Source organism: Pseudomonas sp. MYb13, from assembly GCF_002980075.1.
Taxonomy (GTDB): domain Bacteria; phylum Pseudomonadota; class Gammaproteobacteria; order Pseudomonadales; family Pseudomonadaceae; genus Aquipseudomonas; species Aquipseudomonas lurida.
The window spans coordinates 1-108456 of record NZ_PCQI01000018.1 but is presented as its reverse complement, the minus strand read 5'-3'; the positions used below and the strand labels follow the sequence as shown (position 1 = coordinate 108456).

The window sequence follows — 108456 nt, the reverse complement described above, 5'->3', positions numbered from 1 at the left end:
ACAGCCGACCGCAATCTACCGGTAAGGCCACGATCCAACTGTGGGAGCGGGCTTGCCCGCGAAGGCGGCCTGACAGCGGGCCGCAATCTACCGGTAAGGCCACGATCCAACTGTGGGAGCGGGCTTGCCCGCGAAGGCGACCTGACAGCGGGCCGCAATCTACCGGTAAGGCCACGATCCAAATGCGGGAGCGGGCTTGCCTGCGAAGGCGGCCTGACAGCCGACCGCAATCTACCGGTAAGGCCACGATCCAACTGTGGGAGCGGGCTTGCCCGCGAAGGCGGCCTGACAGCGGGCCGCAATCTACCGGTAAGGCCACGATCCAACTGTGGGAGCGGGCTTGCCCGCGAAGGCGACCTGACAGCGGGCCGCAATCTACCGTTAAGGCCACGATCCAAATGCGGGAGCGGGCTTGCCTGCGAAGGCGGCTTGACAGCCGACCGCAATCTACCGGTAAGGCCACGATCCAACTGTGGGAGCGGGCTTGCCCGCGAAGGCGGCCTGACAGCCGACCTGAATGTTGGATCAGGCCGGGTACATATCCGTTATTTAGGTAACGGCTACGAAGGGTTCCGCTCTTACAGCGGGTCACTTTGGAAAAGAGCCCCAAAGTAACCAAAGGGCTCTTGCCCCAACACTCGGCACCTCGCTCACGCTCGGTGTGCCCGTAATCCGACAGTGATTTGGGGGGCCGCCGCCACGCGCCCTCCATGGCGCGGGGCGGCTAAACCGGCATCCCTGCCGGTTTACCCCCCAAATCCCTGTCGAATTCCGGCCAGCGTGTTTGATGGGGCGCCTCAGATCAAAGGCAAGATCAAAAGCCAGATCAACGGCGGCTCGCTTCGCATCGTGGTTACGTTGGATGCTACGAAGTTGTGCAGATACCTATGTTCATCGGAGCCGGCTTGCCCGGGGGGAGCGGATTTCAGGTCACCACTGTGGCCGGTGTGAACCCAATTCCCCAGCCGCTAGATCCCACTGCAACGGCGTGCCGCTGATCGTCAGCGGGGCCAGCAACCGATGGGCTTGGCCCCAGGCTGTTTGCTCTACTACCAAACCTTGGTCCCCCGGCTCTTCAGCGCGCAACGCCGGCTGCTCCGGCACCTGTCCCGCCTCCACCAGCAACTTCGCCGTGCGCGCCAGTGACAACCGAGCCGAACCACCGCGTCCGGATTTCAAGCGTTCGCTCAAGGCTTGAATCGCACTGGCGGCCATCAAGTACCCGGTCGCGTGATCCAATGCCTGCAACGGCAGCGGCACGGGTTTGTCAGCTTGTTTCCAGGCCATGCCCGCGTCGGCAATCCCGCTGCTCATCTGCACCAGGCTGTCGAAACCTCGCCGATTACGCCACGGGCCGCTCCAGCCGTAAGCGTTGAGGCTCACGTCGATCAGTCCGGGGGCCAGGGTTTGCAGGGCGCTGGTGGTGTAGCCCAGCTGTTCCAGGGCGTCGGCGCGGTAGCCGTGGAACAGGATGTCGGCGTCCTTGAGCAGGCTTTCGAATAGCTGCCGGCCTTCGGGGCTCTTCAGGTCCAGGCGGGCGCAGCGTTTGCCCAGGGTCATTTCCGGCACTACGCCGGGTTCGTTCCAGGTCGGGGAGTCGATGCGCAGCACATCGGCGCCGAGGCCCGCGAGAAAGCGACTGGCCACGGGACCAGCCAGTACGCGGGTCAGGTCCAGCACTTTGAGGCCCGCCAGCGGCCGCGCGGCCGAGCCAAGCCAGGGGGTGTCGAGGGTGTTTTCATAGGTCTGGCGCTGCACCAAGGCCTCGGCGTTCACCGCCAAGCCTTGCGGATGCGATTGCCAAGCCTGCCAGGAGCGCATCTGCGCTGCACAGCCACCTTCGTCGACAATGGCCTGCTCCAGCTCAGCGGCCTTCCATTTAGCTACGTTGACTGCCATTTCGCTGCGGTCGACTACTGTGCCCAGCACCCGTTCGGCGGCGGCACGGTGGTGAGGCGCGTTGGTGTGCAGGCGAATCCAGCCATCGGCGCTGGCGTAGTCGCCGGCCACCGGGTCCCACAACGGTGGGACGTCCCAACCGATCGGGCGAATCGAGGAGGAGAACCAGAAAGACGCCAGACGCCGGTCCACACTGATGCTGGGCAGGCGCCCGGTCTGCTGCTGGATAAGCTGAGCCACGGCCTGGCCGGCGGCGCCGATACTGGCGCTGGCCAGGTCGGTGACAGCGAAGGTCGAGGGCAGGGCGCCGGCTTCGGTAAAGGTCAGTGGCGTGTGCGGTAGATCGAGTGCGGCTTGGATGGGGGTCAGCAGGTCAGTCATCAAAGGCCCTCCGTAAGAGAAGGGCCACTATAGAAGATCATCAGGCCGCTGTGGCAACCCCCGGCTCCAACGGTAACTCGATGCTGGCAACGAAACCGCCGTCAGGATGGTTGGCCAGGATCAGGCTGCCGCCATGGCGTTCGGCCGCGCGTCGGGCAATCGCCAGGCCCAGGCCGTGGCCTTGTGCTGTCTGTCCGGGGGCGCGGTAGAACGGTTCGCCCAATTGGCTCAAGTGTTCGGCGTCAACGCCTGGGCCGTGGTCGCGCACGCTGATCAGGATGCGCTCGCCCTGGCGCTGGGCGTGCAGCTCAATCGCCTGGCCTTGTGGATTGAAGCGCTGGGCATTGCGTAGCAGGTTGTCCACGGCGCGTTCGATCATGGTTGGCCAGCCTTTGAGGTGCAGGTCGGTGTCGGCGTTCAGTTGCACCACCTGGTCCGGCGCGCCCAATTGAGCGTCCTTTTGCAACGTCTTGAGCAGTGGGATGAGGTCGACATCTTCGGCGCTGGCGTTATCGGCATCCACGCGCGCCAATACCAGGATTTCGCTGATCAACGCTTCCAGGCGATCACATTCGCGGGTCAGGCGTGGCCAGAGTTTTTCCCGCTCTTCGGGGCTGGCGCGTTCGGCCAGGGCCAGGGCAATGCGCAGGCGGGCCAGGGGTGAGCGCAGTTCGTGGGAAACGTCGCGCAGCAATTGGCGCTGGCTGCCGATCAGGCTTTGCAGGCGGGCGCCCATGCGGTTGAAGTCGTTGGCGAGCACGCCGAATTCATCGCGACGGTTGGCCAGTTGCGCCAGGCTGTTCTGTTGGTAGGTGGTCTGGCCGAGGTCATGCACCGCACCGCGCAGTCGGCTGAGCGGGCGGGTGATGGAAAGGGTGACCAACAGGCTGAACAGGGTCAGCACCACCAGCGCAATCGCCAGTGCACTCAGCGGCCATAGCAAACTGTTGCGGTGCCAGGCGTCGAGTTCCGGGTGGGGAATGCGGTAGATCAGCAGGTAAGTGTCGCCGGTCTTCTCGCTGGTGTATTCGGCGGTCAGGCGACGCCAGGGCAGGTGGCTGTCCTGGCTGTCGCTCTGCCGGGCCTCCAAGGCGGCGGCCCGGCGTGGGAAGGTACCACGCACCACGGGCTCGCCGCTTTCATTAAGTACTTGCACGTCGATGTGATACTGGCGCTTGCGCTGTTGCAGCAATTCCTGGGCGGCGTCCTCGCCCTGTGCTTCGTAGAGTTGGGTCCACTCTTCGGGCAAGTTGCTGAGACCGGGATGGCGGCTGAGAATCCAGGCATCCTGGTTAAGCATGTGCCCAAGCAGGATCGACAACCCGGCAACCAAGGCGATGGCCAGCCAGAAACTGGCCAGGATGCGCCAGAACAATGAACGCACAGGAAACCCTCAAACAGGAAAAGCCCAGCGGCGCGAGCCACTGGGCTGTGGGAGTGACGCTAACGCATTATTGCGCTTTTTGCGGCTGTTGCGCTTTCCAGGCCTGGAATTCCTTCCACTCGGCGCGGCGTTGTTCCTGCTTCTTGACGATCTCGTCGAATTTCTTCTGCTGATCGGGTTTCAACACGGCACGGATGTCAGCCTGGGTTTTCTGCTTGCCGGCGGCGATTTCGTCTTGCATGGCTTTCTGGTCAGCGGCCGGGAGTTTGTCCAGGTACTTTTTGACCAGGTCTTTGCGAGCGTGCCATTGGTCGCCCATCAGTTTGCCGATCTGCTCGCGCTGTTCTTTGCTCAGGTCCAACTGGCTGAAGGGGCCGCCTTTGCCACGCGGACCGTGTTCACCGCCGTGGCCCGGGCCGCCCATCATGTGGCCTTCAGGGCCGCCCATCGGGCCTGGGCCTTCGGGCATTGCAGCCATGGCAACGGTTGGCAGGGCAGCGGCGAACATCAAAGCGATAAGGGTCTTGCGCATGGTGATTCTCCTGTCTCTATTCCGGTGAGTCCGGATGTGAGTAGATTACGGAGATCAAGGTCAGCCGCCGTCAGGGGAGGGTAAAGGTTTGGTAAGGGCGGCAGTTGCACGTTTCCAACGGCAAGCGGCAAGTCAGCGCGTTTCACTTGCCGCGTGTAGCTTGCAACTTGAAGCCTCCTCAGAGGCTGTAGTAGTAACCACGGCTACGCAACGCCACGATCCGTGGCCGGCCATCCGGGTGTGGGCCGATCTTTTTGCGCAGGTTGCTCACGTGCATGTCCAGGCTGCGGTCGTACAGGGTCAGCTTGCGGCCCAGGGCGATCTGCGCCAGCTCCTGTTTGTCCAATGGCTCGCCGGGCTGGCGCAGCAGGGCTTCCAGCAGGCGGCTCTCGGAGACGGTGAGGGCGAACTCCTGTTCATCGATGCTGACCACGCCGCGCACCGGGCTGAAGCACAGGTCGCCCAGCTCAAGCTGGGTGGACACGGCGGCAGGGTGGCTGCGGCGTAGCACGGCACGCAGGCGGGCAGTCAGCTCGCGTGGGTCGCAGGGCTTGGCCAGGTAATCATCGGCGCCCAATTCCAGGCCGAGGATGCGGTCCAGCGGTTCGCCGCGGGCCGATAGCATCAGCACCGGCAGCTCCGGGTGATCGTTGCGCAATTGCTTGAGCAGCTCAAGCCCGCTACCGTCAGGCAACATCACGTCGAGCACCACGGCGGCCGGGGCACTGTCGGCCAAGGCTTTGCGGGCGCTCAAGCCATCATGGCAGGCGCGCACCTGGAAGCCTTCCTGGCTCAACCAACTGGTCAGCAGCTCGCAGAGCTCCTGGTCATCATCTATCAGTAACAGCTCGCTCATGACTCACTCAATTTAGCCATTGTCGACGGCGACGGTGCCCACCGCTGGCGAAGATCCCGCACAGCAGGGCGATCAGTGCGACGGCCCCGCCGGTGACGAACCACTGTTGTTGTTCGGTCAGCCATCGGGTCAAGGCGCCGCCCTGTGTCTCTTTGAGTTGCTGGGCCAAGCGTTGGTTCTCTTGGCGAAGGCGACTCAATTGGGCGCTTTCGCGGGCAGCGTCGGCACTTTGCAGTTGCTTGCCCAGTTCTTCACGCTGGCGCTCGCTTTCCTTCAAACGTTGCTGCAACTCGGTGATCTGGGCGCCGGCACTCAAGGACAGGGGCGTGGAACTGCCGGTGCTCGAGGTTTCTTCGGCGTGGGCCGTAGCCCCGATCATTACCACTGCCAACAGACACAACTGACGTAAGCGCATCGGAACTCCTGATTCCACACGAATATTCAGAACGTTGTCGGCAGGTTACCCAGAATAATGAGCAATTAGGAGTACGCCGAACCGATTAGGTTCGGCGCGGCCGGAATCAAGGCAGGACTTGCTTGAACGGCTTGATCACGACGTCGGCGTAAACGCCGGCAGCAACATAAGGATCCGCCTTGGCCCAGGCCTGGGCATCGGCCAGCGAGGCAAACTCGGCGACGATGAGGCTACCGGTGAAACCGGCATCGCCCGGGTCATTGCTGTCCACCGCAGGATGCGGGCCGGCCAGTACGATACGACCTTCGGCCTGCAGCTGTTTGAGGCGTTCGACATGGGCCGGGCGCACGCTCAGGCGTTTTTCCAGCGAGTTCGCAACGTCGGTGGCAATGATGGCGTAGAGCATGTCAGTCCTCGGTTTTTGGCGTGGTAGGGGCGGCGTCATGCAGGTGGCGCGACAGGTAGATACCCTGGCCGACCAGGAACAACACGGTCATGCCCAGGCTGCCGAATACTTTGAAGTCGACCCAGTAGTCCTGGAAGGTAAAGGCCACGAACAGGTTGGCGGCGCCGCAGAACAGGAAGAACACGATCCAGGCCACGTTCAAGCGTGTCCACACGGGCTCCGGCAGGGTCAGCGCATGGCCCATGATCCGCTTGATGAGCAGGCGGTCACCGATGAAGTGGCTGCCGATAAAGACCAGGGCGAACAGCCAGTTGACCACCGGCGCTTTCCATTTGAGGAACGTTTCGCTGTGGAAGGCCAGGGTAAGGCCGCCGAATACCAGGCACGCGACCAGGGTGAGCCATTGGCTTTTTTCCAGCTTGCGCTGGGAGATGAAGATGGCGCCGTAGACGACGATAGAGCTGATGATCAGCACGGCGGTGGCGCTGTAGATGCCTCCGAACGACAGCTCGTGGCCGGCGATTTCGATGACCCTGGGGTCGAGTTTGGTAACGATGAAAAACAGCAACAGCGGGATGAAGTCGATGAATTGTTTCACAGTAAGAGCCAGAAGCTGGATGTGGCGGCATAATAACAAACATCCTAGGTAGCGAAAGCGCCAGCTGACTTGAGGTTACACATCCCCGTGAATGTTGATTTGCACTGCCATAGCACGGCCTCCGACGGCGCCCTGGCGCCTGCGGTGCTGGTTGCGCGTGCGTTTGAAAAAGGCGTGCGAGTCCTGGCGTTGACCGACCATGACACCCTCGAAGGCCTCGACGAGGCCCGCGAAGCTGCGCAGGCACTTGGCATGCAACTGGTCAATGGCGTGGAATTGTCCTGCACCTGGGGCGGCGCCACCATTCATGTGCTCGGCTATGGTTTCGACCAGCTAGCCCCGCCGTTGGTCGCGGCCATCGCCCAATTGCACGATGGCCGCTGGCTGCGGTCCGAAGAAATAAGCCGCAAGCTCAGCCTTAAAGGCATGCCCGGGGCGCTGGAAGGCGCCCGCGCCATCCAGCAGGAACTGGGCGACAGCGGCAATGCACCGGCCCGACCGCATTTTGCCGACTGGATGGTGCGTGAAGGTTTCGTCAAGGACCGCGCCGAAGCCTTTCGCAAATGGTTGGGCGCTGGCAAGTTGGGGGATGTGAAGCAACACTGGCCGACCCTGGAAGACACCGTCGAGACGTTGCGAGCCTCCGGTGCCTGGGTCAGCCTGGCCCACCCCTGGCATTACGATTTCACCCGCAGCAAGCGCCGCAAGCTGATTGCCGACTATATTGGAGCGGGCGGCCACGCAATTGAAGTGGTCAACGGGCATCAACCTGCCGAACAGGTGGGTAGCCTGGCGATACTTGCTCGCGAATTTGGTCTGCTGGTCAGTGCCGGCAGTGATTTTCATGGCCCAGGCGGCTGGTCCGAGATCGGCGAGTACCGCGCGGTCCCGGAAGATTTGCCGCTCTTGTGGGGGCGATTCAAGCATGACCCCATTATTGCCACCGTCTGAACAGGTAGAACACGTGAGTCAATTCTTCCAGATTCATCCGGAAAACCCCCAGGCGCGCCTGATCAAACAGGCCGTCGAGATTATTCGCGCCGGCGGCGTGGTGATCTACCCAACGGATTCGTCCTACGCCATTGGTTGCCAGATCGGCGACAAGGGCGCGGTCGAGCGCGTACGACGCTTGCGTCAGCTGGACGACAAGCACAACTTCGCGCTGATCTGCAGCGACCTGTCCCAGTTGGGGCTGTTCGCCAAGGTCGACACGGGGACCTTCCGCCTGCTCAAGGCCCATACGCCGGGGCCCTACACCTTTATTCTCAACGCCACCCGCGAGGTGCCGCGCCTGCTGCTGCACCCCAAGAAGCGCACCATCGGCCTGCGGGTGCCGGAACATCCCATCGCGTTGGCGTTGCTGGCCGAACTGGGTGAGCCACTGATGAGCGTGTCGCTGATCATGCCCGGCGACACCGAGCCGCTCGAAGACCCCTACGAAATGCGCCAACTGCTGGAGAAGCAGGTCGATCTCATCATCGACGGCGGTTTTGGTGGTGGCAAGGCCTCCACCGTGATCAACCTGGCGGACGGCGAACCCGAAGTGATCCGTGTGGGTTGCGGCGACCCGGCTCCGTTCATGGTCGAGGCCTGAATGTCGGCCGTGGAGACCGTCGACAGCCAGGCGGGCGCGCAGCAGGAACTGCCGTTTGCCATGGTGTATGGCCAGGCGGTCATGGAAATGCCCCTGGATTTGTACATCCCGCCGGACGCGCTGGAAGTCTTCCTTGAAGCCTTCGAAGGCCCGCTGGACCTGCTGCTGTACCTGATCCGCAAGCAGAACATCAACATCCTCGACATTCCGGTGGCGGAAATTACCCGTCAATACATGGGCTATGTCGAGCTGATGCAGTCGGTGCGCCTGGAGTTGGCCGCCGAGTACCTGGTGATGGCCGCCATGCTTGCCGAGATCAAGTCACGCATGCTGCTGCCGCGCTCGGAGACGGTAGAAGCCGAGGAAGACGACCCGCGCGCCGAACTGATCCGCCGCCTGCAAGAGTATGAACGCTTCAAGGCCGCCGCCGAGGGCATCGACGGCTTGAGTCGCGTGGGCCGCGACGTGGTGGTGCCCAAGCTCGACGCGCCGGAAGCCCGCGCGCGCAAGCTGCTGCCGGACGTGAGCCTGGAAGAGTTGCTGATGTCCATGGCCGAGGTGCTGCGCCGTGGCGACATGTTTGAAAGCCATCAGGTCAGCCGTGAGGCGCTGTCGACCCGCGAGCGCATGAGCGATGTGCTGGAGCGTCTCAAGGGCGGCGGCTTCGTGCCGTTTGTCGAGCTGTTCACCGCCGAAGAAGGGCGCCTGGGGGTGGTGGTGACCTTTATGGCGATCCTGGAGTTGGTGAAGGAGTCCTTGGTCGAGTTGGTCCAGAATGAGCCTTTTGCGGCTATCCACGTGCGGGCGCGAGCCGAATAAAGGGCTGAATCGATGAATCTGACTGAACCCCGCGAACTGGCGCCGCTGCTGGAGGCCTTCCTACTGGCCTCGGGTAAGCCGCAATCCTTGGAGCGCCTGTTCGAACTGTTTGAGGAAGCCGAGCGGCCGGAGCCGCCGGTGTTCAAGAAAGCGTTGGAAATCCTGCGCAAATCCTGCGAAGGCCGTGCCTTTGAACTGCGTGAAGTAGCGTCGGGTTATCGCCTGCAGATCCGTGAGAAGTTTTCCCCTTGGGTCGGCCGTTTGTGGGAAGAACGCCCGCAGCGTTATTCACGGGCGATGCTGGAAACCATGGCGCTCATTGCCTATCGCCAGCCGATCACCCGGGGCGAGATCGAAGACGTGCGTGGCGTGGCGGTCAACAGCCATATCGTCAAGACGCTGCTGGAGCGCGAGTGGATTCGTATCGTCGGCTACCGCGACGTGCCCGGCAAACCGGCGATGTTTGCGACCACGAAGGTGTTCCTCGACCACTTCAACCTGAAGAACCTCGACGACTTGCCGCCGCTGGCCGAACTGCGCGAAATGGAGGCCGAGCCGGTGCTCGACTTCGATGACGCCCCCGTCCCGGCCAGCCTGCAGGAACTGGCCGACGCCAGCGCCGAGCCGGAAGAACCGAAGGACGAGACCAGCTTCCATACGTTGTTGCTGGAACTGGACGACATGGAGCAGGGCATCAAGACTGACTTCGACGACTTGTTGCGTGATGGCGCGGCGGAGCCGCAAACCCAAGTGAACGTTGAGGTTGAGCCGCAAGTCGAAGCAGAACCAGAGCCCGAGGAGGACATTCTCGGCGTGGCCGAAGCCCGCGAAAAACTCCTGGCCGCCGTCGCCGCCCTCGACCAGCCACCGCTGAGCGATGAGGAAGACGAGGCCCGGGCGCTGGCCGAAGCGATCGAGGCCGAGCGGCGCCAGTTCGAGGACTGACCCGTTCGGGCAAACACCACCGAACTCTTGTGGGAGCGGGCTTGCCCGCGAATACGGTGTATCAGTGTGCACATGCATTGACTGTACCGGCGCATTCGCGAGCAAGCCCGCTCCCACATTTGAATCTCCAGTGTCAGGGACAAAACATGAGCTCCACCAAGGACCCCTGCATCAGCATCTGCAAATTCAGCGACGACATCTGCGTCGGCTGTGGCCGTAGCAAGCGTGAGATCCGCGCCTGGAAGAAGCTCGACAAAGCCGACAAGCGCACGGTTCTGGCCGAAGCCGAGCTGCGCCTGCTGGCCCTGGGGGCCACCGGTCGGCGGAAAAGCAAATGACTGGGTGCTTATCGACTAGTCTCTGATGCGCAATGCGCGCCATGCGCGTATGATTCGCGACCCTTTGCCGATCTATTCGGCCAAAGCCCCGCTTTCAATACTCTTCAGGCCACGCCTGAATCGACCCACCGGGAGGTGCTTACGATGAACGACAAAGACCAGAACGACAGCCAGGAAATCGGCCCAGCAGGCGAAAAACTGCAAAAGGTGCTGGCGCGTATCGGCGTGGGCTCGCGCCGCGACGTCGAAGCCTGGATCACCCAGAAGCGCATCAAGGTCAACGGCGTCGAGGCTACCCTCGGCCAGCGCGTCGACCTGCACGATGCAATCACCATTGATGGCAAGGTCATCAAGCGTGAAGAGGCCGCCGAATCGGTGCGCCGCGTGATCATGTACAACAAGCCCGACGGCGAGATCTGCACCCGTGACGACCCGGAAGGCCGTCCGACCGTGTTCGACAAGATGCCAAAGCCCAAAGAAGGCCGCTGGATCAACATCGGTCGTCTCGACATCAATACCACCGGCTTGCTGATGTTCACCACCGACGGTGAACTGGCCAACCGCCTGATGCACCCATCCTACGAGATGGACCGCGAATACGCGGTGCGTGTGCGTGGCGAAGTCGATGACGAGATGATCGAGCGCTTGAAAGCAGGCGTCGTCCTCGAAGACGGCCCGGCCAAGTTCACTGACATCAAGCAAGCGCCCGGTGGTGAAGGTTTCAACCACTGGTACCACTGCGTGGTGATGGAAGGCCGTAACCGTGAAGTACGTCGTTTGTGGGAATCCCAGGGCCTGGTGGTCAGCCGCCTGAAGCGCGTGCGTTTCGGCCCGGTGTTCCTCAACTCCGACCTGCCGATGGGCCGCTGGCGCGAGATGAGCCAGTACGAAGTCGACATCCTCAGCGCCGAAGTCGGCCTGACGCCGGTCGCGATGCCGCAGATGAATGCCAAGAGCAAAGACAAGCTTGAGCGTATGCAGCGTAAATCGTCGCGCCCTGTGGCCCGCACCGAACGTGTGGCCCGCACCCTGCGCCCAGCGTTGAATGCGCCCGCTACGGGCGGTCGTATCTCCCGTGAACCGCAGATCGAAGGTGAACGCCGCCCAACCGCACCGTCGCGTCAGGAAGGCGAGCGCGCTCCACGCACGCCGCGTCCTGCCCCTGCGGGTGGTCGCAGCAACCGTGGTGAAGCCGATCGCCCAGCCGACAACGCCAGCACCAAGCGTCCAGCCAAGCCGGCAGCGAACAAGCGCCCCGGCCCGAAACTGGTCGCGGACGAGCCGTCGGGCAAGCGCCGTGGTGCGCCGGCCGGTTCGGGTCAGCGTCCGGGTTTTGGTCGCAAGAAGCCGCAGTGATGCTTAAAAAGCCTTAAAGGTAGTGAGATACCGTTAAGGTTTCGTAAAGATGTGCCACTGATACAGAACCAACAACATCGTAATGACAGTGAGATGTTGTTGGTTCTTTTTAGGGGGCGGGACGCCACCGTTATCGGGCGTGTTCGACGCGAAAAGACGAGCGTGTTTGAGTTAGCACGAAGATGTCTTTAGCACACCATCACAGTTTTGAAGTCTCTGCACATTGCTGAGGGTGGTGGTTATTTCATTGATTTTAGAATGAGTTGACACTAAGTTGTTGTTGGCTTTGCCAGTGCTCCAAAGTGTCGATTGTGATGGATTTGCTTCAGGGCAGGAGACGGTGGACAGTGTGCATAAATTGTCGCCGGCACTTTTGATATCGATGGGGTTGACCTGGCAGCTGTGATAAGCCCCGCTTTCTTTCCAGGCCTTTACACAGGGCGTGTCTTCGACAACTTTTGGTTGAGTGTAAAAACTGTCGTTATATTCTTTTCGTGCTCTTTCCCTTTCAGCCTGCTCGGCTTTTAATCTTTCTATCAATGCGTCATTTTCTGCGTCGGCTACTACTATCTCTTTCTGATCTATCGCCTGTGCCATTACCGGGTGTGAAAGTAAGAGGGTGGACAGCAAAGTTGCAGATAACACACGGATAAATAGTCTCATTTTGCAGGCCTCTAGGGTAGGGGGAGCGTGCCGCTCGGGCCCCCCAGTCTGGAGGCCGATGCAGTACGACCGCTAATGAGAAAATAGAGTGGATGGTCATGTTTGGCATCTGTGAGAGTTGACAGGTAATAAGACTGATTTTGCATAAAAGGCTATGCTTTTTAAGGAAAGATGTCTCGTTCAGGTATCTATACTTGTTCGTCGAGCCAGCGATGCTGCGCGTCAAGTGCTGCATCGCTGAGCTAAGCGAATGGTTAGGCCGTTAAGGGTTTTATAAAGGCAATACAGGCTGCCATTTAATAAAGCTCGTTCAGCTTTGGCTGGGATATAGAGTGGGAACAGACCCTTAGAGTGTGCAGGCCCCATCAACCATTATTGGCTTGTCGTCCAGCGCCAACACCCCACTGGCAAAGATCAGATCCAGGTGATGGCTGCCTTTCTGCCCGCCACCCAGGCCCAGGTGCAACCCGCAATGGCGTTCTTCAAACCCGGCATTGCGCGCATACAGATCCTTCACGCCTTCGTTGGTCCCAATCCCCAACTCCTCGACGCGCCGATTCGACGGGTTGGCATTCAGGTACTTATTGAAATCATCCGCCAACCCCGGCACCTCGCTGGCCACGCTGCAGATCGTCGAGTTCTCGATCCACAGCTCCAGCGGTGACTCCAGCACGCCATATTTGCGCGCGAACGGGATGGTACTCAGAAAGGTGCCGACGAACCGCACCTGGCCGTTGATGGCCTCACTGTGGGTGGCGATCTCGCCAGGGGCGAGGTCGTGGTTACCGACGCCGTTGATATTGGTCCACTTCTTGATGCTGCTCATCGGCGCTTCCAGCCGCGAGCCGTGCTTGTCGGTGAAGCTCAGGACCGTGGCCTGGGACATGCGCCGGATCAGCGTGGCGTTGAGGTCGGCAATGCGCTGGGGCTCGACACTGAAGGTGTCGTAGAAATAGTCGCCATAGTCCTTGAACAGCAGGGATTTCTTCCAGTGTTCGGCCATCACGCCTTGCAGGGCACGGATAAAGTCCGGGCCTTCGGCGCGTGGGTTGGGCAAGGTCGAGGAATCGTAGAGGAACAGGTACAGGTCGCAGGCCTCAATGGCCTCGGCCAGGGTCTCGCTGACGGCCAGGTCCAGGCGCTGCAACTGAACATTGAAGCGGGCGGCGCTGCTGTGGGTGATCGCCTGGGCGATGGCGTCGTAGCGCTCGGTATGGCCGAGCAAAACGGTGGGGCAGCTCAAGCCGCTGAGCGCCGGGTGGTGCGCGAGGTAGTAGAGAAAGTGTTCGACGGCGCGGGCCTTGTCCATGACGTACTTCCTTCTGTGCCTTGGGTAAGGGGGCAGGTGCCGTGCACAGCACCTGCCGAATGCCTGCCGGTTTTTAGAATGGCCACATCGCGGTGCCAAATGGCACAACGGCATCGGCTTGCATCATTTCAACGGCGGCCTCATGGGTCGGCGCTTCAAACCAATCGTCGAGTTGCAGTTCGGTTTCCAGGTCGTTTTCCAGTGCTTGCATGGTGTATCTCCTAGAGGACGTTGTTTGAGAACGGCTTGCCAACGGGCTTCGCTGGCAAGTGGGAAGAACCTAGGAGAGAGTGTTTCAAAATGCAAAATTTTTATTGACACGGTCTCATTTGGATTTTTTCTTCTGTTTTTCGCCGCTGGATGTTTCTTGAATAAATACAGGCAACTGGCGCGACTAATCTTTCGGAAATTTCCTACCGCCAATTTTTATTCAGATTACAGCTGTAACGTTAATTTTCCGTGCTGTAACGATTAATTTACGCGTAGATGCCGACAATATTGGCTGATCCTGTCCTGTAAGGATTAGCTGACAGATCGTCGCACGCGCTTTTCGAAGGCGGCCCGAAGCTTGCGAGCGGTGTACAATGCGCCGCGTTTTACTGTGACCCCCTTGCGTAACCACGCAACAGGCCAAGACCTCAGGGTTTACCTACCCTGATCACTCCGCCTGGCCACGAGCCGGACGGGTTCGATTTCGTCACAGATAAAAACAAACAGGTGACGCATGACCGTTAGAAAGACGCTGTACTCCTGGTGCCTGCGCTGGGGTTTGAGCGGCGCTGCTTGAGTCGGTAATTCAAGGCAGCAACCTGCAGTCAACATCCTCAAACCTTGCGTGAGACCCTTTTCATGAGTGGACCCCATTCCTCTTCAGGCGAGCTGAAACGCGGCCTGAAAAACCGCCATATCCAGTTGATCGCCCTTGGTGGCGCCATTGGCACCGGCCTGTTCCTCGGTTCGGCCGGGGTGCTCAAGTCCGCCGGCCCGTCGATGATCCTGGGCTATGCCATCTGCGGCTTCATTGCCTTCATGATCATGCGCCAGCTCGGCGAAATGATCGTCGAAGAGCCCGTTGCCGGTTCCTTCAGCCATTTTGCCCACAAATACTGGGGCGGGTTCGCCGGCTTCCTGTCGGGCTGGAATTGCTGGATCCTGTACATCCTGGTGGGCATGTCGGAGCTGACGGCTGTCGGCAAGTACGTGCACTACTGGTGGCCGGAGATCCCGACCTGGGTCTCGGCGGCGGCGTTCTTCGTGCTGATCAACCTGATCAACCTGGCCAACGTCAAAGTCTTCGGTGAGGCCGAATTCTGGTTTGCGATCATCAAGGTAGTGGCCATTGTCGGCATGATCGCCCTGGGCAGCTACCTGCTGGTCAGCGGCAGCGGCGGGCCACAAGCCTCGGTGAGCAACCTGTGGGACCACGGTGGCTTCTTCCCCCACGGTGTCGGCGGATTGGTGATGGCCATGGCGATCATCATGTTCTCCTTCGGCGGCCTGGAAATGCTTGGTTTCACCGCAGCCGAAGCCGACCAGCCACGCACCGTGATCCCGAAAGCGATCAACCAGGTGATCTACCGCATCCTGATCTTCTACATCGGCGCCCTCGTGGTACTGCTGTCGCTGACACCCTGGGACAGCTTGCTGGCGACCCTCAACGCCTCCGGCGACGCCTACAGCGGCAGCCCGTTCGTGCAGGTGTTCTCGATGCTGGGCAGCAACACCGCCGCGCATATCCTCAACTTCGTGGTCCTGACCGCGGCGCTGTCGGTGTACAACAGCGGCACTTACTGCAACAGCCGCATGCTGCTGGGCATGGCCGAGCAGGGCGATGCGCCTAAAGCCCTGGCGAAGATCGACAAACGCGGCGTACCGGTGCGCTCCATCCTTGCCTCGGCGGCAATCACCCTGGTCGCGGTGCTGATGAACTACCTGATCCCGCAACACGCACTGGAACTGCTGATGTCACTGGTCGTGGCCACGCTGGTGATCAACTGGGCGATGATCAGCTTCTCCCACTTCAAGTTCCGCCAGCACATGAACCGCACCGGCCAGGTGCCGTTGTTCAAGGCCCTGTGGTACCCGTACGGCAACTATGTGTGCCTGGCGTTCGTGGTGTTCATCCTGGTGATCATGCTGATGATCCCGGGGATTCAAGTGTCGGTATACGCGATCCCGGTGTGGGTGGCGTTCATGTGGGTGTGTTACGGCATCAAGAACAAGCGCAGTGCGCAGCGAGCCTTGGAGGTGGCTGCTCCAGCCGTGAAGTGAGGCGTGCGTGAGGTAAACCAAACCCGGCCATGCGCCGGGTTTGTTGTTTCAGGAATAGGCGCGAGCGCATTCGCGTATCCTTGGCTACCCCCACAGAGGATCCCGCTGCCCATGCTGGTGATTTCCAACAACGTCCACCTGCCCGATGCCGAGATCGAGCTGACCGCCATTCGTGCCCAAGGCGCCGGTGGGCAGAACGTCAACAAGGTGTCGAGCGCGGTGCACCTGCGCTTTGATATCCCGGCGTCGTCGCTGCCCGACTTCTACAAGGAGCGGTTGCTGGCGTTGCGCGACAGCCGTATCACCAGCGAAGGCGTGCTGGTGCTCAAGGCCCAGCAGTACCGGACCCAGGAGCAAAACCGTGCGGATGCGCTGGAACGTCTGGTGGAGTTGATCCTCAGCGCCACCAAGGTGGAGAAGAAGCGCCGCCCGACCAAGCCGACCCTGGGCTCGAAAAAACGTCGCCTCGAATCCAAGACCAAGCGCGGCAGCATCAAGGCTGGGCGCGGCAAGGTCGACTTCTAGTCGCCGCGTGCTTCACGGGCCTTGGGTGCCTGGCGGTACAGGTACACGCTCAGCAGCAGGCCACCGAGGGCGGCGAGGGCGGCGAACAGGAAGATCGACGCAAAGCCGAAGCCTGCTGCCACAGCCCCGGCGAGGGGGCCGGTGATGCCCAGCGACAGGTCAATGAACAGCGAATAAGCCCCCACCGCCGAGCCACGGCTGGAGGCCGGCACCAGGTTGACGGCCTCCACGCCCAAGGCCGGAAACACCAGGGAAAAACCGAAGCCGCTCAATGCTGCGCCGGCCAGGGCCAGGTTCGCGTCCGGTGCCAGCCACAGCAATAGCAGGCCGAGAATCTCCACCGACAGGCAGGCAATCGCCACGCGAAACCCGCCGATGCGGTTGATCAAATTGCCAAACAGCAGGCGTGCCCCGATAAAACTGGCGCCGAACAGGCTCAGGGCCCACACCGCGTTGTCCCAATGCTGGGTGGTGTAATACAGGGTGATGAATGTCGCGATGGTGCCAAAGCCAATGGACCCCAGGGCCAGCGCGCACCCGTGGGGCAATACCCGGCCCAGTACATTCATGAAGGGTAGGCGCACGCCAGCGAGGATGGGGGCGGCGACTTTGTTCCAGGCCAGCAACACGCCGACGATCGCCAGCAAGATGATGCTGACGCCCATGCTCCACAGCCCGAAGTTTCTCACCAGCAACACGCCCAACGGTGCGCCGATGGCCAACGCGCCGTAGCTGGCGATGCCGTTCCAGGAGATGACTTTGGCGGTGTTCGCCGCACCGACCCGGCCGATGCCCCAGCCGATGGCGCCCGAGCCCACCAGGCTTTCAGCGCTGCCCAGCACCAGGCGGCCGATCAGCAGGCTGCCCAGGCTCAGCGCCGGCAGGCTCGAGAACCACGCCGCGAGCAGCATGAACACACCGCTCAGGCCACACCCGACCAAGCCAATGAGTACAGCGCGCTTGCTGCCCAGGTTATCGATGATTTTGCCCGCATAGGGGCGACTCAGCAGGGTGGCGAGGTATTGCACGCTGATCACCAGGCCGGCAATGACCGCGCCGTAGCCCAGTTCACTGTGGACATAGCCCGGCAACACGGCCAGGGGAATACCGATATTCAGGTAGCCAATGAAGGTGAACAAGACGATGGAAACAACTTGCAGCGTGACCGCCATGGGGCGCTGGGTATCGGGCATGGGAGAGGTCCACTGTCGCAGCAGGTAAAGATAGGCTGCTAATGATACCGGCGCTTTAGCCGGGCGTGCGGCTAAAACTAAAAAAACTGTCGATCAAGCACCCATCAGGGCTGTGACGGGGCCAGTAATCGCGTAGTGACCAGGGCGGCCAGGGCGTTTTCCTGAGTACCGAAGCGCTTGAGCAGTGCGGCTTGTTTGTCCGCGCTGAGGCGGTTCCAGATCTCGACCATTTGCAGGGCGGCGTCGAGTACGGCGGTATCCGGGTTGTCGGGAAGTGTATCGGTCATGGGGGCGTCTCGATTGATTCAGGCAGTGTGGAAAGCGCTCAATGTCGCGCTTTCCACACGGTCTGGTACGGCGTCAGTCCCGGCTTTCGCTGTCGACTGGTTTTGCTTCTTTGGCCTCAGGCTGTTTGTCGCTGGCCTGCTGCGGTGTTGGCTGCTCTGTAGGGTGCAGGCTTGGGAAGGGGAGATTAGGTATCTCGTGCATCGTCGTCGCTCCTCGCAAAGTCTGTTTTTTCAATCGCAGGTGATTCCGCGCTCTCAAAAAGCCTTGGCAGGATACAGCACTGCAAATGACAAAAAGATTTTTATGTCGACGGATGTATGAACTTTCATCGTTTAAACGGTCGTCGTCCTAAAAAGGCACCTTGCCCAGAATCATGTCGCGATACATCACAAAATCCCCCAGCAGGCTGTAGAGCGGGTGCTGAAAGGTGGCCGGGCGGTTCTTTTCGAAGAAGAAGTGGCCGATCCAGGCAAAGCTGTAGCCGGCAATCGGCAAGGCAATCAGCAAGCCCAGCGAACCTTTGCCGATGGCATAGGCCAGGATGCCGATGACCAGTGTGGTGCCGATAAAATGCAGGCGACGGCACGTGCTGTTGGCGTGCTCGGCCAGATAATAGGGGTAGAACTCAGCAAAGCTATTGAATCGCTTGACGTTTTCCACGGTGAACGGCCCTTTGATTGTTATGCCGCCTAACAGATGTTCGGCGGGGAGCTTATTTGAGTCTAGAGTGATCAGTGGTAACAGCCAGTGACAATAGATGCCACTTTAGTATCCTTGGCTTCCTGGCTGCCATTTGAGCCTGCTTTTATAAGAAGACGCCATGAGCGAACGAACAACTTCTGCAAGCTGGGCGATGGGGATAGTCAAGGCATTGGAAATGGACGGCCTGGATTGCCGCGCCTTGTTCAAGCAGCTCGGCCTGGACTATGCCGCCCTGGATGACCCCGATGCGCGTTTCCCGCAAGACGCCATGACGCGATTGTGGCAACGGGCGGTCGAGGTGTCCGGCAACCCGGCAATTGGCTTGAACATGGGCAAGGTGGTGCGCCCCGCGTCGTTTCATGTGGCCGGTTATGCGCTGATGTCCAGCAACACGCTGGCTGAAGGTTTCATGCGCCTGGTGCGCTACCAGCGGATCATTGCCGAAAGTGCCGACCTGAGTTTCCGACGGGTCCCCGAAGGTTACGCGCTGATTCTGACGGTGCACGGTGATCATCTACCCCCCACGCGGCAAAGTGCCGAAGCGTCGCTGGCCAGTGCCCTGGCCCTCTGCGGCTGGCTGACCGGTCGGACCCTGCAGCCGCGCAAGGTGGTGTTGCAAGGTGAGCAACCGGCAGACCTGGCCCCCTACAAACAAGCGTTCCATGCGCCGCTGGAATTCAACGCGCCCTATGACGCGCTGATTTTTGAACCGGCCGATATGGACGCGCCACTGCCCACGGCCAACGAGGCCATGGCACTGCTGCATGATCGATTTGCCGGCGAGTACCTGGCGCGTTTTTCGGAAAGCCGCGTGACCCACAAGGCACGGCAGGTGTTGTGCCGCCTATTGCCCCAGGGCGAGCCCAAGCGTGAAGTGGTGGCCCAGACGTTGCACCTGTCCCAGCGCACCTTGCAACGGCGTCTGCAGGAAGAGGGCACCAGCTTCCAGACCCTGCTCGATGATACCCGTCGTGAATTGGCCGAGCAGTACCTGGCGCAGCCAAGCATGACCCTGCTGGAAATTGCCTACCTGCTGGGCTTTGCCGACCCGAGCAACTTCTTCCGTGCGTTTCGTCGCTGGTTCGATGCCACGCCCGGCGAATATCGGGCGCGGTTGCAGGAAGCGTCGACGGTCAGTGGCGCCAAAATGCAGGGATGCACAGAACAAAGACTGTAATGATCTCCAGCCGGCCCAGCAGCATGCCGAGCGACAGAATCCATTTTGCCGCGTCCGGCAGGCTGGCGAAGTTGCCCGCCGGGCCAATGGTTTCCCCCAGCCCGGGACCTACGCCGGACACGGTACTCGCGGCGCCGGTCAGGGCGGTCATCCAGTCCAGGCCCAGCAGCGACAAGGCCAGGGCGATGGCGCAAATGGTGATGGCGAAGAAAAACGAAAAGGTCAGGATCGAACGCACGATCTCTTCGTCGAGACGGTGGCCGTTGTACTTCTGCTTGATCACCGCGCGTGGGTGAATCAGCTGGTTCAAGTTGGCCTTGAGCAGGATATAGGCGACCTGGAAGCGGAAGATCTTGATGCCGCCTGCCGTAGAACCCGAGCAGCCACCGATAAAGCCCAGGTAGAAGAACAGCATCAGTGAGAAGTTGCCCCACAGACTGTAGTCCCCCAGCGCGAAACCCGTGGTAGTGACCACCGACGTCACGTTCAGCGCCACATGCCGCAGGGCGTCCAGCCAATGCAGGTTGGTGGTCCACCAGTACCACGTGCCGAGTACCAGCCAAGTCACCAGCAGCAACCCGAGCAAACCCTGTACTTGCTGATCCTTGATCAGTGCCTTGCGGTTGCCGCGCAAAGTGGCCACATACAGGGTGAACGGCAAGCTGCCGAGGATCATCACCACCACGGCCACCCAGTGCACGGCGGGTTGTTTCCAGTGCGCCAGGGATTCATCGGAGGTGGAGAACCCACCCGTGGAAATCGCCGACATCGCATGGTTGATTGCATCGAACAGGCCCATGCCCGCCCACCAGAACGCCAGGCTGCCGATGATAGTGATGCCCACATACGCCGCCACGATCAGCCGCGCCACCATGTGTGAGCGGGGCATGACCTTTTCCGAGCGGTCCGAGGATTCCGTCTGGAACAGGCGCATGCCACCGATGCGCAGCAACGGCAGGATCGCCACGGCCATGCCGATAAAGCCGATGCCGCCGAGCCAGTGCAGCAGCGAGCGCCACATCAGGATGCCCGGCGACATGGTGTCCAGGCCGCTCAACACGGTGGAGCCGGTGGCGGTGATGCCCGACATGCTTTCGAAGAACGAGTCGGTGTAGCTGATGTGCTGGGTCAACAGGAACGGTAGCGCGGCGAAGATGCACACCACTACCCAGCTGCTGACGGTCAGCAGGTACATGTCCCGCGGGCGCAGGTGCACGTGCTCGGGGCGGCCAGGGATCACCAGGGCCAGGCCCGCGAGGAAGGTGATCATGCTGGCCCATAGGAAGGAGGGCAGGTCACTGGTGCGTTCGAAGATCACCAGGGTCGCCATGGGCACGACCATGGCGATTGCGAGGGTGATCAGGAAGATGCCGATGATGAAACCGATGATGCGTAGGGTCGGCAACGCCATGAAGTGAGCTCGGGTGTTGAGGGGTGGCGCCATTCTACCTGCGGTGCAGGTGTTGTAAACCGGGCCGTCCGAGGCGACAGGGTACAAAGGTGGAACTGGCTTGCCTGCGATAGCGGTGTATCCGTTGGAACCGGTATCACTGACCCTCCGCTATCGCAGGCAAACCAGCGCCCACAGGGGATAGAGATGGCCAGATAGGTGGCACAAAAAAGGCGACCCGAAGGTCGCCTTTTTCAACAGCGTACTGATCAGAATTCGTGCTCAGCGTTGTCCGGGTTCAGGTCGCTGATACCCAGCTTGCCCGCAGCCGCTTCGATCGAACCGGTCTGCTTGACCAGTGCAGCGATAGCATCGCGCACGATCTGGTTGCCTGCGTCGTTACCGGCGGCGATCAGTTGGTCGTAGTGCTCACCCTTGTTGGCGTGGTCAACCATGACCTGGATCTTCGCTTCGGTCGCTGCCAAGTCTGCCTTCAAGGCGCTGTCGGCAGCGGGGTCGGCCTTGGCCACCAGGGACGACAGGCTGGCGCCGGTCAGCTTGGTGCCATCAACGCGGGTGTACTCGCCCAAGTAGACGTTGCGGATGCCCTTGGCGTCGTAGAACTGCGAGTTGTGGGTGTTATCGCTGAAGCAATCGTGTTCGTCTTCCGGCGAGTTGGCTTCCAGGGAAACCTTCATACGCTCACCGGCCAGCTCGCCGAGGGACAGGCTGCCCATGCCGAACAACATTTTGCGCAGGCCGTCGGTGGCAGGCTCTGCCTCCAGGGTGGCGCGGTAGTTGTCTTCGACGTTGGGTTTCCAGTTGCCGACCATTTCTTCAAGGTCACTGACCAGCAGTTGGGTCACGGCGCTCAGGTAGGCACGACGACGCTCGTTGTGGCCGCCCGTGGCGCCGTCGCCGGTCAGGTAGTCTGACGCAGGACGGTTGCCGGCACCTGGGCCTGTGCCGTTGAGGTCTTGGCCCCACAGCAGGAATTCGATGGCGTGGTAGCCGGTGGCAACGTTGGCCTCGGAACCGCCCAGCTCATTGAGGCTGGCGAGTTTTTCCGGGGTGATGTCCTTCACGTCGATCTTGTCTTCGCCGACCTGGATCTCGGTGTTGGCGATGATGTTGGCAGTGGCGCCCGGGTTACCCAGGGCGTGTTCGTAGGACTTGTCGACATAGTCGATCAGGCCTTCGTCCAGCGGCCATGCGTTCACCTGGCCTTCCCAGTCGTCGATGATGGTGTTGCCGAAGCGGAACACTTCGCTCTGCAGGTACGGAACGCGCGAGGCGATCCAGGCATCACGCGCGGCTTTCAGGGTGTCGGCGTTCGGCTTGGCCAGGAACGCATCGACCGCGGTTTGCAGTTTTTTTGCAGTGGACTCGGCATCGCTGTACACCGCGAACACCATATCAGCGTAATGCGCGACCACGGCCTTGGCGGCCGCTTCGTCGACCTTGCCGGCAGGCGTGGCAGCCGCTGGAGCGGTAGTGCTGGCAGCCGGGGTCGGCGCCTGGGGCGCTGCGGCCTTGTCTTTACCTTCGCCGCAACCGGCGAGAGAAATGGCAATGGCCAGCAGACTGGCGGTGGCCAGGGGCATACGAATCATGGCGAACATCCTGCTTCGGTTGTTGATAGGGCGCGCGGGGGAGCGCAAAAACTGCGACATAATGCGAAAGATTTGCATTTTGTGTAAAGAGTTTAAAGCGGGAAATATTCAGTATCGTTTTGACGGGTCAGAGAATCGCCGCGTTATTGCGCTCCGCCTGCTTCAAGAAAGCCGCCAGCTCCCGCGCGGGCAAGGGTTTGCTGTAGTGGTAACCCTGACCTTCATGGCAGCCTTCGGAGATGATGTACGCCTCTTGCTCGGCGGTCTCCACGCCTTCGGCGATCACCTGCATGCCCAGGCTTTTGCCCAGTTGGATGATCGCTCGCACGATGGTGGCATCGTCATCATCATCCAACAGGTCCTGAACGAAGCTCTTGTCGATCTTGATCTTGTCCAGGGGCAGGCTTTTCAGGTAACTGAGGGATGAATAACCGGTGCCGAAGTCATCAATGGCAATCAACGCTCCGGAACGGCGCAGGCTCAACAGGTGCTGGGCAGCGGTGCTGATGTCTTCCATCAGGCCGGTTTCGGTGACTTCCAGTTCCAGGCTGCGCGGCGGCAGGCGGTAGATCTGCATCAGGTTGTTGACCACCCGCGGCAACTCGGTGTGGTGCAATTGCACGGTGGACAGGTTGACCGCCATGCGCAGGCTGGTGAAACCCAGGTCATGCCATTCGCGTAACTGCCTGCAAGCCTGGTCCAGTACCCATTCGCCAATCGAGATAATCGTCCCGTTCTGTTCCGCCAGGGGGATGAACAAGTCGGGTGGCACCAGGCCGTGTTCAGGATGCTGCCAGCGGATCAGGGCTTCCACGCCGACTACGCGATTGTCGCGGTAGCTGATCTGCGGCTGGTACACCAAGTGGAACTGGTCGCGGCTGAGGGCCTCGCGCAGGTCTTTTTCCAGTTCTCGGCGCCGGCGCATTTCGCTGTCGACGCTGGCGATATAGAACTGATAGCGGTTGCGCGAACGGGTCTTGGCCAGGGTCATGGTCTGTTCGGCTTTCTGCAGGAGCTTTTCGGTGCTGTCGCCGTCTTCCGGGAACAAGGTGATGCCGATGGTGGCGCGCAGGCGGATGCCTTCATGGTCGAGGGCAAACTCTGCTTCCAGGTCGTCAAGGATGCTTTGTGCCAGCTCGGCAGCCTCGTAGGGCTGGTCGATATCGGCTTGTACCAGGGCGAACTGGTCGCCACCCAATCGGGCCAGGGCGCCGAGGCGGCCACTATGGGCCCGCAGGCGATCAGCCAGGGCCAGCAGCAATTTGTCGCCGGCCTGGTAGGTGAACTGCTCGTTGACGCTCTTGAAGTCATCCAACCCCACGCACAACACCGCCACGCGCCGTTGCCGGCGACCTGCGTCGATGAGGATCTTGTCCAGTTGCTCCTGCAGTTTCTGGCGGTTCGGCAGGCCGGTCAGGAAGTCATACTGGGCCATGCGCAGCAGGCTGCTTTCGGCTTCATGGCGCAGGTGGGTATTACGCTCGATGGATTCGAGCAATTGGTTGGCGGTATTGATCCACAGCCCCAATTCATTGCGCTCGTGCCCCTTGAGCTGGGGGATCTTGTGTTCGCTGGGCCGGTCGGGGTTGATCGAGGTCAGGTGCTCGATAATCCGCGACAGCGGCTTGGTCAGCAGCCAGTGATAGACCAGGTACAGCACCAGGCCCATGGCCAAGGCCCGCAGCACCCCGGAAATAAAGATGATCACCGAATTGACGATAAAACCCTGGCCATACGTGGCGGTGTCGAGGGTGATACTCAGGTCACCGTAGTACTCGCTGTAGGGGCCTTTGCCGACCAGGGGCGTAGTGAAGGTACGTTCCTGGCCAAGAATCAGGTCGGTCAACCAGCGGCTGGGCGCCTGCTGCAAGGCGCGGCTCTTCTCGGCCAGCATGGTTTCATTGGGATGGCCGATGGACGCCATGCGTACGGCGTCATCCTGGAACAGACCCTCAATGACTTGCATGCCCATTTCGCGGTCCAGGCTGTAGACGGCCTGGGTCGAAGGGTCGCGAAACATGTCGAGGATGCGCTGGGCATCGCCGGCCACGGCCTGGCGCGTCTTGTAGGCATCGAAGACGATCTGCGCCACGCTCAGCGCCACGCCCACGATCAACGCCGACAGCAGCACAACCCGTAGCAACTTCACCGACAAGCTGTTCTTGAGTTCCAGCTTCAAAGGGGCATTCCTTGTCTCATGCGGGTGGCCTTCAATATGCCATGAGTATTGGCAATCTGGGCATGGCAGTCAAAGGAACATTGGGGCAACGGCGGGTTTGGCACGGACAGGGGCGGTTTGCGAGGGGCAGGGCGCGCGCGGCAAGGCGGATTTGTGTCCGCCTGCCTGATAAACGCAACAGGCCCTCAGGTTGCATCAGGGGCGGACGGTTACGCTGACTTGGAAAACGCGTAGGAAATCTTTGTATCGACGGTCTTGGCGAACTCTATTTTCTTCTGATCGTTCTGAGCGGTGGTGTCTGCGGCAAATAGCTTCTTCGCAGCGGCATCGGCGAAGGGCTGGATGAGCGGGGTGATCGCTTTGGTGATCTCTCCGGCGACTTTGGCGAGGTCGCCAATGATGGGCAGTGCTGCGAGTGCTCCAATAGACATGGTTATTTCTCCGACAGGGTGAGGGGCGAATTCCTCTCCTTATCTGGGTGGTAGCTTCACGCCGCTCGGTTCCACCACCGACAAAAAAGCCCGGCATTCGCCGGGCTCTTTTTTACTGCAAACCGTGCTTAGGCAGTGAAGGTCTTGCCTTCGAACTGCTCAGCCACGAACTTCCAGTTGACCAGGTTCCAGAACGCTTCCACATACTTTGGACGCACGTTGCGGTAGTCGATGTAGTAGGCGTGTTCCCATACGTCGCAGGTCAGCAGCGGAGTGTCGCCGCTGGTCAGCGGGTTGCCGGCGCCGATGGTGCTGGCCAGGGCCAGGGAACCGTCGGCTTTTTTCACCAGCCAGCCCCAACCGGAACCGAAGGTGCCGACGGACGTCTTGGTGAACTCTTCCTTGAACTTGTCGAACGAACCGAACGCAGCGTTGATGGCTTCAGCCAGCGCGCCGGTGGGTTGGCCGCCGGCGTTTGGCGCCAGGCAGTTCCAGTAGAAGGTGTGGTTCCAGACCTGAGCGGCGTTGTTGAAGATGCCGCCCGAAGAGGATTTGACGATCTCTTCCAGGGTCTTGCCTTCGAACTCGGTGCCTGGCACCAGGTTGTTCAGGTTCACGACATAGGTGTTGTGGTGCTTGTCGTGGTGATATTCCAAGGTTTCCTTGGAGATGTGCGGCTGCAGGGCATCGTGTGCGTAGGGCAGCGGCGGCAATTCGAAAGCCATGATGATTCTCCTAATCAGGTCAGTTGCGGTGAGCGCAAGGCCGATCACGGGCGGCCAAACAAGCGCCGGGGAGTTTGTACTCTTTGCGGCGCAGGGTCCGGATCATAGCACCGGGGTTGCGGCAAAACCACGCAACAACTGTGTGGGATAGAGGTTCCAGAGCGTTTTGGAATATTCGTCAGGCGCTGATCAATTGATAGGCCACGCTGAACATCATCACGGCCACCAACAGGTCCAGAAGGCGCCAGGTAGCCGGGCGCGCCAGCCAGGGTGCCAGCCACGCCGCGCCGAGCGCCAGGGTGGCGAACCACAGCAGCGATGCGCTGGCGGCACCGGCCACATAGGCGCCTGGCTCGGTTTGCTGGGCACCGAGTGAGCCAATCAGCAACACGGTGTCCAGGTAAACGTGAGGGTTGAGCAAGGTGACGGCCAAGGCACTCAACAGCACCGCGCGCAGTGAACGCACCTTGAGGTTGTCAGCCTGGTCCAGGCTCTGTTTCGAACAGGCCCGGCGTAGCGCACACGTCCCGTACCAGATCAGGAAAGCCGCCCCGCCCCAGCGTGCAACCGCCAGCAGCACCGGGCTTTGCGCGAGCACCGTCGCCAGGCCGAACACTCCCGCAGCCACCAACAGTGCATCGCACACCACGCACAGCGCCGCCACGGGCAGATGATGTTCACGGCGCAGGCTTTGCGCCAGTACAAAGGCATTCTGGCTCCCGATGGCCATGATCAGGCCGAGGGCTACCAACAGCCCGTTCACATAACTCTGCCACATAGGGTTACTCCGCGTTCGCCGCCAGTTGTTGCAACACCTGCATGGCGCGTCCGGCATCGGCACGGCCGACGAACAGGTGATCGTGGTAATAGCCGGCAATCACGTTGCAACTGATGCCGGCCTGGCCCAGCGCGCTGGCGAAGGCGGCGGTCAGGCCCACGGCTTCGAGCGCCGAGTGCACATTCAAGGTGATCCACGCGGCGACGTAGTCAAAGGCCAGCCCGGCCTGTTGCGCCTGCTGGCGTTCGAGAATCACGGTCAGGCCTTCCTGCTCGCGGAAGCTGCCGATCACTTCGCACCCGGCAGGGATACGATGATCGGGCAGGGTGCAGAACACGTAGTCACCCTCATTGAGGTGGGGGCTCATGCTGCGCAGCAGGGATGCCAGAGCGGTTTCGCCAGCCATGGGAAGTTCCTTATATAAAGAGACGCGATGCTGGCTATTCTCAGGGTGCAGGCTGTATAAGAAAAACCAATATTACTGATCGCTCATTAGAGAAACTGATGTTCGACTATAAATTGCTTTCTGCCCTGGCGGCGGTGGTGGAACAGGCGGGCTTCGAGCGCGCCGCCCAAGTGCTGGGGTTGTCGCAATCGGCGGTGTCCCAGCGCATCAAGCTGCTGGAGGCCCGCATCGGCCAGCCGGTGTTGGTGAGGGCCACGCCACCGCAGCCCACCGATATCGGTCGTCGTCTGCTCAACCATGTGCAACAGGTGCGACTGCTGGAGCGTGACCTGCAAAGCCAGGTGCCGGCGCTGGACGAGGAAGGCATGCCCGAGCGCTTGCGCATCGCGTTGAACGCCGACAGCCTCGCCACCTGGTGGGCCGAGGCCGTCAGCGGTTTTTGCGCCGAGCAGCATCTGCTGCTGGACCTGGTGGTGGAGGACCAGACCGTGGGCCTCAAACGCATGCGCGCCGGTGAGGTGGCGGCCTGTATCTGCGCCAGCGAGCGTCCGGTGGCGGGCGCGCGCAGCCTGTTGCTCGGCGCCATGCGCTATCGCGCACTGGCCAGCCCGGCCTTTATCGCCCGGCACTTTCCGGATGGCGTGCGCGCTGATCAACTGGCGCGCACCCCGGCCCTGGTATTTGGCCCGGATGATTTCCTGCAGCACCGCTACCTGGCATCCCTCGGTGTGGACGGCGGTTTCGAGCACCATTTATGCCCGTCGTCCGAAGGCTTCATCCGCCTGACGGAAGCCGGCCTGGGCTGGGGGCTGGTGCCGGAATTGCAGGTACGCGACCAGCTGGAAAAGGGCATATTGGTCGAATTATTGCCAGATAAGCCGATCGATGTGCCGTTGTACTGGCATCATTGGCGCAGTGGCGGACAACTGCTGGGCTTGTTGACCGATCACCTGGCCCAGGCATGTGGCCAATGGTTGGTGCCCTATCAGCAGTGACAAGCGTCAAGCTGCAAGCAGCAAGAGAAGCGCTTGCAGATCGTATTTTAACTTGCAGCTTATAGCTTGAGGCTTGCAGCTGCGTCCGTAGGAGGCTCCATGAAAGTTCTGGTCACCGGCGCAAGCGGCTTAATTGGCGGGCGCTTTGCGCGTTTCGCCTTGGAGCAGGGCTTGGACGTGCGGGTCAACGGGCGGCGTGCCGAAGGGGTGGAACACCTGGTGCGGCGCGGTGCCGAGTTTATCCAGGGTGATTTGAATGATGCAGACCTGGTGCGTGACCTGTGCCGCGACGTCGAAGCCGTGGTGCATTGCGCGGGCGCGGTCGGGCTGTGGGGCAAGTATCAGGACTTCCATCAAGGCAACGTGCTGGTGACCGAGAACGTCGTCGAAGCCTGCCTCAAGCAGCGTGTCGGCCGGCTGGTGCACCTGTCGTCGCCATCGATCTACTTTGACGGCCGCGATCACCTGGGGCTGACCGAAGAGCAAGTGCCCAAGCGCTTCAAGCACCCTTATGCCGCCACCAAGTACCTGGCCGAGCAGAAGGTGTTCGGCGCCCAGGAGTTCGGCCTCGAAGTGCTGGCCCTGCGCCCGCGCTTCGTGACCGGCGCCGGTGACATGAGCATCTTCCCGCGCCTGCTGAAAATGCAGCGCAAGAACCGACTGGCCATCGTTGGCGACGGCCTGAACAAGGTCGATTTCACCAGCGTGCACAACCTCAACGAAGCGCTGCTCAGCAGTCTGCTCGCCCCTGGTTCAGCGCTGGGCAAGGCCTACAACATCAGCAACGGTACACCGGTGCCGGTGTGGGACGTGGTGAACTACGTGATGCGCCAAATGGAGTTGCCGCAGGTGACGCGGTATCGGTCCTACGGGTTGTCCTACAGCGTGGCGGCGCTCAACGAGGCGTTCTGTGCAATGTGGCCGGGGCGCCCCGAGCCAGCATTGTCGCGCCTTGGCGTCCAAGTGATGAACAAAGATTTCACCCTCGACATCAGCCGCGCCAGGCATTATCTGGACTACGAGCCCAAGGTCAGCCTGTGGACCGCCCTCGACGAGTTCTGCAGTTGGTGGAAGGCCCAGGACCCGGGGTTGAAGTAAGGTCACAACAGGCAACACATCGGGAACCGAATTCGTGGTTCCGGGTCGATCAGTGCGGCGCGACGGCGGTTTATACTCCCGTCGCTCGGCCTTCCAGCTAGCCACTTCACCGATTCAGGGTTGATTCATGCGCAACGATGCCAAAGACGACTTCGACAACGTTCCCAGCCTGCGGGCCGATCTCGGGGATGACGATGATTTCGAACCTTCCCCCGCCACCTCGGTGCGTTCGCGCACGACCAAGGTGGTAAAGGTCAAGAGCGCCAGCACCGGCCCCTTGTGGGCCCTGATCGGCGCGCTGCTGATCGCCTTTGCGGGCCTGGCCTGGTGGAGCTTCCAGCAGATTTCCCTGATGGGCCAGCAGTTGGTTGCCACCCAGGAGAGCTTTGCGCGCATCAGCGAGGAAGCGGCGGGGCGCCTGCAGGATATTTCCGGCAAGGTGGTCGCCAGTGAAGCCAGCGTCAACAATGGCAGCGAAGCGCTGAAACTGCAGATCAAGCAACTCGAAAGCCAGTTGCTGGAGCAGGGCAAGCAGCAAGTCGGCGTGGCCGGCCAAGCCACCGAGCTGGATAAACGCCTGGCCCAGATGACCGCCAGCACCACTGACCTGTCCAACGCCAACAGCAAGCTGCAAGGCCAGGTCCAGGCCTTGACCGACGCTGTGGCGACCCTCAAGGCCGCGCAAGGTGATGCAGGCAAGCGCGATGCCGAGATCAAGGAGCTTTCCGCTGACGTGGCCGCGCTGAAGAAGCAAGGCAACCCGAGCGCTGCCATCGCACGTATCGAACAGGACCTCGTGGTGCTCAAGAGCGCCCAGGACAACCCGGCGACCAACAGTGACGCGCCCACCAACAAAGAGTTTGATGTGTTCCGCATCCAGACCACGCGCAACATCACCACATTGCAGAGCCAGGTGCAGAACCTGAACCAGCGCCTTAATGCGCCGGCGGCAGCGACGCCGCTCGGTCAGTGATCGGGATCGGTTCAAAAATGTGAGAGCGGGCTTGCTCGCCAATGCGGTGTATCGGTGGTGGGTTTACCGACTGATACGCAGTGTTCGCGATCAAGCCCGTTCCCGCCGTGGCATTGAGGTAAGGCGTTGAGTCGCGCTCGACTGTTTGCAATGTCACCACTCGGTGACATTTCCCATCCCCTTCGTTACTTGCCCCTACCTCGCCCTTGTTTAGACTCCGGTCATCCCACAAAAAATAATAAGGGCCACCCATGACCACGCAACCACTGCCTGCGAGCAGTTGGCTGAACGCGCCTGCCCATCACGCCTGGCTCGCCAGCGAAGGCCAGCGCCTGCTGGCATTCGCCAAGGCTTCTCGACTGCCAGAGGGCTTTGGCAACCTGGACGATAAGGGCCAGTTGCCGGCCGACGCCCACGCCGAAACCATGAACACCGCCCGCATGACCCACAGCTTCGCCATGGCCCACACCCTGGGCTTGCCGGGGTATGCCGAGCTGGTAGCGCACGGTGTTGCCGCACTCAGTGGCCCGCTGCGTGACAGTGAGCACGGTGGCTGGTTCGCTGCGCCCCACGCCCTCGACGGTAACCGTGGCAAGGCCGCCTACCTGCACGCGTTTGTCGCTTTGGCGGCCAGCTCTGCGGTCGTGGCCGGCGCTCCCGGTGCGCAAACCCTGCTGAACGACGCCATTCATATCATCGACCAGTTTTTCTGGAGTGAAGAGGAAGGCGTGATGCTTGAGTCCTTTGCCCAGGACTGGAGCGGCGTCGAGGCCTACCGCGGCGCCAACAGCAACATGCACGCCACCGAAGCCTTCCTCGCCCTGGCCGATGTGACCGGCGATACCCGCTGGCTGGACCGCGCGCTGCGGATCGTCGAACGTGTTATCCACACCCACGCCGCTGGCAATCAGTTCATGGTAATCGAGCATTTCGATGGGCATTGGCAGCCCTTGCTCGGCTACAACGAAGACAACCCCGCCGATGGTTTTCGCCCCTACGGCATCACGCCCGGCCACGGCTTTGAATGGGCGCGACTGGTGCTGCACCTGGAAGCCGCGCGCCTGCAAGCCGGTCTGGCCACACCCGAGTGGCTGGTGACTGACGCCAAGGGCTTGTTCGCCAGCGCCTGCGAGTATGCCTGGTCCGTGGACGGTGCCCCCGGCATCGTCTACACCCTGGACTGGCACCACCGCCCGGTAGTGCGCGAACGCCTGCACTGGACCCATGCCGAAGCCAGCGCCGCTGCCCAGGCCCTGCTCAAGCGCACGGGCGAATTGCATTACGAAACCTGGTACCGGCGGTTCTGGGCGTTTTGCGAAAGCCACTTTATCGACCGTATCCACGGCAGTTGGCACCACGAACTCAGCCCGCACAATCAACCGAGCAGCAAGATCTGGGGCGGCAAGCCGGACCTGTACCATGCCTGGCAAGCGGTCGTGCTGCCTGCACTGCCCTTGGCACCCAGCATGGCCAGTGCCATCGGGGCTGGGCGTTGTGTCACCAGATGGTGACATTTGTGCATCCCTTTGTTACCTGCGCCTGAAAAATCCATGTTTAAACTCCGTGCAGCGCAAGCCTAAGACTTGCATGCATAACAACAAGAAAAGGTACTCAGATGAACGCGATTAATCGCCTCGCCGTCGCTATTTCCATTGCCTCGTTGTTTCCCCTCAGTGCATTTGCCGCCGACTCGAAAGGGACGGTTGAAGTTGTGCATTGGTGGACCTCGGGTGGTGAGAAGGCGGCTGTAGATGTCCTGAAGGCCCAAGTTGAGAAAGACGGCTTCACCTGGAAAGACGGTGCCGTCGCTGGGGGTGGTGGCGCCACGGCCATGACCGTGCTGAAAAGCCGCGCCGTGGCTGGCAACCCGCCAGGCGTTGCCCAGATCAAAGGCCCCGACATCCAGGAATGGGCGTCCACTGGCCTGCTCGACACCGACGTGCTCAAAGACGTCGCCAAAGAAGAAAAGTGGGACTCCCTGCTCGACAAGAAAGTCTCCGATACCGTGAAGTACGACGGTGACTACGTCGCCGTACCGGTCAACATCCACCGCGTGAACTGGCTGTGGATCAACCCGCAAGTCTTCAAGAAAGCCGGTATCACCAAGAACCCGACCACCCTCGAAGAATTCTACGCAGCCGGTGACAAGCTCAAGGCCGCGGGCTTCATTCCGCTCGCCCATGGTGGCCAGCCTTGGCAGGACAGCACCGTGTTCGAAGCCGTTGTACTGTCGGTGATGGGTGCCGATGGCTACAAGAAAGCCCTGGTCGACCTGGACAACGGCGCACTGACCGGTCCGCAAATGGTCAAGGCGCTCACTGAGCTGAAGAAAGTCGCGACCTACATGGACGTCGACGGCAAAGGCCAGGACTGGAACCTCGAAGCGGGCAAGGTCATCAACGGCAAGGCCGGCATGCAGATCATGGGTGACTGGGCCAAGTCCGAATGGACTGCCGCCAAGAAAGTCGCCGGTAAAGACTACGAGTGCGTAGCCTTCCCGGGCACCGACAAAGCCTTCACCTACAACATCGACTCCCTGGCGGTGTTCAAGCAGAAAGACAAAGGCACCGCTGCGGGTCAGCAGGACATCGCCAAAGTTGTACTGGGTGAAAACTTCCAGAAAGTGTTCAGCATCAACAAGGGCTCGATCCCTGTGCGTAACGACATGCTGACCAAAATGGACACCTACGGCTTCGACTCCTGCGCCCAGACCGCTGCCAAGGACTTCCTGGCAGACGCCAAGACCGGCGGCCTGCAGCCAAGCATGGCGCACAACATGGCCACCACCCTGGCGGTGCAAGGTGCGTTCTTTGATGTCGTGACCAACTACATCAACGATCCGAAAGCCGACCCGGCCGACACCGCGAAGAAATTGGGCGCTGCGATCAAGTCTGCCAAGTAACCCCTGGTAGCGGCTTATTGTGGGAGACGGGCTTTGTGGCAGCGGGCTTGCTCGCGAAGGCATCACCGCGGTGTAACTGATGCACCGCGCAGCTCGCCTCGCGAGCAAGCCCGCTCCCACATCAGGCCTGCTTCACACCGTTTATTAATTGGTCCTTTTTCCCTGTATTGGATTTCCCCATGAGTTCTGTTGCTGTGTTCAGCAAAGCCTCGCCGTTCGATGCACTGCAGCGCTGGCTACCTAAACTGGTGCTGGCGCCCAGCATGTTCATCGTGTTGGTGGGCTTCTACGGCTACATCCTGTGGACGTTTGTACTCTCGTTCACCAATTCCACGTTCCTGCCAAGCTACAAATGGGCGGGCCTTGCGCAATACGCGCGGTTGTTCGATAACGACCGCTGGTGGGTAGCGAGCAAGAACCTGGCTGTTTTTGGCGGGATGTTCATCGGCATTACCCTGGTTATCGGCGTGACCCTGGCGATTTTCCTCGACCAGAAAATCCGCCGTGAAGGCTTTATCCGCACCATTTACCTGTACCCGATGGCGCTCTCGATGATCGTCACCGGTACCGCCTGGAAATGGCTGCTCAACCCGGGCATGGGCCTGGACAAACTCCTGCGTGACTGGGGCTGGGAAGGCTTCCGTCTCGACTGGCTGATCGACCCGGACCGCGTGGTCTACTGCCTGGTGATCGCTGCCGTCTGGCAAGCCTCGGGCTTCATCATGGCGATGTTCCTGGCGGGCCTGCGCGGTGTTGATCAATCGATCGTGCGCGCCGCGCAGATCGACGGCGCGAGCATGCCGCGCATCTACTGGAGCGTGGTGCTGCCAAGCCTGCGTCCGGTGTTCTTCAGTGCGGTGATGATCCTGGCGCATATTGCGATCAAGAGCTTCGACCTGGTGGCGGCGATGACCGCGGGCGGCCCGGGCTACTCGTCCGACCTGCCGGCGATGTTCATGTACTCGTTCACCTTCAGCCGTGGCCAGATGGGCATGGGCTCGGCCAGTGCAATCCTGATGCTCGGTGCGATCCTCGCGATCATCGTGCCTTACCTCTACTCCGAGCTGAGGACCAAACGTAATGACTAGTCTCGCCTCCAAACCTGTCATCAGCCTGAGTCGCATAGCGATCTATGCGGTGTTGATCCTTGCCGTGCTGCTGTACCTGGTACCGCTGGTGGTGATGCTGCTGACCAGCTTCAAGACCCCGGAAGATATCAGCACCGGCAACCTGCTGAGCTGGCCGACCGTGGTCTCCGGCATCGGCTGGGTCAAGGCCTGGGCCACCGTGGACGGCTATTTCTGGAACTCGATCAAGATCACGGTTCCCGCGGTACTGATCTCCACCGCCATCGGTGCGTTGAACGGCTACGTGCTGTCGTTCTGGCGCTTCCGCGGTTCGCAGCTGTTCTTCGGCCTGCTGCTGTTCGGCTGCTTCCTGCCGTTCCAGACCGTGCTGCTGCCAGCGTCGTTCACCCTGGGCAAGATGGGCCTGGCCAGCACGACCACCGGCCTGGTGTTTGTGCACGTGGTCTACGGCCTGGCGTTCACCACGCTGTTCTTCCGTAACTACTACGTGAGCATCCCGGATGCGCTGATCAAGGCGGCGCGCCTGGACGGTGCCGGTTTCTTCACGATCTTCCGTCAGATCATTCTGCCGATGTCGACGCCGATCATCATGGTCTGCCTGATTTGGCAGTTCACCCAGATCTGGAACGACTTCCTGTTCGGTGTGGTGTTCTCCAGCGGCGACTCCCAGCCCATCACGGTGGCGCTGAACAACCTGGTCAACACCAGCACCGGGGCCAAGGAATATAACGTGGATATGGCAGCGGCGATGATCGCCGGGCTGCCGACCCTGCTGGTCTATGTGATCGCAGGCAAGTATTTCGTGCGCGGCCTCACGGCCGGCGCGGTCAAGGGGTAATCATGGCTACGCTTGAACTTCGCAATGTAAACAAGACCTATGGCGCCGGCCTGCCCGACACCTTGAAGAACATCGAACTGTCGATCAAGGAAGGCGAATTCCTGATCCTGGTCGGCCCTTCGGGTTGCGGTAAATCCACGCTGATGAACTGCATCGCCGGCCTTGAGACCATCACCGGCGGCGCGATCATGATCGGTGACCAGGACGTGAGCGGCATGAGCCCCAAGGACCGCGACATCGCCATGGTGTTCCAGTCCTACGCGCTGTACCCGACCATGAGCGTGCGCGAGAACATCGAGTTCGGCCTCAAGATCCGCAAGATGCCCCAGGCTGATATCGACGCCGAAGTGGCGCGCGTGGCCAAGCTGCTGCAGATCGAACACCTGCTCAACCGCAAGCCGGGCCAGTTGTCCGGCGGCCAGCAACAGCGCGTGGCCATGGGCCGTGCCCTGGCGCGTCGGCCGAAGATCTACCTGTTCGACGAACCGCTGTCCAACCTCGACGCCAAGCTGCGCGTCGAGATGCGCACCGAAATGAAACTGATGCACCAGCGCCTCAAGACCACCACGGTCTACGTGACCCACGACCAGATCGAAGCGATGACCCTGGGCGACAAAGTGGCAGTCATGAAGGATGGCATCATCCAGCAGTTCGGCACGCCGAAAGAGATCTACAACAACCCGGCCAACCAGTTCGTGGCGAGCTTCATTGGTTCGCCGCCAATGAACTTCGTGCCCCTGCGCCTGCAACGCAAGGACGGTCGCCTGGTGGCTCTGCTCGACAGCGGCCAGGCCCGTTGCGAGCTGGCGCTGAACGTGACCGATGCCGGCCTTGAAGACCGTGACGTGATCCTGGGGTTGCGCCCGGAGCAGATCATGCTGGCGGCGGGCGAGGCCAACAGTGCCTCGAGCATTCGTGCCGAAGTCCAGGTAACCGAGCCGACCGGCCCGGACACCCTGGTGTTCGTGCAGCTCAATGACACCAAGGTCTGCTGCCGCCTGGCACCCGACGTGGCACCGCAGGTGGGCGAGACCCTGACCCTGCAATTCGATCCTTCCAAGGTACTGCTGTTCGACGCCAACACGGGCGAGCGACTGGGCACTGCTTCTTCATTGCCCGCACAGGGGCATGCCGACAATGTGGCCCAATTCAAAGGCCGTTGAAGCAGATAAGCTGTTGTTTTAGATAAAAAAAGTAAACCGCGTTAGATAAAAACAGTTTAATAACAATAAAGACGAGGATGTAGGGATGAAAAAGCAACACAACAACACTCGGCTGATCTGCCAAATGTCAGCTGCAGCAGCTCTGGTTTTGTCCGCCAATGCGATGGCGGCCGATGCATTCAGTGCTGATTCGAAGTGGATGACCGGCGACTGGGGTGGTGAGCGTACCAAGCTGATCGAGCAGGGTATCGACATCAAGGCGGATTACGTTGGGGAGATGGGCTACAACGCCAAAGGTGGTTACAACGACGACAAGACCGGTCGCTACTCTGACCAGTTCGGTCTCGGTGTGGCACTGGACCTGCAAAAGCTGTGGGGCTGGGATAACACCCAGGCCAAGATCCAGTTGACCAACCGTAATGGCCAGAACATCTCCAATGACCGCATCGGCGACCCGCGTGCCGGCACGCTGAGTTCGTCCATGGAAGTGTACGGCCGTGGCCACATGGTGCGTCTGACCCAGTTCTGGATCCAGCACCAGATGTTCGACAACAAGTTGGACGTGAAACTCGGTTACTTCGGTGAAGGCGAAGACTTCAACACCTTCCCGTGCGACTTCCAGAACCTGTCGTTCTGCGGCTCGCAAGTGGGTAACTACGTCAACACCTGGTACAACTGGCCAGTCAGCCAGGCGGCGATCCGCGTGAAGTACAACATCACGCCTGAGCTGTACGCGCAGATCGGTGCCTACAACCAGAACCCATCGCAGCTGGAGCACGGCAACGGCTTCAAACTCAGCGGCAGTGGTACCAAGGGCACCGTGATCCCGGTGGAATTGGTCTGGTCGCCTAAGGTCAACAACCTGCCGGGCGAATACCGTGTGGGTTACTACAAAAGTGCTGCCGATGCCTCTGACGTCCGTGAAGACATCAACGGCAACGATGCGGCTACCACGGGCGCTGGCTACCGTACCCGCAGCAGCAAGAAAGGCTACTGGTTCGTTGCCCAACAGCAGCTCACCACGCACAACGGCGACGCTTCGCGCGGCCTGAACATCGCAGCCAACGCCACCTTCCACGACAAGGAAACCAACCTGGTCGACAACTATCAGTCGATCATGCTGGTGTACAAGGGCCCATTCGACGCGCGTCCAAAAGATGACGTCGGCATTGGTGTCGCTCGCCTGCATGTCAACGATGACGTGAAGAAGAACTCTGAACTGCTCAACGTCGCCAATGGCGTCAACGACTACGACAATCCTCTGTACACGCCTATTCGTGAGACTGAGTACAACGTCGAACTCAACTACGGTTTCCACGTCACCAACTGGCTGACCGTGCGTCCCAACCTGCAATACGTCGTGCAGCCTGGCGGCGTGGATAAAGTCGACAACGCGTTGGTGGCGGGCCTGAAAATTCAGTCTACGTTCTAATGCTGTTGCGATAAGCTCCTTCTCTCTGTGCGCATTTTGCGGGTAGCCATGGCTATCCGCTTTTTTTTGGGAGATGGCCTTTATAGGGGCCGGCATGCCGGCCCCTATAAAGGCCAGCGACAATGATATTCAGGACCGTGGCACATGCATGAGCATCCGCTGCAACGCTTTTTCAAATCCCTGCGCGAGCGCCCGGTGTTCGCCTGGGAGCGCTTCCAGATGCGTGACGTTTTGGTGATCGACCATCCCCTGTGCCAGGCGGTGTTCAGTCGCCAGGGCGCGCAGCTGTTGCACTTCCAGCCCCGTGGCCAGAAACCCTGGCTGTGGTGTGCGGCGAAGTGGCCGCAAGTCGGCGCTATCCGTGGTGGCGTGCCGGTGTGCTGGCCGTGGTATGGCCGTCATCCGAGCGAAAATGCCTGGCCGTCCCATGGCTGGGCGCGGTTGATCGACTGGAAGCTGCTCGACAGCAGCACCGACGACGATGGCGTACGCCTGCATTGGCAATTGCAGTTGTGCGACTGGCAGGTCGACCTGCACGCGCACTTGGGTGAAACCCTTGAGCTGCGCCTGAGCACCGAGCATCAGGACGAGCTGCCGTGCCAATTGAGCCATGCTTTGCATGCTTACTGGCGTATTGGCCACGTTGATGAGATAGCGCTGTCTGGGCTCGATGGTGCACAAGGTTACGACCAGCTCAATCGCCAGGTTTGCCAGCAGGAAGGCGAGTTACGCGTGGAGGGCGGATGCCAGCGGGTGTTCCAGCACGAGGGCGAATTGCAGCTCAAGGACCACGCCTGGCAACGCGAACTGTGCATCGACACAGGCGACAGCGCCGACACGGTGGTGTGGCACCCGGGCAGCCGACCGCTGTTGGGCGTGAGCTTCAACGAGGCATCGGGGTTTGTGTGTGTGGAGTCGGCGATGGCCGGGGCCAGTTTGGCGCCGGGGGAGAGGGCGCATTTGAGTTTGCAGGCGCGGGCAGGGGTCTAGCGGTGTAGCTGATGAGGCTATCGCGGGCAATCCCGGCTCCCACACGGAAATGCATTCCAGTGTGGGAGCGGGCTTGCCGCGATTAGGTCGGTAGTGCTACCGCACATTTCTGTTTAGTTGAACTCATCACCCACCGGATACCGGCTGTCATTCAAGCTTTCCTTGATCTTGCGCAGGTGCGGCTGGAAATCCACGCCACGACGCAACGTCATGCCGGTGGCGAGCACATCCAGCACCGTCAGCTGGATAATGCGCGAGGTCATCGGCATGTAGATGTCGGTGTCTTCCGGCAGGGGGATGTTCAGGCTCACCGTACTGGCCTTCGCCAGTGGCGAGTTCTCGGCGGTCACGCCCAGCACTGAGGCGCCGTTTTCACGTGCGATACGCGCCACTTCCACCAGTTCACGAGTACGCCCGGTGTAGGAAATGATCACGAACAGCTCGCCGGTATGCGCCACCGAGGCGATCATGCGCTGCATCAGCACGTCCGCATGCGCGGTCACTGCGAGGTTGAAACGGAAGAACTTGTGCAGCGCGTCCATGGCCACCGGGGCCGAAGCGCCCAGGCCAAAGAAGTGGATCTGCCGCGCCTGGATCAACAGGTCCACGGCTTTGCTGATCAGGGCCGGGTCCAGGGCCTGGCAGGCACTGTCCAGAGAGGCGATGGCACTGCCAAAGATCTTCTGGGTGTAGGCCTCCGGGTTATCATCGGCCTCCACGGCGCGGCTGACATACGCCGCTCCACTGGCCAAACTTTGCGCCAGCTGCAATTTCAGTTCAGGGTAACCGCTGACGCCGAACGAACGGCAGAAACGGTTGACCGTCGGCTCACTGACCGAGGCCGCCTGGGCGAGGGCGGCGATCGAGAAGCGGGTCGCCTGCTGCGGGTTGAGCAGGATGACCTCGGCGACTTTTTTCTCGGCCTTGTTCAATTCTTCGAGGCGGTTCCGGATCTGTTCCAGAAGATTTCGCACGCGGTCCATTCAGTCTTTCCTTCGGGCGACGATGCAAATAAAAGGTGGCAACCAATCGATGAGTGGTCTTTTGCGGTGGCCTATCCTACTGAGGGTAGCTGAACACCACCACTCGGAATGCATATTTCGGGAAAATGTTGTGGTTATTACTACATTTTTCCTTGAGTGATGCCTTGAAAAAAGGTATTTGTAGCTTAACTTGATAAAAGAACAAACATCATGCCTTCGATAACCGTAGAACCCTGCACCTTTGCCCTGTTTGGCGCCTTGGGTGATCTGGCGCTGCGCAAGTTATTTCCTGCCCTCTATCAACTCGATGGCGCCGCGCTCCTGCACGACGATACGCGCATCCTGGCCCTGGCCCGTGAAGCCGGTTCCGAGCAACAGCACCTGGCGCACATCGAACAAGCATTGCGTCAATACGTCGGCAAGGAACTGGACGAAACCATCGCCCAGCGTTTCCTGGCACGCCTGACCTATGTTCACGTCGACTTCATGAAGGCCGATGACTACGTGGCCCTGGCTGAAATCGCCGGCACCGAGCAGCGTCTTATCGCCTACTTCGCCACCCCGGCGGCGGTGTACGGCGCGATCTGCGAGAACCTGTCCAAGGTCGGCCTGGCGGACAACACCCGCGTGGTGCTGGAAAAACCCATCGGTTCGGACCTGGAGTCCTCGCGCAAGGTCAACGACGCCGTGGCGCAGTTTTTCCCGGAAAACCGCACCTACCGTATCGACCACTACCTGGGCAAAGAGACCGTCCAGAACCTGATCGCCCTGCGTTTCGCCAACAGCCTGTTCGAAACCCAGTGGAACCAGAACTACATCTCCCACGTGGAAATCACCGTGGCCGAGCAGGTTGGCATCGAAGGCCGTTGGGGTTACTTCGACAAAGCCGGCCAGCTGCGGGACATGATCCAGAACCACCTGCTGCAACTGCTTTGCCTGATCGCCATGGACCCGCCGGCCGACCTGTCCGCCGACAGCATCCGCGACGAGAAGGTCAAGGTGCTCAAGGCCCTGGCGCCGATCAGCCCGGACGGCCTGACCACCCAAGTGGTGCGCGGCCAGTACATCGCGGGCTACAGCGCCGGCAAGCCAGTGCCGGGTTACCTGGAGGAAGAGAATTCCAACACCCAGAGCGACACCGAGACCTTCGTCGCCCTGCGTGCCGATATCCGCAACTGGCGTTGGGCCGGGGTGCCGTTCTACCTGCGCACCGGCAAGCGCATGCCGCAGAAACTGTCGCAGATCGTCATCCACTTCAAGGAGCCGTCCCACTACATCTTCGCCCCCGAGCAGCGCCTGCAGATCAGCAACAAGCTGATCATCCGCCTGCAGCCGGACGAAGGTATTTCCTTGCGCGTGATGACCAAGGAGCAAGGCTTGGACAAGGGCATGCAACTGCGCAGTGGCCCACTGCAACTGAATTTTTCCGACACCTATCGCAGTGCCCGTATTCCGGATGCCTACGAGCGGTTGTTGCTGGAAGTGATGCGCGGCAATCAGAACCTGTTTGTTCGCAAAGATGAAATCGAAGCCGCGTGGAAGTGGTGTGACCAGCTGATCGCCGGGTGGAAAAAATCCGGTGATGCGCCCAAGCCGTACGCGGCGGGTTCCTGGGGGCCGATGAGCTCGATTGCACTGATCACGCGGGATGGGAGGTCATGGTATGGCGATATCTGAATTGAAACTGCCCGAGGGCGTTACCCCGCACGAGTACCGCACCCCGGTGCTGTTGGCGGAAGGCCTGGCCAACGACGTGGCCGAGCAACTGCGCTCGGCCATCAGCGCCCGTGGCGAAGCGACCCTGGTGGTGTCCGGTGGTCGCAGCCCCGTGGCGTTTTTCCAGCACCTGGCCAAACAGGGGCTGGACTGGTCCAAGGTCACCATTACCCTGGCCGATGAACGCTGGGTGCCGGTGGAACACGCCGACAGCAATGCCGGCCTGTTGAAACAACACCTGCTGCAAGGCCCGGCGGCCAAGGCCAGGTTCCTCAGCCTCTACAGCGCTGCCGCCACGCTTGAAGACGCTGCCGAGCAAGCCGATCGCCTGCTGGCCGAACTGCCAGCCATTGATGTGCTGGTGCTGGGCATGGGCGATGACGGCCACACTGCATCGCTGTTTCCCAACAGCCCGAACCTCGCCGAAGCACTGCAGGTCGACGGTACCCGCCGTTGCTGGCCGATGCTGGCGCCTACCGTGCCACACCAGCGCCTGACCATGAGTCGCGCATTGCTGGCCACGGCCCACTACACCGTCCTGTCGATTTCCGGCAGTTCGAAATTGACCACCTTGAGCGCCGCGCTGGCCAGTGACGACGTTGCTGCCATGCCGATTCGCGCGTTTCTGCAACCTACATTAGAGATTTACTGGTGCCCATGAGCCAAGGATCAGCCGCTATGAATAGCCCCCAACCGACCGTGTCCATGGCGGATAAAGTTGCCCTGATCGACAGCCTCTGCGCCAAGGCGCGGATCCTGCCGGTGATCACCATCGCCCGCGAACAGGACATCCTGCCGCTGGCCGATGCCCTGGCAGCCGGTGGTTTGACCGCATTGGAAGTGACCCTGCGTTCCGAGTTCGGCCTCAAGGCCATCCAGGTATTGCGCGAGCAGCGCCCTGAGCTGTGCACCGGTGCTGGCACCGTGCTCGACCGCCACATGCTCGAAGCGGCCGAAGTGGCTGGCTCGCAATTCATCGTTACCCCGGGCATTACCCGCGATCTTCTGGAAGCCTCGGTGCACAGCCCGATCCCTCTGCTACCGGGCATCAGCAATGCCTCGGGCATCATGGAAGGTTATGGCTTGGGCTACCGTCGCTTCAAGCTGTTCCCGGCCGAAGTCAGCGGTGGCGTGGCTGCGATCAAGGCCCTCGGCGGCCCGTTCGGCGAAGTGAAATTCTGCCCGACTGGCGGCGTTGGCCCGGCCAACATCAAAAACTACATGGCGTTGAAAAACGTGATGTGCGTGGGCGGTAGCTGGATGCTGGACCCTGAGTGGGTCAAGAACGGCGACTGGGCTCGCATCCAGGAAGTCACCGCCGAGGCGCTGGCGCTGCTGGATTGATCTGCTTTTACTGAATCGTTGTTGCTGTGCTTAACGGCATTTTTGCGGTGCACTTGGTCGGTGTACCGCTTTTTTTTGCCTGTAGAAAACCTCGAGCCCACCAAGGAGCCAAATGTGGGAGGTTTAATCTGCGTTTAGTTTATCAATGGCGTTGACCAGCACGTTGATGTCCGCCGCCGACGTCAGTAACCCGGGCGTCACGCGGATACAGGTCCCAAACGCCGCGCCCGTGCGCGTGGTGGTGAACAGGTTGTAGTCCCGGAGCAGCCTGTCCACCATCGCCTGCTGGTCGCGCCCGGTGAACTTGAACGCCGTGATCCCGCAATACAGTCGCGGATCATCTGGCGTCAGCACCTCAACCCCCGCTAACGCCCGCACCTGGCTCACCCACAGGTCGCGTAGGTAGTTCACCCGTGCCCCTTTAGCTGCGGCGCCACCCAGTTGCCGATGTTCTTCAAACACCAACGGCAAGGTCATCAAGGCCGGAAAGTTTGGCGTGCTGTACGGCGTACGGGCACGCACATCGGTGGCGGGGTAATGGAACTCGCCCATGTCGGGGTCGATATCGGCCAGGCGTTCCGGCGCGATGTAAAGGAAGCCCAGGGTCAGCGGTGCGCCGATCCATTTGTGCAGGTTGAAACCGGCGAACTGGATGCCCAGCGCGGCCAGGTTGAATTCAATCTGGCCCAGGGCATGGGCACCATCGAGGATCACGTCCACACCGTGTTCACGCGCAACCTGGGCAATGGCTTCGACGGGCATCACCAGGCCGGTGCGGTGGGTGACATGGGTCAGCGCCATCAGCTTGAGGCGCGGGTACTGAGCGAATGCATCGCGATACGTCTGCACCAGGCTGTCGAAACTGGCCGGATGAGTGTGGGAAAGTTCGATCACCTCCACACCTCGGTAACCGGCCAGCCAACGCATGGCCCCTTTGACCGTGTCGTACTCCAGGTCACTGATCAGCACCTGGTCACCCGGTTGCAGGCGGTTGTAGTTGCGGATCAGTGATTGCAATGCTTCGGTCGCGTTACGGGTAAACGCCACGGACGCCGGGTCGACGTTGATCATCTCGGCCAGTTGCCGGCGAATCTCGACGTTCTCGCCTTGTTCAAATGCCTGACGCACATACAGCGAGTTACTCCGGTTGATAAACGCAACCTGCTCCAGGTAGTGCGCCTGCACCGCGCGGCTCATGCGGCCGAAGTAACCGTTCTCCAGGTTGATCGGGCCGGGCTCCAGGGCGTAGCGCTCGGCGATGGCCCGCCAGTGACCTTCGTTGTCTGCATTGCGTGGCATAGAGGGGCTCTTAATGGCGAGGGGCGGGTTTGCCGTGTTTCGCGCGCAGCGGTTCCAGCAATTCCGATAAACCGTTGTGGTCGATTTCCTGCATCAAGGCCAGCAAACCGCCCAGTTCGCCGTGAGGGAAACCTTCACGGGCGAACCAGTTCAGGTAGGGTCCGGGCAGGTCAGCAATAATTCGTCCCTTGTATTTGCCGAAAGGCATCTCGCGGGTGATCAGTAGTTCGAGTTTTTCCGGATTCATGAGCGTCGCGCGGTGGAGGGCGAAGTCTTGGAAAATACAGGCATTCTGCATGAAGGCCAAATGACAGATCATGCAAATAACGTAGATACAGATGGTTCAATAATTCGTAAGCTATTGAAAATTAATGGAAAGTTTATTTTTTAAAACCTGGCACGGGTGCTGCAATTACTAAGACACGTTTCTTAACCCGCACAAGGAATTGAAAAATGACTGACATCAACAAAGAATCGATCTCCGTACTCAACGACCTGATCGAGACCAGCAAAGACGGCCAGAAAGGCTTCGCGACTTGTGCTGAAGACATCAAGCATCCAGAGCTCAAGGCTCTGTTTGTGAAGCGCTCTGCTGATTGCGCAGCTGCAGCCGCCGAGCTGCAAACCGCTGTTCGTGCCTTGGGTGGCGATCCGGAAGAGTCCGGCAGTGTGGCCGGCGCTTTGCACCGTGGCTGGGTCGACGTGAAGTCGATGGTCACCGGTAAAGATGAAGAGGCTGTCCTGAACGAAGCCGAGCGCGGTGAAGACCACGCCCTCAAGGCTTACAAGGAAGCGATCGAGAAGATCAACAAGCACAACCTGCTGGGCATTCGTGACCTGGTTGAGCGTCAGTTCCACGGCGCACAACGCAACCACGACCAAGTGAAAGCCCTGCGCAACCAGGCTCGCGCCCAGTCGTAAGCTTCGCGCTGTAACTGCTGTAACTAATGTGGGAGCGGGCTTGCTCGCGAATGCGGTTTTTCAGTTTGATCTTTATTGACTGAACTATCGCTTTCGCGGGCAGGCCCGTTCCCACATTTGTATTGTGTAAATTTTTGAGATCGAAATCAGCCGATGGTGATTGCGGGCAGCTCGGTCAAAGTAACAACCTGCTGCTTACGCGGCGCCAAAATCTCCGCCTCGCCGTCCACCACCAACTCATCACGCTGGTTGAACACGCGGGTGGCGATGCGCACGCGAAATTTCGGCAGCTTCTCGAGGATTTCCAGGCGTACGGTCAGTGTGTCACCGATCTTTACCGGCTTCTGGAAGCTCATCTGCTGGCCGATGTAGATCGTGCCCGGCCCAGGCAGCTCGCAGGCCACTGCCGCGCTGATCAGGGCGCCGCTGAACATGCCATGGGCGATACGCTCCTTGAACATGGTCGCCTTGGCGTACTCGGCATCCAGGTGCACCGGGTTGTGGTCACCGGACATCGCGGCGAACAGCTGGATATCGCGCTCTTCCACCAATTTGCTGTAGCTGGCGGTCTGGCCGACTTCAAGGGCTTCGTACGGGGTGTTGGTTACCTGGGTCATCTAAAGGTGCATCCTGTGGCTAAACGGTCATTATCGACCGATTTTAAACGGCTGATTTTAAAAGAAAAGTTATTCGCAGCGGGCGGGCCTGCGCAAGGTCAGGGCCTGGTCGAGCCATGTCAGCACGTCCCCGGTGACCTGGTCACGGTTGGTTTCATTGAACACTTCGTGACGCGCCTGCGGGTAGATATTCAGTTGCAGGTGCTGGCAGCCGGCTTCACGCAGGGCGTCGGCCAGGCTTTTGAGACGCTTGCCTTCACTCACCGGATCACATTCGCCGCCCATTACCAGGACCGGCAGGCCTGGATCGATCTGCGCGAGATTGGACGCTTTACTGATTTGCTGCAAGCCGCCGAGCAGGTCGATCCACAGCTGGTTGGTGCAGCGGAACCCGCACAGTGGGTCGTTGATGTACTTGTCGACCTCGGCCGGGTCGCGGCTGAGCCAGTCGAAAGCGGTGCGATTGGGTGTGAAGGCCTTGTTGAATGATCCAAACGACAGGAATTCGATCAGCGCGCTACGCCCGCGCAAGCCCTGGCGTAGGCGTTCGATCCGGGCGATCACTCGTGCGGCGCGGTACAGCGCCACCGGCTGGAAATTCGAACCGCTGAGAATCGCGCCATTGAGGCTGGCGCTGTGATGCAGCAGGTAAGCCTGGGCGATGTAGCTGCCCATGCTGTGGCCCAGCAGCATGATCGGCAACCCCGGCTGCTGCTGGCCGATATGCTGGTTGAGGCTCGCCAGGTCGCCCACCACTTTGTTCCAGCCATCCTTTTCGGCGTACAGGCCCAGGGTGCCTTCGTCGGCGGTGCGGCCGTGGCCACGCTGGTCCAGCGCGTACAGGCCGTAACCGGCGGCGCACAAGGCCTCGGCCAGGCGCGCGTAGCGCCCGCTGTGCTCGGCCATGCCATGCGACAGCATCACCAGGGCTTTGGGCGTGCCGTCGGGCATCCATTGATTGACGTACAGGCGGCTGCGGTCATTCGCGGTCAGCCAGAAGGTACTGTGGTTCATGGCGCTTCCTTTGCTCGGGGTCGTTGCAGTGTATAGCTCATCCCACGGCAAGCGTCTGATCAGCGCAAGGCCTTGTAGGAAGATTCACGCAATTAATGACGCTGTTTCCTGTATTTGCCTGTTTGGCCATAGCTGCTAACGTCCCCTGAGCTCCGCTTTTTATAGATGTAGACTTTTTACAACTGCAGCGGCCGGACACACTCAGGTAAGAGGACAAGAATAATGCAACCTGATTTCTGGAATGACAAACGCGCGGCGGGCGTTCCCAATGACATCGACCTCTCTGCCTACAAGTCGGTGATCGAGGTGTTCGAGCGTTCCTGCAAGGCCTTTGCCGACCGTCCGGCATTCAGCAACATGGGCATCACCCTCACCTACGCCGAGCTTGAACGCCAGAGCGCGGCGTTCGCCGGTTACCTGCAACAGCATACCGACCTCAAGCCCGGCGACCGTATCGCGGTGCAGATGCCCAACGTGCTGCACTACCCGATTGCGGTGTTCGGCGCCTTGCGCGCCGGCCTGATCGTGGTCAATACCAACCCGCTGTACACCCCGCGCGAGATGCGCCACCAGTTCAAGGACGCCGGCGTGCGTGCGCTGGTGTACCTCAACCTGTTCGGCTCGCGGGTGCAGGAGGTGTGCAGCGACACCGAGATCGACTACCTGATCGAAGCCAAGATGGGCGACTTCATGCCCGCCGCCAAGGGCTGGCTGGTCAACACCCTGGTCGACAAGGTCAAGAAGATGGTCCCGGCCTACAGCCTGCCGCGTGCCGTGTCGTTCAAGCGTGCCTTGCGCATGGGCGCGGGCCTGGGGGTGACTCGCCACCCGGTAACCCTGGACGACATTGCCGTGCTGCAATACACCGGTGGCACCACCGGCCTGGCCAAGGGCGCGATGCTCACCCATGGCAACCTGGTGGCGAACATGCAACAGGTACGCGCCTGCATGTCCCAGACCGGTGATGACGGCCACCCGCTGATCAAGGAAGGGCAGGAGGTGATGATCGCGCCGCTGCCGCTGTACCACATCTATGCCTTCACCGCGAATTGCATGTGCATGATGGTGTCCGGCAACCACAACGTACTGATCACCAACCCGCGGGACATCGGTGGCTTTATCAAGGAGCTGAAAAAGTGGCGCTTTACCGGGCTGCTGGGGCTTAACACGCTGTTCGTGGCTTTAATGGACCATCCAGACTTCAAGAGCCTGGACTTCTCCCACCTCAAGCTCACCAACTCTGGCGGCACCGCGCTGATCAAGGCCACTGCCGAGCGCTGGGAGCAGATCACCGGCTGCGCGATTGGCGAGGGCTACGGCCTGACGGAAACCTCGCCGGTGGCCAGCACCAACCCCTACGGCAACAAATCTCGCCTGGGCACTGTGGGCATTCCCGTACCGGCCACGGCGATGAAGGTGATCGATGACCAGGGTGTCGAGCTGCCGTTGGGTGAGCGCGGCGAGTTGTGCATCAAGGGCCCGCAGGTGATGAAAGGCTACTGGCAGCAACCGGCCGCCACGGCCGAAGCGCTGGACGTCGAGGGCTGGCTGAAGACTGGTGACATCGCCGTGATCGACGACGATGGCTTCGTGCGCATCGTCGACCGCAAGAAAGACCTCATCATCGTCTCGGGCTTCAACGTCTACCCCAACGAGATCGAAGACGTGGTGATGGCCCACCCGGCCGTGGCCAGTTGTGCTGTGATCGGCGTGCCGGATGACCGCACGGGGGAGGCGGTGAAGCTGTTCGTGGTGGCGCGTGCGCAAGGCGTGAGCCTCGAGGAGTTGAAGGCGTACTGCAAGACCAACTTCACGGGGTACAAGGTGCCCAAGCATATTGTGTTGCGCGAGTCGTTGCCGATGACGCCAGTGGGCAAGATTCTGCGCAGGGAGCTGCGCGACATCGCCTGATGTGAAAGGCGGTAAACAATGTGGGAGCTGGCTTGCCTGCGATAACGGTGTTTCAGTCGCTAGATGTATCGGCTGACAGATCGCAATCGCAGGGAAGCCAGCTCCCACATTGTTTTTTATTGGTCTGTAAGGCCCATTCCAGAGCCTTTGGCGGGGGAATTTCAGCGACGTTTAAACCGTGACCAATTATTGTAGGACAGTCGTGATTATGACTGTAGGGCCCCCCTTTGGCTCTAGGCGGCCCTTGGCAAAGCTGCTACTCTCGGCGCGCTTTGTGACGTCTCGGCCTGCTTGAAAGCGCCAGATTCACCTAAAAAAACATACACCAATAATAATCGCATCAAATGCGATGATGAATTCGCGTCGCTGACGTCGCTGAGGAGTGGGCTTCCATGAACGAAGACTTTTGGAAGGATAAGTACCCCGCCGGGATTGCTGCAGAAATCAATCCAGACGAGTATCCGAATATTCAGGCGGTACTGAAGCAGTCCTGCCAGCGCTTCGCCAACAAACCGGCTTTCAGCAACCTGGGCAAGACGATCACCTACGGTGAATTGTACGAATTGTCCGGCGCCTTCGCCGCGTACCTGCAACAGCACACTGACTTGAAGCCCGGCGATCGAATCGCCGTGCAACTGCCCAATGTCCTCCAGTACCCGGTCGCTGTGTTCGGTGCCATCCGCGCCGGCCTGATCGTGGTCAACACCAACCCGCTGTACACCGCGCGGGAAATGGAACACCAATTCAACGACTCCGGCGCCAAGGCGCTGGTGTGCCTGGCCAACATGGCGCACCTGGCGGAAAAGGTCGTGCCCAAGACCGCCGTCAAGCACGTGATCGTCACTGAAGTCGCCGACCTGTTGCCGCCACTCAAGCGTCTGCTGATCAACAGCGTCATCAAGTACGTGAAGAAAATGGTCCCGGCTTACCACCTGCCCAAGGCGATCAAGTTCAACGACGTGCTGGCCAAGGGGCACGGTCAACCGGTCAGCGACGCCAGCCCGGCCAGCGGTGACGTGGCCGTGCTGCAATACACCGGCGGCACTACCGGCGTGGCCAAGGGCGCGATGCTCACCCACCGCAACCTGGTCGCCAACATGCTGCAATGCAAGGCGCTGATGGGTTCCAACCTCAACGAAGGTTGCGAGATCCTGATCACGCCGCTGCCGCTGTACCACATCTACGCGTTCACCTTTCATTGCATGGCGATGATGCTGATCGGCAACCACAACATCCTGATCAGTAACCCGCGCGACCTGCCGGCGATGGTCAAGGAACTGTCGAAGTGGAAGTTCAGCGGCTTTGTCGGCTTGAACACCCTGTTCGTGGCGCTGTGCAACAACGAGGCGTTCCGCAAGCTGGACTTCTCCGCGCTGAAAGTCACCCTGTCGGGCGGCATGGCCCTGCAGTTGGCGGCGGCCGAGCGTTGGAAGGCCGTGACCGGTTGTGGCATCTGCGAAGGCTACGGCATGACCGAAACCAGCCCGGTGGCCACCGTGAACCCGATCCAGCATATCCAGATCGGCACCATCGGCATCCCGGTGCCGTCGACCGTGTGCAAAGTTATCGCCGACGACGGTACCGAACTCGCATTGGGTGAGACCGGCGAGCTGTGCGTCAAGGGCCCCCAAGTGATGAAAGGCTACTGGCAGCGCCAGGACGCCACCGACGAAATGCTCGACAGCGAAGGCTGGCTCAAGACCGGTGACATCGCCATCATCCAGCCTGACGGCTACATGCGCATCGTCGACCGCAAGAAGGACATGATCCTGGTCTCGGGCTTCAACGTGTACCCGAACGAACTGGAGGACGTGCTGGCAGGCCTGCCGGGCGTGCTGCAGTGCGCGGCCATCGGTGTGCCGGACGAGAAGTCCGGGGAGCACATCAAGCTGTTTATCGTGGTCAAGCCGGGCGCGACCCTCACCAAGGACCAGGTGATGGAGCACATGCGCGCCAACGTCACCGCCTACAAGGTGCCCAAGGCCGTGGAATTCCGCGACGCATTGCCGACCACCAACGTGGGCAAGATCCTGCGGCGTGAGTTGCGTGATGAAGAGTTGAAGAAGTTGGGCCTGAAAAAGTAACCCGTCCCGAAACAAAAAGCCCCGCAGATGCGGGGCTTTTTATTGGGCGCTGGATTCGCACCTTGAAGTGCAACCCATTGTGGGAGCAGGCCAGCCAGCGCCCACAGTGCTCAACCGCGTTCCTACACGGCGAACTGCGCGAAGCTCACGCCAGCACCCGCCGGGCGTACATCCTTCAAGAACGAATCCTTGTCCGCGCTCAACTCCAGGGTGATCTCCGGCTTGCGCTTGCCCGCATTGCGCACCACCAGGCCTTCGAGCTTCTCACGCAGGTACGCGGTCGGCACCTTCAGGTGCAGCAACTGGTCGGTCTCGGCGTTGTGCATCAACAGGTGGATCCACTCGTACTGGCCCACGGCAATACGGCCCACCGGCAGGTCGAACCACCAGATGTTGCGTTTGCGGTCCAGGTCAGTGAAATGGCAGTTGTTGACGCCGAGTACGGCACCGCCCAGTTCGGTGTTTCTGCGGGCGATGGCCTGAGCTTTATTGAGTTTCATAACCTTCCTACGGGATCTGTTATTCAGCGTTATAGCCTGAATGTGCCGGGCATTCTCGTGGGTTGGCTGCAAAACATAAAGCCAAACCTGCGGCCTGCGATGAAATGCCTATCGAAAAATAATTGAAACTCTGCCGAACGGCCTCGGGTCAATCTTTACGTAATGACCAAAAACCCTTGATTGTTCTTAGGAGAAATACCATGGGCAGCACTGCGGATAAGGCAAAAGGTTTGGCGAACGAAGCCGTCGGCAACATCAAGCAAGGTGTGGGTAAAGCTACCGACAACACCAAGCTGCAGACCGAAGGCAAGGTTCAGGAAAAGAAAGGCGAAGCTCAGCAAGCCGTCGGCAAGGCTAAAGATGCTGTGAAGAAAACCATCGACAAAGCCTGACCCGGCTGACTGCGAATGCGCAGCCACGCGGCCATCCACGGATGGCCGTTTTTGTGTCAAACACAGTGAATAAAGTTTCGAAATTGTTTCGAGGTCGCCAAATAGGCTACCTTGATGTAGAAAACGGCCCCTGAGTCGCCCACGAACCCAACCTTTTTGCGGCGAAAGGAGACGCTATGATTTTCCCGGTTCTCGATGGTCTCAAGCTGCACAAAGTACTGGTGCGCACCGTCAAGGAATTCGTCGATGACGAAATGCCCACCTACGCCTCGGCACTGGCTTACCAGATGCTGTTCTCGCTGTTTCCCTTCCTGCTCTTCCTGATTGCCCTGATCGGTTTCCTGCACCTGCCCGACTTCTTCACCTGGTTGCGCATGCAGTCGGAACTGGTGTTGCCGCCCCAGGCCCTGGAGCAGGTCAACCCGGTGATCGACCAGTTGCAGCAGTCCAAGGGTGGCCTGCTCTCGGTGGGTATCGTGATTGCGCTGTGGACTGCTTCCGCTGGCGTGCGCCTGATGATGAGCGCGATGAACGCCGCCTACGACGTGGTCGAAGGCCGGCCGATCTGGAAGCGCTTTCCGCTGTCGATTTTCTACACCGTCGGCATCGCGGGCATGCTGCTGGCCGCTGCCGCGCTGATGGTGCTCGGCCCGCAAGTGATGGAATGGCTGGCCGGGCAGATCGGCATGCAGGAGTTCGTGGTGACCCTGTGGACCATCCTGCGCTGGCCGTTGATCGTGATCCTGCTGATGTTTGCCGTGGCTCTCATGTACTACGTGATGCCGGACGTCGAGCAGAAATTCCGCTTCATCACCCCAGGCTCGGTGCTGGCGGTGGTGGTGTGGATCGTCGCGTCCCTGGGCTTTGGCTACTACGTCAAAACCTTTGCCGACTACAACGCCATGTATGGCAGTATCGGCGCGATCATCGTGCTGCTGCTGTATTTCTACATTTCCGCCGCCGTGCTGTTGCTGGGCGCGGAAATGAACGCGGTGATCGAACACATGTCTGCCGAGGGCAAGGACCCGGGTGAGAAAGAGTTCGAAGAGCCTGGCCATACCGATGAGAAACAGCATGTCTCAGGCCTCGGCCGGGACCACTCCAAGCCCACTACCGACGAAGTCTGATCGATGATCCGTGAAATCCTGAAAATGGGCGACGAGCGCCTGCTGCGTATCGCGCCTCCGGTTCCGCCGGAAATGTTCGACAGCCCCGAGCTGTGGCAATTGATCGATGACATGTTCCAGACCATGGAGCACGTGGGCGGTGTCGGCCTGGCCGCACCGCAGATTGGTGTCGACCTGCAATTGGTGATCTTCGGTTTCGAGGCCAGCGAACGCTACCCGGACGCGCCGCCGGTGCCGCAGACGATTTTGATCAATCCGCTGATCACCCCACTCAGCCCGGTGCTCGAGGAGGGCTATGAAGGCTGCCTCTCGGTGCCCGGCCTGCGTGGCGCGGTGGACCGTTACCAGCAGATTCGCTATGAAGGCTTTGATCCGAAGGGTGAGCCTATCGTGCGGTTTGCCGATGGTTTCCATGCGCGGGTGGTGCAGCATGAATGCGATCACCTGATCGGTCGGCTCTACCCGTCGCGGATTACCGACTTCAGCAAATTCGGCTTTATCGAAGTGATGTTCCCGGACATGGACCCCAGCGCCGACGACTAGCGTCCAGGCCCCATGAGTGCGAATTGTGGGAGCGGGTTCGCTCCCACAATTGCAATGCGTTTCATGTCAGGTTATTTCGCCGGCTTCACGAACCTCAATGTCATCCGATCCGACTCGCCAATCGCCACATACTTCGCTTTATCCTGCTCTCCCAGTCTCAACGTCGGCGGCAACGTCCACACCCCAGCCGGATAGTCCTGGGTGTCCTTCGGGTTGGCATTCACTTCGCTTTGCCCCGCCAGCTTGAACCCGGCATCCGTTGCCAGCTTCACCACCTGCGCGGTGGTCAGGTAACCGCTGTCCTTGATCGCCTCCAGATCCGCGCCGTCCTTGGCCCGGTGGTCTTCCACGCCCAGCACGCCGCCGGGCTTGAGCACGCGGTAGAACGCGCTGAAGGTGGCCGGTGCGGTGCCAGCCTCTACCCAGTTATGCACATTGCGAAAGGTCAGTACGGCATCCGCCGATGCGGGTTTGCCGAACACCGGCGCCTTGGGGTCGAACTCGACCACCGAAGCCTTGCCGTAGCGCGTGGGGTCGGCGGCGAATTTCTTCTTCAGGTTCTCTTCGGACGTGCGCGCGTAGGCGCTGCTGCTCGCCGCCTGCACCGCTGCAATGTAATGCCCGTGATCCTTGAGCAGCGGCGCCAGCACTTCGCTGTACCAACCGCCACCAGGGGTGATCTCGATAACGGTCTGCGTGGCAGCCAAACCAAAGAATTCCAACGTCTGTTGCGGATGGCGGTAGCCATCGCGCGCGCTATTGGCCGGGTCGCGCCAGCTACCAGCGAGCACGCTCTGGTACTGCTGGGCGCTGATCGGTGCGTCGGCTGCCTGGCTCAAGACCGGGACGAGCAGGGCGGTGAGGGAGAGAACTGCAAGCGTCGTTTTCATGATCATCCTGTAGAGGGCCACTGTGCCGCCGAGGCTAGCATGGGCCCTGTACGCGCTGATCACACATTATTCGAGGTCGACCTCACCAAACGATCTAAGCCCATCGCAATCATCGGTTTGTTGCGCTTGTAGCGCACCAGCCGTTCGCTGAGGGACTGCGGCAGCCGCGTGTCCTGGGTGAAACCCATGGATTGATACAGTCGTTCCAGGTCCGGATGACACAGCAGCCACACCGTCCCCTCGACATTGGCCACCGCCGCCTCGATCACCCGCGCCGCCAGCCGCTGGCCACGATAGGCGGGGTCCACGAACACCCCGGTCAGCCACTGCCCGCCGACGACCGGTGTCAGGCACAGCCCGGCGACGATTTCGCCCTCCCGCGCCACCCATAGACGCCCGCCCTTGAGCGCCTTCATGGACGAATTGTGGCGGCGGTAAAACTTGTTCAGCAGCGGCCACAGCGGCTCTGCCAGGGGTTCGATGTGCAATGGGGGCATGGTGTTCAGGCAAGCCTTATCAAGGGCCGGGGATTATAAGCGCCTTCTGCCGGGCAATAGGTGGTATACCCAATGCTACATCCCCTGTAAGTGGAGCATGCGTCATGGCCAAAGGTATGGATTCAAAGAAAGCCGCGAAGAAAAAACCGGCGAAGACCGCGGATGAAAAACGCGCCGACAAGAAAGCCAAGAAATCCGAGACAGGCCTGTTCGGTCACTGAGTTACGAATAGCCACTGGCTGGGCCTGGGGTTGATCAGCCCATGTCGCCCCTTCGCCGTATAGCTAGCACGGTTACGCGGTCCATGTGGGAGCTGGCTTGCCTGCGTAACGGTCTACCTGTCAGTGACGCGTCTACGGACCCACCGCTACCGCAGGCACCCCAGCTCCCACAGGGTTGATTGCAATTCAGCTCATTGGCTTTCTGCTGCCAGGGCGGCAATCACCGCAGGCCGCTCACCCACTCGCAGTTGAAACGCTGCCAGCGCCGGCCACTCACCCAGGTCGATAGCGTGGAACGCCGCCCAGCGCAGCACCACGAACAGGTACGCATCCGCCACCGAGTACTGCGACCCCAACAGGTAGTCCTGGCGCGCGAGGGTTTGTACCAGCACCGCGAAACGTTTGAACAGCGTGGCCTGGAAGGAGGCTTTCACCTCGCCCTGGACGGCGCCGTTGAAGAACACCGCCAACCCGCCGTGAACTTCGGTGGCGATAAAGTTCAGCCATTCCTGCAAACGCACACGTTCCCAGCTGCCATTGGCCGGGGCGAGGCCCGCGGCGGGTTTCAGGTCGGCCAGGTATTGCAGGATCGCGCTGGCTTCGGTCAACACCTGGCCGTTGTCCAGCTTCAGCGCCGCGACGTAGCCCTTGGGGTTGATCTTCAGGAAGTCCTCGCCATCGGCGGTGGTCTTGGCCTGGTTATCGACCCGTACCAGATCGAACGGCATCGCCAATTCGCGCAGCACGATGTGAGGGGCGAGGGAACAGGCGTGGGGGGCGTAATAGAGTTTCATCTGGGGCAGCTCCGTTGAATTTGCGCCAGTCTCACGGGCATGGCACCTTGCGTAAAATTAAACGTTTAGACCCCTGCCATAAGGACAGCGACTGTCATGATGAACCTGATGCACTGGCGCCTGCTGGTCGCCGTGGCCGATCACGGCAGTATTACTGCCGCCGCCGAGCGCGTGGGCATGACCCAGTCTGCGGCCAGCCAGGCCATGGCTGGCATGGAGGCAACGCTGGGCGCGCAACTGTTTACCCGTGAGCCGCGCAGGACCTTGCCCACCGCGCTGGGCCTGAGTGTGATCGAGCAGGCGCGGGTGATGCTGAGGGCGTTGCAGGCGATCCGCAGTACCGTGGATGAGGCCCGGCCCATGTTGCGCGGGACGATTCGCATCGCGAGTTTCCCCAGGGTGCTGGCGACCTTTCTCACGCCGTTGTTGCAGCGTTTTGCTCAGTTGTATCCCGGTATCGAGGTCACCACCCTGGATGTCACCGACAACGAGGTGCTGACCCTGCTCGACGCCGACCTGATCGACCTGGGCGTGGTGCTCAACCCCAAGCCCGAGCGCAATGCCACCGTCTTGGGGCGTGATTTCTGGATGGCCGTGCTGCCGACGGATCATCCACTGGCGCAGCGCCCGGCCGAGGCCGGCGTGTCCCTTGAGGAACTGCTCGAACAACCCTTCGTGCTCGCCACGGGAGGGTGCACCGCCAATGCCCGCAGCCTGGGCGCTGCAGCGGGGCTTTCCCTGCGAGATATACGTGTGGAAGTGCGTGAATGGAACAGCGCCTTCAGCCTCGTGCGTGAAGGCGTCGGCGTCACGCTGGTGCCGGAGATGGCCCTGCCAGCCCAGCGCAAGGGACTGCGCGTGATGCCGTTGACGGTGCCACTGCACCGCGAATTTGCCTTGGTCGGTTCGCCATCCCGTGCGCCGTCAGCGGCCACCACGGCATTGTTAAAAATGCTGGCTGACTAGTGGCCTTGCATAGCGCCAAGCCCTGTCTATGCTCAGCCAGAACCGTTGATGACGCTTGGCATATAAAGCGATTCGGATGGTTATTTCCCCAAGAAGGTGTGCCAGCAATAGCCAACAAATGAATGGAATGCGCCTTCCGGGCGCCGGGAATCTAGGGTGATCTGACCATGTTCAACCGCCATCACAAATCCGACCTGCAACAAATCGAACGTTTCTCCTGCGCACTCACCGAATCCAACGCCAAGCTCGCCGCCATCAGCCGCTCCATGGCCATGATCGAGTTCGACCCCAGTGGCGTGATCCTCGATGCCAACGACAACTTCTGCAAAACCATGGGCTACAGCGCCGAGGAGATCCGTGGCAAGCACCACCGCCTGTTTTGCGACGAGGCCTACACCCATACCGACGCCTACGCCAAGCTGTGGCGCGACCTGGCGCGGGGCGAGGCCCTCAGTGACACGTTCATGCGCTTGAACAAGCATGGCCAGGAGGTCTGGCTCGAAGCCAGCTACATGCCGGTGCTGGACAAAGACAATCACGTCCAGAGCGTGATCAAAGTCGCGTCGGACATTACCGCACGGGTCCACCACGAACATGAAAACCAGAGCCTGATCGACGCCATTAGCCGCTCCATGGCGGTGATCGAGTTCACGCCCCAAGGCCAGATCCTGAAGGCCAACGACAACTTCCTGAAAACCGTGCAGTACTCCCTGGAAGAGATCGTCGGCCAGCACCACAGCCTGTTCTGCCACCGCAACGAGGTGGAGTCGCCGGCCTACAAGGCGTTCTGGGCGTCCCTCAACCGCGGCGAATACCACTCGCACCGCTTCGAGCGCAAAAACAAATACGGCAAGACCCTGTTCCTGGAAGCTTCCTACAACCCGATTTTCGACACCAATGGTCGCCTGTACAAAGTGGTGAAGTTCGCCAGCGACATCACCGAGCAGGTCTCCACCCTGCGCACCGCCGCCGACTCGGCCCACGCCACCTCGGTGCAAAACGATGCCTGCGCACGCAAGGGGTCGGAAGTGGTGCAGCAAACCGTGCAGATCATCGAAGCTATCTCCCACGACCTGAACCAGGCGGCCGAGAGTATCGACGCGGTCAGCAAACAGTCGGACATCATCGGCGCCATCGTGCAGACCATCCGCAGCATTGCCGAGCAGACCAACATGCTGGCGCTCAACGCTGCGATTGAAGCGGCGCGAGCTGGTGAGCACGGGCGTGGGTTTGCGGTGGTGGCCGACGAAGTGCGCAGCCTGGCGGCACGCACCAGCCAGGCGACCGTGGAGATCGTCGATGTAGTGCGCAAGAACCACGACCTGTCGTTGAGCGCGGTCTCGAGCATGCAGTCGAGCTTGAGCCGTACGGGGCTTGGGGTGGAGTTGGCGAATGAAGCAGGGCAGGTGATCCTGGAGATCCAGGAAGGGTCACGGCATGTGGTGGATGCGATTGGGCAGTTCAATTCGACGTTGCAGTTGCAATGAACACATTGTCAGTTTGATCACCACAATCGCTGTGGGCGTTGGCTTGCCTGCGATGCACACAGCCCTGTCTGCCTGATGGACCGAGGTGATGCTCTCGCAGGCAAGCCAGCTCCCACACGGGACGGCTTGCACATTTGATCTGCGGTGTGGCTTAGATCGCGGCCAGGGTTTCTTTTACCGTCCGCGCCTGCGGGTCAGCGGTTTTCGCCGCTACTTGCTGCTCTTGCTGCTGCTTCAAGCGCTCGGCCACTTGCTTGGAGATGGCATCCTGTTTTTCCTGGGACATGTTCTGCACGTCCGCTTCGGTCAAACCCTGCTCCTTGAGCAATTGCTCACGGATGCGCTCGGCCGGGGATTTGCTCATGTAGTCGGTAAACTCCGAGCGCGCGCTGGAGGTGGCGTTGGTCGCCGGCACATCGCTGGTCGACGCGGTGGTCTGCAACTGCACACGGGTCTTGGCGAAGGCTTCGTCGATACGGTCGGTGGCCTTGTCCAATTCCTTCTGCGCGGCCGGCACGGTCACGCTTTGCTGCGCGGCTTGCAGGGCGCCGCTGTACAGCGCGCTGGCGGCGGCGTTGGCGGGGTCCATGTCGGGCCGTTTGATCTGTTGAACGGTCGACACCGCTTGGGTGTTGTTATTAACCAGCATGATCGGTCACCTGGGGAAATGGTAGGTGCCTCAGGTTGAGCAAATTGCGTGCCGTAGAGCAAATGCCCGGTTTATCGGGTCAAGCGCGCGCCGCACCGGCAATAATTTTCCCGTGGGTGGACAATTATTGCCGGAGGCACAACGAAAAGGGGGGGCTGCGCCGGCGCTAGCGGGTCACACCTTCAATATCCTTCACATAAAAGTAGCCAGTAATGATGGCTTCGGGGCTGTCACTCTTGGCATCTGTTATGGATCGCAAGCGGCCTCTTAGCCACCCCGGGGAGCCCGCCTCAATGGTCAACGTCCCGCTGCTGGAGAGAAATTCATGTTCCTGCCCATGATCCAACTCCCTGTGAGGCGCGCTTGATGTGCAACCGTGACAGCCATTTAGCGAGCCCCGGCACAGAGCGCCTACTGTCAATGGTCACAGGTACAGACGTGTAGGTGATGCGCAGGGCGCCTTGTCAATGGGCGATATTCTCCAACGCCAGGTTACGTGTACGCGGGCCGAACCAACCGATGGTGATCATCACGATCAGCATGCTGCTGGCAATGAAGGCCAGCACGCCCGGCGTGCCCAGGTGTTCGAGGATAAAGCCGATCAACAGGCTGCTGAACACCGTGGACAAGCGGCTGAACGAGTAGCAGAAGCCCACCGCGCGTGCGCGGATGTTGGTGGGGAACAACTCGCTCTGGTACGAGTGATAACTGAAGCTCAGCCAGGCGTTGCAGAAAGTGATCATCACGCCGCAAATCACCAGGCCCACGGCGGTAGTCTGCAGGGCAAACAGGCTGCCAAAGATCATCGCGCCCAGGGCCGAGCCGACGATCTGCCATTTGTTTTCAAAGCGATTGGCCACCTTCACGAACAGCAGTGGCCCCAGCGGGTAGGCGAGGGTGATGATGAAGGCGTAGAGCAAGCTGTGGGTCACGCTGACGCCCTGGCCCGAGAGCAACGCCGGCAACCAATTGCCGAAGCCAAAGAAGCCAATGGCCTGGAACACATGGAACACGATCAGCATCAATGCGCGTCGGCGGTACGGTGGTTGCCAGATATCGGCAAAGCGACCGCTGCCCTGAATGCCGACGGCTTCTGGTTCGGGTTCATCCAGCGGTTTGCCGTGATCCTTCTGACAGCGCGCTTCCAGGCTGTCCATGATGTTGCCGGCTTCAGCAAAGCGGCCTTTCTGCGCCAGCCAGCGCGGTGATTCCGGCAGGCGCTTGCGCAGTTGCCAGATAAACAGCGCAAACACCGCACTGCTTAGCACCACCCAGCGCCAGCCCGCTACGCCGAACGGTGCCTGGGGCACCAGCCACCACGACATCAATGCCACTGCCGGCACCGACAGGAACTGGATAAAAAACGCAAAGGCAAACGCCGAACTGCGCATGCGCTTTGGCACCAGTTCCGAGAGGTAGGCGTCGATGGTCACCAACTCGATGCCCAGGCCGATGCCCACCAGGAAACGCATGCAGATGATGCCCAACGCTGATGTCTGGATACCCATCAACACGGTGGCGACGGTGTACCAGATCAACGCGAAAGTGAAGATCGCCCGCCGACCGAAACGGTCGGCGATGGGGCTGAGCAGGCTGGCACCCAGGAACAGTCCCAGGAAGGTCGCGGCAGCAAAGGCGGCTTGGTCCGAGAAACCGAATACGCCCTCGCTGCCGGTGTGGAAAATGCCGTCGCTGATCAGGCCGGGGCTGATGTAGGCGGTCTGGAACAGGTCGTACAGCTCGAAAAAACCACCGATGGACAGCAACGCCACCAGGCGCCAGATGGTGGCGACGGCAGGCAGGCGGTCGATGCGCGCGCTGATCTGGGCGGCGCGGATGGGGTCGATGCCGTCGGTGGCGGAGGCGGTGAGTGTCGACATGGGCGTATTCCAGGGGCAGTGACCTGGAATCTTAGCGTGCTAACGGAAATAGGCGCGTGTGAAGTTGCGCCCGTTGGTACGCCGATTCGCTGATTTATTGCGCGCCGGCGTTATGTTTCAGGGTTTTATGGCGTGTGTTCAGAAGGCGATGGGAATCTCGAAGGTCTGGAAAGCGTCGTCCACCGGTTGGTAGCCCAGCACCCGGGTGGTTTCACTCAGGTCCAGGCGCTTGAAGCGGTTGTTGGAAATGCCATGGGCGATCAGGTGCTTCACCCCTTCGGCCTCCACCGAGCGCTGCAGCAGCTGCACCGCATCCCGCGGGCTGAGCCAGGCGCTGAGGTCACGGGCGTTGTTGAGGTCGTGGGTCTCCGGGACTTCGAAGGCGCCGATGCGCAGGGCAATCGTCGACAGCGGCGTTTTCGCGGCGTAGTAGCCACACAGCGCTTCGCCGTAGCATTTGCTCACGCCATACAGGTTAGCGGGCATCACCTGCATGCCAGGTGTGATCTGGCGGTCCACCGGGTAGCCCTCGATGGTTTGCGCGCTGCTGGCGAACACTACGCGCTGCACCCCGGCGGCCACGGCGGCCTCGAACAGGTAAGTGGTGGCGAGGATGTTGTTGGGCAGCAGGTCATCGAACGCGGCGCTGGCATGGGGAATACCCGAGAGGTGCACGATGACGTCGATGCCTTCGAGCAGCGTGGCGAGGCTGGATTTATCGCTGAGGTCGGCGTGCACGAAACGGTGCTCGCCCAGGTTGAAGTCCGGCGCGATGCGATCAGTAAGGGTGAAGCGGTAGCGGTCCTTCGAGGCTTCGAAAAACGTCTTGCCGATTCTGCCGCAGGCGCCGGTGAGCAGTACGTTGAGTCCTTTCACGTTGGGGTCCTTGGGGTTAGTTGTGGCCGTCGAGGGCGAACGTCTTGAAGCCAGCGTGCTGACCGAGGCGTTGATAGTACGCCGCAATGGCGGGGTAGGGCGGCCGCTCCATGGGCGTCATCTGCCAGCGGTGCACCGACAGACCGATCAGGATATCGGCGAGGGTGAATTCATCGCCGGCCACGTAGGCGCCGGTCTTCGTCAGTTGCTGCTCGAGGATGCCCATCTTGTCGTTCCACCGCTCTACGGCGGCGTTTATCTGCGACGCGTCCAGGCCATCCGGGTTGTTGCGCACCAAGGCCGTGAAGGCGTCACCCCAGGCACGGTTGAGTTCGACGGCTTGCCAGTCGATCCACTGCTCGACCCGGGCGCGCGGTGCTGGCTCGGCGGGCAGCAGGTCATGGCGCTGGTAGAGGTTCACCAAGTAGCGGCAGATGGTGTTGGATTCCCACAGCACGCCATGGTCGTCGATCAGCACCGGCACTTGGGCGTTGGGGTTGAGGGCGAGGAATTCGGCGGACTGGGTGGGCTTGAAGCCGATGCCCCAGTCTTCGCGCTGGCAGTCGATGCCCAGTTCCTGGCAGGTCCAGAGCACTTTGCGCACGTTGATGGAGGACGTGCGGCCCAAGATTTTCAGTGAGTGTCCCATGGTGCTTCCCTGGCATGTGGAGAAAGACCAATCTAGCAGGGGCAGGAGGCGTGGGCACAGTAAAAACTGTGGGAGCAGGGCTTAACAGCGCGGGGCGTGTTGGTCCATCGCTTTATGTCAGCTGCGCCCTACGTACTCTCCCGAACCTGCAACTCAAAGCCCATATCCACCACCGGCTTGGCGACCTTGTTGCCGGCCATGATCGTCAACAAATGCTCCGCGGCACGCCGGCCGATCGCCTCACGCGGGGTGCTGATGCTGCTCAAGCGCGGCACCATGAACGATGACGCCGGCAAGTCGTTGAAGCCCAGCACCGCCACGCGCTCCGGCACTTTGATGTCATGGCGCATGGCTTCCAGCAGGGCGCCTTGGGCCAAGTCGTCGTTGCCAAAGAAGATCGCATCCACATCCGGATGAGCGGCCAGCAGTTGCAGGAACAATTCGCCACCGAGCCCCACGGAGGAAGGGCGCGGCGTCAGCAATTCCAGCGCCGGGTCGTACATGCCCGCCTGTTGCAGCGCCCGGCGGAACCCTTCGCCGCGCAGCAACGTGCGCTGGTCCAACTGCGCGCCGATGTACGCCAGGCGCTTGCGCCCTCGGGACAGCAGATGCGCCGCCGCCGTCTCACCCGCCGCCAATTGCGAAAACCCCACGCAGTTCACGCCGGCGTTGGGGTCCAGGTCCATCATATAGACGCAGGGCACATTGCTGGCCTCGACCATCCGTCGGGCGCTTTCGGTGCGATCAAACCCGGTCAGCAACAAACCCCGTGGCTGGTAGGCCATGTAGTTGCGCAGCAGGTTTTCTTCTTCGTCGCGCGAGTAGTGGGAATTGCCGATCAGCACTTCAAAGCCCTTGGGCCGTAGCACTTGATGGATGGCTTCGAGGGTTTCGATAAACAGCAGGTTGGACAGCGAAGGCACCAACACCACCACCGAATGGCTCTGGGCCGAGGCCAGGGCGCGGGCGGCGGGGTTGACCACGTAGTTCAGTTCAGCGGCGGCGTGCTGCACCTTTTCCACCAGCTCGGTGGCAACGGTACTGATGCCACGCAGCGCTCGGGAGGCGGTAATCGGGCTGACACCGGCCAAGCGGGCGACTTCGTTAAGGGTCGGGCGACCGGTGGTGCGCAATTTTTTATCGTTCTTGGAGGTCATCAGGCGGCTTGCCAAACAAAAATCGAGGCACTAAGGTAGCGCTGTCTCCAAATGGCTGCAAATTCTTGAACGCTGGGTTGCCTGATCCGGTTCAAACGATTGGAGAGGATGCACGCGTCACTCCATAAAAAAAGACAAGACGGCGCGGGAAAAGCCTGTTTTTGCACTAGCCTTACAGCGTGCAAAGGTAGCGCTATCTGCGTCCTGAGGTGTTTCATGAGTCAACCTGTTACTGCCCTGGTCATCATGGGTGTTTCCGGCTGTGGCAAGTCCAGCGTCAGCGAGGCCCTGTGCCGCCTGAACGGCGCCACCGCGATTGAAGGCGACAGCTTTCACCCCGCAGCCAACATTGAAAAGATGAGCGCTGGTCACCCCCTCAACGACGACGACCGCGCCGGCTGGCTCGACATCCTTTGCGATGAACTGCGCCGTTCGCTCAAAGCGGGCGAGCATCCCGTGCTCACCTGTTCCGCCCTTAAAAAGAAATACCGTGACCATTTGCGCGAAGCTGCGCCGGGCCTGGGTTTCGTCTTCCTGGAGCTGACCCGTGCCGTGGCCGCCGACCGCGTGTCCCATCGCCCCGGCCATTTCATGCCGGCGAGCCTGATCGACAGCCAGTTCGCCACCCTGGAATCGCCCAAGGGCGAGCCGCTGACCCTGGCCCTCAACGCCAGTGAAGACAGTGTCGAGGAACTGGCCGAGCAGACCAACGCCTGGTGGCTGCAACACGGTTTTGAACCATCCAAATAATTTTTTGCCGGAAAAGATAGCGCTATCCCCGGCAGGAAATTCAACACCCGCTTTAATAACAACAACAAACAGGAGAGACCCCCCATGTTTGGCATGTCCCACGAGTCTTACCTGCTGCTAGACGCAGTAGTTACTATCATCGGGTTGATCGTTCTGATCACCAAGTTCAAGGTGCACCCGTTCATTGCACTGATCATCGCGGCCGGTTTCCTCGGCCTGACCTCGGGCATGCCCGTGGACAAGATCATCAAGGCGTTCCAGGACGGCTTCGGCGGGGTGCTCGGTTTTGTCGGCATCATCCTTGCGCTGGGCACGATGCTCGGCAAGATGATGGCCGAATCCGGCGGCGCCGATCAGATCGCCCAGACCCTGATCCGCGCCTTCGGCAAAGAGAAAGTCCAGTGGGCCATGATGTTTGCCGCGTTCCTGGTGGGCATCCCGCTGTTCTTCGAGATCGGCTTTGTGCTGCTGATCCCGCTGGTGTTTATCGTCGCACGCCGCACCGGTGTGTCGCTGATCAAGATCGGTATCCCGCTGCTGGCCGGCCTGTCGGCGGTACACGGCCTGGTGCCACCGCACCCGGGCCCGCTGCTGGCCATCGGCGTATTTGGCGCGGACATCGGCAAGACCATCCTGTACGGCCTGATCGTCGCACTGCCGACTGCCATCATTGCCGGTCCGATCTTCGGTACGTTTATCGCCAAGTACATTCCGGGCAACCCGTCCCAGGAACTGGTCGATCAACTGGCCCGCGAGCCCGAGAACAAAGACCTGCCGAGCTTCGGCATCACCCTGCTCACTGTGCTGCTGCCGGTGTTCCTGATGCTGCTGAAAACCTTCGCCGACATCGCGTTCGCCGAAGGCAACGTGGTGCGCAACTGGATGGACATGATCGGTCACCCGATCACCGCATTGTTGCTGGCATTGCTGCTGTCGCTGTACACCTTCGGCCATCGCCAGGGCATCCATTCCAAGCAGATCCTCAAGCTGCTCGACGCCAGCCTTGCGCCGACCGCCGCGATCATCCTGATCATTGGCGCCGGTGGCGGGTTCAAGCAGATGCTGGTGACCAGCGGCGTGGGTGATGTGATCGGCCATATGGCAGTGAACGCACAGATCAACCCGATCCTGCTGGCGTGGCTGGTGGCGGCAGTGATTCGCGTGGCAACCGGTTCTGCAACGGTGGCGACCATTACGGGCGCGGGCATCGTGGTGCCGGTGGTGGGGATGATTCCGGGGGTTAACCGCGAGTTGCTGGTGTTGGCGACGGGGGCAGGCTCGTTGATCCTGTCTCACGTCAACGATGCGGGGTTCTGGCTGGTGAAGCAGTACTTCAACATGACCGTGGCCGAGACGTTCAAGACGTGGACGGCGATGGAGACGATTCTGTCGATCGTGGCGTTGATTTTCATCATGCTGCTGTCGTTGGTGGTCTAACCGTCACACCATCAAGCTGGGGGTGAAAACCCAGTCCAACTGTGGGAGCGAGCAAGCCCGCTCCCACAGTTTCAACCACATTCCAGCAGGTGGTTGGGGTCAGGCTTTGGTGACCAGCCCATCTGCCCGGAACATCCCGCGAATACCCCGCACCGCCTGGCGAATGCGGTCCTGGTTCTCGATCAGCGCAAAGCGCACGTGATCATCGCCATACTCGCCAAAGCCGATGCCCGGCGACACACACACCTTGGCCTCCAGCAGCAACTTCTTGGCGAACTCCAGCGAACCCATGGCGGCATACTGCTCGGGGATTTTCGCCCAGACGTACATCGACGCCTTCGGATTCTCGACCATCCAGCCCAGTTCATGCAGGCCCTTGACCAGCACGTTGCGACGCTGGCGGTACTGCTCGGCGATGTCTTTCACGCACTGCTGGTCGCCTTCCAGCGCCGCAATCGCCGCCACCTGCAGCGGGGTGAAGGTGCCGTAGTCGTGGTAGCTCTTGATCCGCGCGAGGGCGTTGACCAGTTCCGGGTTACCGACCATGAAACCGATGCGCCAGCCGGCCATGTTGTAGCTCTTGGACAGGGTGAAAAATTCCACCGCAATGTCCTTGGCGCCAGGCACCTGCATGATCGACGGGGCTTTCCAGCCGTCGTAGACGATGTCGGCATAGGCCAGGTCATGCACCACCAGCACGTCGTACTGCTTGGCCAGCGCGATCACGCGTTCGAAGAAGTCCAGCTCCACGCACTGCGCGGTGGGGTTGGACGGAAAGCCCAGGATCATCATCTTGGGCTTGGGGATCGAACCGCGAATCGCCCGTTCCAGCTCAGCGAAGAAATCCACGCCCGGAATCAGTGGCACCGACCGCACCTGGGCGCCGGCAATCACCGCGCCGTAGATGTGGATCGGGTAGCTCGGGTTGGGCACCAGTACCGTGTCGCCCTGGTCCAGGGTGGCCAGCATCAAGTGGGCCAGGCCTTCCTTGGAACCGATGGTGACGATGGCTTCCGACTCGGGGTCGATGTCCACTTCATAGCGGTCCTTGTACCAGCGCGAGATTGCCCGGCGCAGGCGTGGGATGCCTTTGGACGTGGAGTAGCCGTGGGTGTCTTCACGCTGGGCGACGGTGACCATTTTCTCCACGATGTGGGGAGGCGTGGCGCCGTCAGGGTTACCCATGCTCAAGTCGATGATGTCTTCGCCGCGCCGACGCGCAGCCATCTTCAGCTCGGCAGTGATATTGAACACGTAAGGGGGGAGTCGATCTATGCGCGCAAAGCGGCGCGGCGAACCTTGGTCGGCCATTGTTGCCTCGAGAGTACGTAAGCGCCCGGAACCGTCCGAGCGACGTCGGCCACTGCGGTGGCCTGCGGGGCAGACAATACGGTCGATGATGGCCAGTTGTCCAGATGCGCAGGAAAATTTTCTGCATGGAGTACAGCGTGGATATGCCCCTATACTCGATGCGGGTTTGTTCCCTCATAAGAAGGAGACTGTTCGTATGGATCAGCAGACAAAACAACCGTTAGAGCCACGCATGGAAGCTGGAAAAGCCCTGGTGATCGCCGGGGTGCAAGGGCGTTATTCGAAGGCCACCGTGGGGGATATCCCCAAACTGTGGGAGTTGTTCGACACCTGCATCAAGGACATCAAACAGCGCGTTGGTGGCGTGACCTATGGTGTTTGCCACAACCCCAAACAGGGCGAATTCGACTATTTGGCGGGTGTCGAAGTCCCCACCAAGGGCGACGTGCCCAGCAACTTCGAGTTCATCGAAATTCCGCCGCTCAACTATGCTGTGTTTCCGCATTACGGCCCGGTGCAGGCGCTGGAGCAGACCTACGAGCGCATCATGTTCGAGTGGTTGCCGCACTCGGGCTACAAGGTGATGGGCGCGGATTTCGAGCGATACAGCGCCGATTTTGACGCACGCAAGGGCACCGGGACGGTGGAGATCTGGTTGCCGATAGGCGAAAGAGGCTGACCGAGCGCTGCAGGAGCCGGCTAGCCGGTTCCTGCAGGTGCATCAATACAGCGTATTTCTGACGCGCTCCGGCATCTCCCGGTCATATGCCTCGGCGTCAAACTGCCCATCATTGAGCCGCTTGTGAAAGGCCCCCGCCGACGGCAATGCCGAGCGATCCAGATGCTTCTCCGGGTTCCAGCAATCCGAGCGCACAAAGGCCTTGGAGCAGTGGAAATACGCGGCCTCCACCTGCACCAGAATCACCGACCTCGCCGGCTTGCCATTCACTGCAAAACTCTCCAGCAGCTGCGGGTCGATGGAAATCTGCGCGCGACCGTTCACGCGCAAGGTCTCGCCGATTCCCGGGATGATGAACAGCAATGCAATACGCGGGTCCTGCACCAGGTTGCGCAAGGTATCCACGCGGTTGTTCCCCGGCCGGTCCGGAATCGCCAGGGTGCGCTCATCCACAATCCGCACAAACCCCGGTACATCACCGCGCGGCGAACCGTCGATGCCGTCCGGCCCGGACGAACTCACCACCACCAACGTCGAGGCGCGCACCATGGCCTGGTAGTCCTCGTTGAGAAACGGGATTTCCTTGCGCACGGCACGCTCGTGAGGGCGGCCGTAGAGGGTTTCGAGTTGTTCAAGGGTTGTCAGCATGCTTACCGCCTCCTTATCGTCCAAAATACAACGCCAGCCGGCGCTCATACCCAATCCGTCCCTTATACGCCTCCCCGCTATCCACCCAACCAGCCCCTAGATACAACCCCATCGCCGCCACATTGTCCGCGTCCACCGACAGTTCCAGGCCCTTGATCTGCGGCCACGCTTGCAGTGCCACGGCCGGCAGGGCTTGCAGGCAGGCCTTGCCGAATCCGCGCCCTTGTTGATGCCGATCGACCTGCAAGGCATGCAAGGTCGCGCTGTGCTCATCGGCCCAATGGGGCAGGCAGGGTGGGCGTTTGAGCAGCAGGAAGGCCACGGGCAAGTCGTCGGCGAGCAGGGCGAAGCCTTTGATGGCGCCGGGGTTAGGGTTGACCAACAGGCTGTTCAGCGCGCAGTAGATATCACCGGAATACGCCAGTTGCTCGGGATGCACTTGCAGGGTGTCGAGTTGCTGTTTCTGCACAAGGCTCAGCGTTTCATAGGGGACGAGGCGGGTTTGCATCGGTGGCGTATCCGAAATCCTACAAACAAGCGTGGATTCTAAACGGGTTTGCCGAGGGCGAAATTATTTTTCCACGGGCTGTCGATTGGCCGTTGGGCCATTCGACTAAGGGTGTCTTTCGTGATTTTTCATGCCCAGAAGCACCCAAGGAGTATCACCATGAGCACTGCCATCAACACCCTGATCGAGCATTGGAAGCACGCCGTCACCGCCAAGGATGTCGAGAAGATTGTCAGTTTCTACGCCGACGACATCGTCGCGTTCGACGCCGTTAACGCCCTGCAATTCAAGGGCAAGGCTGCTTACAAGGCACACTGGAAGGCCTGCATGGAGTTCTGCCCAGGTCCCGGTGTGTTTGATTTTCATGAGCTGCATATCGTCGCCGCAGACGACAGCGCCTTCGCCCATTGGCTCGCCCACTGCGGTGGCACCGGGCCGGACGGCGTGCTCAAGACCTGCTGGATGCGCGTCACCGCCGGTTATCAACGCATCGACGGTGAATGGAAAGTGGTGCATGAGCACTGGTCTGCACCTTTCGACATGGAAACCGGCGCCGGTCTGTTCGACCTGAAACCTTGACCGCCGCGATCTATAGTCAGTAGTCCGAAAACGGAGAACGCCATGAAATACCTGTGCCTGGTCTACAGCGACGAAGCGTTGCTGCACAGTCTGCCCGACAGCCCCAAGGACCCGGAATGCCACGCTTACGCCGAAGCCATTCACGGCAGTGGCCGTATGCTCGCCGCCGAAGCGCTGGAGTCGGTGAGCACCGCCACCACTGTGCACAGGCGCAATGGCAAGCTGTCGATCACCGACGGGCCGTTCGCCGAAACCAAGGAGCAGCTCGCCGGCTTCTACCTGATCGAGGCGCGGGACTTGAACGAAGCGATCCAGGTGGCTGGTGGCATTCCGGCCGCCCGGGTCGGCAGTGTGGAAGTGCGCCCCGTGCGCGAATTGAATCTCTGAACAATAACCATAAGACCCAAGAGGTTAACCCCATGTCTACGCAACCTGCCGAGTTTGAGCTGTCCATCAGCCGCCTGATCGATGCACCGCGCAGCCGCGTGTTTCGCGCCTGGACCGAACCCGCCTTGCTCCAGCAATGGTGGGGCCCCCACGGTATGACTACCCCCGAGTGCGAAATGAACCTGTGGGTCGGTGGCCTGTTTCGTACGCTGATGCGCGCGCCCGACGGTGCCGAGTACCCGACCCAGGGTGTATTCCTGGAAATCGTCGCGCCACGGCGGCTGGTGTTTACCGATGCGTTTACGCCGGGCTGGATTCCGTCGGGCAAGCCGTTCATGACCGCCGAAGTGACGCTGCAGGAAGTCGAAGGCAATAAGACGCTCTACACCGCCCGCGCCATGCACTGGCGTGCCGAAGACAAGCAGGCCCATGAAGCCATGGGCTTTCACGATGGCTGGGGCCAGAGCCTCGACCGCCTGGTGACGCTGGTGACGCAGGGCATGCGCGATTGACCCTCTCGGTCGAGGCCATTTACCGCAGCGAATCACGCCGGGTGCTCGCGACGCTGATTCGCGTGCTCGGCGATTTCGACCTGGCCGAGGAAGCCCTGCACGAAGCATTTTTTGTCGCGGTGCAACGTTGGCCGCTGGACGGCGTACCGGACAATCCTCGCGCATGGCTGGTATCGACCGGGCGCTTCAAGGCTATCGACCGTCTGCGCCGCCAGGCGCGTTTTACCCCGCTGCTGCAGGAGCAGGCCGACGCGCTGGAGGCGGCTGACTGGAGTGATGAAGACGTGGAAGACGACCGCCTGCGCCTGATCTTCACCTGCTGCCACCCGGCGCTGGCGGCCGACGCCCAGGCAGCGCTGACCTTGCGTGAGATCTGCGACCTCACTACCGAGGAAATCGCCCGCGCTTTCCTGGCCACGCCAGCCACCATTGCCCAACGTATCGTGCGGGCCAAGGGCAAGATCCGCGAGGCCAGGATCCCGTATCAGGTGCCGTCCGTGGCCGAATTGCCCGAGCGTCTCGACAGTGTGCTGCGGGTGATCTACCTGGTGTTCAATGAAGGGTATTCGGCGTCCATGGGCGCTGACCTGACGCGCGAGGCGTTGACCCGCGAAGCCATTCGCCTGGGGCGTCTGTTGATGCAGCTGCTGCCTGAGCCTGAAGTCATGGGGTTGCTGGCGCTGATGCTGTTGCATGAATCCCGCCGCGCGGCGCGCACCTCGGCGGACGGCGCGTTGGTGTTGTTGGATAAACAGGACCGATCACTGTGGGATGTGTCCCTGATTGCCGAAGGCTGCGCGTTGGCGGAACAAGCGCTGAGTACTCGGGGTTTTGGCCCGTATGGGCTGCAGGCGGCCATCGCGGCGGTGCATGCCGAAGCCACGCGCGCGGATGAGACGGACTGGCCGCAAATCGTCGGGCTCTACGATGTATTGCTCAGGGCAGTACCGTCACCGGTGATCGAGCTTAACCGTGCGGTGGCGGTGGCCATGCGGGATGGGCCGCTGTCGGGGTTGCAGCATGTGGAGAGGATTCTGGCGCGCGGCGAGTTGCTGGATTACCACTTGGCGCATTCGGCCCGGGGGGAGTTTTGCCGGCAACTGGGGCGTGTCGAAGAGGCACGAGCGGCCTACGAAAAAGCGCTGTCACTGACCCAGCAGGTCCCGGAGCAACGCTTCCTCGAACAACGCCTGGCCGAGCTCCGCCCCCCAGGGCACTGAAGATCAACATGGGGGGGCGGGTTGTGTGCGGTATCCGGGTTATGGCTGCTGACGCGTCGCCGCCAGCACGATCTCGCGAATGCACACGTGCTGCGGCTGCTGGTAGGCATAGGCGATCGCCGACGCCACGTCGTCAGCGCTGAGGACGGTACCGCCCATGTCCTGTTTCCAGGCCTGGTAGCCGGTCTTGATCGCTTCGTCGGTGGTATGGCTGAGCAGTTCGGTTTCCACCGCACCGGGGGCGATGGTGATGACGCGCACATTGCTTGGCGACAACTCTTCGCGCAGGTTTTCCGAAATCCCATGCACGGCGAACTTGGTGCCGACGTAAGCCACGTGATTCGGGAAGGTCTTGCGCCCGGCCACCGAGCTGACGTTGATGATGGTGCCGCCCTTGCGCGCAACCATGCTGCCAGCTACCGCGTGGATACCGTTGAGCAGGCCCTTCACATTGACGTCGAGCATCTGCTCCCACTGCGCTGGGTCCTGCTCGCTGACCGCGCCCAGCAGCATCACGCCAGCATTGTTGATCAGCGCATCGGCCGGGCCGTATTGGGCTTCGGCTTCTTGCACCGCGGCCACCAGGGCCGCGCGGTCGGTGATGTCGACGCCACGGCTCAAGGTGTTCGGCAGGCCCAGATCGTTAAGGCGATCAATACGACGCGCCAACAGCAACAGCGGGTGGCCGGCGGCTGACAGCAGGCGGGCGGTGGCTTCGCCGATGCCGGAACTGGCGCCGGTGATGATGACCAATGGCTTGCTCATGGAGGGACTCCTGGAATAAGAAAAATCGATAGCTGGATCGTGGTCGCAGTATATTTACCCTCGGAGAGGCTGAAAAATGCCTTATTTCTCTGTCAGTCATCGGATTAAGCTATGGATGTTCGTCACCTCAAGGCGTTTCTCGCGGTCTTTGAAGAACGCAATATCACTGCGGCGGCCCAGCGTTTGTTTATCAGCCAGCCGACCTTGTCGGTGACCATCAAGCAACTGGAAGACGAGCTGGGTGTGGCGCTGTTCGTACGCCAACCGCGCGGCGTGGAGGTCAGCGGGGAAGCGCGGGTGCTGTATCCCCAGGCTCGGCGCATGGTGGCGGAAGCCGAGGCGTTGAGCCGCCTGTTTCGCGGACGCGAAAATCGCATCGCCCTGGAGCTGGGTGTGGAGGGCGATATTGCCGACAGTCAGATCGAAACCTTCCTGCGCATGGCGCACCAGGGGCTGCCCGGGTTGCTGTTGACCCTGCAGCAAGGCTGCCAAGGCGAAGGGCGCCTGGCCGTGGAAGAAATGTGCTGCGAGGACGAATTGTTCCTGCCGCTGTGGGAGGAGTCCTACGTGATGGCGTTGCCTGCGGCGCACCCGATGGCGCAGCCAGGCAAAGAACAGGCATGGACACCGATTGAAGACTGGATCACCTGCCCGCAACACGATTCCCATCAACGCTTGATGGCCTTGTATGGCCGCTCGCCGCAATCGGTGGCCGGTCATGCGGGTTCGTTGACCCAGGCATTGCACATGGTGGCCGCAGGTGTGGGCGTGGCGATGTTGCCGCAGTCGTTGGCGGCGGAGCGCTCGGGCGTGGTGATTCGTGAATGGCATTTGCCGGCACCCACACGCCGCGTGGGATTGTGTTTTGCTGCGCAAGCATTGGCGCTGCCCGCCTTACGTGCCTTGCACGAATACTTCCAGGCCCACCGCCCGCCGCAGATCGCAGCGGCGTGAGCCTATCGCGTGTGCAACGCCGTTCACGGGTTGGCGCGGCTTCATGGGGTAGCAGTGAGTGTTCGTTATTCGAGCATCTGGCTCAACATCCAGCTGCCCGCCGGGCCCGGTGGGTATTGCCGCGACCACAACGCATCCACTGCCACTGAGCGTGGCCAACCCCGGACGTTGAGTTCAACCAGCCCGGCATTACCAAAACGCTCTACCAACCAGCGCGGTAATTGCGCCCAGCCAAAGCCGAGTTGAGCCATTTCCATCAGCATCAGAAAACTCGGCGCTGACCACACACGGCCCAAGGGGCGCGTTTCGTATGGGCTGACGATGCTTGCCAGGCGCAGTTCACGGTGTTGCTGCAAGGCTTGCGGGTCGATGTTTTGCACGCGGGTCAACGCGTGGGTGGGGGCGACGAACAGCGCGATTTCCGTGCGTTCGGCGACGGGCGAGCGCGTCAGGTCGGGCGGGTAGACCTCCTGGGCTTCGATCAAGGCGATCTGTGCACGGCCGCTTTGGACCAGGGCAATCAAGTCTTCGCACTCGGCGATCAGCCATTCCAGCTCAAGGTCTGGGTAGCGTTGTTCGAAGGCCTTGAGGGCGAGCTCAAAGCGTTCCGACTGGTAGGTATCGGACATCGCAATCGTCACCTTCGGCTCCAGCCCCTGGGATAACTGGCTGGCCGCCAATTCAAGGCGGCTGCTGGCTTCCAGCACCTGTTCGGCGCGTTGCAGCAACACATGGCCGGCCGGCGTCAGTGTCGGCTTGCGGCTGCTGCGATCGAACAGCACCACATCCAGGTCAATCTCCAGGCTCGCCACCGCCGCACTGACGGTGGACTGGCTCTTGCCCAGCTTGCGCGCCGCGGCAGAAAAAGAGCCCTGGGTGGCCGCCTGGACAAACGCTTGCAGCACTTCATGGGAAGCCATGACTATCGCCTTGATCGATGGTTATTAGTTATGAAGTATCGATTCAAAGGGTAATCATGGCAACCCTCGCCACTCACGGAGACGGGTCATGAACCCCACCAAGTCGATGACTGAACGCGTTTGCCAGGCCCTGGGTTTTGAAGGCCTGGCGTTGTTGATCTGTACACCGCTGCTGGTGTGGATCACCGGTAGGCCCGCCCTGGAAATGGGCGCGGTGACTTTAGGGCTGAGCCTGCTGGCGCTGACCTGGAACATCATCTTCAACAGCCTGTTCGACCGTCTCAAGGTGCGTCTGCAACTGTCCGGTGGGGGCTGGACGCGGGTACTGCACGCGCTGATGTTCGAAGGCGGGCTGATCATCGTCGCCGTGCCGTTGATCGCTGCCTGGCTGAACATCAGCCTGATGCAGGCGTTCATGCTGGATATCGGTGTGCTGCTGTTCTTCCTGCCGTACACCTATGTGTACCACTGGGGGTATGACGTAGTGCGGGAAAAATTCATGCAGCGCCGTGGGCTGGCTTTATAGGATTCGACACGTCGGCGATAGCGCGCCCCCACATCACCATCGCCGGCAAGCCGAGCTTCTACAGGGGGAGGAGTGAGGCCACGAAGTCCAGGAACGCCCGCACCTTGGCGGCGGGCAAGTGCCGCGACGGGTAGTAGGCGTACAACGGAAAACGCTCGTCCGGCCAGTCGGGGAACAGTTCCACCAGGGCGCCGCTCTTCAGTGCCGGCGCCAGGCCAAGGTCGAGCATCTGCGCCACGGCATGCCCATGCTCGCACGCGCTGTACAAGGTGCTGGCATCGTTGACCACCAGGCGGCCATCGGTGCGCACGATCACTTGCTCGCCTGGCCGGTGGAATTCCCAGGCAAACGGGCGCCCAGTCTGCGAGTCGCGAAAGTCCAGGCACATGTGCCCGGTCTCCAGGTCTTGAGGAATGACGGGGCGGCCGTATTGCTCAAGGTAAGCGGGGGAGGCCAGGGTAAGTACGCGTACTTCCATCAACTTGCGGGCGATCAATGAAGAGGATTGCGGGATGCCGAAGCGAATCGCCAGATCGAAACCGTCGGCAACCAGGTCGCCGAGTTGGTCGCGGGTGTGCAGGTCCAGCTGCAGGTGCGGGTATTGGCGCATGAAGTCGCCGAGCACCGGGCCCAACACCAGCCGCGAGAAATAGGGGTCGATGTTCACCCGCAGGCGCCCGCGCACGGTCAATGCACTGTCTGCTGCGGCGTTGGCGGCCTCTTCAAGGCCGGCCAGCAGCGGGGCGATCTCCTGATAGAAACGTCGCCCCTCGTCGGTCAATTGCACCGAGCGGGTGGTGCGGTCGAACAGGCGAATTCCCAGGCGTTTTTCCAGGCGTGAAATCGCGCGGCTGACCCCCGACGGTGTCATCTCCAGGCTGTCGGCAGCGCGGGCGAAACTGCCGCTGTCGACCACGGCCGCCAATACGCCCATGCCGCCGGCCAAGCCTGGATCAAAACTCATCGATGATTGCCTGTCAGTGATCTGAAGGCATTGATGCTAGCGCAGAATGTCTAAAGAAACATGCCGCCCGAGGCCTCGATGCGCTGCCCGGTGATCCAGTGGCTGCCATCGGCCAGCAAGGTTGAAATCGCCCCGCCAATGTCGTCCGGCAAACCGGCGCGCCCCAGGGCCGTGTTGTTGGCCACCATCGTATTCACATCCGGGTTGTCACGCACCGCACCGCCGCTGAAGTCGGTGGCAATCGCGCCAGGGGCCAGGGTATTCACGGTAATCCCGCGCGGGCCCAGTTCCTTGGCCTGGTAGCGCGACAGCACTTCTATCGCCCCCTTCATCGACGCGTAGGCCGAATACCCCGGCAGGCTGAACCGTGCCAGGCCGCTGGAAATATTGATGATGCGCCCGCCATCGCTGATCAGCGGCAGCAATTTTTGCGTAAGAAAGAACGGCGCCTTGAAGTGGATCGCCACCAACTGGTCAAACTGTGCTTCGGTGGTCTCGGCAAAACTGGCGTGGGCGCCGATGCCGGCGTTGTTGATCAGAAAGTTGAAGTGATCCTGGGCGAAAACGTCCTTGAGCAAAGTGGCGACTTTGCCGACAAAGTCATTGAAGCTGCCGCTCTGGCTCACATCCAGCTGCACCATCGCGGCGCGGCCACCCAGGGCCTGAACCTGCTCGACCACCGCTTGAGCTTCAGCCGCAGCAATGTGGTAGGTGCCGATGATATCGACGCCCTGAGCCGCCAGGTGCAGCGCGGCGCTTTTGCCCAGGCCACGGCTTGCGCCGGTGATAAGTGCGATTTTACGGGTCATGGTGATGTCCTCTCAGGTGATCAGTGAGAGGAAGTGTATTTATTCGTGCCTAACGTGATAAACAGCGCTATACCGGAATCACTGGCCGGATAAGGCGAACAATCCATGAACAAACTTGAACTGCTGCGCACCTTCGTGCGCGTCACCGAGCTGTCGAGCTTCACCCAGGCCGGCGAGAGCCTGGGGCTGCCGCGCTCCACCGTGTCCGAGCATGTGCAGGCGTTGGAGGCGTTGCTCGGCGCACGCTTGTTGCAGCGCACCACGCGCAAGGTGCAGGCCACCCAGGACGGCCGCGTGTTGTACGAGCGCAGCAAGGACCTGCTGTCGCACATGGAGGAACTGGAGGGGCTGTTTCGCCAGGATGAAGCCCAGCTCAGCGGGCGAATTCGGGTGGATATGCCCAATGTGACGGCGCGGAACATGGTCCTGCCGCACCTGCCGCTGTTCATGGAGCGACACCCGCTGATCCAGATGGAAATCAGCAGCTCGGACCGCCAGGTGGACCTGATCGCCGAAGGCTTCGACTGCGTCTTGCGGGTGGGCGCCCAGCCTGATCAAACCGTCGTGGCGCGCCGGGTGTGCAGTATGCCGATGGTCAACTGTGCGAGTCCGGCCTACCTTCAACGCCAGGGGGTGCCCCACACCCTGGCTGACTTGGCCAATCATCACTTGGTGCATTACGTACGGCCGCTGGGCGCACGGTCATCCGGCTTTGAATATCAGTCGGGCGGCAAGGTGCTGCGGGTGCCGATGGAAGGGCGTGTCACCGTCAACAGCACCGATGCCTATCAGGCGGCGTGCCTGGGCGGCTTTGGTATCACGCAGGTGCCATTGCTCGGCGTGCGCGATTTACTGGCCCGGGGCGAATTGATCAGCGTCTTGCCGGACTTCGTGGCGCCACCGCTGGAGGTGTCCCTGCTCTACGCCGGTCAACGCCATTTGCCGCAACGCGTGCGGGTGTTCATGGATTGGCTGGCCGCCACCTTGCAAGCCCAGCTCTAACGCCGTGCAGACAACTGCTGCGGCGCCAGGAAGGCGTCGTGGAAGTAATCGCGCACTGCCTGCATCGCCGGGGTGAACGCGCGCTCGCGGTGCCACGCCAGGCCCACGCTCATGGGTGCCACCTGGTCAGTGACGGTCAGGGTTTCGATGCGCTTGCCTTCCAGGGACCAGGGCCGATGCACCAGGTCTGACAGGATCGCCACGCCGCTGCCGTTGGCGACCATGCTGCGCACGGCCTCCACCGAGCTGGTGCGCAGCCGCACATTGGGCATTTGCCCGGCCTGTTCCCAGTAACGCATGGCGCTGTGTTCGGCCTCGTCGACGGTGAGCAGGATGTAGGGTTCCCGGGCCACGTCGGCCAGGCTCACGGCGCCGCGTTCGCACAAGGGGTGATGGCTGGGCAGCCACAGGCGGCGTTCCGAATTGAACAGGATTTCCGAGACGATCGCCGGGTGGGTGAGGTTGGCGGTGAGCACCACCGCCATGTCGAACTGGCCGTCGAGCAGGCCTTGTTCGATGGCCTGGCGTTCCTGCTCGAAGACTTCGATGGTCACGTCCGGGTGCCAGTGTTCCATGCGTTGCAAGTGGTGCGGCAGGAAGTAGCCAAGCACCGTGTAGCTGGCCGCCAGGCGCAGCACCCCGCTGGCGCGGTAGTCGGGCAGCGGGCTGTTGAGTGCATCGTCCACGCTGCGCAGAATCACGTAGGCACGGTTGAGAAAGTGCCGGCCGGCGTCGGTCAGGTTCATGCCTTGGGCCGAACGCATGAACAGCTGCACGCCGAGCATGGCTTCCAGCTCCTTGATCGCCGTGGTCACCGCTGACTGGGAAATGTTCAGGTGAATCGCCGCTTGGGAAATCTGGCCGATTTCGGCGGTGGCGACGAAGTAGCGGACTTGGCGCAGGGTCAGGGACATGCCGGGCTCCTACCGTCGGGTGAGGGTGTGGTTATCTGATTTTCAGAAGATGGGCTATCTGATAATAGATCTTCCCAAGGGGTCAAGCCGCAGCCTACTTTTCCACCATCACTTAGGCGGAGCGACTTCGATGCAGGCAGTGGATTTCAACTCGGACATGGGCGAGGGCTTCGGCCCCTGGACGATCGGCGATGGCGTCGATGCGCAGCTGATGGCGTATATCAGCTCGGCCAATATCGCCACCGGCTTCCACGCCGGCGACCCCGGTACCATGCGCCGTACCGTCGAACGCGCCAAGCAATTGGGCGTGGCCATCGGCGCGCACCCGGGCTTTCGGGATCTGGTCGGCTTTGGCCGTCGCCACATCAACGCACCGGCCCAGGAACTGGTGGACGACATGCTCTACCAGCTCGGCGCCCTGCGTGAAATCGCCCGCGCCCAGGGCCTGACCCTGCAACATATCAAGCCCCACGGCGCGCTGTACATGCACCTGGCTCGCGATGAAGAAGCCGCGCGCCTGCTCGTTCAAAACCTGCGCATCATCGAGCCCACACTGCTGCTGTACTGCATGCCCAACTCGGTGATCTGGCGGATCGCCACAGAGCTGGGGCAACCGGTGGTGCGCGAGTTTTACGCTGACCGTGAGTACGACCTGACAGGTTCCATCGTGTTTACCCGCACCGTGCGGGCGCTGGATCCTGCGACAGTGGCGGCGCGCGTCCTTAGGGCGTGTCAGACCGGGCTTGTACGAACTGTGGAAGGCGAAGACCTGTTCATCGAATTCGACTCCATCTGCCTGCACAGTGACACCCCCGGTGCGCTGGAGTTGGTGGAGGCCACCCGCGAAGCCCTGGACCAAGCGGGCATTACGGTCAAAACACCCCAATAAAAAAACATCGCCTATTTTTTTCGCCTGCCTTTCTACAATGATTCCAAGAGGAACAGACATGGCTGAAACGTCCCCCATCCGCTACAGCTTCGGTGGTGATGAACACCTGTTTGCCGAGGTCAGCGACAGCATGTCCCTGGAGGCCTTTTTCAAAGGCATGGCGGTGACCCGCGCGGTGGAGCGCCTGGCGCTCGAAGGCGTGCTGGATGTGTGCCTGGCCAATGCGTCGTTCCAGATTCGCTTCGACCCCGACCGCATCGCGCCCCACGTATTGCTCGATGCGGTGCAGACCGCCGAAACCCAGGCCGTGGCCGAACGCACGTTGCACACGCGCATCATCGAAATCCCGGTGCTCTACAACGACCCCTGGACCCATGAAACCCTGATGCGTTTTCGTGACCGTCATCAAGACCCCAGCGGCACCGACCTGGAGTACGCCGCGCGCATCAACGGCCTGGCCGACGTCGACGCGTTTATCGCCGCCCACAGTGGCGCGCCGTGGTTTGTGTCGATGGTCGGCTTTGTCGCGGGCTTGCCGTTCATGTTCCAGATGGTCGAGCGCGCGCGCCAATTGCAGGTGCCCAAGTACCTGCGACCGCGCACCGACACGCCGAAACTCACCCTCGGCCATGGCGGCTGTTTTGGGTGCATCTACTCGGTGCGCGGTGCCGGCGGTTACCAGATGTTCGGCGTGACCCCGGCGCCGATCTACGACCCGGCGCAGCAACTGGCGTACCTCAAGGAACACATGGTGTTCTTCCGCCCCGGCGATATCGTGCAGTTCAAACCGATGGACCGTGACGCCTACGACCAGGCGGTGGCCGATGTGGACGCCGGCCGTTTCGACCTGCGCATCCGCCCGGTGGAATTTTCCCTCGATGCCTTTCTCTCCGACCCTATCGGTTATCCGAAAACCCTGCAGGAGGCGCTGGCATGATCAAGGTCCTCAAACCCGGCCTCGCCACCTCCGTGCAGGACCTTGGCCGCGAAGGTTACTACCACTTGGGCATCCCGCCGTCAGGTGCGCTGGACCAATACGCATTGAGTGCGGCCAACCATTTGGTGGGCAACCCGGCCGGCGCGGCGGGCCTGGAATGCACGCTGATCGGTCCCGAACTGGCGTTTCAACAGGACGCGCTGGTGGCACTCAGCGGCGCGTTGATGTCGCCGCGCCTGGACGGTGAAGTGGTGCATCAGGACACCGCGTTCCAGGTGCGTGCCGGGCAGGTCTTGCGCTTTGAATTTCCCAGGGCCGGCGCCCGCACCTACCTCGCGGTGGCCGGCGGCATTGACGTGCCATTGGTCCTTGGCAGTCGCTCGACGTATACCCTCGGCGCACTTGGCGGGTTTCACGGGCGGCGTTTGCAGGAAGGCGATGAGTTGCCCATTGGCGAACCCAGCGGCACAGGCCGTGCGGGCAATAGCCTGCCGATGGCGTTGCGCCGATCGGTGGGCGGTGATGTGACCCTGCGTGTGGTGCCCGGCCTGTATTACGAGCGATTGACCGCTGCGGCCAAAGCCAGCTTTTTTGCCGAGCCCTGGACCGTGGGGTCCGAGGCCGACCGCATCGGCTATCGCTTCAAGGGCGGCAGTGCATTGACCTTCCAGCCACGGGAGCAACCCTTTGGCGCGGGATCGGATCCGTCGAACATCGTCGACAGTTGCTACCCGATTGGGTCGATCCAGGTGCCGGCCGGCCTGGAGCCGATTGTGTTGCATCGGGACGCGGTATCGGGCGGTGGCTACGCGATGATCGGCACGGTGATCAGCGCCGACCTGGACCTGATCGGTCAAATGCAGCCAAACCAGCGGGCAGGGTTTGTGGCGGTGACGCTGGAGGAGGCGTTGGAGGCGCGGCGGGTGTACAAAAAACGGCTGAAGGCTATGACTGGACTCTTCAATCACTGAAGCAATACAACGCCAAATGTGGGAGCGGGCAAGCCCGCTCCCACATTGTGTGCTGTGTGGCGTTAGAAGAGTTGGGTGAACAGCCAGTAGAGGCTGCCTGAAAGCAGGATGGCGGCCGGTAACGTCAGCACCCACGCCATCGCCAGATTGCGGATAGTGCGCATCTGCAACCCGCCCCCGTTGGCCACCATGGTCCCCGCCACACCCGACGACAACACATGGGTGGTCGACACCGGCAGCCCATACATATCCGCCGCGCCAATGGTCAGCATCGCCACCATTTCCGCCGAGGCACCCTGGGCGTAGGTCAGGTGCGTCTTGCCGATCTTCTCGCCGACGGTCACCACGATGCGTTTCCAGCCCACCATGGTGCCCAGGCCCAGGGCGATCGCCACGGCGATCTTCACCCATAACGGAATGAAGCGTGTGGAACTGTCGATCTGTTGCTTGAACAGTTGCAGCTTGCCCTGGGTATCCGCGTCGAAATTGCCGACCTTGCCCTTGTCCATCAGGCGAATGGTTTCACTGCTCAGGTACATGTCGTTGCGCACGTTGCCGACGGCCTCGGCAGGCACTTTGGCCAGGGAGCCGTAACCTTTGACTTCATCACCGATCTGCCCGGCCAGGGCGGCGAGGGCAGGCACCAGTTCGGCCGTAGGTTCCTTGGTGCGCACATAGGTCGAGAGAATAGGGCGCGGATCGCCGGTCAAAGCGTTGGGGGCACTTTTCACCAGGGCGGCCTGGGTGACTTCGGCCACGGCCGCGAACTGCAAGGACTGCTCGGCCGGCATGGTGCGGTTCAGCGCATAGGCCATCGGCAGGGTGCCCACCAGGATGAGCATGATCAGGCCCATGCCTTTTTGCCCGTCGTTGGAGCCGTGGGCGAAGGACACGCCGGTGCAGGTGGCAATCAGCATGCCGCGGATCCACCACGGCGGCGGGGTGTCACCTTTCGGCGCCTTGTACAGCGCACGGTTCTTGACGAAGGCACGCAGCGCCAGCAACAGCATGGCCGCAAACGCGAAGCCGATCAGCGGCGACAGCAGCAAGGCGTAACCGATCTTGATCGCCTGGCTCCAGTCCACACCACTGGTGCCGTCGCGCCCGTGCATCAGGGCATTCGCCACGCCCACGCCGATGATCGAGCCGATCAGGGTGTGGGACGACGAGGCGGGCAAACCCAGCCACCAGGTGCCGAGGTTCCACAGGATTGCGGCGATCAACAGGGCGAAGATCATCGCGAAACCGGCCGATGAACCCACCTGCAAGATCAACTCGACCGGCAGCAGTGCAATGATGCCGAACGCCACGGCGCCGCTGGAAAGCAGTACGCCGAGAAAGTTGAAAAAACCGGACCACACCACCGCAAAATGCGGCGGCAACGAGTTGGTGTAGATCACCGTCGCCACCGCGTTGGCGGTGTCGTGGAAGCCGTTGACGAACTCGAAACCCAGGGCGATCAACAGCGCCACACCGAGCAGTAAAAACGGCGTCCAGGTAGTGAGTTGAGCCCCCATCTCGTGCATGTCATGCATGAGGCTGTAGGCGGTGAACAACAGGCCCATGGCGAGCACGGCGAAGAAGATGATCACCGTCACCAGGCCGGGTTTCTTGTCCAGCCTGGGTTTAGGGTCTGCAGGTGAAGCGTGGGGGGAGGCAGTCAGTGAAGGGGTGGCCATGCCGGGGCATCCAGTGTGGGGAGGATGTCGTTCATAGTCATTGCAGAATGTTACAGAGATGCTGCCGCAGGTCAGTGTTTAGCGGTATTGAGGTCGCCGCTTGTCCTGTGAGCAGCGCAAAACCCGTGTGGGAGCGGGCTTGCTCGCGAATGCAATGTGTCAGTCAACTTAGCTTTAACTGATACACCGCATTCACGGGCAGGCCCACTCCCACCGTTTGACGGCATTTCAATTCAATAGTCTTTGCGTTTCCTAAAGGCCCAACGCCCGGCGATCAACGTGAAGGTAGCCACCAACGCCACCAATATCCAAAACCCCTCCGGGTCCTGGGAAAGCGGCACCCCCCCAACGTTCATGCCGAAAAAGCCGGCGATGATGTTGATCGGCAACGCCAGCACCGTCACCACGGTGAGGGTGAACAGCGTGCGGTTGCTTTGTTCGTTGAGGTTGGCGGCGATCTCTTCCTGCAACAGCTTGATGCGTTCGCCCAGGGCCATCAGGTCGTTGATGATCAGCGCAAACTCTTCGGTGGATTTACGCAATTCCTTCACGTCTTCCTTCTGCAGCCACTGGGGCGGGCGGTTGAGCAGGCGCAGCAGCGAGCCAGGCTCCAGCGCCAACAGGCGTTGCAGGCGTACCAGCACCCGGCGCGCCGCACCGAGTTCGGCGCGGTTAGTGGACAGGCGTGAAGACAGTAACTGGTCTTCGATATGGTCGACGCTGATGCTGGTCTTGCGCACGATCTGCGTCAGCACCTCACCCTGGTCGCGCAGCAAGTGCACCAGCAACGCCAGCGGCGAGCGAAAGCTTTCACCGGCCTTCACCGACGAGCGCAGTTTGTCCACCGAGTGCAGTGGTTGCAGGCGCGCGCTGATCAGTAGGCGACTGCGGGCACACACCCACAGCGTGGAAATATCCGACGACACCATGCTGCTGAAGTTGAACACCACGTCGTTGACCACTGCCAGCAAGGCCGAGTCGACGTGTTCGATGCGCGTCGAGCGCGACCCCTCGTGCAGGGCTTCGAAGAATTCTTCCGGTAGGTCCAGGTTTGCCTGCATCCAGCGCTCGCATGCCGCGTGCGCGAGGTTCAGGTGCAGCCACAAAAACTCTTGCGGGTCGTCCGGTTGCCGCAGGGCCTGGAGCGCCGTGGCCGAATCGATCTGCTCGCCCTTTTCACCGGGGCGAAAACGGAAACCGTAAAGCAAGCCAAACAGGTCGGAGTCCTGGTGGCTGTGGTCGATGCTGTGGTTCATGAGGGCTCGCAGAGAAAAGGCCTGTAGGACGTTTCACAGGTCGCGTAGCGAATCATTGCAAGTGAATTTGACAGTTTTGTGACGAGCGACAGGAACCCCAGCAATTGGGGGTTGCCTACCAGAAAGGCCGCGATGCCTACGTGGCCGCCGGTGGCGATGCGAGCGCCGGCGACACGGCGGTCAAGGGCGTCGACCGCGCCGCCAGTGAGCAGATGAGTGCGCTGGTCAGTGATCTGCGCGAACAAGGCAGCCAGCAATCCAGGGCCATCAGTGCCTACGCCGAGCGTACCGTGCTGGTAGGACTGGCAATCATGGTGCTCTCCAGTGTGTTGATCGGCTTGTTCAGTCTGTGGCTGATCAACCGCAACCTGATCCTGCCGATCCGCAGCCTGATCGACTACGTGACGCAACTGAGCCACGGCCGCTTCGCCGAGCGCGTGGCCAGCCGTCGCCAGGATGAACTCGGCCATCTGGCGGCTGCCGCGAATACCTTGCGCGACTTCCTCGCTGAAACCTTCAGCCGCCTGCAGCGCAGCGCCACCGACCTGGTCAGCGCCAGCGGCGAGTTGAATGCCATTGCTGGCCAGATGCGCAACGAGATCCTCAACACGGGCACCATCATCCGCCGTCTGGAAACCGACAGCGTGCGCATCGGCAAGGTGCTGGAAGTGATTCGTGGGATCGCCGAGCAGACCAACCTGCTGGCGCTGAACGCCGCCATTGAAGCCGCGCGCGCGGGCGAAGCCGGCCGTGGTTTTGCGGTGGTGGCCGATGAGGTGCGCAGCCTGGCGCAACGCACGGCGGCGTCGATCATCGAGATCAACGGGATTATCGAGGCGGTGCAGACCGGCGCGGTGGATGCGGCCGAGGCGATCGTGAGCGGCCAGTCATGCAGCGATGAGAGTGTGGAGAAGGTCACCCAGGCCGGTGCCATGCTGGCTCATATCACCCAGGCCGTCGAGGCGATCCGCGACATGAACCGCCAGATCGTCACGGCGGCCGAGGAGCAGACCTCGGTGGCCGAAGACATCTCGCGCAACATCACACAGATCACCACGGTGGCGACGGCCAACCTCGATAACGTCAAGCGCACCGAAGCGGCGAGCCATAACCTGCGCGGGTTGTCGAGTGAGTTGAACGAGGTGACGGCCCGCCTCGGCGCTTGATCAGGCCGTTGCCAGGCTGAATGTGAACACGGTGCCGTGCTCGGCGGTGGTGGAGACGCTCAACTCACCGCCGTGGGCGTCGGCAATCTGCTTGACGATATACAACCCCAGCCCCAGGCCGGCCTGGGGCGTGTCCTTGGCGGGGCGTGAGTAGGGCTCGAACAGCCGGGGCAAGGCTTGCGCGTCGATCTGCCCGGGGTTCTTGACCGTCAGGTTGAACTGGCCCTGCTCGATCTTCGCCGTGACTTCCACCGGCCCGTCGTGACGGCCATGGTGGATGGCATTGGCCACCAAGTTGGACAGCAACTGTGCCAGGCGATCGCGGTCGCCGCTCACGCCCTGCAGAACGCCGATGTCCGCCTTGATCACTCGCTGCGGGTGCACGCTCTGCACCTCCGAGACCACATGCTGCAATGCCGTCTGCAAACCCTGGCAATCGCTGATGTTCAGCGGAATACCGCTGCCCATGCGGCCCCTGGCGAAGTCCAGCAAGTCTTCGACCAACTGCGCGGCGCGGCGACCGCTGGCCAGGATATGGCGTACGAGGGTATCGGTGGCAGGGTCTGGAAACTTGCGCAGCAGCCGCTCGGCGCCGAAGTTGATGGCAAACAGCGGGTTGCGCAGGTCATGGCCAAGCACGGCGATGAATTGCTCGCGCAGTTCGGCGGTGTCGCGCTCTTCCTGCAATTGCGCATGGGTGTGCTGAGCGGCTTCTTCGGCTTCGATCTGCAAGGACAGCACCCGGGCGAACGACTCCATGGTCGACTGGATGCTGCTGCTGCGCAGGTGGGCAGGGTTGGGGTCGAGGGCGCAGATCGTGCCGAAAAAATTCCCGTCGGTGCGGAACACCGGCACCGAAATGTAGCTTTCAAACTGATAGAGCCGCGGCGTGTGGTGGTCGTGGTAGAGCGGATCCTCGCTGGCCTTGTCGATTACCACGGACACATGGGAGCCGCGAATTTCGTGGCAGATCGTGGTGGTCAGGTCCAGTTCACCGCCTACACCGAGGCCGAAGTCCAGTTGGTCGAGAACGGCGCAGGCGGTCCAGGTGTCGTCGGTCACCCGTGCCACAGCGGCAAAGCGCAGGCCGGTCATGTCGCTGATGACTTTGAGCATCGCGGGGACGGCACTGATTCGGCCAATGGTGGCGATGTCGTCGGCTTTTTGCCCCATGCAGCGTTCTCGATCCGTAAGGTGGTGAGCGTTATGCCCTGGCCGATAGAGGGGATTTTAGCGACCTTGCGCACTCTGGGTGTAATTTCATTCACTAAATGGAGGGTTTTCCTACGTGCGGGCATAAAAAAGCCGCGCTACCCGAAGGCAGCGCGGCTTTGAGCGAGACGGTGAATCAGCTGTCGATCTTGTCTTCCAGCACGGCGCCGGTCTTGGCGTCGAGCTTCACTTCAAACTTCTTGCCGGCGGTGTCAGTCAGGTCAACTTCGTAGACCAGCACGCCGCTGTTGTTGTGGTCCAGTTCGGTGTCGGTGATGGTCGCACCTTTGTGTGTGGCCAGTGCAGCGCTGTTGAGTTGTTCGAAAGGCTTCACGGCGCCGGATTTGAGCAGGCCTTCGATCTGGTCGGGGCGAACATCAGCCTGGGCCAGGCCGGCGGTCAGTGTCAGGGCGGTAGCAGCGAACAGGGCAGTCAAAGTTTTCATGGTGTGTGTCCTTCTCGGGTGAGCTGTTTAAGTGGGATCAGATTAACCAGCGCAACTTAATTCACCCTTAATTATTTCAAGCAGTTGCGCAGTTTGTTCAATCCGCTGGTTGCGCGGGATCGCCTCGCGAATGGCGTGGGGCTGTCGCGAAGGGATGAACAGGCGATGGGCGTTGGTGAGGTGCCCTTGCAGGCTGACCGTGATCGGCGCGCTGGGGCAGAGCATCAATGGGGGGCGTCATGCGCATGGGGCGCGGTGCGCCCCAGCTCGTCGAGGATCAGGCTGTCGTCACGCCCCAACCACAGGCGGCCTGACCATGGGGCCTTCACTCAGTACTTATAGTCGTTCAACAGGTCCTGCACGCTGGACGACGGCCAGCGCTTGTAGAACTTCAGCAGTTCGGCGGCGCGGTTGGTGAAGATGCCATCGACGCCGGCCTTCATCACTTTGTCGAAGTCCACCGGCTCATCCACGGTATAGACGTGCACCAGCAGGCCTTTGTCGTGGGTCAGCTTGTTCATCTCCGGCTTGACCAGGTCCGAGTAGCTCTGGTCGCCATGGTTGGTCAGCTCAGCCGATGGGCCAGTACCAATGGCGCCGAGGCTCTTGGCTTCGTCGACCCATTTTTCGAACTCGGCGGCGTCCTTTGGCTCTTGCTTGGCGTAGTAGGCGGCCTTGGTGGTTTCGCCGGACTCGGCGAAGGTCTGCTTGTTTTTAGGCTCGATGCTGCCTTCACCCACCCACAGCAGCAGGATTTTCGGGGTGTTGGGCATCTCTTTCTGCAGCTCTTTCAGGCTGGCGACTTCAAAGGTTTGCAGCACCACGCGGCCCTTGCCCTGGCCGACGCCTGTGTTGCTCTTGCCCAGCTTGGAGCCGGCGGAACTCAGCCAGCCTTTATCCAGCAGCTTGTTCTTCAGGTCCGCCTCGATGCCCGGGAATTGCTTGGGTTCCTTGGTCTCGATGTACAGGCCGGGTTTGTGCTGCGGGTTGCCTTCGGCGATCTTGATGATGTCGTCCAGGCTCTGGATTTTCAGGCCGACGAAACCTGGGCGTGCGCGGTCTGGGTAGGCGGTGTTGAACCAGCTGCCGGCGTCGAGGGTTTGCAGTTCTTTCCAGGTGAACTCGTTGGCCGGGGCATCCTTGCGATCAGGGAACTTGGTGGCCACGTCGGTGGTGCGCTGCAGGTTGTTGTCGTGCAGGGCGAACAGTACGCCGTCCTTGCTGCGCTGCAGGTCCATTTCCAGGTAGTCGGCACCCAGGTCGCGGGCGATCTTGTAGGCTGCGGCGGTGGACTCGGGCGCATCAAAGGACGCGCCACGGTGGGCGATCACGGCAGGGTAGGGGATGCCTTCGTTGGTCGCCAATTCGGCCGGGCTGATGGGGTCTTGCGCATGTGCCTGGCCAAGGCCGAGCATCAGGGCGAGCAGCAGGGCGCTCTTGGTAAACGTGACAGGCATATGCGAAGTCCTTTCGTGGAGGTAGCTTTGAGAAGGCCTCCTTTTTAACAATTGATTGCGAAAGGCGCTATCACCAAACCGACATTAACGTGCGCACGGGCAAAATTTTCGGGTTTTTGACGGGGGCATTGCAGTACTCTTGGCCGAAGCCGCCCCGTTAGAGGGCAGTATTTCCCGCCACGCGTGTAAACCATCTTTCCAGTCCCAATGGGACTTTTCAGTGAGGTTTACCATGCGCATCACCTCCGAGCTTATCTGCCAGGCTGCCGACCGACTCCACGGTTTTGTTGGCCTCAACCGCAAGACCGGCCAGTACATCGTGCGATTCAGCGAAGACTCCTTTGGCATGGATGTGGCCGATGACGGCATCATCCCCACTGCCGAATTCGTCTGGCTGCCGGCCCCGGAGCAGGCCATGACCCTGTCCCGTGACCGTATCCAGTTGCTGCTGGACCAGAACATCGACGACCGCATCAACATCACCGAGCCGTTGCGGGTGTATATGCGGCGGGTGGAGATCCCGCAGATCAGCGCGTTGCGCAGTCTGGTCAGTTAGGCCTGCACGTTTGTCAACCCGGTGAAGGTATAAAAGCGGGCGCCTTTCAATTCCGGAAGGCGTAGGCCCGTTCGACTTTGCATACCCGGGTCTGGAAGGCCGAGTACCAGGTGGCGCGCCCCTGTTCGCGCACCACGCGGTGCTCGGCCTGCTGTTTCCAGGCCAGGATAGCCGCCTCATTTTCCCAGTACGACACGGTGATGCCCAAGCCGTCTTCCCGTGCCGATTCCACGCCGAGAAACCCCGGTTGTTCGCGCGCCAGTTCGAGCATGCGAGTGGCGGCCTGGCTGTAACCGAGATCGCCTTCGGTGCGCAGTGAACTGAAGATCACCGCGTAATAGGGCGGTGCGGGTGTGTGGGCGATCATGCCGACACCGCCTGGCATGCCTTGAGCAGGGCAACCGCCAGGGGCGGGGTGACGCCTTTCAGCGCGCTGCGCTCGGGCTGGAACAGGGTGGCCACGAAGAACGGGTGATCGAGCAGTTCCACCGCGCGCAAGTCGCCAGCTGCATCATGGCCGCTGGGGATCAGGTCGCCTTCGAGCAGGGCATCGATGAACTCAGGGTTGATGCCGTAGCGGCAGCGATAGTCCTCCAACAGGTCAAGGGTGCCGTAGGCGTCGGCGATGCGCGTGTAGGGCGCCAGGCGCACAGTGTCGGTGGCTTCCACCAGGGCACAGCTCAATGGCGCGATCACTGCGCGCTTGGCATCCGGGGCGAGTTCGCCATGCTCGGCATCGGCCCACCCCACCACGTTGCGGGCATATTCCAGCACGGCATGTTGAAAGCCGCCGCAGGTGCCCAGGAACGGTCGCCGCTGTTCGCGGGCAAAACGAATCGCCCGCAGGGCCGCCTCTGTGTCGCGATAGGGCGTGGCGGGGACGCACCAGAAACCGTCGAAGCCCTGGAGTGTCACGGGCAGGGCGTCGGTGTCGAGCCACTGTACGTGCACGGTCAGGCCCAAGGTATCGGCTGCTTGTTGCAGCGCCACGGGAATCGCCTGGTGGGCGGTCACGTCGAGGTTGTAGTCGCCGATCAGGGCGACGTGGAGGTGGGTGGCGTTCATCGTGTACATCCCATGGCTTGTGGTGTCCTGGGGCGCACTATAGATTGGCGTTCACGCAATCAATATTGGCGTTTGCGCACATGCTCAATGCAACCACGCACTACTCACTGGATTACCCAGACCTGTCGCTGATCCTGGCCCTCGTGCGCGGTGGCACCCTCGCCCGGGCGGCGGCATTGTTGCGGGTGGATGTGTCCACGGTGTTTCGCGCAGTGCGGCGCCTGGAGACGGCGCTGGGCCAGACGTTGTTCGAAAAAAGCCGCGCCGGTTACCTGCCCACGAGCCTGGCGAGTAACCTGGCGCAGCAGGCGGAACGTGCCGAGCAAGCACTGGAAGCTGCGCGCATTGGGGTGGAGCAGGGCGGTGAAGTGATCAGCGGCACGGTGCGCCTGACCTGTACCGATTCGGTGCTGCAGGGGTTGCTGTTGCCGGCCCTCGCGCAGTTCATGTCGCATTACCCGGCGCTGACCCTGGAGCTGAGCACGTCGAATGATTTCGCCAACCTCAGCCGCCGCGACGCGGATATCGCCCTGCGCCTGACCAAGGCGCCGCCCGAGCACCTTGTCGGACGTTGCCTTGGCAGCGTGTCATACCAGGTCTGCGCCAGCCGAGGTTTCGTCGAGCAACACGCGGGCCGTGAGTTGGCCGACCTGCCTTGGATCGCCCCGGATGATTTCTTGCCCGATCACCCGACGGTCGTCTGGCGTCGCGAGCACCTGCCCGGTGTGCGCCCCAGTTATCGCTGCAACAGCATGCTGTCGGTGACCGAATTGGTACGGGCGGGGCTGGGTGTGGCGGCATTGCCGGACTTTCTATTGGGGGAAGGCCTGCAGCCACTGGGGCCCGCATTGGCGGGGCACAATACGGCGCTGTGGTTGCTCACGCGCCCGGATTGTCGAGCATTGCGCTCGGTGGTCGCATTGTTCGATGAGCTGGGCCGGCATGTGCGGTTGCCTTAGGCTTTTCGCACAAAGTGCTCATGCATTTCGCACGTGAGGCTTTCGATATGTTCGGTCAGTTGTTTGGTCATTTCCGTGAGCCGGGTGTTTTGCTCCAGCAGTTCCAGTAACTGCTTGGTGGTCTGCGCAGCCTGGGCCTGGCGCTCGCTGTTGGCGATTGCCAGCGCTTCGCGGTGTTGTGCGTCGGCATCGGACTGGGCTTTGTCGCGCGCCGCCTGGCGGGTCTGGGCCAGCAGGATCAGCGGCGCGGCATAGGCCGATTGCAGGCTGAAAGCCAGGTTGAGCAGGATGAACGGGTACACGTCGAAATGCGTGATACCGGTCATGTTCAACACCACCCACAACACCACGAGCGCAGTTTGTGCGCCGAGGAACGTGGGCGTGCCAAAGAAGCGCGCGAAGGCTTCGGCCTTGAGGGCAAAGGTGTCGTTGCCGAAGGTCGGCGCCAAGTGGGCGTGGGCGCGGTGGAAGCGCAGGTGGTCGACAGGGGCGGCTTCAGGCTTTTCTGGGGTCATGGTGGGCTCGGATCATCGACAAATAGACAATGAAGCACTATAGACCGAGCCCCCGACCGCCCGCATGAAGATCGTCTCAGTGAGCGCCACGCTCATTGGCAAACGCACTCACCGCCTGAACGGCCTCACCGGTGCCTTCGCGAATCTGCAGGATGACCGTACCGGCGCGATTGGCCAAGTCCACGCCTTGCGCGGCGCGGTCGCGGGTACCGTCCATGCTGTGGATGGCCTCGCGGGTTTCATCCTGGATCATCGCGATCATGCTGGAGATTTCTGCCGTCGAACCACTGGTGCGCGCTGCCAGTTGCCGTACCTCATCGGCCACCACGGCAAACCCGCGACCCTGCTCGCCCGCACGCGCCGCCTCGATGGCGGCATTGAGTGCCAGCAGGTTGGTCTGGTCGGCGATGCCGCGAATGGTATTGACGATGGTGGAGATCTGCTGCGAGCGCTCGCCCAGCTTGGCGATCTTCTGTGAAGAACTGTCGATGTCCGCGGCAATGTCGCGCATGCCGCTGGCCGTTTGCTGGATCACGTCGGCACCCTTTTCGGCGATGTCCCGGGTGTTCAGGGAGATGTGGTACGCCTGGGCGGCACTGGCGGCGTCGGCGGCATGTTGTTGCACCCTGGCGGTGATGTCCGAGGCGAACTTGACCACTTTGCACAGGCGCCCGCTGGCGTCGTACACCGGGTTGTAGTTGGCTTCGAGCCACACGGTCTGGCCGTTTTTATCCACGCGCTCGAACTGGCCGCTGAACAATTCACCCTGGTTCAGGCGCCGCCAGAAATCCTCGTAGGCCGAACTGTTGGCCAACGCTTTCGTGCAGAACAGGCGATGGTGCTGGCCCTGGACCTGCGCGAGGGTGTAACCCATGCGCTGCAGGAAGTTCGTGTTGGCGGTGATGATGGTGCCGTCGAGGTTGAATTCGATCACCGCCATCGCCCTGCCGATGGCTTCCAGCTTGGCGTTCGCTTCGCTTTCGGCCTGCAGGCGCGGGGTGACGTCCATGGCGTACTTCACCACTTTGGTCACGTGCCCCTCTTCATCTCGCACTGGGTTGTAGCTGGCTTCGAGCCACACCGACTGACCATCGCCGGCCACCCGTTCAAAGGTGCCGGACTGGAAAAGGCCATTGCGCAGGTTCGACCACAGCTGGTTGTACTCGGCGCTGCGAGCGAATGCCGGGGTACAGAACATCCGATGGGGTTGGCCCTCGACCTGTTCGGCGCGGTAACCCATGGTCTGTAGGAAATTGGCATTGGCCCGCAGCACGTTGCCCTGCAGGTCGAATTCGATCACCGCCATGGAGCGCTCGATGGCGTCCAGCAAACTGGCATGTTGGGCAAGGGTGTGTTGCAGCGAATGTATGGTTTTTTTATGTGCGTTAAATAGCATGTTCGGATGCTCGGGCAAGCAGACTGCTGGAGTTTCCTTGGGTATGCGCCTGCCCCCGTAAGGCATGCGCCATACGGTTGACTTGCTCATTGTCAGCTTCCTTGTGCCGACAGAGGGGTGGACAACGGATTCAGAGTGATAAGCCTGACAAGAAGTTCGCCCCGAAGGCAGGACCTTTTTTGGGTAGGCGACCAATGGTGGCATTATGCTTTCTTGCGGCGCGCAGGCAGGAAGATTCGGACGAGCTGTCGTCGCACTGTTTCAGGCGGAGTAGGCAACCCTTTCGTCGCTCACGTTGACCCGGTTACGCCCCGTGTCTTTCGCCGTATACAGCGCCCGGTCCGCTGCATTGAGCCACATGGCGGCATCGGTAAACGACGGCTGGAACCCCGCCAGGCCAATGCTCAGGCTCACGCGCAGTTCAGGGATCTGCGGGTTACGGTAGTTACTGAAGGTTTCGCGTATGCGTTCCATGACCTCAGCGGCCTTTTCCAGCGGCATTTTCGGAAGAATCACGCAGAACTCATCGCCGCCGTAACGCCCGGCCAAGTCGTTTTCCCGCAGGCTGCGGCGCAGCTCCAGGCTCAGTTGGCGCAGTACGGCGTCGCCGACGATATGGCCGTGGGTGTCATTGATCTGCTTGAAGTGATCGATATCGATCAAGGCGATGGTGGCGTGGCTCTGCTGTTGCTGGCACTTGTGGAACTTGAGGTGCAGCAGGTCTTTCCAGGAGCCGTGATTGAGCAGGCCGGTGAGGCTATCGATGCGGCTCAGTGCGCTGAGGGCACGTTTGTGTTCCGAAAGTTTGATCGCCAGTTGGTAGCAGACCATGCCGATCGCCATGGGGTAGAGCGTGAGCATGGGCAGGCAGGCGTAGACCTGGACCAGGCTGACCGAAGGGTTGAACTGCACGCCGAACAACAACGCGCCTGCCCCCGCGCCGAGCAACTGGGCTCCTGCGCCGCGTATTAACAGGCGCTTGCCACCGGCGGCGACGTTGTTCATGGCGACCATCGACAGCAGGGTCACGGTGGTCAGCGGGGTGAACTGCAGCGTCGCGGCCCAGAACCCGCTGAACAGCGCGTCATACATCAGGTTGCGCTGTTCGGCGTCGTAGGGAAATTTAGAGCGGGTTGCCAGTTGATAAGCCAGATGTGGCCAGGCGAAAGCGTTGACCAGCAACAATGCCCAGACCCAACCCGGCATCGCGAGCGGATACAGCGCAGCGATGACGCTGATACAGCACATCGCCGTGCCGATAATCCTTGGCTTGTAGATTCGCCGGGCAAAGGACAGCCCTTTGCCTTGTCTGTTTTCCATAAATTCCTGGGTCAGCTTTTTGCAGAAACGACGACACGCGTTCGCAGGCTTAGCCGTTGATCGGATAAAGCCTATGAATATTGTCAGTTATTCGTGCGGGAATAATCAGTGTCCTTCCAGGCCATTTGCGCAAAACAGAGGGCGAATGCGTCAAAAACGACCTGAAATGTCGTTCACACAACAGGATTACGGCTGGCGAGACGGGGTGACTTCGTAGCCGGCCAGGAACAGGTCGATGGCTGACTCGATGACGCTGGCTTGGCTGGCAGCGTCCAAGGTGGGTTGGCCGAGGGTAATCTGTGGCCAAAAGGCAAAGGCTTTGAGCAAGCTCTGGATCTGGTGGGCGGCAAATGCCGGGTCGGGGCAGTTGAGTCGGCCGTCTTCCTGGGCGGCCCGTACCCACTGGGTGAAGCCTTCTTCACGCTTGCTCAGGCGGGTGACCATGTCTTGCGCACGCTCTGGCGAATGGATAGTGGCGGCAATCGCGACCCGGGCCAGATCGAGGAAATTGGCGTCCGACATCATTTTCATCTTTGCCTCCAGCAACCCGCGCAATTGATCGCGCAGCGGACGCTCGCTGGTGTAGCTGACGTCAAGCTGAGCGACGCTGCTGGCCCAGAGTTGATGCAGGATTTCGGCGAATAATTCTTCCTTGCTGGGGAAGTGGTTGTACACCGTGCGCTTGGATACGCCAGCGGTGGCCGCGATCTTGTCCATGCTGGTGACCTCGAAACCGTTCGCGCGAAACTCGGCGATAGCCGCGGCCACGATGGCTTCGCGTTTACGGTCGGTGAGGCGTTGTGGGGCAGTCATGGGTGGCGCTCGGCTCTTCAGGGAAAGGAAAGTTACACTCGGTAGTTTACTTGCTCCGGATTTTGTTGCAATCTTGAAACTACACTGTGCAGTGTAATTTATGAGCGAGCCGTAGGAGTCACCCGGTAATGGCCACCCTCTCATCCCGTGTCGATTCATCGCCAGCCACGCGCAAACCTGCCGAGCAGGACCAGAAGCCTTTCAGCAATGATGCTCCCGTGCAGCACGGTGGCTTTGGCAAGACCTTGCGCATTTTCTGGAACATGCTGTTCAACAAACCGCGCAGCACGCGCCCGGTGGGGCAGATTCCGGTGCAACCGCTGACTCGCGAGCAGCTGCTAGCCGCTCCGGATCACAGCGTGTTCCGTCTTGGGCATTCCACCGTTTTGCTCAAGATGCGCGGAAAATTCTGGGTCACCGACCCGGTGTTCGCCGAGCGCGCCTCACCGTTCAGTTGGGCCGGCCCCAAGCGTTTCCACTTGCCACCCATCAGTCTTGAGGCGTTACCGCCCTTGGAAGCGGTGATTCTTTCCCACAATCACTACGACCATCTTGACCGCAAGGCTGTCGTCCAATTGGCCGAGAAAACCCGCTATTTTCTTGCTCCGTTGGGCGTGGGCGACCTGTTGGTCAAGTGGGGCGTGGAGGCGAGCAAAGTGCGCCAATTGGATTGGTGGCAGGGCACTGAAGTGGATGGCATTCGGTTTGTCGCCACACCTGCGCAGCATTTTTCCGGGCGCGGGCTGTTTGATGCCAACCAGACACTGTGGTGTTCCTGGGTGATGATCGACGGTGCCCGGCGGATTTTCTTCAGTGGCGATACTGGCTACTTCGACGGCTTTAAACGCATCGGCGAACAGTACGGCCCCTTTGACCTGACACTCATGGAAACAGGCGCTTACAACGTCGATTGGCCCCATGTGCACATGCAGCCCGAGCAAACCCTGCAAGCCCATATCGACCTCAAGGGGCGGTGGCTGCTGCCGATCCACAACGGCACCTTCGACCTGGCCTTCCATGCCTGGCACGAACCGTTTGACCGCATCATGGCCCTGGCTTGGGAGCGCAACGTGTCGATAACCACACCGGCGATGGGGCAGGCGTTCAGCTTGAATCAGCCTGAGCGTGGCGGGGCGTGGTGGCTGGAGGTGGAACCGAAAGGCGCGCAAGAGCACATCGCCGGTTGACGGCAGGCGTGTCGGAAAAAAGGAGGTTTCCGGGTGTTTCTAGGCGGTTCCAGCCCTTGGACGAGGGGGCGATGATCCTGCGGAAAGTCACTTCCGCAGGGCTGTCAACATGGACATCGAGTGTAAGAAAAATTGGCAGTCGGGCATGCCTTGTCGATCTGGCCCACCGTCACCTGTGTTACCGGAGAGGGTGGGGCTGACAAGAGCGCCACCGACCCCCTCCACCGATGCAGCGAGCCCGGGCAGTATCGCTTTCGGCGCGCCTTCCGGCAGCGACAGGCACTTATCGGGCGGCATTTACATTCCTGGTTACAGCGCACCGGCCTTCCCTGTGAAACCTGTGCGTGATCCATCGTTATCGCTGGTCGCCTTGAGTGGCATCGACCCTTCGGGGCCGGTCATGGTGGAGGTGCCCCTGGTGCAGAACAACACCACCTTCACGCCCGACCGAAGCGTAACTGGCCTGCGCGTGGGGGTTGCAGGACCCTACGAGCGAGGCGATGGGCATTCCCCTATCGAACACCGCGCGCTGTTCGTGCGGGCGCTGGAAAACCTGCGCCTGGCCGGGGTGGAACGGGTGCAGGTTCCTGCACTGTGTGTGGATGACACGCTGCAATTCAACCTGCACACCCGCCATGCAATCGATGCACTTTTCAGTCAATATCGATTGGATGCGCTGGTGTCCGACAGCCAGAGTGCTGCATTTGACCCTGCCTGTTGGGTGGGTTGTCCCAGGCTTGGCGAGCCACTTGGGGACGGCACAACGCTGTGGTTCTATGGCGAGCGGGGGTCGAAGGGGGCGCTGCCGAACCTGGTGCAGGCGTATCGCAGTGCCTGCCGGCTGACGGCGGTACAGGGCAGGCTACCTGGCGCGCTGAATAATCCCACGTTTTAAACGGTATGCGTCGCGCTGTTGGGAAGGCGAGGGTTTTTTAGACTGGGGCATGGATCAATGGCGGTCCTTCGTCGTTTCTTACTCCCCAAGAGGTCTTATGTTCTCTATTGCCTATGGCTTGGGCTTGATTGCCCGGCAAACCCTGCAAACCTTCGCCGGCGACGACTCTCGTGCGACCTCAAAGCCCGTTCCGCCCGGTACCGAGTCCCTCAGCGTCAGTGAGCTTGGCCGGCAAATGGCCCTGCCGGGTGGGCTCCGCTCCGCCGATCTGGTCAGTTACCTGCAGGAACGGATTCGCAGGTTGGACCCGCAACTGCGTTCGGTGATTGAACTCAACCCAGAGGCACTTGAGACCGCGCGCGAGTTGGATCGCGAGCGCGCCAGCGGCAAGGTGCGCGGGCCACTGCATGGTATTCCCGTGTTGCTCAAGGACACCATAGAAACGGCAGGCATGCAAACCAGTGCGGGGGCGTATGGCCTTGTTGGCGAAACGGCAGGCAGGAATGCGCCGTTGGTTGACCACCTGATCCGGCAGGGCGCTGTGATCCTGGGTAAAACCAATATGACCGAGCTGGCCGGGTTTCGTGGTGGTCCCGATGGCTGGAGCAGCCGTGGCGGGCAAACCCGTAACCCGCATAAGCCGGGTGCCGACGTCGGAGGTTCCAGTTCCGGGTCTGCCGCCGCGGTCGCGGCAGGGTTGGCGCCCTTGGCGGTGGGGTCTGAAACCAATGGTTCGATTATTGTGCCAGCAGCACGCAATGGTGTTGTGGGGCTCAAGCCCACGGTTGGCCTACTGAACCGCACCGGGATTATTCCCGCGAGTCAGCATCAGGATGCGCCGGGCCCGATGGCTCGCTCAGTGTTCGATGTTGCATTGATGCTCAATGCCATGTCAGGCAGTGATCCTCAGGACCCGGCGAGCGTGGGAGCGCCCCAAGGCGTCGATTACACCCGGTTACTGGTTCCAGGCGCGCTGAAAGACAAGCGTATCGGCTACCCCGCGACGTTTTCCGCAAACGGCGAAACCCTGTCGGTCGACAACAGTACCCAGTTCAGCCGGACACTCAAGGTGCTACGCGAGCAAGGCGCGGTATTGGTGCCGATCAATCAGCGCCTGGCCGACGCATCACGCTACGACGAGTTGCTGCTCTCGGACGTGAAGGACGAGCTTAATGCTTATCTGGCCAAGCGCCCGGGGCTGCCGGTGAAGTCACTGACCGAACTGATCAAGTTCAACGACGAACGCGATGGTGCGCAAGCAGACCATCAGCCAGTGCTCAAGGACGTTAATGCCGCTACCCTGACGGCGGAACAGCGCAAGCCCCTGTGGAACGCGCTTATCCAGGATTTTCGCAGTACCGTGGATGACCCGATCCAGTTGCATAACCTCGACGCCGTGGTCTCGGATTTCGAGACCAACAGTTACTTCGGCGTCGCGGCTGCTGGCTATCCAGGCATCGCCGTGCCTTCGGGTGTCGATGAGGACGGTCTACCCACCAGTGCCTATTTCTTCGGTACCCGTTGGGCCGAACCTACCTTGTTGGCAGTGGCCTACGGTTATGAACAGGCAGCCCAGGTGGCTATCAGGCCGGAGCCTTGACCCCGTACGGTTTACACCCAAGTAGATGGGAGAGGCCGAGACCCTCACTTGCCCGGTGAGGCGACTGGACGCTACGCACCGTTCGGTTGAGGGGTTGGGGAGTCAAGTGACGCCGAAGTGGTACCGATCAAACGAGAGATGATTCCTCGCGCTGCGGGCTCGGTTGCAGCGGTGTCAAACCGGCGTGCACTCATCCCCCACCCCGGCGCAAAACCCGGGAAAAACACCAGCCCTTCAGCCTCCAGGCGAAACGCCAACGCCAGGCGGGTTTCATCACCCACGTCGCACTGACTTTCAAACTGTTGGACCGCTTCGACCGCCACGCCAGCCTGAAGCGCCAGGTGTTCCCGGCTCCAGCCCAACATCGCACGGGCCTGTACGCTGTGCTTGGCGGTGAATTGATGCAGGACGATCTGCTGTTCTACGAAAGAGCTCATTGCCAGAGAGGACATGGGGTTTCTCCAGGATTCGACGGGGGAGGGCAAACTATACTGTGTTTTTGTACAGTTGTTTTGACCGCTCATCAACTGGATTTTCAACGACCCACTATTCCAGCCCCGGTGCCTCGCGAATGATCAGGTGATCCAGGTTCTCGATATTCGCGCTGAACACGCCAAACGTCTGCTCGGGGTTTTTCTTGCTGGGCACCTGTTTAAACGTCGGCGTCACGCCATAGAAGAAGCAATACAGCGTCCGTTCGCTGTCTACCGCCGCCTTGATCTGCTCCAGGAATGCCTTGCGCTTGCGGTAGTTATCGATGAGTTTTTTGCTCAGGTAGACGTTGACCGAGTAGGGCTTCTTGTCGAGCCATACCTTTTTTTCGAAGTCGATGCGAAAGCTGCTTGTGTAGTCCTTGATCGCCTTGATCCTGCCCCAATAGATCAAGCCTTTGTTGTCTTGCAGGTATTCGATCTTTTTGAAAAACGTCCAGTAGGTCGCCGTGTGGTCGCCGATCTTCAACGGCATGGACTTGAGTGTGTCCTTGTCGTCGATATTCGACACAAAGCATTCCACCGGGTGAGCGAACACGCTGGTTTTATCCGGGGGGCTGTCATTGGAACCAGGTGATCCAGTGGCACGGCTTGACGGTGCTTTCGCTGGCTCCTGTGGGACGCTTGCTTCGGTGCTCACCAAGGGGGCCGTGCGTGCATATTGCCGACGGGTGAGTACAAATTCCGATGGGAAGTTTTCCTCGCGCTCGTTGTCACCTTCCCCGGTCGCAGTCTTGTGGGTGCTGGCGTAGCGACAACCGTCGATGTGCCGGGTGCTGGTCTTGTTCTTGAAGTGCGGCGTGCGCAGGTAATTGACGTTTTTTGCGTTGAACGTGCCCAGCGCATTGTTCGCATCAAACGCTGCCCGGCAGTCATCGTTGGGGCAGAGGAAACGCTCCTTGTCGGAGTCGAAATCGGCGGTTTCGTCGAAATTCAGGTCTCGGACGTCGTAGATCGACAGCTTGTCGTCGAGACTCAGGCTGTAGGCCGTGTCGAATTTCATGGGGCTCGGGTCCGTGAGAAGTTTCGCTATTAATAGCGGGATCCCGCGTAAATATCAGCAAGAACCTGCGACCCTTCGCCCGCTCAAGAAGCACAACGTTCCCCCTATCGCCGTCAATGCACCCAGCGCATAGAACATGCTGGCCGGCGCCGCATTGATCAGCAGATAGCCGCAAATGACCGGGCTCATCGCTCCGCCAAACGCCGCGAGGTTCTGCGCGCCGTAGTAGCTGCCGCGCAGTGCATCAGGGGCAATGGTGTCGATGAACAGGAACTCGGAGGGGTAGATGATCATTTCGCCCAGGGTGAATACGAACATCGCCAGGCACCAGGTGACGAGGCTGTCCGCGAGGCTGAAGCCGATCAGCCCGGCAATGAACAGCAAGGTGCCGAGCACGATCCAGTAGCGCAGTTGCTCACGCTTGAGGAAGCGGCCGATCTGGTACTGCATCAAAATCACGGTGATGGCGTTGCAGGCCAGCACCGCAGACAGAATCTTCAATGCCTCGGCAGGCTTGTAGGCCACTAGCAAAAACTGCGACAGATACAGGGTGTAGCGCCCATGGACAATGGTGCTCAGCAGGCTGCCGCTGGTGAACAGGATCAGCGTGCGGTCGCTGCGCAAGGTGCGCAGGGTGGTGAGGAAACTCAATGGCTTGTTGCTGTCATCCCGCTGGGTGGGCGGGATGCCGATCATCAGGAACAGGCTGCCGAAGGCGATCGCACTGGCGATCAGGAACGGTGCCAACGGCATGTGGCCGGCAATCACCACACCGACCATGGGGCCGGTGGCGTAGCCGACGTTGGTCAGGGTATAGCGCAGGGAAAAGACCTTGGCGCGGTCGCCTACCGGCAGGTTCTCGCTGATGATGGCTTTGGAGCCAATCAGGAACAGCGCCGACGCAGCTTCGGTGATGACCAGGGTCAGGGTCGTGAGGTAGAGGTTGCTGGCAAAGGTCAGCAACAGAAAACCGATGGAGCTGGAGAGCATGGCCAGGATCAGCAGCTTGCGCTTTTCCAGGCGGTCGATGATGTAGCCGCCGTACAGGCCCAGCAATGTCGCGATAAACACCGCGATGCCCATCAACAGGCCGATGTCCTGCTGGTTCAGGCCCAGGCGGGTACTCAGCAGCAAGGCCAGCAACGGGCTGGTCATGGCGCGGCTGACCACGATGGTCACCGAGCAGATCATCAGGCGGCGGATTACCAGGGAGTAGGTGGCCACGGTGGGGCGGATGTCCTTGTTATGTTCTCTAGGTAACACTCATCAAACGTGAGGGAGCTGGCTTGCCTGCGACAGCGATGAGCCAGCTTGCACATGCGTTGCCTGGCCCACCGTTATCGCAGGCAAGCCAGCTCCCACCTGCAGATTGCGTTACTGGCCGGCGTTGATGGTGATCTTCTCGACGGCACCTTGCTCCAGGTCCCATTTCTTCAGGATCTTGCCGTACGTCCCATCATCAATCATGCCCTGCAACGCTTCACTGATCGCCGTGACCAGTTCCGTGTTGCTCTTCTCGATCCCCAGCCCCGTGAACTGCTTGGAAATCGCCAACCCCACCGGCTTGTACTTGCCCTTGTCCAGCGACATCAGGTAAGGGATGGTCTCGCTGCCCTGCATCGCCGCATCCAGGCGATTCTGCTGCAACTGCGCCCGTGCATCCGCCGAGCCTTCTGTGCCGATGACTACGATCGCTGGCTTACCCGCGGCTTCGCAGTTTTCCTTGCTCCAGGCGGCAATTTCCGACGGCCAGGTAGTGCGGCGGCTGGTGCCGACTTTTTTACCGCACAGGTCAGTCAATTCCTTGAGGTCTTCACGCTTGGCCAGGGTGTACAACTGCGGGCCACTGGTGAAGTAGTCGATGAAGGTCACCGCCTTCTGGCGTTCGGCGGTGTCGGTCATGCCCGACAGCACGATGTCCACGCGCTTGGTGGTCAAGCCGCTGAGCATTTGTTCGAAGCCGGTTTCCTGCCATTTGATCTTCACGCCCAGGCGCTCGGCCAGGGCGTTGCCCAGGTCGAAGTCCAGGCCGGTGATCTTGTTGGTGGCCGGGTCCTTGAAATCCATTGGCGGATAGTTCGGCACGATGGCCGCGCTGATCTCACCCTTTTCCTTGATTGCCGCCGGCAATGCCGCGAAAACAGCGGAGGAGGCCATCAGGCCTGCGAGCAACGTTGGGATAAACAATTTTTTCATGGGGGCGTTCTCGTTAGTTTTTTAGTTAAGTGCGAACGGCAGAAATAAAGCTTTGGGTACGCGGGTTTTGTGGGCTTATTAGAATTTCTTCCGGGCTGCCGGCTTCCACAATCTGGCCGGCGTCCATGAACACCATGCGGTTGGAGACTTCGCGGGCGAAGCCCAATTCATGGGTGACCACGATCATGGTCATGCCGGTGGTGGCCAGGTCGCGCATCACCGACAGCACTTCGCCGACCAGTTCCGGGTCGAGGGCTGAAGTAGGTTCGTCGAACAGCATCAACTTGGGACGCATCGCCAACGCACGGGCAATCGCCACGCGCTGTTGTTGCCCGCCGGACAATTCCACCGGGTAGGCATTGCGCTTGTCCGCCAGGCCGACGCGGGCCAGCAGTTCCAACGCGTCTTCGATGGCTTCCTTGGGCGAGCGCTTGAGTACCTGGCAGGGGCCTTCGATGATGTTCTGCAACACGGTCATGTGCGGGAATAGATTGAAGCGCTGGAACACCATGCCGGTGGCCAGGCGCTGGCGGGCGATCTGCACTTCATTCATCTCATGCAGCTTGTTGCCGACGACGCGGTAACCCACCAGTTCGCCGTCAACCCACAGGCCGCCCTTGTCGATTTTTTCCAACTGGTTGACGCAGCGCAGCAACGTGCTTTTACCGGAACCCGACGGGCCGATGATGCACATGACTTCGCCTTGCTCGACCTCGATATTGATGTCGCGCAGCGCGTGATACTGGTCGTAGTACTTGTTCAGGTTGACGGCCTTGACGATGCTTCTCATGGGGCAAATCTCCTCAACCCAGACTTACGAACGCTTGCCGGCGCCGCGGGCAAAACGACGCTCGAGGCGGCTTTGACCAAATGAAAGAACAGTCACCACCGCCAGGTACCAGATGCCGGCCACAATCAGCAGCTCCATGACCCGCGCGTTGGCGTAGTAGATGTTTTGCGCGTTGTGCAGCAGCTCCGAGTACTGGATCACGCTGGCCAGGCTGGTCATTTTCACCATGCTGATGAACTCGTTGCCTACCGGCGGGATGATCACTCGCATGGCCTGCGGAAGAATGATCCGGCGCAGCGCCTGAAGGCTTGGCATGCCGATGGACTTGGCCGCTTCGTACTGGCCGGTGTCGACGGAGAGCAAACCGGCGCGCACCACCTCGGCGGTGTAGGCACCCTGGTTGATGCTCAGGCCGAGCAGGGCAGCCACGAACGGTGTCATCAGGTCGACGGTGTCGATGCTGAACAGGCCGGGAATCGCGATCACCGGGAAAATCAGCGCCAGGTTGAACCACAACAGCAGTTGCAGGATCAGCGGCGTGCCACGGAACAGCCAGGTGTAAGTGATGGCCACATAACGCAGGATCGGATTGGCCGACATGCGCATGATCGCTGTGATCACCCCGATTACTACGCCCAACGCCATCGCCAGGATCGACATGACGATGGTGTTCACCAGGCCCCAAATAATGGCCTCGGACGTGAGGAACTGGCCGATGTAGGACCATTCGATCTGGCCATTGGCGAAAGCGCGCAACAGCGCTGCCAGCACGATCACGATCAACGTGGCAAAGAACATCCGCCCGTAATAGCGGCGCGGCACGTGTTCGTACTGGGTTATGTCGAACTGGTTCTCGGACAGCTTGCGCTCTGTTTCCAAGCGCTCGGCCGGGGTCTGGTTCATGGTGATTCTCCAAAACTGATAACGCGCTAACTGCTGTACGCGGTCCAACGGTTGAAAACCGGTCAAATGTGGGAGCTGGCTTGCCTGCGAAAGCGCCGGTGAGTTCACCCCCTCTATGCAGGCTTAAATCCGAAACCCCTGATAACTCTCAGCCCACTGCTGCTGTGCAGCCAGTGCAATCTTCAACCGGCCGATCTGCTCGCGCACTCGCTCCGGCGCCGTCCCACCCCAGCCACTGCGCGCTGCAATCGCCGCTTCCAGGGTCAGGCAGTCCCGCACTTCGGGTGTGAGACGCGCATCCACCTGCGCCAACATCGCTGGCGAGGCTTCCCACAACTCAATTTCATGCTTCTCACAGGCCTGTACTAACGCGCCAGTAATCTCATGGGCCTCCTTGAACGGCACACCACGGGTGGCTAACCAATCCGCTACCTCAGTCGCCAAGGTAAAACCCATCGGTGCCTGGCGCCGCAGCTCCTCCACCTGGACTGTCATGGTTGCCACCATCCCGGCCATGGCTGGAAGTACCAGCAGCAACGTATCCACACTGTCCAGCACGCTGTGCTTGTCTTCACTCAAGTCGCGGTTGTACGACAGCGGCAAGGACTTGAGCGTCGACATCAACCCGGTCAGGTTGCCAATCAAGCGACCAGCCTTGCCCCGTGCCAATTCGGCGATGTCCGGGTTCTTCTTCTGCGGCATGATCGAGCTGCCTGTGGCGTAGGCGTCGTCCAACACCACCCAGCGAAATTGCCGCGAAGACCAAAGGCAAAACTCCTCGGACAAACGCGAAATATTCACCCCGAGCATGCCCGCCACAAACAGGAATTCCGCCACATGGTCACGGCTGGCGACGGCATCGATGGAGTTTTCGCACGGCCCGGTGTAGCCCATTTCCTTGGCCGAATGCTCCGGCTGGCGCGCAATCGCCGAACCAGCCATTGCCGCTGCGCCAAGTGGTGACAGCGCCGTACGTGCATCCCAATCCACCAAGCGCTGCACGTCCCGCAGCATCGATTGCGCGTGTGCCAGCAAGTGATGGGCGAACACAATCGGCTGCGCCTGCTGCAAATGGGTAAAACCGGGGCAGATGCTCTCGATATGCTGCTCGGCCTGTTCCACCAACGCCTGCTGCAAACTCAGCACTTCGGTGGTGATGGTGCGCGCATGGTCACGTAGGAAAAGGCGTAGATCGTTGGCGGTCTGGTCATTACGCGAACGCCCGGCGCGCAATTTGGCGCCCAAAGCGCCCAAGCGCTCGATCAATACGCGTTCGATAAAGGTGTGTACGTCCTCGTCATCCAGGGTCGGATGCAAGCGGCCGGCGGCGAAGTCATGGCCGATCTGGTCCAGGGCTTCGAGGGTGCGCAGGGTCTGCGACTCATCCAGCAACCCGGCGCGCTGCAACTCACGGGCATGGGCGCGAGAGCCGGCCAGGTCGTAGGGCGTCAGGCGGAAATACCGCTCTGGGCAGCGCGACAACGCGGCCAACGCAGCCGACGGGCCGGTCTTGAAACGAGCACCCCAAAGGCGGTCGGTGGGTTGGGACATGGGTATTCCTCACGCTTGTTTTTAGAAGAGTCGGAGGCAGTAAAAATAAGTTTTCAACTAGACTGAATCAGCGTCTGACGCGCCGTATTCAAGGTTGCCAAGGGCGGATGTTTATGTTCATTATCGCCGCCTGGCTATGTTCAAGGACTGGGTTGAAGCCTGTTGAATATGGCACTTGAGGTCAACGCGTATTATGGAAACTCCACTTTCCACTTCTGGAAACCTGCCGCCAAAACCCGGCACAAGACCGCCCCTGCAGTTGAGCGGGCTGGACTTCAAATTGCTGCGGGTGTTCATGGCCGTGGTCGAAGCGGGTGGCTTCAGTGCCGCGCAAAACGAGCTGAACGTGGGGCTGGCAGCCATCAGCAAGCAGATCTCCGACCTGGAAATCCGCATCGGCATGCGCCTGTGCACACGAGGCCGGGAAGGGTTCGGGCTGACCGAAGAAGGCAAGTTGGTGTATCAGGCGTCCATCGAGTTATTTACCTCGGTGGACAGTTTTCGCGACAAGCTTAGTTCGGCGCAAAACGAGCTTATTGGCGACCTTAGTGTCGGCGTTATTGATAACACCGTGTCCGACGTTAATTCCCCGTTGATTACCGCGCTGGGCAACTTACACCGCCAATCACCAAAAATAAGATTACGCCTGCATGCCTCGCAATTGGACGAAGTTGAACGCGGTGTGGTGGAAGGGCGCTTGATTGTCGGCATCGTTCCCGTCTACCAGCGCCGCGAAGAATTCGACTACTTCCCGCTGTACGACGAAAAGTCCCACGCCTACTGCGCCGTAGGACACCCGCTCTTCAACGAGAATGGCATCTCGCCCGAGGTGCTGCGCCAATATGAAGTGGTCAACCATCGGTATGCGATCCATCGCGACAAGGCCAACTTCGTCACCTACGACAGCCAGTCCGCCTCGGCCTCCCAGGTCGAAGCCGTCGCCATCCTGATTCTCACCGGTCGCTTCCTGGGCTTCCTGCCAGAACACTACGCCGCGCCATTGGTAAGGGAAGGGCGCCTACGCGCACTGTGCCCGGAACAGGTGCACCTCAGCACGGCATTCAACCTGATCCTGCGCCACAACGCCCCGCGCAGCCCGATGGTCAAAGCCTTCGCCACGGCCTTGGGTGTGGACCTCAAAGCCGCGATATAACACTCAAGCCAGACACCGTCCCTCCGAGCGACAGAGATCAACTGTGGGCGCTGTCGAGCCCCAGCGAGGCTGCGAAGGGATCGCCTCGGTCTCCTGACGGCCCCATCAACTCGGATCGTTTCCCTTTTAGGTCGTTATCGTTTTCAAATGAAATGGCTGATTTGTTAGCAAATTTAAAAGTGCATTAGCGTTTTCGTGCTCACAAAATTATCGTTTTCGCCTACTATCCCCTAATAGTTATCGTTTTTTGGCGTTCGTTAGGGGATTCGATCATGCAGGTAGGCTTCAAGGCACTCGCTGACCGCTACCGTATCTCGCTTGCACAGCCACTACGCGTCGAATCGGTACGCTGGAGGCATTTTCGCGGCCATTCATGCAACGCTACGCTGGCTCCTATCGATTTGGAGAACTTGTAGTCTACGAGGACGGAACCCGCAGCAATCTGGTCTTCGATGACTACGACGATGCGCAATTCGCGTGGCGCTACCCCGACTTGACCGAACAAGTCTTGTATACGGCACAGGTAGTGGCGCACACGGTTCGTATAGAGATGGCTGATGAAGCGCGTGTGTTGGTCATCTTTCAGCGCGCCCAGGAACGGCTGAAAGAAGTGCTGGAAATGCCTGATCAGGACGCAAACCGAGTCATTCGCTCGTTAAAGGAAAATGGCTGGCAGGTATCGGGGAAATTGAAGAAAGCTTATCCGCAGCTGGAAGTTATTCACCTAGCCGAACGGGTTGTGGAAGCGGTTCGATCCGCATTTCAAGATCAAGAATTGGGTAGCGGTGACGATTGATCGGAATGGGCCATCCGCGCACTAGCACCCTATGCTAGTGCGCGACCCTCGGTGCTCATCCGCTCAAATGTGGGCGCTATCGAGCCCCAGCGAGGCTGCGAAGGGATCGCCTCGGTCTACCTGCCGATCCCACCCGCCCGCATCACCGCTGCAACCGAGCGCGCTTTTTCTTCTTCGCATGAAAGTGCCGAAAATGCGCATCCTGCGCCGCCGCCAGCAATTCCCGGTCCCCACGCGTATCGCCCCAGGCCCGGAGCCGATACTCCCCCAGGTCCCCATACACCGCCTCAAGCCGCAACACCTTGTTCTCACAGCGGCAGTTATTGCCGGTGAGCTTGCCGGTCAACACCCCGTCAACGACCTCAAGCTCAGTGCCAATCAACTTGATCCCAAGCCGATCGGCAAACGGCTGCAACACCAACGCCGGCGACGCTGAGCACAGCGTCACCACTGCCCCCGAGCCCAACTCCTGCTCCACCGACAGTACCCCGGCCGGTCGCATCAACCGCGCCCAATTGCGCTGGCAATACTCCTCGGCCTTCTGCTGTACCCACGCCTTTTCCACCCCTGTCATGAAGGTGCGGATCAGCTGCGCCTTCAATTCATCCCGGCTGAGCTGCCTCAGCAAAAAGCGCAGCCCCGGCACCGCCAGCTTGACCATCCGGCCATAAAACTCGCCGGTGCCAAAGGCAAACTTGAGGAATGGCACGAAACTGTCGTGGTGGGTCAGGGTGCCGTCGAAGTCAAAGACGGAAAGTACTTTGGCGTCTGCGGGGCCGGCTTCGAGCATGTCTGGGTTCACGGGTTGGCCTCGGTCCTATCTACTGTTTTTTTGAGTGTGCATCAGGTGTGACAGCAGGAGTTTACTCCCGTGCCAATCTTCCGACGTTGCTGTAAAGCGCTGCAGTGAAAGCGTTCCGATCACTCGATCGGTGACAACGCTGATGGCAATTGGGGCACAAGGCTACAGCATTGGTGATGCGATCCGAACCCTTCTGGGCGAGCCGCTTGAGATGATGTGCTTCAAAAAGTGGCCATTCTCCACGCATAAAAAAGCCCTGAACAAGTCAGGGCTTCATCGTGCAGCTTGGCTCAGGAATCAATCCCAGCTCAGCGCGCCGCCAGTCTGGTACTCGATCACACGGGTCTCGAAGAAGTTTTTCTCTTTCTTCAAGTCCATGATCTCGCTCATCCACGGGAA

At 60.8% G+C, this 108456-nt stretch carries 112 protein-coding genes and 3 pseudogenes; 52 read left to right on the top strand and 63 right to left on the bottom strand.

Translation table 11 applies throughout. The features are described 5' to 3' along the window. Positions 1–930 precede the first annotated feature (930 nt). The 7 genes from CQ002_RS24490 to CQ002_RS24460 form a co-directional block, all read right to left on the bottom strand. Positions 931–2280, bottom strand: coding sequence for a CoA transferase (locus tag CQ002_RS24490; RefSeq protein WP_098467297.1), 1350 nt, complete (start codon positions 2278–2280; stop codon positions 931–933). A gap of 40 nt (positions 2281–2320) precedes the next feature. Then, on the bottom strand, positions 2321–3664 hold the full coding sequence (locus CQ002_RS24485) for a HAMP domain-containing sensor histidine kinase (RefSeq protein WP_105162776.1): 1344 nt from the start codon (positions 3662–3664) through the stop codon (positions 2321–2323). A 67-nt stretch (positions 3665–3731) separates the two neighbouring features. Continuing rightward, a complete protein-coding gene (locus CQ002_RS24480) occupies positions 3732–4196 on the bottom strand; it encodes an LTXXQ domain protein (RefSeq protein ID WP_034109057.1) in 465 nt (154 codons plus the stop codon). Between the two features lie 178 nt (positions 4197–4374). Next, complete coding sequence (locus CQ002_RS24475) at positions 4375–5052, bottom strand: response regulator transcription factor (protein ID WP_003193803.1); 678 nt, start codon at positions 5050–5052, stop codon at positions 4375–4377. 7 nt (positions 5053–5059) lie between these two features. Continuing rightward, positions 5060–5467: a translation initiation factor 2 gene (locus tag CQ002_RS24470; protein WP_069078149.1), complete on the bottom strand. Its 408-nt coding sequence runs from the start codon at positions 5465–5467 to the stop codon at positions 5060–5062. A 106-nt stretch (positions 5468–5573) separates the two neighbouring features. Further along, complete coding sequence (locus CQ002_RS24465) at positions 5574–5873, bottom strand: YciI family protein (protein WP_015885584.1); 300 nt, start codon at positions 5871–5873, stop codon at positions 5574–5576. A gap of 1 nt (position 5874) precedes the next feature. Continuing rightward, the gene (locus tag CQ002_RS24460) at positions 5875–6471 is read right to left on the bottom strand and encodes a septation protein A (RefSeq protein WP_034109054.1); all 597 of its coding nucleotides are present in this window, start codon (positions 6469–6471) and stop codon (positions 5875–5877) included. A gap of 87 nt (positions 6472–6558) precedes the next feature. Here CQ002_RS24460 and CQ002_RS24455 point away from each other — a divergent pair, with 87 nt between their 5' ends. From CQ002_RS24455 to rluB, 6 genes are all read left to right on the top strand, one after another. Continuing rightward, complete coding sequence (locus tag CQ002_RS24455; protein WP_034109053.1) at positions 6559–7422, top strand: PHP domain-containing protein; 864 nt, start codon at positions 6559–6561, stop codon at positions 7420–7422. Between the two features lie 13 nt (positions 7423–7435). Beyond that, on the top strand, positions 7436–8065 hold the full coding sequence (locus CQ002_RS24450) for an L-threonylcarbamoyladenylate synthase (RefSeq protein ID WP_015885581.1): 630 nt from the start codon (positions 7436–7438) through the stop codon (positions 8063–8065). A 120-nt stretch (positions 8066–8185) separates the two neighbouring features. Further along, the gene (locus CQ002_RS24445; RefSeq protein ID WP_164365898.1) at positions 8186–8884 is read left to right on the top strand and encodes a ScpA family protein; all 699 of its coding nucleotides are present in this window, start codon (positions 8186–8188) and stop codon (positions 8882–8884) included. A gap of 12 nt (positions 8885–8896) precedes the next feature. Next, the gene (gene scpB, locus CQ002_RS24440; protein ID WP_034109052.1) at positions 8897–9829 is read left to right on the top strand and encodes an SMC-Scp complex subunit ScpB; all 933 of its coding nucleotides are present in this window, start codon (positions 8897–8899) and stop codon (positions 9827–9829) included. Between the two features lie 146 nt (positions 9830–9975). After that, positions 9976–10167 (top strand): DUF1289 domain-containing protein, encoded by a 192-nt coding sequence (locus tag CQ002_RS24435; protein ID WP_025858413.1) that lies wholly within the window; start codon positions 9976–9978, stop codon positions 10165–10167. A 144-nt stretch (positions 10168–10311) separates the two neighbouring features. Next, on the top strand, positions 10312–11523 hold the full coding sequence (gene rluB / locus CQ002_RS24430) for a 23S rRNA pseudouridine(2605) synthase RluB (protein WP_015885577.1): 1212 nt from the start codon (positions 10312–10314) through the stop codon (positions 11521–11523). A gap of 171 nt (positions 11524–11694) precedes the next feature. On the opposite strand, the gene CQ002_RS28215 is transcribed toward rluB, so the two are convergent. The 3 genes from CQ002_RS28215 to CQ002_RS28360 all read right to left on the bottom strand — a co-directional run bounded on the left by CQ002_RS28215 (position 11695) and on the right by CQ002_RS28360 (position 13706). Continuing rightward, positions 11695–12186 carry a hypothetical protein gene (locus CQ002_RS28215; protein ID WP_145980384.1) on the bottom strand — a complete coding sequence of 164 codons (492 nt, stop codon included), beginning with the start codon at positions 12184–12186 and terminating at the stop codon, positions 11695–11697. A 346-nt stretch (positions 12187–12532) separates the two neighbouring features. Further along, positions 12533–13495: a hypothetical protein gene (locus CQ002_RS24425; protein ID WP_034109049.1), complete on the bottom strand. Its 963-nt coding sequence runs from the start codon at positions 13493–13495 to the stop codon at positions 12533–12535. A gap of 73 nt (positions 13496–13568) precedes the next feature. Next, a complete protein-coding gene (locus CQ002_RS28360) occupies positions 13569–13706 on the bottom strand; it encodes a hypothetical protein (RefSeq protein WP_003175756.1) in 138 nt (45 codons plus the stop codon). A 638-nt stretch (positions 13707–14344) separates the two neighbouring features. Between CQ002_RS28360 and CQ002_RS24420 the strand changes: the two genes are divergently transcribed. Together CQ002_RS24420 and arfB are read left to right on the top strand one after the other, a co-directional pair. Beyond that, positions 14345–15766 (top strand): amino acid permease, encoded by a 1422-nt coding sequence (locus CQ002_RS24420; RefSeq protein WP_034109047.1) that lies wholly within the window; start codon positions 14345–14347, stop codon positions 15764–15766. Between the two features lie 111 nt (positions 15767–15877). Further along, a complete protein-coding gene (gene arfB, locus CQ002_RS24415; RefSeq protein WP_034109044.1) occupies positions 15878–16291 on the top strand; it encodes an alternative ribosome rescue aminoacyl-tRNA hydrolase ArfB in 414 nt (137 codons plus the stop codon). Here the strand turns inward: arfB and CQ002_RS24410 are convergent. From CQ002_RS24410 to CQ002_RS24400, 3 genes are all read right to left on the bottom strand, one after another. Then, positions 16288–17484 (bottom strand): MFS transporter, encoded by a 1197-nt coding sequence (locus CQ002_RS24410; protein ID WP_105162775.1) that lies wholly within the window; start codon positions 17482–17484, stop codon positions 16288–16290. The genes arfB and CQ002_RS24410 overlap by 4 nt on opposite strands. Positions 17485–17588: 104 nt before the next feature. Beyond that, positions 17589–17771 carry a hypothetical protein gene (locus tag CQ002_RS24405; RefSeq protein ID WP_034109039.1) on the bottom strand — a complete coding sequence of 61 codons (183 nt, stop codon included), beginning with the start codon at positions 17769–17771 and terminating at the stop codon, positions 17589–17591. A 349-nt stretch (positions 17772–18120) separates the two neighbouring features. Continuing rightward, complete coding sequence (locus tag CQ002_RS24400) at positions 18121–18432, bottom strand: DUF962 domain-containing protein (RefSeq protein ID WP_034109037.1); 312 nt, start codon at positions 18430–18432, stop codon at positions 18121–18123. A gap of 160 nt (positions 18433–18592) precedes the next feature. Here CQ002_RS24400 and CQ002_RS24395 point away from each other — a divergent pair, with 160 nt between their 5' ends. Beyond that, positions 18593–19651, top strand: coding sequence for an AraC family transcriptional regulator (locus tag CQ002_RS24395; protein ID WP_034109036.1), 1059 nt, complete (start codon positions 18593–18595; stop codon positions 19649–19651). Here the strand turns inward: CQ002_RS24395 and CQ002_RS24390 are convergent. The 7 genes from CQ002_RS24390 to CQ002_RS24360 all read right to left on the bottom strand — a co-directional run bounded on the left by CQ002_RS24390 (position 19608) and on the right by CQ002_RS24360 (position 27173). Then, positions 19608–21062, bottom strand: coding sequence for a TrkH family potassium uptake protein (locus CQ002_RS24390; protein ID WP_069078144.1), 1455 nt, complete (start codon positions 21060–21062; stop codon positions 19608–19610). The genes CQ002_RS24395 and CQ002_RS24390 overlap by 44 nt on opposite strands. A 248-nt stretch (positions 21063–21310) precedes the next feature. Next, the gene (locus tag CQ002_RS24385) at positions 21311–22654 is read right to left on the bottom strand and encodes an imelysin family protein (RefSeq protein ID WP_034109034.1); all 1344 of its coding nucleotides are present in this window, start codon (positions 22652–22654) and stop codon (positions 21311–21313) included. 127 nt (positions 22655–22781) lie between these two features. After that, a complete protein-coding gene (locus tag CQ002_RS24380) occupies positions 22782–24833 on the bottom strand; it encodes a bifunctional diguanylate cyclase/phosphodiesterase (protein ID WP_034109033.1) in 2052 nt (683 codons plus the stop codon). Between the two features lie 209 nt (positions 24834–25042). Further along, entirely contained in the window at positions 25043–25264 is a 222-nt protein-coding gene (locus CQ002_RS24375) for a hypothetical protein (RefSeq protein WP_069078143.1), read from the bottom strand. 128 nt (positions 25265–25392) lie between these two features. Then, the gene (locus tag CQ002_RS24370) at positions 25393–25989 is read right to left on the bottom strand and encodes a superoxide dismutase (protein ID WP_003212997.1); all 597 of its coding nucleotides are present in this window, start codon (positions 25987–25989) and stop codon (positions 25393–25395) included. Between the two features lie 178 nt (positions 25990–26167). Continuing rightward, positions 26168–26767: a LysE/ArgO family amino acid transporter gene (locus CQ002_RS24365; protein ID WP_034109031.1), complete on the bottom strand. Its 600-nt coding sequence runs from the start codon at positions 26765–26767 to the stop codon at positions 26168–26170. A 4-nt stretch (positions 26768–26771) separates the two neighbouring features. Continuing rightward, positions 26772–27173 carry an ACT domain-containing protein gene (locus CQ002_RS24360; RefSeq protein WP_098467290.1) on the bottom strand — a complete coding sequence of 134 codons (402 nt, stop codon included), beginning with the start codon at positions 27171–27173 and terminating at the stop codon, positions 26772–26774. Between the two features lie 98 nt (positions 27174–27271). Between CQ002_RS24360 and CQ002_RS24355 the strand changes: the two genes are divergently transcribed. From CQ002_RS24355 to CQ002_RS24310, 10 genes are all read left to right on the top strand, one after another. Next, positions 27272–28168 (top strand): LysR family transcriptional regulator ArgP, encoded by an 897-nt coding sequence (locus CQ002_RS24355; RefSeq protein WP_034109027.1) that lies wholly within the window; start codon positions 27272–27274, stop codon positions 28166–28168. 99 nt (positions 28169–28267) lie between these two features. Beyond that, positions 28268–29266, top strand: coding sequence for an NAD(P)-dependent oxidoreductase (locus CQ002_RS24350; protein WP_105162774.1), 999 nt, complete (start codon positions 28268–28270; stop codon positions 29264–29266). Between the two features lie 127 nt (positions 29267–29393). Continuing rightward, positions 29394–30239, top strand: a complete 846-nt coding sequence (locus CQ002_RS24345) for an ATPase (protein WP_069078139.1) — start codon at positions 29394–29396, stop codon at positions 30237–30239. A gap of 251 nt (positions 30240–30490) precedes the next feature. Then, entirely contained in the window at positions 30491–31750 is a 1260-nt protein-coding gene (locus CQ002_RS24340) for an AGE family epimerase/isomerase (protein WP_105162773.1), read from the top strand. A 104-nt stretch (positions 31751–31854) separates the two neighbouring features. After that, on the top strand, positions 31855–33141 hold the full coding sequence (locus CQ002_RS24335; RefSeq protein ID WP_034109019.1) for an ABC transporter substrate-binding protein: 1287 nt from the start codon (positions 31855–31857) through the stop codon (positions 33139–33141). A 179-nt stretch (positions 33142–33320) separates the two neighbouring features. Further along, on the top strand, positions 33321–34229 hold the full coding sequence (locus CQ002_RS24330; protein ID WP_025858434.1) for a carbohydrate ABC transporter permease: 909 nt from the start codon (positions 33321–33323) through the stop codon (positions 34227–34229). Next, a complete protein-coding gene (locus CQ002_RS24325) occupies positions 34222–35067 on the top strand; it encodes a carbohydrate ABC transporter permease (protein WP_025858435.1) in 846 nt (281 codons plus the stop codon). The genes CQ002_RS24330 and CQ002_RS24325 overlap by 8 nt, the downstream gene beginning before the upstream one ends. 2 nt (positions 35068–35069) lie before the next feature. After that, positions 35070–36230, top strand: a complete 1161-nt coding sequence (locus CQ002_RS24320; RefSeq protein WP_034109017.1) for an ABC transporter ATP-binding protein — start codon at positions 35070–35072, stop codon at positions 36228–36230. A gap of 85 nt (positions 36231–36315) precedes the next feature. Next, positions 36316–37662 carry a carbohydrate porin gene (locus CQ002_RS24315; protein ID WP_034109015.1) on the top strand — a complete coding sequence of 449 codons (1347 nt, stop codon included), beginning with the start codon at positions 36316–36318 and terminating at the stop codon, positions 37660–37662. 144 nt (positions 37663–37806) lie between these two features. Then, complete coding sequence (locus tag CQ002_RS24310) at positions 37807–38652, top strand: D-hexose-6-phosphate mutarotase (RefSeq protein WP_025858438.1); 846 nt, start codon at positions 37807–37809, stop codon at positions 38650–38652. Positions 38653–38765: 113 nt separating this feature from the next. Here CQ002_RS24310 and CQ002_RS24305 read toward each other — a convergent pair whose 3' ends face one another. Beyond that, entirely contained in the window at positions 38766–39626 is an 861-nt protein-coding gene (locus CQ002_RS24305) for a MurR/RpiR family transcriptional regulator (protein WP_170039859.1), read from the bottom strand. Between the two features lie 219 nt (positions 39627–39845). Between CQ002_RS24305 and zwf the strand changes: the two genes are divergently transcribed. The 3 genes from zwf to CQ002_RS24290 are packed head-to-tail and all read left to right on the top strand — an operon-like array spanning position 39846 to position 42695. Continuing rightward, a complete protein-coding gene (zwf, locus tag CQ002_RS24300; RefSeq protein ID WP_034109014.1) occupies positions 39846–41312 on the top strand; it encodes a glucose-6-phosphate dehydrogenase in 1467 nt (488 codons plus the stop codon). Continuing rightward, positions 41299–42012 (top strand): 6-phosphogluconolactonase, encoded by a 714-nt coding sequence (gene pgl, locus CQ002_RS24295; protein WP_034109013.1) that lies wholly within the window; start codon positions 41299–41301, stop codon positions 42010–42012. Before zwf ends, pgl begins: the two co-directional genes overlap by 14 nt. A 17-nt stretch (positions 42013–42029) precedes the next feature. Then, on the top strand, positions 42030–42695 hold the full coding sequence (locus tag CQ002_RS24290; RefSeq protein WP_034109012.1) for a bifunctional 4-hydroxy-2-oxoglutarate aldolase/2-dehydro-3-deoxy-phosphogluconate aldolase: 666 nt from the start codon (positions 42030–42032) through the stop codon (positions 42693–42695). A gap of 123 nt (positions 42696–42818) precedes the next feature. Here CQ002_RS24290 and CQ002_RS24285 read toward each other — a convergent pair whose 3' ends face one another. Beyond that, positions 42819–43994, bottom strand: a complete 1176-nt coding sequence (locus CQ002_RS24285; RefSeq protein ID WP_105162772.1) for an aminotransferase class V-fold PLP-dependent enzyme — start codon at positions 43992–43994, stop codon at positions 42819–42821. A gap of 10 nt (positions 43995–44004) precedes the next feature. Continuing rightward, complete coding sequence (locus CQ002_RS24280) at positions 44005–44241, bottom strand: DUF3820 family protein (protein ID WP_003213031.1); 237 nt, start codon at positions 44239–44241, stop codon at positions 44005–44007. A 206-nt stretch (positions 44242–44447) separates the two neighbouring features. On the opposite strand from CQ002_RS24280, the gene CQ002_RS24275 reads away from it, so the two are divergent. After that, positions 44448–44915: a PA2169 family four-helix-bundle protein gene (locus tag CQ002_RS24275; protein WP_034109008.1), complete on the top strand. Its 468-nt coding sequence runs from the start codon at positions 44448–44450 to the stop codon at positions 44913–44915. Positions 44916–45061: 146 nt separating this feature from the next. Here CQ002_RS24275 and CQ002_RS24270 read toward each other — a convergent pair whose 3' ends face one another. Next, the gene (locus CQ002_RS24270) at positions 45062–45532 is read right to left on the bottom strand and encodes a MaoC family dehydratase (protein ID WP_034109006.1); all 471 of its coding nucleotides are present in this window, start codon (positions 45530–45532) and stop codon (positions 45062–45064) included. A 69-nt stretch (positions 45533–45601) separates the two neighbouring features. Further along, positions 45602–46546, bottom strand: coding sequence for an alpha/beta hydrolase (locus CQ002_RS24265; RefSeq protein ID WP_034109004.1), 945 nt, complete (start codon positions 46544–46546; stop codon positions 45602–45604). A gap of 222 nt (positions 46547–46768) precedes the next feature. On the opposite strand from CQ002_RS24265, the gene fadD2 reads away from it, so the two are divergent. Further along, positions 46769–48457 carry a long-chain-fatty-acid--CoA ligase FadD2 gene (gene fadD2, locus CQ002_RS24260; RefSeq protein ID WP_105162771.1) on the top strand — a complete coding sequence of 563 codons (1689 nt, stop codon included), beginning with the start codon at positions 46769–46771 and terminating at the stop codon, positions 48455–48457. Between the two features lie 392 nt (positions 48458–48849). Beyond that, positions 48850–50541, top strand: a complete 1692-nt coding sequence (fadD1, locus tag CQ002_RS24255) for a long-chain-fatty-acid--CoA ligase FadD1 (RefSeq protein ID WP_034109000.1) — start codon at positions 48850–48852, stop codon at positions 50539–50541. Positions 50542–50663: 122 nt separating this feature from the next. Here fadD1 and CQ002_RS24250 read toward each other — a convergent pair whose 3' ends face one another. Then, positions 50664–51041: a hypothetical protein gene (locus CQ002_RS24250; RefSeq protein ID WP_034108998.1), complete on the bottom strand. Its 378-nt coding sequence runs from the start codon at positions 51039–51041 to the stop codon at positions 50664–50666. 200 nt (positions 51042–51241) lie between these two features. Between CQ002_RS24250 and CQ002_RS24245 the strand changes: the two genes are divergently transcribed. From CQ002_RS24245 to def, 3 genes are all read left to right on the top strand, one after another. Next, the gene (locus CQ002_RS24245; RefSeq protein ID WP_010208215.1) at positions 51242–51433 is read left to right on the top strand and encodes a CsbD family protein; all 192 of its coding nucleotides are present in this window, start codon (positions 51242–51244) and stop codon (positions 51431–51433) included. Positions 51434–51609: 176 nt separating this feature from the next. Further along, on the top strand, positions 51610–52560 hold the full coding sequence (locus tag CQ002_RS24240; protein ID WP_034108996.1) for a YihY/virulence factor BrkB family protein: 951 nt from the start codon (positions 51610–51612) through the stop codon (positions 52558–52560). 3 nt (positions 52561–52563) lie between these two features. Further along, on the top strand, positions 52564–53103 hold the full coding sequence (def, locus tag CQ002_RS24235) for a peptide deformylase (protein ID WP_034108995.1): 540 nt from the start codon (positions 52564–52566) through the stop codon (positions 53101–53103). Positions 53104–53174: 71 nt separating this feature from the next. Here def and CQ002_RS24230 read toward each other — a convergent pair whose 3' ends face one another. From CQ002_RS24230 to gstA, 3 genes are all read right to left on the bottom strand, one after another. Further along, positions 53175–53993 (bottom strand): class I SAM-dependent methyltransferase, encoded by an 819-nt coding sequence (locus CQ002_RS24230; RefSeq protein WP_034108994.1) that lies wholly within the window; start codon positions 53991–53993, stop codon positions 53175–53177. A gap of 59 nt (positions 53994–54052) precedes the next feature. Next, entirely contained in the window at positions 54053–54490 is a 438-nt protein-coding gene (locus tag CQ002_RS24225) for a GNAT family N-acetyltransferase (protein ID WP_034108993.1), read from the bottom strand. Between the two features lie 412 nt (positions 54491–54902). Continuing rightward, the gene (gene gstA / locus CQ002_RS24220) at positions 54903–55505 is read right to left on the bottom strand and encodes a glutathione transferase GstA (protein WP_034108992.1); all 603 of its coding nucleotides are present in this window, start codon (positions 55503–55505) and stop codon (positions 54903–54905) included. Positions 55506–55601: 96 nt separating this feature from the next. Between gstA and CQ002_RS24215 the strand changes: the two genes are divergently transcribed. The 3 genes and pseudogenes from CQ002_RS24215 to CQ002_RS28985 all read left to right on the top strand — a co-directional run bounded on the left by CQ002_RS24215 (position 55602) and on the right by CQ002_RS28985 (position 57958). Further along, positions 55602–56471, top strand: a complete 870-nt coding sequence (locus CQ002_RS24215) for a LysR family transcriptional regulator (protein WP_105162770.1) — start codon at positions 55602–55604, stop codon at positions 56469–56471. Positions 56472–56638: 167 nt separating this feature from the next. Next, positions 56639–57412, top strand: a pseudogene (locus CQ002_RS28990) (PAS domain-containing protein); the annotation flags it as partial. Continuing rightward, positions 57386–57958, top strand: a complete 573-nt coding sequence (locus tag CQ002_RS28985) for a methyl-accepting chemotaxis protein (RefSeq protein WP_371919470.1) — start codon at positions 57386–57388, stop codon at positions 57956–57958. The pseudogene CQ002_RS28990 and the gene CQ002_RS28985, both read left to right, overlap by 27 nt. 151 nt (positions 57959–58109) lie before the next feature. Here the strand turns inward: CQ002_RS28985 and CQ002_RS24205 are convergent, their stop codons facing one another. From CQ002_RS24205 to CQ002_RS24185, 5 genes are all read right to left on the bottom strand, one after another. Further along, positions 58110–58607, bottom strand: coding sequence for a hypothetical protein (locus tag CQ002_RS24205; RefSeq protein ID WP_034108987.1), 498 nt, complete (start codon positions 58605–58607; stop codon positions 58110–58112). 464 nt (positions 58608–59071) lie between these two features. Beyond that, positions 59072–60487, bottom strand: coding sequence for an MFS transporter (locus CQ002_RS24200; protein ID WP_069078118.1), 1416 nt, complete (start codon positions 60485–60487; stop codon positions 59072–59074). Between the two features lie 138 nt (positions 60488–60625). After that, a complete protein-coding gene (locus CQ002_RS24195) occupies positions 60626–61363 on the bottom strand; it encodes an NAD(P)-dependent oxidoreductase (protein ID WP_034108981.1) in 738 nt (245 codons plus the stop codon). Positions 61364–61379: 16 nt separating this feature from the next. Then, positions 61380–62012 (bottom strand): glutathione S-transferase family protein, encoded by a 633-nt coding sequence (locus CQ002_RS24190; protein WP_069078117.1) that lies wholly within the window; start codon positions 62010–62012, stop codon positions 61380–61382. Positions 62013–62140: 128 nt separating this feature from the next. Beyond that, the gene (locus tag CQ002_RS24185) at positions 62141–63172 is read right to left on the bottom strand and encodes a LacI family DNA-binding transcriptional regulator (RefSeq protein ID WP_164403696.1); all 1032 of its coding nucleotides are present in this window, start codon (positions 63170–63172) and stop codon (positions 62141–62143) included. Between the two features lie 213 nt (positions 63173–63385). Here CQ002_RS24185 and CQ002_RS24180 point away from each other — a divergent pair, with 213 nt between their 5' ends. Both CQ002_RS24180 and CQ002_RS24175 read left to right on the top strand, forming a co-directional pair. Next, positions 63386–63919 carry a gluconokinase gene (locus tag CQ002_RS24180; RefSeq protein WP_034108975.1) on the top strand — a complete coding sequence of 178 codons (534 nt, stop codon included), beginning with the start codon at positions 63386–63388 and terminating at the stop codon, positions 63917–63919. A gap of 84 nt (positions 63920–64003) precedes the next feature. Continuing rightward, positions 64004–65356, top strand: coding sequence for a GntP family permease (locus tag CQ002_RS24175; protein WP_034108973.1), 1353 nt, complete (start codon positions 64004–64006; stop codon positions 65354–65356). Positions 65357–65455: 99 nt separating this feature from the next. On the opposite strand, the gene alaC is transcribed toward CQ002_RS24175, so the two are convergent. Continuing rightward, positions 65456–66667, bottom strand: coding sequence for an alanine transaminase (alaC, locus tag CQ002_RS24170; RefSeq protein ID WP_034108971.1), 1212 nt, complete (start codon positions 66665–66667; stop codon positions 65456–65458). A 196-nt stretch (positions 66668–66863) separates the two neighbouring features. On the opposite strand from alaC, the gene CQ002_RS24165 reads away from it, so the two are divergent. Beyond that, a complete protein-coding gene (locus CQ002_RS24165) occupies positions 66864–67346 on the top strand; it encodes a GyrI-like domain-containing protein (RefSeq protein WP_069078115.1) in 483 nt (160 codons plus the stop codon). Positions 67347–67388: 42 nt separating this feature from the next. Here CQ002_RS24165 and CQ002_RS24160 read toward each other — a convergent pair whose 3' ends face one another. Further along, positions 67389–67994, bottom strand: coding sequence for a pyridoxamine 5'-phosphate oxidase family protein (locus CQ002_RS24160; protein WP_105162769.1), 606 nt, complete (start codon positions 67992–67994; stop codon positions 67389–67391). A 13-nt stretch (positions 67995–68007) separates the two neighbouring features. After that, complete coding sequence (locus CQ002_RS24155; protein WP_098467277.1) at positions 68008–68502, bottom strand: N-acetyltransferase; 495 nt, start codon at positions 68500–68502, stop codon at positions 68008–68010. Positions 68503–68661: 159 nt separating this feature from the next. On the opposite strand from CQ002_RS24155, the gene CQ002_RS24150 reads away from it, so the two are divergent. Genes CQ002_RS24150 through CQ002_RS24135 form a run of 4 tightly spaced genes read left to right on the top strand, consistent with a single transcriptional unit; the run spans position 68662 to position 71200 of the window. Further along, positions 68662–69081 carry a nuclear transport factor 2 family protein gene (locus tag CQ002_RS24150; RefSeq protein WP_069078113.1) on the top strand — a complete coding sequence of 140 codons (420 nt, stop codon included), beginning with the start codon at positions 68662–68664 and terminating at the stop codon, positions 69079–69081. A 42-nt stretch (positions 69082–69123) separates the two neighbouring features. Then, positions 69124–69468, top strand: coding sequence for a YciI family protein (locus CQ002_RS24145; protein WP_105162768.1), 345 nt, complete (start codon positions 69124–69126; stop codon positions 69466–69468). A gap of 32 nt (positions 69469–69500) precedes the next feature. Beyond that, on the top strand, positions 69501–69980 hold the full coding sequence (locus CQ002_RS24140; protein WP_034108959.1) for an SRPBCC family protein: 480 nt from the start codon (positions 69501–69503) through the stop codon (positions 69978–69980). Next, positions 69977–71200 carry an RNA polymerase sigma factor gene (locus CQ002_RS24135; protein WP_105162767.1) on the top strand — a complete coding sequence of 408 codons (1224 nt, stop codon included), beginning with the start codon at positions 69977–69979 and terminating at the stop codon, positions 71198–71200. Before CQ002_RS24140 ends, CQ002_RS24135 begins: the two co-directional genes overlap by 4 nt. A gap of 39 nt (positions 71201–71239) precedes the next feature. Here CQ002_RS24135 and CQ002_RS24130 read toward each other — a convergent pair whose 3' ends face one another. Then, a complete protein-coding gene (locus CQ002_RS24130) occupies positions 71240–71965 on the bottom strand; it encodes an SDR family oxidoreductase (protein WP_034108955.1) in 726 nt (241 codons plus the stop codon). Between the two features lie 111 nt (positions 71966–72076). Between CQ002_RS24130 and CQ002_RS24125 the strand changes: the two genes are divergently transcribed. Continuing rightward, on the top strand, positions 72077–72919 hold the full coding sequence (locus CQ002_RS24125; RefSeq protein WP_105162766.1) for a LysR family transcriptional regulator: 843 nt from the start codon (positions 72077–72079) through the stop codon (positions 72917–72919). 65 nt (positions 72920–72984) lie between these two features. Here CQ002_RS24125 and CQ002_RS24120 read toward each other — a convergent pair whose 3' ends face one another. Next, complete coding sequence (locus CQ002_RS24120) at positions 72985–73839, bottom strand: LysR family transcriptional regulator (RefSeq protein WP_034108951.1); 855 nt, start codon at positions 73837–73839, stop codon at positions 72985–72987. Between the two features lie 88 nt (positions 73840–73927). Here CQ002_RS24120 and CQ002_RS24115 point away from each other — a divergent pair, with 88 nt between their 5' ends. Continuing rightward, positions 73928–74365: a multidrug/biocide efflux PACE transporter gene (locus CQ002_RS24115; protein ID WP_034108949.1), complete on the top strand. Its 438-nt coding sequence runs from the start codon at positions 73928–73930 to the stop codon at positions 74363–74365. 58 nt (positions 74366–74423) lie between these two features. Here CQ002_RS24115 and CQ002_RS24110 read toward each other — a convergent pair whose 3' ends face one another. Together CQ002_RS24110 and CQ002_RS24105 are read right to left on the bottom strand one after the other, a co-directional pair. Continuing rightward, positions 74424–75329: a LysR family transcriptional regulator gene (locus CQ002_RS24110; protein WP_105162765.1), complete on the bottom strand. Its 906-nt coding sequence runs from the start codon at positions 75327–75329 to the stop codon at positions 74424–74426. A 50-nt stretch (positions 75330–75379) separates the two neighbouring features. Then, positions 75380–76138 carry an SDR family NAD(P)-dependent oxidoreductase gene (locus CQ002_RS24105; protein ID WP_105162764.1) on the bottom strand — a complete coding sequence of 253 codons (759 nt, stop codon included), beginning with the start codon at positions 76136–76138 and terminating at the stop codon, positions 75380–75382. A 105-nt stretch (positions 76139–76243) separates the two neighbouring features. Between CQ002_RS24105 and CQ002_RS24100 the strand changes: the two genes are divergently transcribed. Further along, positions 76244–77140, top strand: coding sequence for a LysR family transcriptional regulator (locus CQ002_RS24100; RefSeq protein WP_034108943.1), 897 nt, complete (start codon positions 76244–76246; stop codon positions 77138–77140). On the opposite strand, the gene CQ002_RS24095 is transcribed toward CQ002_RS24100, so the two are convergent. Continuing rightward, the gene (locus CQ002_RS24095; RefSeq protein WP_098467269.1) at positions 77137–78054 is read right to left on the bottom strand and encodes a LysR family transcriptional regulator; all 918 of its coding nucleotides are present in this window, start codon (positions 78052–78054) and stop codon (positions 77137–77139) included. The two genes, CQ002_RS24100 and CQ002_RS24095, sit on opposite strands and share 4 nt — an antisense overlap. A gap of 130 nt (positions 78055–78184) precedes the next feature. Between CQ002_RS24095 and CQ002_RS24090 the strand changes: the two genes are divergently transcribed. Genes CQ002_RS24090 through CQ002_RS24080 form a run of 3 tightly spaced genes read left to right on the top strand, consistent with a single transcriptional unit; the run spans position 78185 to position 80851 of the window. Beyond that, on the top strand, positions 78185–78943 hold the full coding sequence (locus CQ002_RS24090; RefSeq protein ID WP_034108938.1) for a 5-oxoprolinase subunit PxpA: 759 nt from the start codon (positions 78185–78187) through the stop codon (positions 78941–78943). Positions 78944–79001: 58 nt separating this feature from the next. Further along, positions 79002–79880: an allophanate hydrolase subunit 1 gene (locus CQ002_RS24085; RefSeq protein WP_034108936.1), complete on the top strand. Its 879-nt coding sequence runs from the start codon at positions 79002–79004 to the stop codon at positions 79878–79880. Further along, positions 79877–80851 carry a biotin-dependent carboxyltransferase family protein gene (locus CQ002_RS24080; RefSeq protein ID WP_034108934.1) on the top strand — a complete coding sequence of 325 codons (975 nt, stop codon included), beginning with the start codon at positions 79877–79879 and terminating at the stop codon, positions 80849–80851. The genes CQ002_RS24085 and CQ002_RS24080 overlap by 4 nt, the downstream gene beginning before the upstream one ends. Positions 80852–80913: 62 nt before the next feature. Here CQ002_RS24080 and CQ002_RS24075 read toward each other — a convergent pair whose 3' ends face one another. Together CQ002_RS24075 and CQ002_RS24070 are read right to left on the bottom strand one after the other, a co-directional pair. Beyond that, positions 80914–82530, bottom strand: a complete 1617-nt coding sequence (locus CQ002_RS24075; protein WP_105162763.1) for an inorganic phosphate transporter — start codon at positions 82528–82530, stop codon at positions 80914–80916. Between the two features lie 233 nt (positions 82531–82763). After that, a complete protein-coding gene (locus tag CQ002_RS24070; protein ID WP_034108930.1) occupies positions 82764–83786 on the bottom strand; it encodes a transporter in 1023 nt (340 codons plus the stop codon). 104 nt (positions 83787–83890) lie between these two features. Between CQ002_RS24070 and CQ002_RS24065 the strand changes: the two genes are divergently transcribed. After that, positions 83891–84952: a methyl-accepting chemotaxis protein gene (locus CQ002_RS24065; RefSeq protein ID WP_371919469.1), complete on the top strand. Its 1062-nt coding sequence runs from the start codon at positions 83891–83893 to the stop codon at positions 84950–84952. On the opposite strand, the gene CQ002_RS24060 is transcribed toward CQ002_RS24065, so the two are convergent. The 3 genes from CQ002_RS24060 to CQ002_RS24045 form a co-directional block, all read right to left on the bottom strand. Beyond that, positions 84953–86125, bottom strand: a complete 1173-nt coding sequence (locus CQ002_RS24060) for a GAF domain-containing sensor histidine kinase (RefSeq protein WP_105162762.1) — start codon at positions 86123–86125, stop codon at positions 84953–84955. 175 nt (positions 86126–86300) lie between these two features. Continuing rightward, positions 86301–86609, bottom strand: a complete 309-nt coding sequence (locus tag CQ002_RS24055; protein WP_034108927.1) for a PepSY domain-containing protein — start codon at positions 86607–86609, stop codon at positions 86301–86303. 329 nt (positions 86610–86938) lie between these two features. Next, a complete protein-coding gene (locus CQ002_RS24045) occupies positions 86939–88066 on the bottom strand; it encodes a glycerophosphodiester phosphodiesterase family protein (RefSeq protein WP_034108925.1) in 1128 nt (375 codons plus the stop codon). 232 nt (positions 88067–88298) lie between these two features. Here CQ002_RS24045 and CQ002_RS24040 point away from each other — a divergent pair, with 232 nt between their 5' ends. Further along, positions 88299–88622, top strand: coding sequence for a DUF2025 family protein (locus tag CQ002_RS24040; RefSeq protein WP_034108923.1), 324 nt, complete (start codon positions 88299–88301; stop codon positions 88620–88622). Positions 88623–88668: 46 nt separating this feature from the next. Here CQ002_RS24040 and CQ002_RS24035 read toward each other — a convergent pair whose 3' ends face one another. Continuing rightward, positions 88669–88989: an antibiotic biosynthesis monooxygenase gene (locus CQ002_RS24035; protein WP_105162761.1), complete on the bottom strand. Its 321-nt coding sequence runs from the start codon at positions 88987–88989 to the stop codon at positions 88669–88671. Then, on the bottom strand, positions 88986–89687 hold the full coding sequence (locus CQ002_RS24030; RefSeq protein ID WP_105163160.1) for a CTP synthase: 702 nt from the start codon (positions 89685–89687) through the stop codon (positions 88986–88988). The genes CQ002_RS24035 and CQ002_RS24030 overlap by 4 nt, the downstream gene beginning before the upstream one ends. An 80-nt stretch (positions 89688–89767) precedes the next feature. On the opposite strand from CQ002_RS24030, the gene CQ002_RS24025 reads away from it, so the two are divergent. Further along, positions 89768–90646, top strand: a complete 879-nt coding sequence (locus tag CQ002_RS24025; RefSeq protein ID WP_105162760.1) for a LysR family transcriptional regulator — start codon at positions 89768–89770, stop codon at positions 90644–90646. On the opposite strand, the gene CQ002_RS24020 is transcribed toward CQ002_RS24025, so the two are convergent. From CQ002_RS24020 to CQ002_RS24005, 4 genes are all read right to left on the bottom strand, one after another. After that, positions 90643–91161 (bottom strand): DUF1003 domain-containing protein, encoded by a 519-nt coding sequence (locus CQ002_RS24020; protein ID WP_034108917.1) that lies wholly within the window; start codon positions 91159–91161, stop codon positions 90643–90645. The two genes, CQ002_RS24025 and CQ002_RS24020, sit on opposite strands and share 4 nt — an antisense overlap. Before the next feature lie 76 nt (positions 91162–91237). Beyond that, positions 91238–92557, bottom strand: coding sequence for a PAS domain-containing methyl-accepting chemotaxis protein (locus CQ002_RS24015; protein ID WP_034108915.1), 1320 nt, complete (start codon positions 92555–92557; stop codon positions 91238–91240). Between the two features lie 261 nt (positions 92558–92818). After that, entirely contained in the window at positions 92819–93877 is a 1059-nt protein-coding gene (locus CQ002_RS24010; protein ID WP_034108913.1) for a diguanylate cyclase, read from the bottom strand. A gap of 186 nt (positions 93878–94063) precedes the next feature. Further along, positions 94064–94690, bottom strand: coding sequence for a TetR/AcrR family transcriptional regulator (locus tag CQ002_RS24005; protein ID WP_034108911.1), 627 nt, complete (start codon positions 94688–94690; stop codon positions 94064–94066). A gap of 128 nt (positions 94691–94818) precedes the next feature. Between CQ002_RS24005 and CQ002_RS24000 the strand changes: the two genes are divergently transcribed. From CQ002_RS24000 to CQ002_RS23990, 3 genes are all read left to right on the top strand, one after another. Beyond that, on the top strand, positions 94819–95877 hold the full coding sequence (locus CQ002_RS24000) for an MBL fold metallo-hydrolase (RefSeq protein WP_034108909.1): 1059 nt from the start codon (positions 94819–94821) through the stop codon (positions 95875–95877). A gap of 340 nt (positions 95878–96217) precedes the next feature. Continuing rightward, positions 96218–96772: a hypothetical protein gene (locus CQ002_RS23995; RefSeq protein ID WP_080758318.1), complete on the top strand. Its 555-nt coding sequence runs from the start codon at positions 96218–96220 to the stop codon at positions 96770–96772. A gap of 97 nt (positions 96773–96869) precedes the next feature. Beyond that, entirely contained in the window at positions 96870–98372 is a 1503-nt protein-coding gene (locus tag CQ002_RS23990; protein WP_105162759.1) for an amidase family protein, read from the top strand. Positions 98373–98443: 71 nt separating this feature from the next. Here CQ002_RS23990 and CQ002_RS23985 read toward each other — a convergent pair whose 3' ends face one another. The 7 genes from CQ002_RS23985 to argH form a co-directional block, all read right to left on the bottom strand. Next, positions 98444–98824 (bottom strand): XRE family transcriptional regulator, encoded by a 381-nt coding sequence (locus CQ002_RS23985; RefSeq protein WP_034108905.1) that lies wholly within the window; start codon positions 98822–98824, stop codon positions 98444–98446. 94 nt (positions 98825–98918) lie between these two features. After that, positions 98919–99866, bottom strand: coding sequence for a hypothetical protein (locus CQ002_RS23980; RefSeq protein WP_034108903.1), 948 nt, complete (start codon positions 99864–99866; stop codon positions 98919–98921). A gap of 54 nt (positions 99867–99920) precedes the next feature. Then, a complete protein-coding gene (locus CQ002_RS23975) occupies positions 99921–101090 on the bottom strand; it encodes an MFS transporter (protein ID WP_034108901.1) in 1170 nt (389 codons plus the stop codon). Between the two features lie 150 nt (positions 101091–101240). Then, positions 101241–102062 (bottom strand): ABC transporter substrate-binding protein, encoded by an 822-nt coding sequence (locus CQ002_RS23970; protein ID WP_069078097.1) that lies wholly within the window; start codon positions 102060–102062, stop codon positions 101241–101243. A 25-nt stretch (positions 102063–102087) separates the two neighbouring features. Beyond that, a complete protein-coding gene (locus tag CQ002_RS23965; protein WP_034108897.1) occupies positions 102088–102852 on the bottom strand; it encodes an amino acid ABC transporter ATP-binding protein in 765 nt (254 codons plus the stop codon). A gap of 24 nt (positions 102853–102876) precedes the next feature. Continuing rightward, positions 102877–103755, bottom strand: coding sequence for an amino acid ABC transporter permease (locus CQ002_RS23960; protein ID WP_034108895.1), 879 nt, complete (start codon positions 103753–103755; stop codon positions 102877–102879). Positions 103756–103878: 123 nt separating this feature from the next. After that, positions 103879–105306, bottom strand: a complete 1428-nt coding sequence (argH, locus tag CQ002_RS23955; RefSeq protein ID WP_034108892.1) for an argininosuccinate lyase — start codon at positions 105304–105306, stop codon at positions 103879–103881. Between the two features lie 193 nt (positions 105307–105499). Between argH and CQ002_RS23950 the strand changes: the two genes are divergently transcribed. Beyond that, positions 105500–106459: a LysR family transcriptional regulator gene (locus CQ002_RS23950; protein ID WP_034108890.1), complete on the top strand. Its 960-nt coding sequence runs from the start codon at positions 105500–105502 to the stop codon at positions 106457–106459. A gap of 346 nt (positions 106460–106805) precedes the next feature. After that, positions 106806–107255: pseudogene (locus tag CQ002_RS23945) on the top strand (cell filamentation protein Fic); the annotation flags it as partial. 142 nt (positions 107256–107397) lie between these two features. On the opposite strand, the gene CQ002_RS23940 reads toward CQ002_RS23945, so the two are convergent. The 3 genes and pseudogenes from CQ002_RS23940 to CQ002_RS28665 form a co-directional block, all read right to left on the bottom strand. Next, positions 107398–108045 (bottom strand): HAD-IB family hydrolase, encoded by a 648-nt coding sequence (locus tag CQ002_RS23940; RefSeq protein WP_034108886.1) that lies wholly within the window; start codon positions 108043–108045, stop codon positions 107398–107400. Between the two features lie 73 nt (positions 108046–108118). Beyond that, a pseudogene (locus CQ002_RS23935) lies at positions 108119–108289 on the bottom strand (HNH endonuclease); the annotation flags it as partial. Positions 108290–108354: 65 nt separating this feature from the next. Next, a partial coding sequence (locus tag CQ002_RS28665) for a hypothetical protein (protein WP_244913415.1) occupies positions 108355–108456 on the bottom strand: 102 nt, incomplete at its 5' end.

Coding starts and splice junctions, on each gene's coding strand:
- CQ002_RS24310 (WP_025858438.1), top strand. CDS start 37,807: ATGCATGAGCATCCGCTGCAACGCTTTTTCAAATCCCTGCGCGAGCGC.
- CQ002_RS24270 (WP_034109006.1), bottom strand. CDS start 45,532: ATGACCCAGGTAACCAACACCCCGTACGAAGCCCTTGAAGTCGGCCAG.
- CQ002_RS23960 (WP_034108895.1), bottom strand. CDS start 103,755: ATGAACCAGACCCCGGCCGAGCGCTTGGAAACAGAGCGCAAGCTGTCC.
- def (WP_034108995.1), top strand. CDS start 52,564: ATGATCCGTGAAATCCTGAAAATGGGCGACGAGCGCCTGCTGCGTATC.
- CQ002_RS24060 (WP_105162762.1), bottom strand. CDS start 86,125: ATGGGGCAAAAAGCCGACGACATCGCCACCATTGGCCGAATCAGTGCC.
- CQ002_RS24095 (WP_098467269.1), bottom strand. CDS start 78,054: ATGTCCCTGACCCTGCGCCAAGTCCGCTACTTCGTCGCCACCGCCGAA.
- CQ002_RS24120 (WP_034108951.1), bottom strand. CDS start 73,839: ATGGCTTCCCATGAAGTGCTGCAAGCGTTTGTCCAGGCGGCCACCCAG.
- CQ002_RS24075 (WP_105162763.1), bottom strand. CDS start 82,530: ATGGCCACCCCTTCACTGACTGCCTCCCCCCACGCTTCACCTGCAGAC.
- fadD1 (WP_034109000.1), top strand. CDS start 48,850: ATGAACGAAGACTTTTGGAAGGATAAGTACCCCGCCGGGATTGCTGCA.
- CQ002_RS24230 (WP_034108994.1), bottom strand. CDS start 53,993: ATGAAAACGACGCTTGCAGTTCTCTCCCTCACCGCCCTGCTCGTCCCG.
- CQ002_RS24470 (WP_069078149.1), bottom strand. CDS start 5,467: ATGCGCTTACGTCAGTTGTGTCTGTTGGCAGTGGTAATGATCGGGGCT.
- gstA (WP_034108992.1), bottom strand. CDS start 55,505: ATGAAACTCTATTACGCCCCCCACGCCTGTTCCCTCGCCCCTCACATC.
- CQ002_RS24015 (WP_034108915.1), bottom strand. CDS start 92,557: ATGCTATTTAACGCACATAAAAAAACCATACATTCGCTGCAACACACC.
- CQ002_RS24125 (WP_105162766.1), top strand. CDS start 72,077: ATGGATGTTCGTCACCTCAAGGCGTTTCTCGCGGTCTTTGAAGAACGC.
- CQ002_RS24355 (WP_034109027.1), top strand. CDS start 27,272: ATGTTCGACTATAAATTGCTTTCTGCCCTGGCGGCGGTGGTGGAACAG.
- CQ002_RS24390 (WP_069078144.1), bottom strand. CDS start 21,062: ATGGCGTTGCCGACCCTACGCATCATCGGTTTCATCATCGGCATCTTC.
- CQ002_RS24035 (WP_105162761.1), bottom strand. CDS start 88,989: ATGATCGCCCACACACCCGCACCGCCCTATTACGCGGTGATCTTCAGT.
- CQ002_RS24435 (WP_025858413.1), top strand. CDS start 9,976: ATGAGCTCCACCAAGGACCCCTGCATCAGCATCTGCAAATTCAGCGAC.
- CQ002_RS28215 (WP_145980384.1), bottom strand. CDS start 12,186: ATGAGACTATTTATCCGTGTGTTATCTGCAACTTTGCTGTCCACCCTC.
- CQ002_RS23970 (WP_069078097.1), bottom strand. CDS start 102,062: ATGAAAAAATTGTTTATCCCAACGTTGCTCGCAGGCCTGATGGCCTCC.
- CQ002_RS24345 (WP_069078139.1), top strand. CDS start 29,394: ATGCGCAACGATGCCAAAGACGACTTCGACAACGTTCCCAGCCTGCGG.
- CQ002_RS24290 (WP_034109012.1), top strand. CDS start 42,030: ATGAATAGCCCCCAACCGACCGTGTCCATGGCGGATAAAGTTGCCCTG.
- arfB (WP_034109044.1), top strand. CDS start 15,878: ATGCTGGTGATTTCCAACAACGTCCACCTGCCCGATGCCGAGATCGAG.
- pgl (WP_034109013.1), top strand. CDS start 41,299: ATGGCGATATCTGAATTGAAACTGCCCGAGGGCGTTACCCCGCACGAG.
- CQ002_RS24410 (WP_105162775.1), bottom strand. CDS start 17,484: ATGCCCGATACCCAGCGCCCCATGGCGGTCACGCTGCAAGTTGTTTCC.
- CQ002_RS24055 (WP_034108927.1), bottom strand. CDS start 86,609: ATGAAAACTTTGACTGCCCTGTTCGCTGCTACCGCCCTGACACTGACC.
- CQ002_RS23965 (WP_034108897.1), bottom strand. CDS start 102,852: ATGAGAAGCATCGTCAAGGCCGTCAACCTGAACAAGTACTACGACCAG.
- CQ002_RS24145 (WP_105162768.1), top strand. CDS start 69,124: ATGAAATACCTGTGCCTGGTCTACAGCGACGAAGCGTTGCTGCACAGT.
- CQ002_RS24465 (WP_015885584.1), bottom strand. CDS start 5,873: ATGCTCTACGCCATCATTGCCACCGACGTTGCGAACTCGCTGGAAAAA.
- CQ002_RS24005 (WP_034108911.1), bottom strand. CDS start 94,690: ATGACTGCCCCACAACGCCTCACCGACCGTAAACGCGAAGCCATCGTG.
- CQ002_RS24150 (WP_069078113.1), top strand. CDS start 68,662: ATGAGCACTGCCATCAACACCCTGATCGAGCATTGGAAGCACGCCGTC.
- CQ002_RS24370 (WP_003212997.1), bottom strand. CDS start 25,989: ATGGCTTTCGAATTGCCGCCGCTGCCCTACGCACACGATGCCCTGCAG.
- CQ002_RS24365 (WP_034109031.1), bottom strand. CDS start 26,767: ATGTGGCAGAGTTATGTGAACGGGCTGTTGGTAGCCCTCGGCCTGATC.
- CQ002_RS24325 (WP_025858435.1), top strand. CDS start 34,222: ATGACTAGTCTCGCCTCCAAACCTGTCATCAGCCTGAGTCGCATAGCG.
- CQ002_RS24165 (WP_069078115.1), top strand. CDS start 66,864: ATGGATCAGCAGACAAAACAACCGTTAGAGCCACGCATGGAAGCTGGA.
- CQ002_RS24090 (WP_034108938.1), top strand. CDS start 78,185: ATGCAGGCAGTGGATTTCAACTCGGACATGGGCGAGGGCTTCGGCCCC.
- CQ002_RS24215 (WP_105162770.1), top strand. CDS start 55,602: ATGATGAACCTGATGCACTGGCGCCTGCTGGTCGCCGTGGCCGATCAC.
- CQ002_RS24105 (WP_105162764.1), bottom strand. CDS start 76,138: ATGACCCGTAAAATCGCACTTATCACCGGCGCAAGCCGTGGCCTGGGC.
- CQ002_RS24070 (WP_034108930.1), bottom strand. CDS start 83,786: ATGAACCACAGCATCGACCACAGCCACCAGGACTCCGACCTGTTTGGC.
- CQ002_RS24020 (WP_034108917.1), bottom strand. CDS start 91,161: ATGACCCCAGAAAAGCCTGAAGCCGCCCCTGTCGACCACCTGCGCTTC.
- zwf (WP_034109014.1), top strand. CDS start 39,846: ATGCCTTCGATAACCGTAGAACCCTGCACCTTTGCCCTGTTTGGCGCC.
- CQ002_RS24110 (WP_105162765.1), bottom strand. CDS start 75,329: ATGAGTTTTGATCCAGGCTTGGCCGGCGGCATGGGCGTATTGGCGGCC.
- CQ002_RS23940 (WP_034108886.1), bottom strand. CDS start 108,045: ATGCTCGAAGCCGGCCCCGCAGACGCCAAAGTACTTTCCGTCTTTGAC.
- CQ002_RS24140 (WP_034108959.1), top strand. CDS start 69,501: ATGTCTACGCAACCTGCCGAGTTTGAGCTGTCCATCAGCCGCCTGATC.
- argH (WP_034108892.1), bottom strand. CDS start 105,306: ATGTCCCAACCCACCGACCGCCTTTGGGGTGCTCGTTTCAAGACCGGC.
- rluB (WP_015885577.1), top strand. CDS start 10,312: ATGAACGACAAAGACCAGAACGACAGCCAGGAAATCGGCCCAGCAGGC.
- CQ002_RS23990 (WP_105162759.1), top strand. CDS start 96,870: ATGTTCTCTATTGCCTATGGCTTGGGCTTGATTGCCCGGCAAACCCTG.
- CQ002_RS24100 (WP_034108943.1), top strand. CDS start 76,244: ATGAACAAACTTGAACTGCTGCGCACCTTCGTGCGCGTCACCGAGCTG.
- CQ002_RS24330 (WP_025858434.1), top strand. CDS start 33,321: ATGAGTTCTGTTGCTGTGTTCAGCAAAGCCTCGCCGTTCGATGCACTG.
- CQ002_RS24250 (WP_034108998.1), bottom strand. CDS start 51,041: ATGAAACTCAATAAAGCTCAGGCCATCGCCCGCAGAAACACCGAACTG.
- CQ002_RS24335 (WP_034109019.1), top strand. CDS start 31,855: ATGAACGCGATTAATCGCCTCGCCGTCGCTATTTCCATTGCCTCGTTG.
- CQ002_RS24350 (WP_105162774.1), top strand. CDS start 28,268: ATGAAAGTTCTGGTCACCGGCGCAAGCGGCTTAATTGGCGGGCGCTTT.
- CQ002_RS24000 (WP_034108909.1), top strand. CDS start 94,819: ATGGCCACCCTCTCATCCCGTGTCGATTCATCGCCAGCCACGCGCAAA.
- CQ002_RS24480 (WP_034109057.1), bottom strand. CDS start 4,196: ATGCGCAAGACCCTTATCGCTTTGATGTTCGCCGCTGCCCTGCCAACC.
- CQ002_RS24240 (WP_034108996.1), top strand. CDS start 51,610: ATGATTTTCCCGGTTCTCGATGGTCTCAAGCTGCACAAAGTACTGGTG.
- CQ002_RS23980 (WP_034108903.1), bottom strand. CDS start 99,866: ATGAAATTCGACACGGCCTACAGCCTGAGTCTCGACGACAAGCTGTCG.
- CQ002_RS24385 (WP_034109034.1), bottom strand. CDS start 22,654: ATGATTCGTATGCCCCTGGCCACCGCCAGTCTGCTGGCCATTGCCATT.
- CQ002_RS24155 (WP_098467277.1), bottom strand. CDS start 68,502: ATGCAAACCCGCCTCGTCCCCTATGAAACGCTGAGCCTTGTGCAGAAA.
- CQ002_RS24010 (WP_034108913.1), bottom strand. CDS start 93,877: ATGGAAAACAGACAAGGCAAAGGGCTGTCCTTTGCCCGGCGAATCTAC.
- CQ002_RS24160 (WP_105162769.1), bottom strand. CDS start 67,994: ATGCTGACAACCCTTGAACAACTCGAAACCCTCTACGGCCGCCCTCAC.
- CQ002_RS24475 (WP_003193803.1), bottom strand. CDS start 5,052: ATGAGCGAGCTGTTACTGATAGATGATGACCAGGAGCTCTGCGAGCTG.
- CQ002_RS24340 (WP_105162773.1), top strand. CDS start 30,491: ATGACCACGCAACCACTGCCTGCGAGCAGTTGGCTGAACGCGCCTGCC.
- CQ002_RS24275 (WP_034109008.1), top strand. CDS start 44,448: ATGACTGACATCAACAAAGAATCGATCTCCGTACTCAACGACCTGATC.
- CQ002_RS24315 (WP_034109015.1), top strand. CDS start 36,316: ATGAAAAAGCAACACAACAACACTCGGCTGATCTGCCAAATGTCAGCT.
- CQ002_RS24280 (WP_003213031.1), bottom strand. CDS start 44,241: ATGAATCCGGAAAAACTCGAACTACTGATCACCCGCGAGATGCCTTTC.
- CQ002_RS23985 (WP_034108905.1), bottom strand. CDS start 98,824: ATGTCCTCTCTGGCAATGAGCTCTTTCGTAGAACAGCAGATCGTCCTG.
- CQ002_RS24085 (WP_034108936.1), top strand. CDS start 79,002: ATGGCTGAAACGTCCCCCATCCGCTACAGCTTCGGTGGTGATGAACAC.
- alaC (WP_034108971.1), bottom strand. CDS start 66,667: ATGGCCGACCAAGGTTCGCCGCGCCGCTTTGCGCGCATAGATCGACTC.
- CQ002_RS24045 (WP_034108925.1), bottom strand. CDS start 88,066: ATGCCTGTCACGTTTACCAAGAGCGCCCTGCTGCTCGCCCTGATGCTC.
- CQ002_RS24375 (WP_069078143.1), bottom strand. CDS start 25,264: ATGTCTATTGGAGCACTCGCAGCACTGCCCATCATTGGCGACCTCGCC.
- CQ002_RS24030 (WP_105163160.1), bottom strand. CDS start 89,687: ATGAACGCCACCCACCTCCACGTCGCCCTGATCGGCGACTACAACCTC.
- CQ002_RS24025 (WP_105162760.1), top strand. CDS start 89,768: ATGCTCAATGCAACCACGCACTACTCACTGGATTACCCAGACCTGTCG.
- CQ002_RS24130 (WP_034108955.1), bottom strand. CDS start 71,965: ATGAGCAAGCCATTGGTCATCATCACCGGCGCCAGTTCCGGCATCGGC.
- CQ002_RS24405 (WP_034109039.1), bottom strand. CDS start 17,771: ATGACCGATACACTTCCCGACAACCCGGATACCGCCGTACTCGACGCC.
- CQ002_RS24285 (WP_105162772.1), bottom strand. CDS start 43,994: ATGCCACGCAATGCAGACAACGAAGGTCACTGGCGGGCCATCGCCGAG.
- CQ002_RS24245 (WP_010208215.1), top strand. CDS start 51,242: ATGGGCAGCACTGCGGATAAGGCAAAAGGTTTGGCGAACGAAGCCGTC.
- CQ002_RS24040 (WP_034108923.1), top strand. CDS start 88,299: ATGCGCATCACCTCCGAGCTTATCTGCCAGGCTGCCGACCGACTCCAC.
- CQ002_RS24115 (WP_034108949.1), top strand. CDS start 73,928: ATGAACCCCACCAAGTCGATGACTGAACGCGTTTGCCAGGCCCTGGGT.
- scpB (WP_034109052.1), top strand. CDS start 8,897: ATGAATCTGACTGAACCCCGCGAACTGGCGCCGCTGCTGGAGGCCTTC.
- CQ002_RS24425 (WP_034109049.1), bottom strand. CDS start 13,495: ATGGACAAGGCCCGCGCCGTCGAACACTTTCTCTACTACCTCGCGCAC.
- CQ002_RS24225 (WP_034108993.1), bottom strand. CDS start 54,490: ATGCCCCCATTGCACATCGAACCCCTGGCAGAGCCGCTGTGGCCGCTG.
- CQ002_RS24190 (WP_069078117.1), bottom strand. CDS start 62,012: ATGGGACACTCACTGAAAATCTTGGGCCGCACGTCCTCCATCAACGTG.
- CQ002_RS24360 (WP_098467290.1), bottom strand. CDS start 27,173: ATGGCTGGCGAAACCGCTCTGGCATCCCTGCTGCGCAGCATGAGCCCC.
- CQ002_RS24265 (WP_034109004.1), bottom strand. CDS start 46,546: ATGAACCACAGTACCTTCTGGCTGACCGCGAATGACCGCAGCCGCCTG.
- CQ002_RS24320 (WP_034109017.1), top strand. CDS start 35,070: ATGGCTACGCTTGAACTTCGCAATGTAAACAAGACCTATGGCGCCGGC.
- CQ002_RS24080 (WP_034108934.1), top strand. CDS start 79,877: ATGATCAAGGTCCTCAAACCCGGCCTCGCCACCTCCGTGCAGGACCTT.
- CQ002_RS24420 (WP_034109047.1), top strand. CDS start 14,345: ATGAGTGGACCCCATTCCTCTTCAGGCGAGCTGAAACGCGGCCTGAAA.
- CQ002_RS24175 (WP_034108973.1), top strand. CDS start 64,004: ATGTTTGGCATGTCCCACGAGTCTTACCTGCTGCTAGACGCAGTAGTT.
- CQ002_RS24395 (WP_034109036.1), top strand. CDS start 18,593: ATGAGCGAACGAACAACTTCTGCAAGCTGGGCGATGGGGATAGTCAAG.
- CQ002_RS24490 (WP_098467297.1), bottom strand. CDS start 2,280: ATGACTGACCTGCTGACCCCCATCCAAGCCGCACTCGATCTACCGCAC.
- CQ002_RS23950 (WP_034108890.1), top strand. CDS start 105,500: ATGGAAACTCCACTTTCCACTTCTGGAAACCTGCCGCCAAAACCCGGC.
- CQ002_RS28360 (WP_003175756.1), bottom strand. CDS start 13,706: ATGCAAGCACTGGAAAACGACCTGGAAACCGAACTGCAACTCGACGAT.
- CQ002_RS24205 (WP_034108987.1), bottom strand. CDS start 58,607: ATGCTGGTTAATAACAACACCCAAGCGGTGTCGACCGTTCAACAGATC.
- fadD2 (WP_105162771.1), top strand. CDS start 46,769: ATGCAACCTGATTTCTGGAATGACAAACGCGCGGCGGGCGTTCCCAAT.
- CQ002_RS24200 (WP_069078118.1), bottom strand. CDS start 60,487: ATGTCGACACTCACCGCCTCCGCCACCGACGGCATCGACCCCATCCGC.
- CQ002_RS24180 (WP_034108975.1), top strand. CDS start 63,386: ATGAGTCAACCTGTTACTGCCCTGGTCATCATGGGTGTTTCCGGCTGT.